Source organism: Nesterenkonia aethiopica (assembly GCF_039534665.1).
Taxonomy (GTDB): Bacteria; Actinomycetota; Actinomycetes; order Actinomycetales; family Micrococcaceae; genus Nesterenkonia; species Nesterenkonia aethiopica.
Map to the genome: position 1 here is coordinate 113,749 of NZ_BAAAVT010000007.1, position 85,385 is coordinate 199,133.

The window sequence follows — 85,385 nt, forward strand, 5'->3', positions numbered from 1 at the left end:
TAGGCGACGACGGGCTCGTCGTGCTCGGAGGACACGGAGAGCCGCTTGACGTTGAGCACGAGCTCGGTGACGTCCTCCTTGGCGCCGGCGACGGTGGTGAACTCGTGGAGCACACCGTCGATCCGGATGCTGGTCACAGCCGCGCCCGGGATGGAGGACAGCAGGGTGCGACGCAGCGAGTTGCCGAGGGTGTAGCCGAAGCCCGGCTCCAGGGGCTCGATGATGAAACGCGAACGGTGGTCAGCGACGACTTCTTCGGTCAGCGTGGGGCGCTGTGCAATGAGCACTGGTGGTTCCTTTCAGAGTGCATCCGCTATATGACGCAAACTCAGCGATGATGATGCTCACCTCCGCCGCGGCCCGGGAGGCCGCGGCGGAGATCGGTGTCGTATAGAAGGTCGCTCAGACGCGACGGCGCTTCGGCGGGCGGCAGCCGTTGTGCGCGCTCGGGGTGACGTCCGTGATGGAGCCGACCTCGAGGCCGGCGGCCTGCAGGGAGCGGATGGCGGTCTCGCGCCCGGAGCCCGGGCCCTTGACGAACACGTCGACCTTGCGCATGCCGTGTTCCTGGGCACGCTTGGCGGCCTGCTCCGCGGTCATCTGCGCCGCGTAGGGAGTGGACTTGCGGGAGCCCTTGTGTCCGACCTCGCCCGACGAGGACCACGAGATCACGGCGCCGGTGGGGTCCGTGATGGACACGATCGTGTTGTTGAAGGTGGACTTGATGTGGGCCTGGCCCTGGGTGATGTTCTTGCTGGCCTTGCGGCGCGGCTTGCGAGCCGCTGCGCGTGACTTGGGGGGCATATCTTCTCCGTGACTCAGTTGGTCTGATCAGCGTGTGCCGGCCTGTCCGGGACCCCGGAGGCCGAGGGCATACGCAGAACTACTTCTTCTTGCCTGCGACGGTCCTCTTCGGACCCTTGCGGGTGCGGGCGTTGGTCTTGGTTCGCTGACCGCGGACCGGCAGGCCACGGCGGTGGCGCAGGCCCTGGTAGGAACCGATCTCGACCTTGCGCCGGATGTCGGCGGCGACCTCACGACGGAGGTCACCTTCGACCGTGAAGTTCCCCTCGATGTAGTCACGCAGAGCGACCAGCTGGTCGTCGCTGAGGTCCTTCACACGGGTGTTCGGGTCGATCTGGGTGGCCTCGAGGGCCAACTGGGCGCGGGTGTGCCCGACGCCGTAGATGTAAGTGAGTGCGATCACCGTGCGCTTGTCGCGCGGGATGTCGACACCTGCCAGACGTGCCACGTGGCAGTCCTCCTTGTTCTTGTCCGAAGGTCTTCAGCAGTGCGTTCCCTCTGGGACGTCCCCGATACGGTGATCGACGGCGTCCGGCGTCGGAGGTGAGGCCGTCAGCGGGTCTCCGGCCCTCGGCAACCGGAGGTGGAACCGTGCAGCTCATCCACGGTGTGCACTGCCATCATCATTGAGCTGTGGTCGAGCGCCCGGGCGCCCTCACTTCATCCAGGTGGGAGAAGGTGAGGAGCTCAGCCCTGGCGCTGCTTGTGGCGCGGGTTCTTGCAGATCACGCGGATCACGCCGTTGCGGCGGATCACCTTGCAGTCAGAGCAGATCTGCTTCACGCTGGGGTGAACCTTCATGGCTTTCCTCTTTACTTGTAGCGGTAGACGATACGTCCACGGTTGAGGTCATACGGGCTCATCTCCACCACGACCCGGTCCTCCGGGAGGATCCGGATGTAGTGCTGGCGCATCTTGCCCGAGATGGTGGCGAGCACCACGTGGTCGTTCTCCAGACGCACGCGGAACATCGCGTTCGGAAGGGCTTCGGTCACCCGGCCCTCAACCTCGATCACACCTTCTTTTTTACCCATATGCTCCACACCGTTCGCGACTCCCCCGTCCGGTCGATGCACGACGACGGCGACAGCACCCGTCGATCCGGACCGCGGCGCACTGCACCGCCTGACCCGTGATCATGAGGAATGATGCCGCCGCACGTGACGTGCGGGCCGGGAGAATCTGGTTCTGTTTCTGACAGACGCCGCTGGGCTCCCTCCGCTCCCGGTGAGACCGGAAGCGCAGGACGCCCGCCGGTCTGCGGGCACGGCTGAACCACAGAGACAACCAGCAGTCAATACTACCCGACACCGAGTCGTCGCGGCAATTCGCCGCAGGAGGACCCGGGGGGTCAGCGGTGAGGAGGGCGGACCGGGGCCGGCAGCCGCGGTCGACCCGAGTGTCGATCAGCGGATCGGCACGGGGGTCACGCCGAGCGGCTCCAGCTCGGAGGCCCCGCCGTCGGGTGCGGTCAGCACCCAGATCCCGCCCTCGTGGCGGGCCACCGAGTGCTCCCACTGGCTGGCCCGGGACCCGTCCTCCGTGACGACCGTCCAGTCGTCGTCGAGGACCCGGGTCTCGATGCCGCCGCGGGTGAGCATCGGCTCGATGGCCAGCGCGAGGCCCGGCTTGATCCGGGTGCCCTTCATGCCCGTGGAGTAGTTGAAGACGTCCGGAGGCAAGTGCATGGCCGAGCCGATCCCGTGGCCCACATAGTCCTCGAGGATCCCCAGCCGCTCGCCGGGCTGGGAGACGACATGCTCCTCGATCGCTTCACCGATCTCCCCGACGTGGCGGGCCGTGGCGAAGGCGGCGATGCCGCGCCACATGGCCTGGCGCGTGATCTCCGAGAGACGCTCGTCGCCGGCGTCGGCGGTCCCGTCCTGGGAGGAGCCCAGGATCACCGTGCGCGCCGAGTCCGAGTGCCAGCCGTCGATGATGCAGCCGCCGTCGATCTTCAGCACGTCGCCGGTCTGCAGGACACGGCCTCCGGGGATCCCGTGGACGACCTCGTCGTTGACCGACGCGCAGATGTGCCCAGGGAAGCCGTGATAGTTCAGGAAGTTCGGCTTCGCCTCGTGGTCGGCGAGCACCTCGGCGAAGACCGCGTCGAGCTCCGCCGTGCTCCGTCCGGGCTCTGCCGCGGCGACGGCGGCGTCGAGCGCCTCACACAGCACTGAGCCGGCGGCGTCCATGGAAGCCAGCTGCTCAGGTGTCTTGAGCTCGACGCGGGGTCGGGAGAACATCAGCCGCGGATCGCTTCCATGATGCGTCCGTAGACCTCGTCGATCTCGCCCAGCCCGTCGACCTGGCGGAGCAGGCCGCGGGAGTCGTACTCGGCGATCATCGGCGCGGTCTCGGTCTCGAAGAGCTCCAGACGACGGCGGATCGCGGCCTCATCGGCGTCATCCTCGCGCCCTTCGATCTCGGCGCGCTTCTTGAGCCGCTGGGTCAGCTCCTCACGGTCGGCGGTGAGCTCCAGCACGACGTCGAGCTCCACTCCCAGGCGGGAGAGCATCTCATCGAGCGCGGTCACCTGGGTGCGGTTGCGGGGGTAGCCGTCCAGCAGGAAGCCGTCCTTCGCGTCCTCCCAGGACAGGCGGTCCTCGACCATGCGGTTGGTCACCGAGTCCGGGACGAGCTCGCCGGCGTCGACGTAGGTCTGGGCCTCCCGGCCCAGCTCCGTCCCGCCCTTGATGTTGGCCCGGAAGATGTCACCGGTGGAGATGGCGACGATGCCCAGCTCCTCGGCGATCTTCTTCGACTGGGTTCCCTTGCCCGACCCGGCGGGTCCGACGATCAGCATTCGCGTCATCGCAGCAGCCCTTCGTAGTTCCTCTGTTCCATCTGAGCATTGATCTGCTTCACCGTGGTCAGACCCACACCCACCATGATGAGGATGGAGGTTCCGCCGAACGGGAAGTTCTGGTCGGCGCGGATCAGCACGAAGGCGATCAGCGGGATCAGGGCGATGAAGCCCAGATACAGCGAGCCGGGGAACGTGATGCGGGAGATCACGTAGGCCAGGTAGCTCTCCGTGGGCCGGCCGGCGCGGATCCCGGGGATGAACCCGCCGTACTTGCGCATGTTCTCGGCCACCTCGTTCGGGTTGAACGTGATGGTCACGTAGAAGTAGGTGAACCCGATGGTCAGCAGGAAGAAGATCACCATGTACACCGGGTGGCTCTGCGTGCCGAAATACGTCTGGATGAGCTCGGCGAACCGGCCGGGCTCTTCTCCCGGGGCCGGCTGGTTGAACTGGATGTACACCGAGGGGAGCATCAGCACCGAGGAGGAGAAGATCACGGGGATGACACCGGCCATGTTGACCTTGATCGGAATGTAGGTGGAGGTTCCGCCCACCGTGCGACGGCCGACCTGGCGCTTCGCGTACTGGACCGGCACACGCCGCTGGGACTGCTCCACGAAGACCACTGCGGTGATGATGACCAGGCCGATCAGCATCACCAGGGCGAAGGTCCGCCAGCCCTGCACGGTCCAGATCTGACCCATGGCGCCGGGGAAGCCGGCGGCGATGGAGACGAAGATCAGGATGGACATGCCGTTGCCGACGCCGCGCTCGGTGATCTGCTCGCCGAGCCACATGATCAGCGCCACGCCCGAGGTCAGCACGACGATCATCAGGACGATGACCCACAGGGAGTCGTTCGGGATGATGGGGATGTCACAGCCCAGCAGCGCACCCGTGCGGGCCGTGGCGACCAGCGTGGTGGCGTTCAGCGTGGCCAGTCCGATGGTGAGGTAGCGGGTGTACTGCGTCAGCTTCGCCTGCCCCTGCGGGCCCTCCCGCTGCAGCGTCTCGAAGCGGGGGATGACCACGCGCAGCAGCTGCACGATGATGGCCGCAGTGATGTAGGGCATGATGCCCAGGGCGAAGACCGAGACCTGCAGCAGCGCACCGCCGGAGAACATGTTCACGAAGGAGTAGAGGCCCCCTTCCGTGGAGCCCAGCTCGAGACACTGCTGGACGGCGCCGTAGTCCACCCCGGGGGCCGGGATGAAGGCTCCGATCCGGTAGATCGTGATGATCCCGATCGTGAACCAGATCTTGCGGCGCAGGTCGGGCGTCTTGAACACCCTGGCTAGTGCGCTGAACACGCGTCCTCCTGTGGATGGTGCCTCGGCATGGCGTCAGTGGTCGCCGCCGAGGTCCGGCGGCCACACAGACAGCCATACTAACGTCACATGCGGGAACGATGAGAATCGTCTCCGAGATCCGGACCACAGCCGGAGCTCCTGATCACATGGCGGCGAGGCGGAACATGGGGTGGGTGGAGATGCACGACGGCCCCCGTCGCACGCGACGGGGGCCGTCAGACATCAGCGATGGGTCGCTCAGTCCTGTGCCGGAGCCGGACGCAGGTCCAGCGTCGTGACCGAACCGCCGGCCTCGGTGATCTTCTTCTCGGCCGAGGCGGAGAAGGCGTGGGCCTTCACCTGGACCGCCGAGGAGATCTCACCGGAGCCGAGCACCTTGACGGGGCGGCCCTTCTTGGCCACGCCCTTGGCGATGAGGATCTCCGGAGTGACCTCGCCGCCGGAGGGGAAGAGCTCCCCCAGGGTGGAGAGGTTCACCGGGGAGAACTCGACCCGGTTCGGGTTCTTGAAGCCGCGCAGCTTCGGAAGGCGCATGTGCAGCGGCAGCTGCCCACCCTCGAAGCCGGCGCGGACCTGGTAGCGGGCCTTGGTGCCCTTGGTGCCGCGGCCTGCGGTCTTGCCCTTGGACGCCTCACCACGGCCCACACGGGTGCGGGCCTTCTTGGAGCCGGGGGCCGGACGCAGGTCGTGGACCTTGAGGACCTCAGACTCGGCAGCGTTGTTCTCTGCCATCACTTGGCCTCCTCAACATTCACGAGATGCTTCACAGTGTTCAGCATGCCCACGGTGACGGCGTCCGCGTCACGGACCACGGTGTGGCCGATCCGCTTCAGACCCAGCGAACGCACCGTGTCACGGTGCTTCGGCGTGGCGCCGATGGTGGACTTCTTCTGAGTGATCTCCAGCTTGTGGTCGCCGGGGACCAGGTTCTTGGCGGTGGTGTAGTTGACCGTCACCCTCATGCACCTGCCTTCTGCGCACGAGCCTCGCGGTCCGCCTCCATGGTGCGGAGCATCGGGGCCGGTGCGACCTCGTCGAGGGCCTTGCCGCGGCGAGCCGCCACAGCCTGAGGCTCCTCGAGCTGCTTCAGAGCGTCGATGGTGCCGTGCACGATGTTCAGCGCGTTCACCGAGCCCATGGACTTGGTGAGCACGTCGTGGATGCCGGCGCACTCCAGCACGGCGCGAACCGGACCACCGGCGATCACACCGGTACCCGGGGAGGCCGGACGCAGCAGCACGACGCCCGCGGCGTCCTCGCCCTTGACCAGGTGCGGGATGGTGGAGCCCACGCGCGGCACGCGGAAGAAGTTCTTCTTGGCCTCCTCCACGCCCTTCTGGATCGCGGCGGGCACCTCCTTGGCCTTGCCATAGCCGACGCCGACCATGCCGTCGCCGTCGCCGACGACGACCAGCGCGGTGAAGCTGAAGCGACGACCGCCCTTGACGACCTTGGAGACGCGGTTGATGGTCACGACGCGCTCCAGGAACTTGTCCCGGTCGTCGTCGCGGCCGCCACGGCCACGGCCCTCGCCGCGGCCACGACCGCCGCGGCCACCACGGCCGCCGCGCTCGTCACGACCGCCGCGGCCGGAGCTCTTGTCAGCGGCCTGCTGGGTCTCGCCGGCCTGGGGCTGCTGAGCAGCCTGGGCGGCGTTCTCGTTGGCCTCAGTCACAGATGAGTCCTTCACAGTGTTGTCGGTGTTCTCACTCACAGCTTCAGACCACCCTCCCGAGCGCCGTCAGCGACGGCGGCCACGCGACCGTGGTACTTGTTGCCGCCGCGGTCGAAGACCACGGCCTCGATGCCGGCAGCCTTGGCGCGCTCGGCGATCAGCTCGCCGACCTTCTTCGCCTTGGCGGTCTTGTCGCCGTCGAAGCTGCGCAGGTCCGCCTCCATGGTGGTGGCGGAGACCAGAGTGCGGCTGCGGTCGTCGTCGACGACCTGAGCGACCATGTGGCGCGATGAGCGGGTGACCACCAGGCGCGGACGCTCGGCGGAACCGCTGATCTTCTTGCGCAGGCGGAGGTGACGACGGCCGCGGGCAGCGGACTTCGACTTGCCCTTGATACCAATAGCCATGCGTTACTTACCTGCCTTTCCGGCCTTGCGGCGAATCTGCTCGCCCTCGTAGCGCACGCCCTTGCCCTTGTACGGGTCAGGCTTGCGCAGCTTGCGGATGTTGGCGGCGACCTCGCCGACCTGCTGCTTGTCGATGCCGGAGACCGCGAGCTTGTTGGCGCCCTCGACCTGGAAGGTGATGCCCTCGGGGGCCTTCACCTGGATCGGGTGCGAGTAGCCCAGGGCGAACTCGAGGTCCGAGCCCTTCGCCTGCACGCGGTAACCGGTGCCGACGATCTCGAGCTTCTTGGTGTAGCCGTCGGTGACACCGATGATCATGTTGTTGATCAGGGTGCGGGTCAGGCCGTGCAGGGAGCGGGACTCGCGCTCGTCGTCGGGACGGGTCACCGTGATGGTGCCGTCCTCGATGGCGACGTCGATGCCCTCGGCGAGGGTCCGCTGGAGCGAGCCCTTCGAGCCCTTCACGGAGATCTCACGGCCGTCGAGGGAGACCTCGACGCCGGCAGGGATGGTGATCGGAAGACGACCGATGCGTGACATTGTGCTTCGACTCCTTCCGGTTACCAGACGTAGGCGAGGACTTCCCCGCCGACGCCCTTCTTGGCAGCCTGCCGGTCCGTGAGCAGACCGGAAGAGGTGGACAGGATCGCGATGCCCAGACCGCCCAGCACGTGGGGGAGGTTGTTGGACTTCGCATACACCCGGAGACCGGGCTTGGAGATGCGGCGCAGGCCGGCGATCGAACGCTCACGGTTCGGGCCGAACTTGAGGTCGATGACCAGGGTCTTCCCGACCTCGGCCTCCTCCTCGCGCCAGTCAGTGATGTAACCCTCGGCCTTGAGGATGTCGGCCACCCGCACCTTCAGCTTGGAGCTGGGCATGGAGACCTGGTCGTGGTAGGCCGAGTTGGCGTTGCGCAGACGCGTCAGCATGTCTGCGACTGGGTCAGTCATTGTCATGTGGGGCGTGTGCCCTTCCTCGCCGCGGTTTCCGATCTCCGAAGGGACTCAGCGTCCCCGACAGGGTCGGGGCCGATGGAACCTCTGGTGAAGGGACCTGCGGCGTAGTGCTTACTGTTCGGTCTTGAAGGGGAAGCCGAGCGCCTTCAGCAGCGCGCGGCCCTCGTCGTCGGTCTTGGCGGTGGTCACCACGGTGATGTCCATGCCACGAGCACGGTCGATCGCGTCCTGGTCGATCTCGTGGAACACCGCCTGCTCGGTCAGACCGAACGTGTAGTTGCCGTTGCCGTCGAACTGCTTGGGGCTCAGGCCGCGGAAGTCACGGATGCGCGGCAGCGCAAGGGTGACGAGGCGGTCGATGAACTCCCACATGCGGTCGCCGCGCAGCGTGGTGTGCGCACCGATCGGCTGACCCTCGCGCAGCTTGAACTGCGCGATGGACTTCCGGGCGCGGGTGACCTTCGGCTTCTGGCCGGTGATGTTGGTCAGGTCGCGCACGGCGCCGTCGATGAGCTTGGAGTCGCGTGCGGCCTCGCCGACGCCCATGTTGACCACGACCTTGACCAGGCCGGGGACCTCCATGACGTTGCCGTAGCCGAACTCGCCCTGCAGCGCCTCGCGGATCTCGGAGCGGTACTTGGTCTTCAGACGGGGGGTGATCTTCTCGGTCACGCTCTGCACCTCGGTCATCACAGGTCCTTTCCGGAGGCCTTGGCGTACCGGACGCGCACAGTCTTGGTGCGGCCGTCACGCTCGACGGTCTCCTCCCGGTAGCCGACCCGGGTGGGCTTGCCCGACTCCGGGTCCACCACGGCCACGTTGGAGATGTGGATGGGGGCCTCGGACTCGACGATGCCGCCCTCGGTGTTGCCGAACTGGCCGGCACGGAGGTGGCGCTTCACACGGTTGACGCCCTCGACGACGACGCGCTCCTCGCGCGGCCGCACCTCGAGGACCTTGCCCTGCTTGCCCCGGTCCTTGCCGGTGAGGATCTGGACGAGGTCGTCCTTCTTGATCTTTGCCATGAGTCAGAGCACCTCCGGCGCGAGCGAGACGATCTTCATGAACTTCTTGTCGCGCAGCTCACGACCCACCGGCCCGAAGATACGGGTACCGCGGGGCTCCGGGGTGTCACCCTTGAGGATGACGGCAGCATTCTCGTCGAAGCTGATGTAGGAGCCGTCGTTGCGGCGGGTCTTCTTCTTCGAACGGACGAGCACAGCCTTGACGACGTCGCCCTTCTTGACGTTGCCGCCGGGGATGGCGTCCTTGACGGTGGCGACGAAGGTGTCGCCGATGCCTGCGTAGCGGCGTCCCGATCCGCCGAGAACACGGATGACCAAGAGTTCCTTGGCCCCGGTGTTGTCAGCGATCTTCAGCCGCGATTCCTGCTGGATCACGTGGATAATCTCCTGTCGTCTCGCCGGTTCTCGTCGTCCATCCGACGAGCCTTGCGGAACTTCTACGGGAACACTCCCCCGCCGCTTACCCCCGTGGTCCATCGCGTCAGACGCGATCTGTCACTGTCCACGGGGCCGAGGCGGCCTTGGGGGACGTGCGCTTTCCTCAACCCTCCCGGTCTGGCGACCGGAGACGAGGGCCCGCGGGATGGATGGTCCCGCTGCAAGGGCGCACAGCCTCAATATCATACCTGAAAACAGTTCGGGACCCAACTCACCGCGGTGAGTCGGGTCCCGAACCGTCAGCCGGCCCCTCCGGGCCGGGGTGCCGTGCCGCGCTCCCCACAGGGAGCGCGGCACGGGATGCTCATCAGTCGATGATCACTTGGCCTTCTCGATGATCCGCACCAGGCGCCAGCGCTTCGACGCCGACAGCGGGCGGGTCTCCGAGATGAGCACGGTGTCGCCGATGCCGGCGTCGCCGTTCTCGTCGTGAGCCTTGAACTTCGAGTGCCGCTTCATGACCTTCCCGTACAGGGAGTGCTTCCTGCGGTCCTCGACCTCGACCACGATGGTCTTGTCCATCTTGTCGGACACGACCACACCACGCAGGTTCTTGCGGTAGTTGCGCTCGGTGCCCTGTGCTTCGGTGTTCTTCTCGCTCATGCTCAGTCCTCAGCCTTCTCTTCAGCAGCCTCTGCCTCGGCGCCGACCATCTCACGGATGCCCAGCTCGCGCTCCCGCAGGACCGTGTAGATCCGGGCGATGTCACGCTTGACGGCCTTCAGGCGGCTGGAGCTCTCCAGCTGACCGGTGGCGGACTGGAAGCGCAGGTTGAACAGCTCCTCCTTGGCGGAGCGCAGCTGCTCGGCCAGCGAAGCGTCGTCCATGGTCGAGAGCTTCTCGACCGTCAGATCCTTCGAACCGACTGCCATCGTCACTCACCACTCTCTCGGCTGATCACGCGTGCCTTCATCGGCAGCTTGTGGATTGCCAGACGCAGGGCCTCCTTGGCGACCTCTTCGCTGACACCGGACAGCTCGAACATCACGCGTCCGGGCTTCACGTTGGCGACCCACCACTCGGGCGAGCCCTTACCGGAGCCCATGCGGACCTCGGCGGGCTTCTTGGTCAGCGGCTGGTCCGGGTAGATGTTGATCCAGACCTTTCCGCCTCGCTTGATGTAGCGGGTCATCGCGATACGTGCCGACTCGATCTGCCGGTTCGTCACGTAGGCGGGGCCCAGGGCCTGGATGCCGTACTCGCCGAAGGCGAGTTCGGTGCCGCCCTTGGCCTGGCCGCGGCGCTTGGGCTTGTGCGGCTTGCGGTACTTGACTCGACGGGGCATCAGCATCAGCTCTGTCCTCCTTCAGCTGCAGACTCGGCAGCCGCCGGAGCGCCCTGCTGGTCCCGGCTGCGACCGCCGCGACGACGACGCTCGCCGCCGCCGGCACCGCCGCGACCGCCACGACCGCCCCGGCCCGAAGGCTGGGAGGCCTGCTGAGCGGCCAGCTCCTTGGCGGTCAGGTCACCCTTGTAGACCCAGACCTTGACGCCGATCCGACCGAAGGTCGTCTTGGCCTCGTGCCTGCCGAAGTCGATGTTGGCGCGCAGGGTGTGCAGCGGCACGCGACCCTCGCGGTAAAACTCCGAACGGGACATCTCCGCACCGCCCAGGCGTCCGGCGCACTGGATGCGGATGCCCTTGGCGCCGGCACGCATGGCCGAGGAGATGGACTTCTTCATCGCGCGGCGGAAGGCCACACGGGAGGCGAGCTGCTCGGCCACACCCTGGGCGACCAGCTGAGCGTCGGTCTCGGGGTTCTTGACCTCGAGGATGTTCAGCTGGATCTGCTTGCCGGTGAGCTTCTCCAGCTCGCTGCGGATGCGGTCCGCCTCGGCGCCGCGGCGGCCGATCACGATGCCCGGACGTGCCGTGTGGATGTCCACACGGACGCGGTCACGGGTGCGCTCGATCTCGACCTTGGAGATGCCGGCGCGCTCGACGCTCTTGTTCAGCAGCTCCCGGATCTGGACGTCTTCCTTCACGAAGTCCTTGTAGCGCTGACCCGGCTTGCTCGAGTCGGCGTACCAGTGGGAGACGTGGTCAGTGGTGACACCCAGACGGAAACCATTCGGGTTGATCTTCTGTCCCACTACTGATCCCCACCTTTCTCTTCCGTACCGACCACGACGGTGACGTGGCTGGTGCGCTTGTTGATGCGGTACGCCCGACCCTGGGCGCGCGGACGGAACCGCTTCATGGTCGGTCCCTCGTCCACTCGGGCCTCGGTGACGTAGTAGTCGTCCTCATTGAAGGCGACACCGGCCTGGTCCGCGTGCTGGCGAGCGTTCGCCAGCGCGGAGGCCACCACCTTGTACACCGGCTCCGAGGCGCCCTGCGGGGCGAACTGGAGGATCGCCAGCGCCTCGTTGGCCTGCTTGCCGCGGACAAGGTCGACGACGCGCCGGGCCTTCATAGGCGTCACACGCAGGTAGCGCGCAATTGCCTTGGCTTCCATTGCTTTCCTTCTCTCGTCTCTCGATCGAAGAGGCTTCACGTTCACTCATCCCGTGAGGGGATCAGCGACGCTTGCCCTTCTTGTCGTCCTTCACATGGCCGCGGAAAGTGCGGGTCAGCGCGAACTCGCCGAGCTTGTGCCCGACCATCGACTCGGTGATGAACACCGGGATGTGCTTGCGACCGTCGTGCACTGCGATCGTGTGGCCGAGCATGTCCGGAATGATCATCGAACGGCGGGACCAGGTCTTGATGACGTTCTTGGTGCCCTTTTCGTTCTCAGCCACGACCTTCAGGTACAGGTGCTGATCAACGAAGGGGCCCTTCTTCAAGCTGCGTGGCATGTCTCCAGGCTCCTATCGCTTGTTCTTGTTCCGACGGCGACGCACGATGAGCTTGTCGCTCTCCTTGTTGGGACGACGAGTGCGACCCTCGGGCTTGCCGTTCGGGTTGACCGGGTGGCGACCACCGGAGGTCTTGCCCTCACCACCACCGTGCGGGTGGTCCACCGGGTTCATGACCACACCGCGCACGGTCGGGCGGATGCCCTTCCAGCGGTTGCGGCCGGCCTTGCCCCAGTTGATGTTGGACTGCTCGGCGTTGCCCACCTGGCCGACCGTCGCGCGGCAGCGGACGTCGACGTTGCGCACCTCACCGGAGGGCAGACGCAGCTGGGCGTACTTGCCCTCACGGGCGACCAGCTGGATGGAGGCTCCGGCGGAGCGGCCCAGCTTGGCACCGCCGCCCGGACGCAGCTCCACCGCGTGGATCACGGTACCCAGCGGGATGTTGCGCAGCGGGAGGTTGTTGCCCGGCTTGATGTCAGCGTTCGGGCCGGACTCCACCGGGGCACCCTGCTCCAGCTTGGCCGGAGCCAGGATGTAGCGCTTGGTGCCGTCGGCGAAGTGCAGCAGGGCGATGCGGGCGGTGCGGTTCGGGTCGTACTCGATGTGCGCGACCTTCGCCGGGACGCCGTCCTTGTCCGAGCGACGGAAGTCGATCAGCCGGTACTGGCGCTTGTGACCGCCGCCCTTGTGGCGAGTGGTGATCTTGCCCGAGCTGTTGCGGCCGCCCGACTTGGACAGCGGGCGCAGCAGGGACTTCTCCGGGGTGTCCCGGGTGATCTCTGCGAAGTCGGCCACCGACGAGCCGCGCTGGCCCGGGGTGGTCGGCTTGAGGTTACGGATAGCCATGTTCTTCTTCCTCGATTAAGTGGTCTCCGCGGGGCTCAGCCCAGCGGACCTCCGAAGATGTCAATGTTGCCCTCGCGCAGGGTGATGATCGCGCGCTTGGTGGCGTTGCGAGATCCCCAGCCGAAGCGCGTGCGCTTCCGCTTGCCCGGGCGGTTGATGGTGTTGACGGAGTCGACCTTCACCGAGAAGATCTTCTCCACGGCGTACTTGATCTCCGACTTGGTGGCCTTGACGTCGACGAGGAAGGTGTACTTGCCCTCGTCGATCAGGCCGTAGGACTTCTCCGAGACGACCGGTGCGATGACCACGTCCCGGGGGTCTTTCTCGGTCAGGACGCTCACTTCGTCTCCTCCTTCTCGGCGCCCGCCTGCTGCGCGAGGAAGGCGTCATAGCCGGCCTGGGTGAACACCACGTCGTCAGAGACGACGACGTCATAGGTGTTCAGCTGGTCCGAGTACAGCGTGTGGACGTGCGGCAGGTTGCGGGTCGACAGCGCGGCGACGTCGTCGCTGCGGTCGATCACGACCAGCCAGTTGCGGTTCGCGCCGCCCAGGGAGGCCAGGGCCTCCTTGGCGGCCTTGGTGGACGGGGTCTCAGAGACCAGAGCGTCCACGACGTGGATCCGTCCGTTGCGCGCCCGGTTGGAGAGGGCGCCGCGCAGAGCGGCGGCCTTCATCTTCTTGGGGGTGCGCTGGGCGTAGCTGCGCGGGGTCGGGCCGTGGACGATGCCGCCGCCGATCATGTGCGGGGCGATCATCGAACCCTGGCGCGCGCGGCCGGTGCCCTTCTGGCGGAACGGCTTCGCCGTGGTGCCGGACACCTCCGCACGGGTCTTGACCTTGTGCGTGCCCTGACGGGCTGCAGCCTGCTGCGCGACCACGACCTGGTGGATCAGGGCGACGTTGGTCTTGGCGTCGAAGACCTCGGCAGGGAGGTCGACGGAAACCTTGTTGGCCATGTGGATCATGCTCCCTTCACTGCCGTGCGGACCAGGACGACCTGGCCGCGAGCACCGGGGACGGCGCCCTTGATGAGCAGCAGGTTCTTCTCGGCGTCCACCGCGTGGACGGTGAGGTTGTGCGTGGTGTGGCGCTCGTTGCCCATGCGGCCGGCCATGCGCAGACCCTTGAAGACGCGACCCGGAGTGGCGGCGCCACCGATCGAGCCCGGCTTGCGGTGGTTCTTGTGCTGACCGTGCGAGGCGCCCACACCGGCGAAGCCGTGACGCTTCATGACGCCGGCGAAGCCCTTGCCCTTGGTCTTGCCGACGACGTCGACCTTCTGGCCGGCCTCAAAGGCTTCGACGGAGAGGTTCTGGCCGGCCTCATAGGCAGAGGAGTCGGCGGTGCGGACCTCGACGAGGTGGCGACGCGGGGTCACACCGGCCTTGGCGAAGTGGCCCGCCAGCGGCTTGGTGACCTTGCGCGGGTCGATCTGGCCGTAGCCGATCTGCACCGCGTTGTAGCCGTCGGTCTCGTCAGTGCGGACCTGCGTGATGACATTGGAGTCGGCCTGGACGACAGTGACCGGAACGAGGTTGTTGTCCTCGTCCCAGACCTGGGTCATGCCGAGCTTCGTGCCCAGCAGTCCCTTGACGTTCAGTTCGACGCGGGAAATGTTGGTCATAGTTCTCTCAGCACCTCCCTGCTTCAGAGCTTGATCTCGATGTTGACATCTGCAGGCAGGTCGAGTCGCATCAACGAGTCGACCGCCTTGGGGGTGGGGTCGACGATGTCGATGAGGCGCTTGTGGGTGCGCATCTCGAAGTGCTCGCGGCTGTCCTTGTACTTGTGGGGAGAACGGATCACGGCGTACACGTTCTTCTCGGTGGGCAGCGGCACGGGGCCCACTACCGTCGCACCTGCGCGCGTGACCGTGTCAACGATCTTCCGGGCTGAGGTGTCGATGACCTCGTGGTCATACGACTTCAGCCGGATGCGGATTTTCTGTCCCGCCATGGCGTCTGCCTCTTTCTGGTCAGTGCTTCTTCGTCTGGTCTTCTCGCAGTCCACCGCTGCGGCAGAGCATCACGCTCCCAGAAAAGGCATCGCCCCATCCCCGTCTCGCGACAGGCCTGAGCGGCACTCCCCTTCTGCAGTTGTGGACTGCGCATCAGGCAAGGCCGTGATGCACACCCCGGTCAGGCCGAACCCGTCATGATGACGGGCTGCTCGCCCCGCCGGACTCCGACCCCCGCGGTCGGGCGTGTCGCTTTGATGAGCGGAGAACTCCGCGCACAGCAGGACACACCGCGCAGATCGGGCTGGACTTCGATCAGATTGACAGCTCATCGGCGCCTGATGACACCGGGATTCGGGCGACCCCTGGGGAGCGGGCCGGCGATCATATCGCCTGCCGCAGCCATCTCAGGGCGCACTCGTCCGTGAGCAACTTGTCCATCTTGACAGAAAAACCTCCAGCACGCAAAACAAGGGCCCCCGACGTCCTGGTGGACATCGGGGGCCCTTGTGCGCCCTCAGGAGGAGGTCAGGTCCTGACCTGGGCCCTCCTGCGGATCAGCCGGGGGGATCAGATCACTTCAGGATCTTGGTCACACGACCGGAGCCGACGGTGCGGCCACCCTCGCGGATGGCGAAGCCGAGGCCCTCCTCCATGGCGATGGGCTGGATGAGCTCCACGGTCATCTCGGTGTTGTCACCGGGCATGACCATCTCGGTGCCCTCCGGCAGGGAGATCACACCGGTCACGTCCGTGGTCCGGAAGTAGAACTGCGGACGGTAGTTGGTGTAGAAGGGGTTGTGACGGCCGCCCTCGTCCTTGGACAGGATGTAGACGTTCGCCTCGAAGTCGGTGTGCGGGGTGATCGAGCCCGGAGCGGCGACGACCTGGCCGCGCTCCACGTCGTCACGCTTCAGACCGCGCAGCAGCAGACCGCAGTTCTCGCCGGCCCAGGCCTCGTCGAGCTGCTTGTGGAACATCTCGATGCCCGTGACGGTGGTCTTCTGCTTCTCGCGGATACCGATGATCTCGATCTCGGAGTTGATCGACAGGGTGCCGCGCTCGGCGCGACCGGTGACCACGGTGCCGCGACCGGTGATGGTGAAGACGTCCTCGATCGGCATCAGGAACGGCTTGTCCTTGTCGCGCTCCGGCTCCGGGATGAACTCGTCGACGGCGTCCATCAGGTCCTCGACGGTCTTGACCCACTCGGCGTCGCCCTCGAGGGCCTTCAGACCGGAGGTGCGGATGACCGGAGCGTTGTCGCCGTCGAACTCCTGGTCCGACAGCAGCTCGCGGACCTCCATCTCGACGAGGTCCAGCAGCTCCTCGTCCTCGACCATGTCGGCCTTGTTGAGGGCGACCAGCAGCGCGGGGACGCCGACCTGGCGGGCCAGGAGGACGTGCTCACGGGTCTGGGCCATCGGACCGTCGGTGGCGGCGACCACGAGGATCGCACCGTCCATCTGAGCGGCACCGGTGATCATGTTCTTCACGTAGTCGGCGTGGCCGGGAGCGTCGACGTGCGCGTAGTGACGCTTCTCGGTCTGGTACTCGACGTGGGAGACGTTGATCGTGATGCCGCGCTCGCGCTCCTCGGGAGCGTTGTCGATGGACGCGAAGTCACGCTGCTCGTTCAGGTCCGGGTACTTGTCACCCAGCACCTTGGAGATGGCGGCGGTCAGAGTGGTCTTGCCGTGGTCGACGTGACCGATGGTGCCGATGTTGAGGTGCGGCTTGGTCCGCTCGAACTTTGCCTTGGCCACAGGTTCCTCCTATAGAACTTGTTCAGGTCAGAAGACTTGCTATCAGCCGCACAGGTGAACAGGCTGAAACTCTCGCAAGTCTACTGGGGCGCATGGTATTTGGTGAAATTCTCCGGATGGCCTGCGGGCCCGGGTTCACCGGTTCCCGCATGGGTGTTGCGACGACGGGACGACTCCGGAGCTCATCCCGCCCTCGGTCCGCTTCCCCCGGCGACCGGGACGGTCCCCGGGGGAAGCGGACGATGAGCGTCAGGCGCGAGGGGTCACCTCACTCGCCGCGGCTCTTCTCGATGATCTCCTCGGCCACGGCCTTGGGAACCTCGGCATAGGAGTCGAACGACATGGTGAAGACCGCGCGGCCCTGAGTGCGCGAACGCAGCTCACCGATGTAGCCGAACATCTCCGACAGCGGCACCGCGGCCTTGACGACCTTGACACCGGAGGCGTCGTCCATGGACTGGATCTGACCACGGCGCGAGTTCAGGTCACCGATGACATCGCCCATGTACTCCTCGGGAGTACGGACCTCGACGGCCATCATGGGCTCGAGCAGCACCGGGTTGGCCCGCTTCACGCCCTCCTTGAACACCTGGGAGCCGGCCAGCTTGAAGGCCATCTCGGAGGAGTCGACGTCGTGGTAGGCACCATCGGTGAGCTCGGCCTTGACGCCGACCATCGGGTACCCGGCCAGCACGCCCAGCTGCATGGCGTCCTGGATGCCGGCGTCCACCGAGGGGATGTACTCACGCGGGATGCGACCACCGGTGACCTTGTTCTCGAACTCGTAGAGCTCGCCCTCGCTGGTGTCCAGCGGCTCGAAGTTGACGAGCACCTTCGCGAACTGACCGGAACCGCCCGTCTGCTTCTTGTGGGTGTACTCGACCTTCTCGACGCGCTTCTTGATCGTCTCGCGGTAGGCCACCTGCGGCTTGCCGACGTTGGCCTCGACCTTGAACTCGCGCTTCATGCGGTCCACGAAGACGTCCAGGTGGAGCTCGCCCATGCCGCCGATGACGGTCTGGCCGGTCTCGTCGTCGAGAGAGACGGTGAAGGTCGGGTCCTCCGCCACCAGCTTCTGGATGGCGGTCGACAGCTTCTCCTGGTCACCCTTGGACTTCGGCTCGATAGCCACGTTGATGACCGGCTCGGGGAAGGTCATCGACTCGAGCACGATCGGCTGCTCCGGGTTGCACAGGGTGTCACCCGTGGTGGTGTCCTTCAGACCGATCACCGCGTAGATGTGGCCGGCCTGCACCTCCTCCACCGGGTTCTCCTTGTTGGCGTGCATCTGGAACAGCTTGCCGATGCGCTCCTTCTTCCCCTTGGTGGAGTTGAGGATCTGCGCGCCGGAGGACAGCTGACCGGAGTACACCCGGATGAAGGTCAGGGTGCCGAAGAACGGGTGCGAGGCGATCTTGAACGCCAGCGCCGCGAACGGCTCGTCCTTGGACGGGCGGCGGGTGAGGATGGCCTCCTCGTCGCCCGGCTTGTGGCCCTCCATGGACTCGACGTCCGCCGGCGACGGCAGGTAGTCCACGACGGCGTCCAGCATCGGCTGCACGCCGCGGTTCTTGAACGCGGAGCCGCAGAAGACCGGGTAGGCCTCGCCCGCGACCGTGAGCTTGCGGATGCCGACCTTGAGCTCATCGATGCTGAGCTCCTCGCCCTCGAGGTACTTCTCCATGAGCTCCTCGTCGGCCTCGGCCACGGCCTCCACGAGCTGGTTGCGGTACTCCTCCGCGCGCTCCTGCAGGTCCTCGGGGATCTCACGGGTCTCGTACTCCGCACCCATGGTCACGTCACCCTTGGCGTCACCCGGCCACACCAGGGCCTTCATCTGGAGCAGGTCGATGACGCCGATGAAGTCGCTCTCGGCACCGATCGGCAGCTGCATGACCAGCGGCTTGGCACCCAGGCGCTCGACGATGGTGTCGACGGTGAAGTAGAAGTCCGCACCCAGCTTGTCCATCTTGTTGACGAAGCAGATGCGCGGCACGTTGTACTTGTCGGCCTGGCGCCACACGGTCTCGGACTGCGGCTCCACACCTTCCTTGCCGTCGAACACGGCGACGGCGCCGTCGAGCACGCGCAGGGAGCGCTCCACCTCGACGGTGAAGTCGACGTGGCCCGGAGTGTCGATGATGTTGATCTGGTTGTTCTCCCAGAAGCAGGTCACCGCGGCAGAGGTGATCGTGATGCCGCGCTCCTTCTCCTGCTCCATCCAGTCCGTCGTCGACGCGCCGTCGTGGGTCTCACCGATCTTGTGGTTGATGCCCGTGTAGAACAGGATGCGTTCGGTCGTGGTGGTCTTACCGGCATCGATGTGAGCCATGATGCCGATGTTGCGGACCTTCTTCAGGTCGGTGAGCACGTCTTGTGCCACGGTTGATCCCCTTGTCCTCTCAGGTCTCTCTCAAAAGGGTGGAGCCGCCGGCGGGGCCGCCGACTCCGTTCAGCCTACGCGGCCCGCCCGCACCGGTGAAGCCTCGTCCCGCAGGACGGCGGCCGACCGGGCACGGGCGGGATGCTCCGCGCAGACGCCCGCTCACCAGCGGTAGTGGGCGAAGGCCTTGTTGGACTCGGCCATCTTGTGCGTGTCCTCGCGGCGCTTCACAGCGGCGCCGAGGCCGTTGGAGGCGTCGAGGATCTCGTTCATGAGGCGCTCGGTCATCGTCTTCTCGCGGCGGTCCTTGGCATAGCCGACCAGCCAGCGCAGCGCCAGCGCGGTGGCGCGACCCGGCTTGACCTCGACGGGCACCTGGTAGGTGGCGCCGCCGACGCGGCGGGAGCGGACCTCGAGGGCCGGGCGGACGTTGTCCATGGCCTTCTTCAGGATGCCGACGGCGTCCTCGCCGGTCTTCTTGTGGACGCCCTCGAGGGCGCCGTAGACGATGCGCTCGGCGGTGGACTTCTTGCCGTCGACGAGCACCTTGTTGATCAGCTGGGTGACCAGCGGGGAGCCGTGGACGGGGTCCTGGACGAGCGGGCGCTTGGGTGCGGGTCCCTTACGAGGCATTACTTCTTCTCCTTCTTCGCACCGTAGCGGCTGCGGGCCTGGCCGCGACCCTTGACACCCTGGGTGTCGAGGGCGCCGCGGACGATCTTGTAGCGGACACCGGGGAGGTCCTTCACACGACCGCCGCGCACGAGCACGATCGAGTGCTCCTGCAGGTTGTGCCCCTCGCCGGGGATGTACGCGGTGACCTCGACGCCGCCGTTCAGGCGCACACGGGCGACCTTCCGGAGTGCGGAGTTCGGCTTCTTCGGGGTCGTGGTGTACACACGGGTGCAGACACCGCGACGCATCGGGCTGCCCTGCAGGGCAGGGGTCTTGTTCTTGGCAACCTTGGGAGTGCGCCCCTTGCGCACCAGCTGCTGAATAGTAGGCACTATGCGTTCTCCATACGTGGTTCGGGCTTGACGATCTGTGGACGGGCCGCAGACCGGTCGAGCTGAGGGATGCTCTGAAGATCCCGCGTGCGATCGGTTCTGACACGATCCGCGGGAAAAGCCCCTGGGCGTGCAAAAATGTGGCATTCGTTGCGCACCTTCCCCGCAACCCGGACCGAGTCCCTCTGCCACACAGAAACAATCGAGTCAACGATACCAGCTGCGGCGGATCCTGGCGAAACGGGGCGACCGGCGGGACCCTGCGCCCCTGCGGCACCCCGTCCGGCATGCAGCCGGTGAGCATCCGCCGCGGCCCATCACAGAGCATGGAGGGCACTTCCGCAGGCCTTCAGCGGACCGCTCCCCCACCCGTATCAGCCTCCTCGTCCGGCCTCTCCTCGTCCGGCATCTCCTTGCGCACCGCCTCCTCGTCGGACGCCGTACCTGACGCGGCGACCTCTGCCTGCGGCACGGCCACACCTGCCCACGCCTGCCGACGCAGCTCCCGACGCCGGCGGTCCCGCCGGACCAGCCACCCGACGCCGACACCAGCCACCACCAGCACGGGGATCCAGGGCACGAGCACCCCGGCCACCACCAGCACCCCGTCGGCGGTGCGCAGCAGCCCGTTCCAGCCGGACTGGAGACCGCCCACGAATCCGTCGGCGCGCACCGCGGCGACGCGTCCGTCGATGAGCTCGAGCCGCAGGGTCGACATCTCCACCTGATCCGCCAACGCATCCCGCTGTGACACCAGAGACTCCAGCTCCGCCTGACGGTCGCTCAGCGTGGTCTCCGCCGCGAGCAGCTCCTCGCTGGTCTCCGCCTGCTCCATGATCTCCAGGAGGCGATCCACCGAGATCTCCAGCGCCTCGATCCGGGCATCCAGATCGCGAGCAGTCCCGGTGACGTCCTGAGCGCGCTGACTCAGGTCATGGACGTCGCCGAGGCCCTCGAGGTCGTCCAGCAGCTCGGCGAGATCCTCGGCCGGCACTCGCAGCGTCAGAGTCGCCAGGCTGAGCCGACCGTCGTCGTCGGTGCTCTCCCGGCGTGCCTCCACATGACCGCCATACCGCTCGACCTGCTCGACGACGTCCGTCACCGCCTCGGCGACGTCGCGGACCTCCACCTCGGCGGAGGCTGTGGTGACCACCTCTCGATCCTCCGCGTCGGCGTCCGGGCGGGTGCGCTCCTGGCCCGGCGCCTCCGGCGCAGAGTCTTCGGCCGCCTCGTGATCCACGGCCCACTCCCCGCCTTCCGCCCCGTCCGCCTCGCCGTCACCGGCTCCGCATCCGGTCAGCAGGAGCACCGCCACCACCAGCGCGGCCACCGCTTGCAGCCCCCGCAGGACCGCTCCGCCGGCCCCGCGCGCCCTTCCCGTCGCCCTCATGATCCGCCCCTCCGCCGCCTGAACTTTGCAACTGTGAATCCATGATGACAGCAGCGACGGGCGAGGACAAGAGCCCGGGGGCCCTTCACCGACACCCTGCCCTGGCGGTCGACGCGTCTCAGACGCACGAGAGCCCGGACCCCTGGCAGGGTCCGGGCTCTCGAGTGCTCACCTCAGACTGTGGCAGCCCGCGGTGCGCGGAGGTCAGCGGAAGTCGACCTCAGTGTTGTAGTCATCCAACGGGATGGCGTGGAACTCTCCCTCACCCTCCGCGCCGGCGTAGTCGAAGCTGGAGCCGTAGAGGCTCGGCCCGGTGAACAGGTTCGCCTTGGCCTCCTCCGTGGGCTCCACCGCCGACTGCGTGTAGCGGTCCAGACCGGTGCCGGCCGGGATGAGCTTACCGATGATCACGTTCTCCTTCAGGCCCAGCAGCGGGTCGGACTTGCCCTCCATCGCCGCCTGGGTCAGGACACGGGTGGTCTCCTGGAAGGAAGCCGCCGACAGCCACGAGTCCGTGGCCAGCGAGGCCTTGGTGATGCCCATCAGCTCGTCACGACCGGAGGCCGGCTGGCGACCCTCGGCCACGGCCTTCCGGTTCTCCCGCTGGAAGCGGAACCGGTCGGTCAGCTCACCGGGCAGCAGGTCCGTGCCGCCGGACTCGATGACGGTGATGCGCCGCAGCATCTGCCGGACGATGACCTCCACGTGCTTGTCGTGGATGCCCACACCCTGGGACTGGTAGACGTCCTGGACCTCGGAGACCAGGAACTTCTGCGCAGCCCGCGGGCCGAGCACGCGGAGGACCTGCTTCGGGTCCACCGCACCGGCCACCAGCTGCTGGCCGACCTCGACGTGCTGGCCGTCCTCCACCAGCAGACGGGCACGACGCAGCACCGGGTAGGCCTGCTCCTCCGAACCGTCGTCCGGGGTGAGCACGAGGCGCAGCTGCTTGTCCGCATCCTCGAGACGCACACGGCCGGCGGTCTCGGCGATCGGCGCCACACCCTTGGGGGTGCGGGCCTCGAAGAGCTCCTGAATACGGGGCAGACCCTGGGTGATGTCGTCCGCCGACGCGATACCACCGGTGTGGAAGGTACGCATCGTCAGCTGCGTGCCGGGCTCACCGATGGACTGGGCCGCGATGATGCCCACGGCCTCACCGATGTCCACGGTCTTGCCCGTGGCCAGCGACCGGCCGTAGCACAGCGAGCAGGTGCCCACCGGCGACTCACAGGTCAGCACGGAGCGGACCTTGATCTCGGTCACGCCAGCCTCGAACAGCCGTGCGATGAGGACGTCGCCCACATCGGTGCCGCCCTCGGCGAGCACGGTGCCCTCGGCGTCCACGACGTCGACGGCGAGAGTCCGCGCGTAGGCGGAGTTCTCGACGGCCTCGTGGAGCTTCAGCTCGCCGTTCTCGTCGGCCACAGCGATCGGCACGGTCAGGCCGCGCGACGTGCCGCAGTCCTCCTCGCGGACGATGACGTCCTGGGAGACGTCCACCAGACGACGGGTCAGGTACCCGGAGTTCGCGGTCTTCAGCGCGGTGTCCGCCAGACCCTTACGGGCACCGTGGGTCGCGATGAAGTACTCGAGGACCGACAGGCCCTCTCGGTAGGAGGACTTGATGGGCCGCGGAATGATGTCACCGCGCGGGTTGGTCACCAGACCACGGATCCCGGCGATCTGCCGGACCTGGAGCCAGTTGCCTCGAGCACCCGAGGTCACCATCCGGTTGATGTTGTTGAGCTCGTCCATGCCCTTCTGCATGGCACCGGCCACCTCGTCGGTCGCCTTGGACCAGATCTCCACCAGCTCGGCGTGACGCTCGTCGTCGCCGATCAGACCCATGTCGTACTGCGACTGGACCTTGGCGGCCTGGTCCTCATAGGCGTCCATGATGGACTGCTTGTCCATGTCGGAGGTGATGTCCGAGATGGCCACCGTCACGCCCGAACGCGTCGACCAGTAGAAGCCGGCGTCCTTGAGGTTGTCCAGGGTGCGCGCCGTCGCCACGGTGGGGTACCGCTCGGCGAGGTCGTTGATCAGCGCGGAGAGCTGACCCTTGTCCGCGGCCGTGTCCTGCCAGGGATAGTCCGCCGGCAGCAGCTCGTTGAACTTCACCTTGCCCAGCGTGGTCCGGATGACGGCCCGCTGGCCCTGCTCCCAGCCCTCGGGAGCGGGAACAGCGGCCGAGGGGACGAAGTTCTCCACCGCGATGGACACCGGAGCGTTGAGGTGCAGCTCCTTCAGGTCGAAGGCCATCTGCGCCTCACCCACGGAGGCGAAGGCACGACCGGCGCCGACCTCGTCCTCCCGGACGGTGGTGAGGTGGTGCAGACCGATGATCATGTCCTGCGAGGGCAGGGCCACCGGGCGGCCGTCCGAGGGCTTCAGGATGTTGTTCGAGGACAGCATCAGGATGCGCGCCTCGGCCTGGGCCTCCGGGCTCAGCGGCAGGTGCACCGCCATCTGGTCGCCGTCGAAGTCCGCGTTGAACGCCGCACAGACCAGCGGGTGCAGCTGCAGGGCCTTGCCCTCCACCAGCTGCGGCTCGAAGGCCTGGATGCCCAGACGGTGCAGGGTGGGGGCACGGTTCAGCAGCACCGGGTGCTCGGTGATGATCTCTTCGAGCACGTCCCAGACCTGGGAGCGCTGACGCTCCACCATCCGCTTGGCGGACTTGATGTTCTGAGCGTGGTTGAGGTCCACCAGGCGCTTCATGACGAAGGGCTTGAACAGCTCCAACGCCATCTGCTTCGGCAGACCGCACTGGTGCAGCTGCAGCTGGGGGCCGACCACGATGACCGAACGGCCCGAGTAGTCCACGCGCTTGCCCAGCAGGTTCTGACGGAAGCGTCCCTGCTTGCCCTTGAGCATGTCGGACAGCGACTTCAGCGGACGGTTGCCCGGCCCGGTGACCGGACGACCGCGACGACCGTTGTCGAACAGCGAGTCCACAGCCTCCTGGAGCATGCGCTTCTCGTTGTTGACGATGATCTCCGGAGCACCCAGGTCCAGCAGACGCTTCAGACGGTTGTTGCGGTTGATCACCCGGCGGTACAGGTCGTTGAGGTCGGAGGTCGCGAAGCGGCCGCCGTCCAGCTGGACCATCGGACGGATCTCCGGCGGGATCACCGGCACGGCGTCGAGCACCATGCCCTCCGGCGAGTTGCCGGTGGACAGGAACGCGTTGAGGACCTTCAGACGCTTCAGGGCGCGGGTCTTGCGCTGGCCCTTGCCGGTGCTGATGGTCTCCCGCAGCTTCTCGGCCTCGGCGTCCATGTCGAAGGTCGCCAGACGCTTCTGGATCGCCTCGGCGCCCATGAAGCCCTCGAAGTACTGGCCGTAGCGGGCCCGCAGCTCGCGGAACAGCGCCTCGTCGCCCTCCAGGTCCGAGACCTTGAGGTTCTTGAAGCGGTCCCAGACCCTCTCCAGCTGCTCGATCTCGGCGTCGGCGCGCTTGCGGATCTGCGCCATCTGCTTGTCGGCGGCGTCGCGGGCCTTCTTCTTCTCCGCGGCCTTGGCACCCTCGCCCTCCAGGCGCTCGAGGTCGTCCTCCAGGTCCTTCGCGACGGCGGCGATGTCCGCGTCGCGCTGGTCCGCCAGGTGCTTGACCTCCTGGTCGTACTCGGCCTGCAGGTTCGGCAGGTCCTCGTGACGACGGTCCTCGTCCACGGAGGTGATCATGTAGGCCGCGAAGTAGATGACCTTCTCCAGGTCCTTCGGAGCCAGGTCCAGCAGGTAGCCCAGACGCGAGGGCACACCCTTGAAGTACCAGATGTGGGTCACCGGGGCGGCGAGCTGGATGTGGCCCATCCGCTCACGACGCACCTTGGCACGGGTCACCTCGACGCCGCAGCGCTCACAGATGATGCCCTTGAAGCGCACCCGCTTGTACTTCCCGCAGTAGCACTCCCAGTCCCGCGACGGTCCGAAGATCTTCTCGCAGAAGAGTCCGTCCTTCTCCGGCTTCAGGGTGCGGTAGTTGATGGTCTCCGGCTTCTTGACCTCACCGTGGGACCAGCTGCGGATGTCGTCACCGGTGGCCAGCGCGATGCGCATGGTGCCGAATGAGGATTCGTTGGACATAGTCCTGTGTCTCTCTTTTCTCTCTCAAGATTCGTGACGCGATGACTGCCGTCGCCGACTGCTCTCAGCCGGCGACGGCGCGGGTGAGGCTCAGACCTCTTCGACCGAGCTGGGCTCCGCACGGGAGAGGTCGATGCCCAGCTCCTCGGCGGCGCTGAACCCGGACTCCTCCGCGTCACGCATCTCGATCGCGCTGCCGTCGGCGGAGAGGACCTCCACGTTCAGGCAGAGCGACTGCATCTCCTTGATCAGGACCTTGAACGACTCCGGAACACCGGGCTCCGGAATGTTCTCGCCCTTGACGATGGCCTCGTAGACCTTCACACGGCCGTGGATGTCATCCGACTTGATGGTCAGCAGCTCCTGCAGGGTGTAGGCCGAGCCGTACGCCTCCAGGGCCCAGACCTCCATCTCGCCGAAGCGCTGACCGCCGAACTGCGCCTTACCACCGAGCGGCTGCTGGGTGATCATCGAGTAGGGACCGGTCGAGCGGGCGTGGATCTTGTCGTCGACCAGGTGGTGCAGCTTCAGGATGTACATGTAGCCGACCGAGATCCCGTCCGGGAACGGCTCGCCGGAGCGGCCGTCGAACAGCTGGGCCTTGCCGTCGGGCCCGACCAGCCGCTCACCGTCGCGGGTGGTGTTGGTCGAAGCGAGGATGCCGGTGAGCTCGTCCGCCTCGGCACCGTCGAACACCGGAGTGGCGACCTTGGTCGGCCCGGTCTCGCGCGGCAGGTTCGGCAGGTTCTTCAGCCACTCGGGCTCGCCCTCGATGGTCCAACCCTGCTTCGCGGCCCAGCCCAGGTGCAGCTCCATGACCTGACCGATGTTCATACGACCGGGCACACCCAGCGGGTTGAGCACGACGTCGACCGGGGTCCCGTCGGCCAGGAACGGCATGTCCTCGACTGGCAGGATCTTGGAGATCACACCCTTGTTGCCGTGACGGCCGGCGAGCTTGTCGCCGTCGGTGATCTTGCGCTTCTGGGCCACGTAGACGCGCACCAGCTGGTTCACGCCCGGAGGCAGCTCGTCGCCGTCCTCCGCGTCGAAGATGCGCACACCGATCACGGTGCCGGACTCGCCGTGGGGCACCTTCAGGGAGGTGTCACGGACCTCGCGGGACTTCTCGCCGAAGATGGCGCGCAGCAGGCGCTCCTCCGGGGTCAGCTCCGTCTCACCCTTCGGGGTCACACGGCCGACCAGGATGTCCCCGGCCTCGACCTCGGCACCGATGTGGATGATGCCGCGCTCGTCCAGCTGGGAGAGCATCTCGTCCGAGACGTTCGGGATGTCCCGGGTGATCTCCTCCGCGCCCAGCTTGGTGTCGCGCGCGTCCACCTCGTGCTCCTCGATGTGGATCGAGGTCAGGACGTCGTCCTGCACCAGGCGCTGCGACAGGATGATCGCGTCCTCGAAGTTGTGGCCCTCCCAGGACATGAACGCGACCAGCAGGTTCTTGCCCAGGGCGATCTCGCCGTACTCCGTGGACGGACCGTCGGCGATGATCGACTGCCGCTCCACCCGGTCGCCCTCGGAAACCCGGACACGCTGGTTGTAGGTGTTGCCCTGGTTCGAGCGCTCGAACTTCATGATCGGGTAGTGCGTCATGGTGCCGTCGTCATTCATGACGGAGACCAGGTCCGCCGCGACCTTGGTGACCACGCCGGCCTGCTCGGCGGTCACGGAGTCGCCGGCGTCGACTGCGACGTACTTCTCCATGCCCGTGCCGACCACCGGGGACTCGGACTCCAGCAGCGGCACCGCCTGGCGCTGCATGTTGGCACCCATGAGCGCGCGGTTGGCGTCGTCGTGCTCCAGGAACGGGATCAGGGCGGTCGCCACCGACACCATCTGGCGCGGAGAGACGTCCATGTAGTCGATGTCCTCGGCGCCGACCAGCACCGGCTCGCCCTCACCACCGCGCTGACGGCACAGGACCTGCTCCTCAACGAAGGAGCCGTCCTCAGTCAGCGGCGCGTTGGCCTGAGCGATCTGGGCCGCCAGCTCGTCATCGGCGGTCAGGTACTCGATCTCCTCGGTGACCTTGCCGTCGACGACCTTGCGGTACGGCGTCTCGATGAAGCCGAAGCGGTTGATACGCCCATAGGTCGCCAGCGAGCCGATCAGACCGATGTTCGGACCTTCAGGGGTCTCGATCGGGCACATGCGGCCGTAGTGCGACGGGTGGACGTCACGGACCTCCATGCCCGCGCGGTCACGGGACAGACCGCCCGGGCCCAGCGCGTTCAGACGCCGCTTGTGCGTCAGACCGGCCAGCGGGTTGTTCTGGTCCATGAACTGCGAGAGCTGCGAGGTGCCGAAGAACTCCTTGATGGAGGCCACCACGGGACGGATGTTGATCAGCGTCTGCGGGGTAATCGCCTCCACGTCCTGGGTGGTCATGCGCTCACGCACCACCCGCTCCATGCGAGACAGGCCCGTGCGGACCTGGTTCTCGATCAGCTCGCCCACCGCACGGATGCGACGGTTGCCGAAGTGGTCGATGTCATCGATCTGCACGGGCAGGTCGATCTGCTCGCCGTCGCGCAGACCCTTGATGGTCTCGCGGCCGGCGTGCACCGCGCACAGGTAGTGGATCATCGCCACGATGTCCTGCTCGGTGAGCACCGAGGCGTCGGCGTCGGCGAAGTCCTTGTCCACGCCCAGCTTGCGGTTGAGCTTGTAGCGGCCCACCTTCGCGAGGTCGTAGCGCTTCGGAGTGAAGTACAGGCCCTTGAGCAGGCCCTCGGCGGCTTCGACCGTCGGCGGCTCTCCCGGACGCAGCTTGCGGTAGATGTCCAGCAGCGCGTCGTCCTGGGTCTCGAAGGTGTCCTTCTCCAGGGTGGCGCGGATGGAGTCGTAGTCGCCGAACTCCTCGATGATGCGGGACTCGGTCCAGCCCAGCGCCTTCAGCAGTGCGGTGACCGGCTGCTTGCGCTTGCGGTCCAGACGCACGCCGACCTGGTCGCGCTTGTCGATCTCCAGCTCGAACCACGCGCCGCGGGACGGGATGATCTTCGCGGTGAAGATGTCCTTGTCGCTGGTCTTGTCCGGGGTGCGCTCGAAGTAGGCGCCCGGGGAACGGACCAGCTGCGAGACGACGACGCGCTCGGTGCCGTTGATGATGAACGTGCCGCGGTCGGTCATCAGCGGGAAGTCGCCCATGAACACCGTCTGCTGCTTGATCTCGCCGGTGTTGTGGTTCATGAACTCGGCCTTGACGTACAGCGGAGCCGCGTAGGTGGTGTCGCGCTCCTTGCACTCGGCCATCGGCATCTTCGGGTCGGCGAATTCCGGCTCGGAGAAGCTCAGGGACATGGTGCCCTGGAAGTCCTCGATGGGGGACATCTCTTCGAAGATGTCCGCCAGGCCCGAGGTGTCGGAGACGCCCTTGATGCCCTTCTGGCGGGCCTCCTCCACGCGGGCGGCCCAGCGATCGTTGCCCACCAGGCGGTCGAAGGAGTCGATCTGCAGAGCCAGAAGCTCCGGGACATCGAGGGGTTCGTGGATCTTTGCGAATGAGAGTCGGCCGGCGTATTCAGCGGTACGGGCCGAGGCAGCGGTTTGAATTGAGGTGCTCGAGGCGACCAAGAGGGATCCTTCCACAGACCTTCGTAGCTTCCTTGGCACGCTTCCCCGTCCCCGCGCACGCGGACGGTGTCTGGCCGATCCGACGCCGGGCAGACGTCAGGCGGTCCAGCTGTGAGGAGGAGACGATGCAGGTGCCCACCGCTATTTGAAGGCACGCGCATAGAGGGGAGGCGCAAAAGTACAGCATAAACGACGAGTACGCAGACGCGCAACGCCGCGTCGTGGAGATCACACGCACCGGCGGTGTCGATGAGAGGCGGACGTCCGACGCCGAACCGGCGGGACTGAGTTCCGAGGCAAGATTCTAGCACCGGCGCCGCGGTCACGCATGCGCCGCGCGCGGGCGCGGCGGGGCTCAGTGAGGTGACGGCGGCACCGCCTCAGGGCCGGAGCCGCTCCAGATGCCGGGCCATCACCGCGGCCATGTCCACGCGCGGATCCAGCAGCCACTGGGCCTGGAGGCCGTCGGCCAGCGCGACGAGCTCCAGGGCCGTCTCCTCCGGATCCAGCTCCGGATGCACGTCCCTCTGGAGCTGAGCGGCGCGCACGGCGCGGGCGAGCCCGGCCAGCACGCGCTGCTGGCGCGTACGGAAGTACTCATGGGCGGGATGCCCGGAGTCCGCCGCCTCCGCCTGCAGCCGCGTATAGAGGTGGATCAGACCCGGCACCTCGGCATTGCGCCGGAGGATCTCCACGAAGCGCCCCAGCTCCAGGGGTGCGGCGGCCAGATCGGGCCCGCCCGGCGCCGACCCGTCCGGCGCGCTCCGGCGCGGCGCGGGGTCGCCCGCCGCGACGGCGGCGTCGACCTCGTCCCGAGCGCGCAGCACCTCGATGAAGAGCTCCTCCTTCGTGCCGAAGTGATGCAGCAGCCCCGCCTGGCTCAGCCCGACGGCATCGGCCAGTTCCCGCACGGAAGCGCTGGAGTAGCCGCTGCGGGCGATGACCTCCAAAGCGGTGCGCAGGATCTCTCGGCGCCTGGCCAGGCCTTTGGCATAGGACCCTCGTCTCCCCATGGCGGCGATTCTACGGCCCCGTCCGCCGACGCTTGCCGCACGAAAACCGAGTGGCGTACAGTTTTGGACAGTGAGGCGGACCACATCAACTCCGGGTCGTCCGTCCACCTCTCCCATCTCCGCTCCGGAAGGACCCCTCATGACCACACCCGCCACACCTTCCTCCCTCGGCACCGACAGCTCCCCCGACCTCTTCGCCGATGCCGAGCCCCGCGACGTCGTCGCCCGCCTGAGCCTGGAGCAGAAGGCCGAGCTGGTCACGGGCGCCACCTTCTGGACCACCGCCGCCGTCGAGGAGGCCGGGATCCCGGCGATCATGGTCACCGACGGCCCCCACGGACTCCGCAAGCAGGGCGGAGCCGCCGACCATCTGGGCCTGGAGCAGAGCGTCCCCGCCACCTGCTTCCCGCCCGCGGTGGCCCTGGGCTCCGCCTTCGACACCGACCTGGCCGAACGCGTCGGCGCCGCCATCGGCGCCGAGGCCCGCGCCGAAGGGGTCGGCGTCGTGCTGGGCCCGGGCCTGAACATCAAGCGCTCCCCGCTGTGCGGCCGCAGCTTCGAATACTTCTCCGAGGACCCCCTGGTCTCCGGCGAGCTCGCCGCCGCCGTCACCCGAGGCATCCAGTCCCGCGGCGTGGGCGCATGCCTGAAGCACTTCGCGGCGAACAACCAGGAGCATGACCGCATGCGCGTCTCCAGCGACGTGGACGCCCGCCCCCTGCGGGAGATCTATCTGCGCGGCTTCGAACGGGCGGTCGCCTCCGCCCGCCCGTGGACGGTGATGAGCGCCTACAACAGGATCAACGGCGTCTCGGCCTCCGAGGACCCCTGGCTGCTCACGGAAGTGCTGCGCGACCAGTGGGGCTTCGACGGCCTGGTGATCTCCGACTGGTTCGCCGTCGGCGACCGAGTCGAGGCGCTGCGAGCTGGACTGGACCTGGAGATGCCGACCACCGGAGGCGCCAGCCAGGAGCAGGTCATCGCCGCGGTGCAGGAGGGCGACCTCGACGAGGCGGCCCTGGACCGCTGCGCGGCGCGCGTGGTGGAGCTGGTGCAGAAGGTCCAGGCCGGGGCCCGCACGCCGGCGGTGGACGTCGACGTCCAGGCACACCACGCGCTGGCCCGCGAGGCCGCCGCACGCTCCGCCGTGCTGCTGAAGAACGACGACGAGATCCTGCCGCTGGATGCCTGCGCCTCCGTGGCGGTCATCGGCGAGTTCGCCCGCACTCCGCGCTACCAGGGCGCCGGCAGCTCACAGATCAACCCGACCCGGGTGGACGACGCGCTGACCGCCATCACTGCGGCGTCCCGGGCCGAGGTCCGGTTCGCCCCGGGCTTCCCCCTGGAAGGCGCCGAGGAGACCGCCTCCGGGACGGCCCAGTCCCTGCGCGCCGAGGCGGCGGAGGCCGCCGGCGCTGTCGACGTCGCCGTCGTCTTCCTGGGACTGCCCGCCGCCGACGAGTCCGAAGGCTTCGACCGGGAGCACCTCGACCTGCCCGCCGAGCAGCTGAACCTGCTCGAGGCCGTTGTGGAGGCCAACCCCCGCACCGTGGTGGTGCTCTCCCACGGCGGCGTCGTGGCGCTGCCCTTCGCCCAGACGGTGCCGGCGATCCTGGAGGGCTGGCTGCTCGGCCAGGCCGGCGGATCCGCCACCGCCGATCTGCTCTACGGGACGGCCAATCCCTCAGGACGGCTCACCGAGACCATCCCGCTGCGGCTGGCCGACTCTCCCGCCTACCTGGACTTCCCCGGCGAGCACGGGCACGTCCGCTACGGGGAAGGAGTCTTCGTGGGCTACCGCTGGTACGACGCCCGTGACCTCGAGGTGGCCTTCCCGTTCGGCCACGGCCTGAGCTATACGCGCTTCGAGCACACCGACCTGGACGTCTCGGTCAAGGCGGACGAGCTGCGCGTCCGGGCGACGATCACCAACACCGGCGAGCGCGACGGGCACGAGGTGGTCCAGGTCTATGTGGGCCGCCCCGGCTCCACGGTGGCTCGGGCCCCGCGTGAGCTCAAGGCCTTCACCACCGTGGCCCTGCAGGCCGGAGCATCCCAGATCGTGGAGCTGCGCGTGCCGCGCCAGGACCTGGCCCACTGGGACCGCCGTCTGGACCGATGGGTGGTGGAGGGCGGCGAGCACGTCGTCGCCGTCGGCGCGTCCTCCCGCGATCTGCGCCAGGAGACGAGGGTGGAGGTGCCTGGCGACGAGGTGGCCGTCCCACTGACCCGGGAGTCCACACTCGGCGACGCCCTGGCCCACCCACTCACCGGTCCGCTGGTGCGCGAAGCGGTGCAGGAGGCGGCCCAGTCCGGCGGAGGCGGCGACGTCTTCAGCGCCGAGGGCCTGATGCGGATGTTGGAGTCCTTCCCTCTGGGACGGCTCGGCGGATTCTCCACCAGCGGGATGGACCAGGAGTGGGTCGACGGGCTGATCGCGCGCACCCGGCGGGGCTGAACCGGCTGGGCCGGGAGACGGCGGGCACTCCGTCCGAGCCCCTCCGTCCCCGTCCGGTTCGTCCGTCCCTCCGGAATACCCTGGTGTGAAGTCTCAGGACACTCCGGAATACCCTGGGGACAGACGGATCCGGCGGGGACGGGCCGGGCCCCCTCGAGGGGGCGGACGCCCAGACTTCAGACGATGCGGCGCTGCTCGGCCCAGCGAGTCAGCTCATGCCGAGAGGACAGCTGCAGCTTGCGCAGCACCTTGGAGACGTGGGACTCCACCGTCTTGACGGAGATGAACAGGTCCGAGGCGATCTCCCGGTAGGTGTAGCCCCGCGCGATGAGCCGCATGACCTCCACCTCCCGGGCGGAGAGCAGATCCAGCTCCTCGTCCCGGACGTCCTGGGCCACCGAGGAGGTGCCGAAGGCGTCCAGCACAAACCCGGCCAGCCGTGGGGAGAAGACCGCGTCTCCCCCGGCGACGGCCGCGACCGCGTCGACCAGGTCGTCCGAGCTGATGGTCTTGGTGACGTACCCGCGGGCGCCGGCGCGGATGACCGAAACCACGTCCTCGGCCTGGTCCGAGACGCTGATCGCCAGGAACCGCACGTCCTCCAGCAGGTCACGGCAGCCCGCCACCACCTCCGCTCCCCCGCCGCCGGTCCCACCCGGCAGGTGTACGTCCAGCAGCACCACCTCAGGCAGGTGCTCGCGCACCGCCAGCACCGCGGAGTCGACGTCGTGGGCCTCCCCGACGACGGCGACCCGACCGTCCAGCTCGGCGCGCAACCCGGCGCGGAAGATGGCGTGGTCGTCCACGATCACCACCCGATGCAGCTCAGTCATGGCCGTTCTCCTCCTCGACGGCGGCGTCGACCGGCATGAACAGCTGCACCTCGGTGCCTCGGCCGTTCGAACGGATGCGAGCCTCGCCGCCGGCCCGACGCATCCTGCCGATGATGGACTCCCGGACTCCGAGGCGGTCCTCCTCGATCCCCTCGAGGTCGAACCCTGGGCCCCGGTCACGGACGAAGACCGCGTCCTGGGCGGCGTCGGACTCCACATACACCGACGCCGGCCCGGCGTGCTTCAGGGCGTTGACGATCGCCTCCCGGACTGCGGCCACCAGCACACGGTGGTCCTGACGCCGGGACTCGCCGACGGCGACGACCTCCACCGTGCCGTCATGCATCTCCTCCAGTTCGGCGGCGGCCGCGGTGAGCTGGTCCTTCAGCGTGCCGGACTCGTGCTCCTGCTGGCGGTACAACCAGCCTCGCAGCTGCCGCTCCTGGCTGCGGGCGAGCCGCTCCACGGCCGCGGGGTCGTGACGCTGCTTCTGGATCATCGCCAGCGTCTGCAGCACCGAGTCGTGCAGGTGGGCGGCGATGTCCGCCCGCTCGGCCTCCGCGGCCGCGCGGGCCCGTTCAGTGGTGGCGGTGCGGTACAGGCGGATCAGCCACGGGGCGATCACCAGGGCGATCCCGGCCAGCAGCATCATGGCCACGATGAGTCCCAGCAGCAGGTCCCCGCCCGGTACGAAGCCGCCGGCGATGACCAGCAGCGCGACCACCACGAGCCCTGCCCCACCGGCGATCTGCCACAGCGTGGTGTGGTCGGCGCCGCCACGGCCGGTCTTGTCGACCTGGGACCAGGCCAGGAGGATCCCGACCAGGATCACCGCGGGCGGCCCGAAGAGCCGCCAGTTCATCTCGACCCCGGCCAGGGACAGCGCCAGCAGGGCGGCCGCACCGAGCAGCAGGCCGCCCAGCAGCACCTCCGGCGAGCTGGTCAACGAGTCCAGGACCCGGCGGATGCGTTCCCCCGGGTCGGCGGCTCCCTGGGTCCCGTCACGCGCCGCGCCGTCGGACGCGGGCTCCGCACCGGGCGGCCCTTCGCCGTCCACCGCCGGGCCGGAGAGACCGCGCACCCCGGCGGTGGCCTCCGGCTCGTCCTCCGACGGCACGAAGATCCACAGCCAGCAGTACAGGAGGATCCCTACGCCTCCCGCGATGGCCAGGCCGATCATCACCGCGCGGACCACCGGCAGGGACACTCCGAGGTGCCGGGAGACGCCCAGGCACACGCCGGCCACGGGGGTGCCGGTGCCCCGGCGCAGCGGGGGCCGTTCGGTGTCCGTGACCATGGTTCCATCCTGCCACGGCGGGAGACCCTGAGACCCGTCGTCGCCCGGAATTCCGGGCTTCTGAGGGAAGGATCAGGGTCGGATCAGGGTGGACCCCCATAGCGGAGACCCCCGGGGGCGGAGGAAGCTGGAGGCATGGATGACTCGACCACTCCCCACGATGAGGGCGCCCGGCCACGGCCGGAGGCGCCGGACCCCCGGCCTGAGGCCGGCCACCAGTTCTTCGACTGGATCCGCTCCACCGGCCTGACCCGTCCGGACACCGGGTGGGCCGGCGGCGTCATGGCGCTGCTGGCGCAGAAGCTCCGCTGGGACGCCACCCTGGTGCGTGGCCTCGGCGTCGTGGCCCTCGTGCTGTTCTTCTCCCCGGTGATCCTGCTCTACGGCCTGGCGTGGATCCTGATCCCGGACTCGAAGGGCCGGATCCCGACGCAGCAGGCGCTGCGCGGAGACTTCACCGGCGGGCTCGTCGGCGGCGCCGCCCTGGCGGTCATCGGCGCGCTCAACGTCTTCACCCCGCTGAGCCTGGCCGGGCCGTTCGCGATCCTGCTGAACCTGGTGATCATCGGTGTGGTCGCCTGGGTGGTCTACACCCTGATGCGTCGGCACACCGCGGAGGACGGCGGCCCGCACTGCGCCCCGGCGGGCTCCTCGTCCGGGCCGGGCGGATACGGAGACGACGCCGCGTTCCGCCGTGAGGCGCAGCGGGAGGCGGACCGGGAGGCCCGCCGGGAGACTCGCCGGGCCTCCCGTCACGCCCGTCATGAGGCGCGCCGCGCCGCGCGGGCGGCCTCCGCGCAGGTGAAGGAGGACGACGCCCAGGGAAAAGCGCAGGCCGGGAGCTCATCATCCGTCCGTGATGACGGGCGCCCGGCCTGGTACCCGAAAGAGACGGCCTCCGACGCCGACAGCGGCTCCGGAGGCGGTCCGGGCAGCACCTCCGGCGCCGCCGGGACGTCCGCCCCCCGCAGTCCGCACCAGGACGCGCCTGCCGGCGCCGCCGTGGCCTGGGACCCCCGAGTCCTGGAAGAGGCCCGGCGTCGGCGCATGATCGCCTTCGGTCTGTTGCTGGCCGCAGCCTCCGGCGTGCTGGCCGCGATGTGGGTCCTGGGCGTCTCCGGCACCTCCGCGGTGCTGGCCGGACTGGTGGGCCTGGTCTCCGTGCTGGCTCTGCTACACCTGCTGGGGGCACTGCGCGGCAGGCGCGGGCACGGCTTCCTGCTGACGGTGGCCACCGTGGCGATGCTGCTGACCTTCTTCGTCCACCAGAATCCCGGCAGCGCACCCTCTGTGAGCGGCTCGAACGTGGCGTTCGGCAGCTACACCAGCGACGCCGAGTCGCTGAACTCAGCTTTCGCGAACACCACCATGGACCTGCGCCACCTCGCCGGACGTGGCGAGCCTGGCGTCACCGAGGTGGTCCACGCCGAGCTGAACTCCGCCTTCGCCCGCACCACCGTGGTCATCCCCGACGACTCCACGCTGATCGTCCAGTCCCGTCAGGCGCTGGGTCGGCTCGACATCCATACCCAGGACGAGCAGCGCAGCTCCCGCGGAGCCGAGGTCACCGAGCACCGGATCGGTGACGAGGATGCGGATCTGCAGATCCTGCTGACGGCCAACACCGCCTTCAACAGCGTGGAGATCTACGACGCGACCACCTATGCGGAGCAGGTCGAAGGTGACATCGGCGGGCAGCACGACGACAGCGACGCCGCCGGAGCCGGTGCAGGTGCCGGAGCTGGTGCAGGTGCCGGTGCCGGAGACCTGACCGATGCGGCGGCGTTCGAGACCTATCCCGTCCCGGGCGGCGTGACGCAGGCCGAGACCGCCGCAGACCTGGAAGGAGCCGACCGATGATCCACGACCACGACGAGCCCCGCACCACTTCCCCCGACCGCCGCGCGTCCCCAGAGCCTCCTGACTCCCCTGACTCCCCGCAGTCCGCCGGATCACCGGCCGACTCACCGACGGGCGCCGCATCCTCTGCCGCGTCCCCGACCCGACCGACCATCCCCCTGCCGCCGGAGCCCGAGGACGTCGACGCCCTGCTGGCCGACTCCCTGAGGGCCCAGAGCGAGCAGGAGTTCACCTGGAAGGAGCCCGAGCGTCGCCCCCGCTGGTACGAGCGGGCCGAGATGCAGCAGGCGGCCTCCGCCGAGTCTCCCTCCGCCCCGGCCGCTGCGGCCGCACCCGGGAAGTCCCCCGGACGCCGGCGCGGCCGACCCCGGATCGGGCAGGCGGTCTTCGCCCTGATCTGCCTGATGCTGGCACTGTGGGTGTTGGCCGCCGTGGTGCTCAACGTCATGATCGACCCGCTGATGGTGGCCCTGGGCATCTGCGCGGTGGCCGGACTGGCCCTGGTCGTCGGAGGCCTGCGCCCCCGTCCCGGCGTCAGGCTCTGAACCGGGCCATGGTTCGGAGCGCTCGCGGAGACGTCCCGGCCTGCGATCCTTGACAGCCCGCGAAGCGTCCGGCCTACCCTCAGAGCCCGCCGATGCCATGGAGTGACATGGGGTGAGCGGGGTGAGCGTCGCCGTCGAACGCAGGGAGCGCATCATGGACAGGGCCATGCCGCCGGTGGTGGACCAGCAGATCTGGGAGCAGGAGCTGGAGCGACTGCGCACCCGGGAGAAGGCGGTCACCCGCGAGCTGGACGCCGTCGCCGCGCAACGTCGTCGCCTCCCGATGGTGAAGATGCCCGACTACACGCTCGCCGGTGAGCATGGCCCCGTGCGGCTCGCGGAGATCTTCGACGGGGCCTCCCAGCTGATCACCTACCACCACATGTGGACTCCGGGCGCCGAGTGGCAGTGCGGCGGCTGCACCGGCTACACCTCCCAGTTCACCCGCCTCGACTTCCTCCGGCACTACGACGCCCGGTTCGTGATCGTCACCCAGGGTGAGATCCATGATGCCCTGGCGTATCGGGAGAAGGTCGGCAACCGGATGACCTGGTACTCCACCGCCGACAGCAGCTTCGGCGCCGACGTCGGCGCCCCGCCGGGCGGAGGCTTCGCCCTCAACGTCTTCCTCCGCGACGGCGACGACGTCTACCGCACCTGGCACTCCTCCGGACGCGGGACCGAGCAGCTCAGCCACACCTTCGCGCTGGTGGACGTGCTGCCCTACGGACGGCAGGAACGGTGGCAGGACTCTCCGGAGGGATGGCCCCAGGGCCCCACCTACAGCGGATGGTTGGGCTCCGAGGAGGTCGCCCGGCTCTATGGGAGCGGCCGCGAGGACGACGGGCCGCAGGAGGATGAGCGGCCATGAGGATGAGCGGCCATGAGGATGAGCGGCCATGAGACGGCGGCGGGCCCACGGAGCCTCGGAGGAGGCCCTGCACAGGGACCGGCTGATCGAGGCCCCGGCCGCCAGGATCTTCGCCGTGCTCACCGACCCCGACCAGCACCAGTACACCGAGCCCTCCGACTGGGTCAGGGAGGCGATCTCCTCCGAACCGGTGACCCGTGTGGGACAGATCTTCGGGATGGCCATGCACCACGTCAATGCCGGCGGCGACTACGTCATGCACAACAGAGTGGTCCTCTTCGGGCAGGACCGGGCCATCGCCTCGGAGCCCGGCCAGTACGGCGCCGCAGGACAGCCCGACGTCGGCGGCTGGATCTGGCGCTACGACCTCGCACCCCACGGCGCGGGCACCGAGGTCCGGCTGACCTATGACTGGTCGGCCACCCCGGCGCATGTCCGCGCGGAGATCGGAGGCATGCCGCCCTTCGGCGCGGACTTCCTGGAGACCTCGCTGGCCACGCTGGACGTGCACGTCACCTCACGCACTCGGTGATCGCATGCGTCGCTCTTCCCTGTCCTGCACCGTCCTGGCACTCGGGGGCCCCGCCGCGACGCTGCTGGACCTCACCGCCGGCGGTCACATCCGCATCACCGGGGCTTCAGAGCCAGCCTCCGCCGGTGCCCGGAAGGGCACGGCCGACGGCAAGGACACCGGATTCGTGATCGCCCGGTTCCGGAGCGCCGCGAGCAGGATCACCTGCTGACCTATGAGGAGATCCTGCTGGACCGCCTCCTCCGAATCCGGGGGCAGGATGCTCCACCAGCGGCGCCTCGGGCACTCCTTCGGGGCTTCGGTGGGCACCGTGGTCAGCACCTCTGGCGGCTTCGCCGGTGGAGGCGGCGGAGTGAGGTGGGGCGGTCGGTGACCGCCCCACCCGGTCAGGCGTCCGCGCCGGTGTCCTCCCCATCAGACTCTTCAGAGTCATCAGAGAACTCGTAGCCGCTGCGGGAGACCTGCATCCAGTTGTCCCCGGCGATGCACGTGATGGCGTCCTCGCCGACCGTGCAGGCCAGCCCCTCGACCTCGAGGACCTCGCCGTAGTTCAGCGTCGGCACCTCAGAAGACTCGAACTGGGGGTAGACGGGCCCCTCGTAGCCGTAGAGCCCCACGTCGGACTCCAGCAGGGACGGGTGGCGCTCACGGCCCTGGTCGTCCGGCTCGGGCTGGACGTCCTCGTCGAAACTCATGTAGCAGACCGCGGCCGGAGCCGCGGCCTGGCCTGAACGCCCCAGGCTGCACGTGTGCCGGCCACTGGGAGTCTCGAACTGCCAGGCCCGGGCGCCGATGGCCTGGCTCTGCTCGTCCAGCGGCACCTCGAAGGCGTCCGGGTCCACCCGGTCCCCGCTGAGCTCCCCATCGAGGTGCTCATCCGCGGCGTGATCCTCCTCGGTCTCCTCCTCGGTCTCCTCCTCCGCACCGTCGTCGGCAGCGTCGTCGGAGGTGTCGGCGCCGTCGTCGTCACCGGAGCCACCGTCTGGGGCGTCCTGGCCGTCGGTCTCCTCCTGTGCGGCGCCGTTCTCCTCAGTCTCGCCCTCGGAGTCATCGGCCACCGCGCAGGAAGCCAGCGCCAGTGCTCCGATGCCCAGCACGCCCACCAGAGCCTGTTTCGTCCTGATCAACGCCATCGCGCCCCCTTGTCCGTTCGATCGGTCCTCGTCAGCCACATGCTACTGCCCTCTGCCGCCCCAGGGGGAGAGGGTGCCGGTGCCGCGTCAGCGCGTCGGCGCCCGCAGACAGACGGATCCCCGGGTGTCAGGCGTGCTGCCTGGCTCCCGGGGATCCGTCGTATGAGCAGATCAGGTGACCTGCGAGAAGCGGTCCTCAGACCGCGACCATCACTTGAGGGTGACGGTGGCGCCGGCGCCCTCCAGGGCCTCCTTGGCCTTCTCAGCGGCCTCCTTGTCGACACCCTCGACGACAGCCTTGGGGGCGCCGTCAACCAGCTCCTTGGCCTCCTTCAGGCCGAGGGAGGTCAGACCGCGCACCTCCTTGATGACGCCGATCTTCTTGTCGCCAGCGGCCTCGAGGATGACGTCGAACTCGGTCTGCTCCTCAGCAGCCTCGCCCTCGCCACCACCGGCGGCCGGGGCCGCACCGGCGACGGCCACCGGAGCGGCCGCGGTCACGTCAAAGGTCTCCTCGAACTGCTTCACGAACTCGGAGAGCTCGATGAGGGACATCTCCTTGAACTGCTCGATCAGCTCGTCGTTGCTCAGCTTCGCCATGGTTGGCGCTCCTTCTCTGTCTTGGCGTGCCGCGCCGTCGGTCCGACGACGTCGACACATGCGGATCTTGGTGGTCACCACCGCTCCTTCGGAGCGATGTGGCAAGGCCCCCGGTACGCCTCCGGGACCTCACCGTCGTGTCACTCGGCTCAGGCGGCCTCTTCCTGCTTGGCCCGCAGCGCGTCGGCTGCCCGTGCGATCTTGGAGATCGGGGCCTGGAAGGTGGCGGCAGCCTTGGTCTGGGCGCCGATGAGCGCCCCAGCCAGCTTGCCGAGCAGAACCTCACGGGATTCAAGATCCGCGAGCTTCTTCACACCCTCCTCATCCAGAGCGGCGCCATCCATGTAGCCGCCCTTGACGATGAGCTGAGGGTTGTCCTTGGCAAAGTCACGCAGCGCCTTGGCCACGTCCACGGGGTCCCCGTGGACGAAGGCGATCGCGGACGGACCGGACATCTTGCCCTCAAAGGCGTCGACGCCGGCTTCCTTGGCCGCGATCTCGGTGAGCGTGTTCTTCACCACGGCGTAGTTCGCGTTCTCCCGCACGGACCGCCGCAGAGTCTGCAGCTGACCCACGGAGAGGCCGCGGTATTCCGTGAGCACTGCGGCGTTGGAGCTGCGGAACTGCTCCGCGAGCTCAGCAACGGCGGCAGCCTTCTCAGGATTCGCCATGGCACTCCTTCCGATCAATCGAGCCGGCCAGGTCCTTCCAGAGGTCCAGGGCATGAAAAAAGCCCCGGCGCGCAGGCACGGGGCTCGGATGACTCCCAGCAGAGACGCCGTGAGAACACGGGCCTCCCAATGGGGAGATCGGCTCGAGGTGCACCTGCGCAGGTCGCCCGGAAGGGTCTTTACAGTTGCGCCGCACATCGAGCATGCTACTCGACGACCGTGGAGCTCAGTGCCACTGCTCTCCACACGACGACAACGACCGGCGGTCTTTGGTCAGCGTTCATCTTACACAGCCGACGACGCCGGAGCAAAACGTGCCCCCTGCGGCGCACGCGCGAGGAGCGCCCTTCTGCATCGGGAGTGGGACCGCTCCTCAGCAGGTGGGCCCGGTGGGCGAACGCCATGAGCGCGGCACCCAGTGCCAGGTAGGCTCCTGCGATCGTCCCGGCGGTGCGGGCCTCGACGGTGACCGTCACGCCGTCCTCGGAGGCAGACTCCTCGCCTCCCTCATCCTCGGTCGCGCCCGGCCTTCCTCGACGGTGTCGCCCTGAGCCTCCTCGACGACCTCAACCGAGTCCGTCTCCTGCTCGGCGTCCGCGGAGACGGGCGCCATACCCAGTCCCAGCATGCCGGCGGTCACCGCCGGACCGGCGATCAGCGCCGCGGTCAGTCGCCCCGTCTTCGTGGTCAGCTCCTCAGTCACGACCCCTCGCACCTGGGGCCCGCACGCATGACAGCAGGTCTGTTCATCTGGTTGCTGCTGTGGTCGCCGTTGCTGCTCAGCGCGGCTCGCAGACCGCTGCACCCTCAGTGCAGGACACCGAGGCACTTCCATGCCTCACCCCACCCCTCAGACGACGGAGACTCCTGTGACGGCAGCGAAGCGTTCAGGGGTATTCAGAGCTTTGTCGGGATTCCCTTCAGCGACGCAGGTCAGCGACTGAAGTGCACCACCCCCTAGCACATCTCTCGGCAGGCGGAGCCCCGGCGGATTCGACCATCGTCAGTTGGGGTGGCGGATCCGCGTCATGGCACAGATGCGCCATACTGTTCCTCTTCTCAACGAGACGTGCGGCGCAGAGCATGGTGATCACCTGTCACTCGACCAGGAGAACATCTGTGATCACTCCATCCATGACCACCCGTGCGGCGGCGATGCTCGCCGCGGGTGCGCTGACTCTGACCCTCGCCCCCGCGGCGAGCGCCGCACCCGGGGCCGGCGACGTCGTCGCCCCCGCATCCCCCCACGCCGCACACCCCGACGCCGGAGAGCTGGGCGCCCATCTTCTCGACCAGGACCTCGAGTGGGAAGACTGCACGTTCCCCAGCGTCGCCCCCGAGACGGAGGCCGCACTGCAGGAGATCGAGGGACTCGCCTGCGCCGACGTCACCGTCCCCCGCGACTGGCACGACCCCACCGACGGCGAGACGCTGACCGTTCGCGTGTCGGTCACCGACACCGCCGACCCCGACCTCTCCCAGGGAATCGCCCTCGTCAACCCAGGCGGACCCGGCGGCTCGGGCCTGCCCTGGGGAGCCGCGATGGCCATGCGCTCACCCGAGCTGGCCGAGCAGTTCAACTTCGTCGGCTTCGACCCGCGCGGAGTCGGCGAATCCACACAGCTCATCTGCGAGTATCAGCCGGACGCCTCCCATGACGCCTGGGAGGACTCCGCCGCCGCAGTGGACGGCTGCCTGGAGAATCCGCTGACCCCGTTCATCACCACCGAGCAGACCGCCTATGACATGGACTTCATCCGAGCCCTGCTCGGTGAGGACCAGATCAGCTACGTGGGCTACTCGTACGGGACCTGGCTGGGCAGCTGGTACCAGACGCTCTTCCCCAGCCACTCCCACAGATTCCTGCTCGACTCCGCCACGGACCTGACCCGGAAGTCCCTGCAGGAGACCTGGGACCTGCAGCCGCGCAGCCGGGACCGGCAGTTCCAGGACATGCTGCTGCCCTACATGGCCCGCAACCACGACACCTACCAGCTCGGCGAGGACCCGATGGAGATCCGCCGCGCCTGGGAGAACGCCGGCGGCACCCGTGACCCGCTGGGTGCGCTGATCACCGCGCAGATCGTCATCCCGGCCATGTACTCCACGGCCGGATACCCTGGTGCGGCAGACGCGATCGCCACGTTCATCGCGCTCGACGCCCCGGAGGCCGACGGCGCCGAGGAGCTCTCCGCGCAGCTGGAGGACTTCATCGCCTCCTCCGGCGGAGTGGCCGTCGACGAGGCAGAGGCCTCCGTCGTGCAGGCCCAGCTCTTCGAGAAGGCCCGCGAGGAGGTCCAGCGCCTGGTCGAGGTCGAACAGGCCGCCGTGACCGGGGAGACCGTCGCGTTCTCCGGAACCTTCAACGCGATCCGGTGCCAGGACGGCCAGTGGAACCAGTCCCAAGGCTATTGGAACGCCTGGGTGGCGGACCTGAACAACAAGGCTCCCTACATCGGCCCGCTCATGGGCGCCCCGCTGTGCGCCCACTGGCCGGCGGTCACTGAGAAGCCGAAGCCGCATCAGCGCACCCACCCGGACACGCTGATCCTCCAGGCCGAGTTCGACGCCGCCACCCCCTACGAGGCCGGTGAGCGCTCGGCGAAGATCATGCCCAACACCACGCTGATCAGCGTGAACAACGAGGGGACCCACGGGATCTTCCCCTATGGCACCACCTGCGTGGACGACCCGGTGGAGGCCTTCTTCCTGGAGGGCACCATGCCTCAGAACGTGGTCTGCGGGGCGCTTCCGCTGCCCGGCGAGGACCAGGCATACCAGGTCGGTGGGGACATCCATGAGGCCCAGCAGTTGGTGAAGGTCAAGATGCGCACCGACGCGGTCAAGGAGGCCAACCGGATGGTCCGCGAGATGCTGCTGGAGCAGCACCACGGCCAGTGACCCGGTGACCCCTCGCGTCGAGCCCCTTCCCGCCGTCGGCGGGGAGGGGCTCGCCCGCGTCTGACCGCTCCACACCGGGGCGGCCGACGTCGGGCCCGCGAACTCAGGTCCTCAGGGAGAGGTCAGGCAGGGCTCAGACCAGCCAGCCGCGACGCGCGGCCTGCACCCCCAGCTGGAAGCGGGTCCGCGCCCCGGTGCGCTCCAGGAGGTCCTGGACCCTGCGGGAGAGCGTCCGCCGGCTGATCCCCAGCTCCCGGGCCATATGTTCATCGGTCAGTCCGGAGGCCATCAGCCGCAGCAGCTGCCGGGTCTGACCGTCGACGTCGTCCAGATGCGGGATGTCGTCGGCCACCCCGAGGGGCACCGACGTCGCCCAGATCGAGTCGAAGAGCCCGATCAGTGCGTCCAGCAGAGGCGAGGGGTGGACCACCACACCGGTGACCCGCTCCTCCTCGTTGAGCACGATGAGCCCGAGATCGTCATCCATGAGGCGCAGGCGCATCGGCACTGCGGCATGCACTCGGGCCTCCTCCCCCAGATCCACGGACTCCCCGATCGCCCGTCGGATGTCCGGGGCCGCGGCGGCGTCCTCGCCGTACACGGTCCGATACCGGATCCCGCGGGGCAGCATCTGCCGCTGGATGGGACACATCTCCCCCGCCGTCGAGGGCGAGTAGGGTCCACGGTCCAGGGAACGCACCTCATGCCGGACCGCCAGCTGCGAGGAGTCCGCCACCTGCGTCACCGCACTGCGGCCGTGCAGGACCTCCACGATCTCCGTGCCGGACTCGGTGGGTCGGTCCCACAGGGAGCCGAGCTGGTGCTCCAGGTGCAGCACCGCCTCCGCCTGACGGCGGTGCCTTCGAGCCACTGCCCGCAGGACCTGGCGCGGATCGTTGAGCAGCCAGACGCCCTCGTCCCCCGACTCCCCCAGCAACCCTGCCGCCGCCAGTTCGGCGCGCACGGGTTCCGGCGGGATGACCCGGCGGCTCCCCTGAGCGAGCAGCGTCAGATAGGCCTCCGCCGCCTCCCCGGAGAGGCCCAGCCGATGCAGCTGGTGAGCATCCATCGTCGAGGCCACGGCTGGGGACTGGCTGGGCGACGTGCTGGGCGACATGCTGGATTCTGGCGTGGCCGGTGCGGCAGTGTCCATGAGGCGCGCTCCTCTCCGTTCCCCTCGGCGAGCTCCCGGGCCACGTTACCGGAGGGTCAGGGAGATCCTCGTCACAGGGTCAGCATCACGGGAGGTACGCTCGACTCTGACATCGATGGGACGGCCGATCGGCCGCCGCGGAGGAGGAGCGCCTGTGCTCGATGACCTGGAGCGACGCATCGCCGAGGCCCTGCAGATCGACCCGCGGGCCAGCTGGCGACGCATCGCCCGGGTCCTGGGCGAGCACGAACGGCTCATCACCCGCCGGGGCACTGCGCTGCTGGAGACGCGCGGCGTCGTGGTCGCCGGGGTCCGTCACGAGGGGTCGAGCACGTTGGTCCGCGGCATCTGCCACCCCGGCGCCCGACTCACCGCCGCTGAAGCCCTGGCCCTTCGTCCCGACTCGACCTTCACCTATGTGCTCTCCGGCGCCTTCGACGTCGTCGCCGAGATCCACCGGCGCCCCCGCTCACCGGCGTACTCCCTGGACGCCTCGATCACGCCGGGGCTCGCGCGGGCCGAGACGCTGCCCATCCTGAGGTACTTCCGCACCATCCGCGGGTGGCGGCTGGGAGTCCTGACCGAGGCCGAGTCCCGAGCGCTGACCCGCGGCCCCTCGGAGACGTTCCCCGACAGCGAGACCCCGGAGCCCGACTCGCCGGTGGACCTGGCGATCATCGACGCACTGGAGGGCGACGCCCGGATGAGCCTGGACGAGATGGCCCGCCGCGCGGGAGTCTCCGAGTCCACGGTCCGCCGGCGTCTGGACCTCCTCCAGGAGAAGAACCAGGTCAGCATCCGCGCCCTGGTGGAGCCGACGGAGGCCGGGCTGCACACCGAGGCCCTCCTGTGGATGCGCGTGGCGCCGCACCGGATCCACCAGGTGGCCACCGCCGTGGCGGCCGAACGGAGCGCCCGATACGTGGCCGTCGTCGCCGGGAGCTGCCAGCTCATGGCCGATGTGACCGTGCCCGACCCGGCGGCGCTGTACCGGCTCCTCACCGAGAGCACCTGGGCCAGCCATGTGGAGGCCCTCGACGTGTCGATGGTCGCCGGCGCCCGGAAGCGCGGAGGTCAGCTGTTGAGCATGCCAGGGGCCACCGAGGACCAGCCCGTGGCCCGCTCATAGGCCCAGGCGTACTCCAGCAGCCACGGATCCCGCAGGTGGTCCGCACTCAGCTGGATCCCCGTGGGGAGGCCGCCCGGGTCGAAACCGGCCGGCAGGGCGATGGTCGGCACGCCGGCCGCGGAGAGGACGGACGCGGAGCGCATCCACTCCAGATAGGTGGACATGGGGCGGCCGTCGACCGTCGAGGGCCACCGCTGGGAGCCCTCGAAGGGCGTCAGCTGGGCCCCGGGGCTGAGCAGCAGGTCCACCTCGCTGAAGCAGGCGCGGGTCGCCCGACGCAGTTCGGCCAGCAGGGCGCGAGCATCCAGGATCCGCTCGGCGGAGAGCGCCAGGCCCTCCTCCACGTTCCACACCACCTCCGGCTTGATCTGCGCGCGATGCTCACGCACCAGCCCACCGAGCGCGCCGGCGAAGTCGAGGGCGCGCACCACATGGAAGATCTCGTCGGCGGCGGAGAAGTCATGGCGGGACTCCACGACGTCGGCCCCCAGCTCCTCAAAGACCGCCACGGCGCGGTCCAGCGCCTCCCGCATGGCCGGCTCCACCGGGATGTCCGCCCCGTGGTCCACGGTGACGCCGATCCGCACACCGCGCAGGTCCTGGGTGTGCGGCTCCCGCCCGGTGAGGGCGAACCGCTCGGGCGTCAGGAAGGGAGTGCCGGGAAGCTCCGGGGTGCCGGCGACGGCGGCGCGCATGAACAACGCGATGTCCTCCACGGTCCTGGCCATCGGTCCGCTGCGGCCCAACCAGGACTCGACGCTGTGGGGCGGGGCGCCGGGCAGCAGGCCGTGGGACGGGCGGAAGCCGACGATGTTGCACCAGCAGGCCGGGTTGCGCAGGGAGCCGCCCATGTCACTGCCTTCCCCCAGCGGCTGGCACCGGGAGGCGATGGCGGCGGCCACTCCGCCGGAGGAGCCCCCGGCGCTGCGGGTGGGGTCATAGGGGTTTCCGGTGGCGCCGAAGACCTCGTTGAAGGTGTGGGAGCCGGCGGCGAACTCCGGCACGTTGCTCTTGCCTGAGGAGATCACGCCGGCCGCGCGGAGTCGCGCGACGACCGGATCGTCGCGCTCTGGGACGTTCTCGACGAACAGCGGCGAGCCATGGGTAGTTCGCATGCCGGCGACGTCGTGAGTGTCCTTATGGGTCATGGGCAGACCGTGGAGCAGACCGGTCGGCCGTCCTGCCGCCTGCCGCTCGTCTGCGGCCAGCGCCTCACGCAGAGCCCGCTCCTCGTCCACGGTGACCACCGCGTTCAGGGCGGCGTTCACCGCACTGATCTGGCCCAGGTGTGCCTGGGTCAGCTCCAGGGAGCTGAGCTCGCCTCGGCGCATCCGACGCACGAGTTCGCTGGCGGACAGTTCGAGCAGCTGGTCCATCAGGCACTCTCCTCAACGGGTGACGCAGGCGTGCGGTCCTCATGAGCCACGCGCCCTGAACTGCGTCCACTGTGGCCTGCGGCTCACCACGTCGACCAGCGTTGCCGGAATCTGACATTCGCCCTGTCCGATTCCGCAGACCCTTGATGCGTCGATGTGTGGCAGATCACACTCAAACCACAGCGTGGGCTTCGCACCCCGAGGGTCTTGTCCGTCAGATCCTGACCTGTGCCGCCCACTCGCCCCACTCCGAGGAGGACCGCCCCGTGAGACTCGCTGCAGACGTCTCGGCCCCCGCCGAGATCAGTTCCATCGCCCAGTCCCCCTGGCTGTGGGGCTGCGCCCTGCTGATCTTCGGCATCATCGGTGTGCAGTCCTGGATCTACCTGCGGGCAGCCCGCACTGCCGGTGACGGCGTCGGCCTGAGCAGGCCCGAGCTCCGAAGCGCATTCCGCTCGGGAGCCGCAGCCTCCGTCGGCCCGTCTCTGGCAGTGGTGCTGGTGGCCATCGCCCTGCTGGCTCTCTTCGGCTCTCCGGCGGTGCTCATGCGCATCGGGCTGGTGGGTTCGGCGGCCACGGAGACGGCTTCCGCCTCGATCGCCGCCTCCACCATGGGGGCAGACCTGGGTGGGACAGGCTGGGGGCAGGAGGTCTTCGTCGTGGCGTTCTTCGTCATGTGCGTCTCCGGCAGCGCCTGGATGCTGTTCACCCTGGTGCTGACCCCGCTGCTCGCCCGGGGCAGCACCAAGCTGAAGAGCATCAATCCGCGTGCGATGACCATCATTCCTGGCGCCGCCCTGCTGGCGGCCTTCATGGCCGTGGCGATCACAGAGATCCCCAAGTCCTCCCTCCACATCATCACTCTGGCGACCTCAGGGCTGGCCATGGCTGGCATGCTCACGATCGCTCGGCGCTGGTCACTGGGATGGCTCAAGGAATGGGCGCTGGGCATCGCGATCCTGATCTCGCTGGTCGTGATCTTCTTCGTCCACCAGGGACACCTTGGCTGAGCCCGCTGCCGGAGATGCCCTCCGAAGGTCGCTCCTCAACTCGCCCCGACTCCCGACCGCACCGCCAGAGAGGTCACTATGAGTGCTGCAGATCAGTCCATGCTCCGATTCCAGCAGACCACGTCCCGCTGGGGACAGCTGACCATGACCGCAGGCCTCGTGGTCTCCTTGGCCGCGCCGCTGCTGCTGCTGATGATCGCCGACGTCGACGTCACGGCGGGTCAGCTGGTCACGGCATACCTGGCCGTTGCGGCAGTGTTCCTGGCCTTCGCCGTCATCGAACCGATCACCTATTTCCCAATCCTCGGCCGGGCTGCCATGTACCAGGCCTTCATGATCGGCAACATCTCCAACAAGCTGCTCCCAGCAGCGGTGGTCGCCCAGAACCGGGTCGGGGTGCAGCCCGGCAGTCGCAAGGGAGATCTCGTGGCTGTGGTCGCCATCTGCGGCGCTGCGGTCGTACACATCGTCTCGCTGCTGCTCTTCGTCGGCATCCTGGGGACATGGCTGCTCCGCATCGTGCCCGAATCCGTCATGGAGGTCACCCAGCTGTACATCCTCCCCGCGATCCTTGGGGCGGTGGTCGTCCAGGCCGTGGTCACAGTGCGTCAGGCCCGCAGCACAGCCATCGCGCTGATCATCGCTTCTCTCGTCATCCTGGTGCTGGTGCCGCTGATCCCCGCCATCACCCACTACGGCGTCGCGATCTCCGTGGTGCTGACCGTGGTGGCCGCCTGGATCTTCCGTGGCACCGGCCCCAGCACACAGGATGGACCAGACGCTGCGGCGTCGCAGGAGGACACCCTGACGACTGACACCCACGACCGGCAGTGACCGCCCTGCCCGCCCCCTCTCTTCGGCCGAGCACAGGAGGACCAACCCCATGACCGAGAACCCCACCCCCACACTGGCCGGCTTCGCTCTCGACGCCGCCGAGCGGGACCAGATGCACCAGCTCTACCGCACCCTGCACGCCGAGCCGGAGCTGAGCATGCAGGAGCACCGCACCGCCGCGCGGATCGAAGGCATCCTCGGCGACCTCGGGGTGGAGCATTTCCGCTGCGGCGGCACCGGCGTGGTGGGCATCCTGCGCAACGGCGCAGGCCCGGTGGTGGCCTTCCGCGCCGACACCGACGGCCTGCCCATCGAGGAGCAGACGGGCCTGGAGTACGCCTCCACGGCACGCGGAGTCCTGCCCGACGGTACGGAGGTGCCGGTGATGCACGGCTGCGGGCACGACACGCACGTCGCCGCGCTGATCACCGCGACCCGCCTGCTGGTGCGCGAGCGGCAGCGCTGGTCCGGAACGGTGGTGCTGATCTTCCAACCCGGAGAGGAGACCGCCGCCGGGGCCCGGGCGATGGTGGACGACGGCCTGTGGGACCGCGCTCCCCGTCCGGAGGTGGTGCTCGGCCAGCACGTCTCACCGGCGAAGGCGGGCACCGTCCTGCTCAGCCGAGGACCGGCCATGGCCATGGCCGACTCCCTGCGAGTGCGGGTGCTGGGCCGGCAGACCCACGGATCCCAGCCGGAGAACGGTCGGGACCCGATCGTCGCGGCGGCCGCCATGGTGACCCGGCTGCAGACCATCGTCTCCCGGGAGCTGGCTCCCCAGGATCCCGCCGTCGTCACCGTGGGCACCTTCCATGCGGGGCTGAAGGAGAACATCATCCCGGCCGAGGCGGAGTTCACGATCAACGTCCGCACGCTCTCCGGAGAGGTCCGTCAGAAGGTGCTGTCGTCGATCCGTCGGATCATCGGTGCCGAGGCGCTGGCCGCCGACCTTGAGGAGCCGGAGATCAGCGAGATCTACGACTTCCCGCTGAACCACAACGACGAAGACCAGGCCACGACTCTGCTGTCCGTGCTGGGCTCGGCTCTGGGCGAGGAGGCCGTGACCGAGACCGGCCCGAAGATGGGCTCCGAAGACTTCGGCTGGCTGGGCGAGTCCATCGGCGTTCCGTCGGTCTTCTGGTTCTTCGGCGGGACCGCCGACGGCGACCCCGAGGGCCCCACCAACCACTCCCCCTTCTTCGGGCCCGTCCTGGAGCCGACCCTGGGCACCGGGGTGACCGCCGCACTGGCCGGGCTGCTCCACTGGGTGGGCGTCAGGGACTGACGGAGCCCCGCGGACAGAGGAAGACGCAGCAGACAGACACAGCCCCAGACACAGCAGAGCCCCGATGCACCGGGTGCATCGGGGCTCTGCTGTGTCAGCGTGCTGCGTGGGTGCTGAACCTCAGCGGCTCAGCGGAGCGACGAAGACGCTCAGGCGTCGACGACGACCTTGGTGACGTTCGGGTCCACCTGGATGCCCGGACCGAAGGTGGTCGAGATGGTGGCCTTCTGGATGTACCGGCCCTTCGACGCCGACGGCTTCAGACGCAGGATCTCGTCCAGCGCGGCGGCGTAGTTCTCGGCCAGCTGCTTCTCGTCGAAGCTTGTCTTGCCGATGATGAAGTGCAGGTTGGAGTGCTTGTCGACACGGAAGTCGATCTTGCCGCCCTTGATGTCGGCCACGGCCTTGGCGACGTCGGGGGTGACGGTGCCGGTCTTCGGGTTCGGCATGAGGTTGCGCGGACCCAGGATCTTGCCCAGACGACCGACCTTGCCCATCATGTCGGGCGAGGCGACGGCGGCGTCGAAGTCGGTCCAGCCGTCGGCGACCTTGGCGATGAGCTCGTCGGCGCCGACGTGGTCCGCACCGGCCTCCTCGGCCTTGGCGGCGTTGTCACCCTGGGTGAAGACCACCACGCGGGCGGTCTTGCCGGTGCCGTGCGGCAGGTTGACGGTGCCGCGCACCATCTGGTCGGCCTTGCGGGGGTCGACGCTGAGCCGGAAGACGACCTCCACGGTCGTGTCCTTCTTCGACGGGTTGGTCGACTTGGCCAGGGACACGGCCTCGGCGGGCGAGTAGACGGTGTCCTCGCCGATCTTCTCGAGAGCGGCCTTGTATGCTTTGCTGCGCTGTGCCATCTGCGATGTTCTCCTTAGCAGGTGTGGTGTGACGGGCCGCGCCCGGCCCTTTCCCACGATGTTCTGTTCAGCCGGAAGGCCGGTGTCAGCCGTCGACGGTGATGCCCATGGAACGGGCGGTGCCGGCGACGATCTTGGAGGCGGCCGCCAGGTCGTTGGCGTTGAGGTCCTCCATCTTGGTCTGCGCGATCTCCTCCACCTGAGCCTGGGTCAGCTTGCCGACCTTCTCGGTGTGCGGCACGCCGGAGCCCTTGGCCACACCGGCGGCCTTCTTGATCAGCTCGGCGGCCGGCGGAGTCTTGGTGATGAAGGTGAAGGAGCGGTCCTCGTAGACCGTGATCTCCACGGGCACCACATTGCCGCGCTGCGACTCGGTCGCGGCGTTGTAGGCCTTGCAGAACTCCATGATGTTGACACCGTGCTGACCGAGCGCAGGGCCGATCGGCGGGGCCGGGTTGGCGGCGCCTGCCTGGATCTGCAGCTTGATCAGGCCGGCGACTTTCTTCTTCGGGGCCATGTGAAGCGTCCTTACATGTCGTACGTGTCCCTGCCGCCACAGGAGTGTGGACGGAGGGGTTGGTCACCATGGCGGCGATGACCGGCTCGACGCCGCGGACCAAAGCAATCCGCGACGTCGAAAGTCTGTGAAGTTGTGGCGAACCCCGCTCGGCGAGGAGCCGGGAACCTCAGTAGATCTTGTCGACCTGGTTGAAGTTCAGGGTCACCGGGGTCTCCCGCTCGAAGATCGAGACGAGGACCACCAGCTGGCGGCTGTCGGGGTGGATCTCGGAGATCGAAGCCGGCAGGGTCGCGAACGGACCGTCGTTGACCGTGACGGACTCGCCGATCTCGAAGTCGACGGTGACGTTCTGCGCCGGAGCGGCGGCCTCGGCGGCCGAGTCCTCGGAGTCGCCCTCGATCCGCTTCGGGGCGTCCGGCTTGCCGAGGCGGTGCTCGGCCAGCATGTCGAAGACCTCGTCGAGGGTCAGCGGGTGCGGGTCGTGGGCGTTGCCCACGAAGCCGGTCACACCGGGAGTGTGGCGCACCACGCCCCAGGAGGCGTCTGTGAGCTCCATGCGGACCACCACGTAGCCCGGGATGCGGACCCGGTTGACGATCTTGCGCTGGGTGCCCTTGATCTCGACGACCTCCTCCATGGGGACGTCGATCTCGTAGATGAAGTCCTCCATGTCCTGGGTCTGGATGCGGGTCTCCAGGTTGGACTTCACACGCTTCTCGTAGCCGGCGTAGGTGTGCACGACGTACCAGTCGCCCAGCTGACGACGCAGCTTGCCACGCAGCTCGTCGGCGCGCTCCTCGTAGGACTTCTCCTCCGCCGGAGCCTCCTCAGCCGCAGCCTCCTCAGCCGGAGCCTCGGCGTCGGCCTCCTCAGCCTCTGCGGCAGGAGCCTCGGCGTCGGCCTCCTCAGCCTCTGCGGCAGGAGCCTCGGCGTCAGCCTCCTCGACGGCGACGTCGTCGTCAGCCTCGACGGCCTCGACCGCCGCCTCCTCGGCCTCAGCCTCGGTGTGCTGCGAAAGTTCCTGGTCAGACACTGTTCTCCTGCTTTCCGTGGTGCTCGCCGCGGCCCGTCCTGGCGACGGATGCCTCGGTCGCTTCGTCTCTCACGTCATCGCTCGCCCGGCCGACGTCGGCGACGTCAGCTCATTCGCCGGCGCCGTCACCCTCGACCGGGACGTCTGCGGGAAGCTCCGTGGAGCCGTCACCGAAGATCCACTCCGCGCCGTTGCTGAACACCCAGTCCAGCCCGGAGACGATCAGGATCACGATGATCACGAAGACCAGGACGACCAGCGTGTAGTTGGTCAGTTCGCGACGAGTCGGGACGACGACCTTCTTGAGCTCGTCGACGACCTGCCGCAGGAACAGCCACACCTTCCCGAAGGGACCCTTCGGATCGCCTCCGTCAGGCGTCGACCCCTGCACATCAGTGGAAGGCGTCTGGGTCACGGAGGGCTCCATCTGGTCGAAGGGACGCGTGTGATCGATGCTGTATGCCTGAGCGGCCGTGTCGACGACGCTCAGCGCAGGGCAGACAGGACTCGAACCTGCAACCTACGGTTTTGGAGACCGTTGCGCTACCAATTGCGCCACTGCCCTTCGGGTCACGGCGGACCTGACCTGACCATTCTCCCATCGAACCACCGGGCCGCAAACTGCGGAACAGGGGACCTCGACGGGCACGGCCGTGCCAGGTGCACAAGACACCGATGGACAAGTTTACGGGCATACTGCCTGCCACGGCAAACCGAGCGCCTCCGCCCTGACCCGCGGCGGCGCGCTGCCGGTAGTGTGGTGACCCGCAGGCGCCCTGCCTGCCCGTCAGTGTCGACACCGTCCACGCTCGCGACAGACAAGGAAACCCGATGACCGCTCCGTCCTCCCGCGTCTCCGACCGCATCGGCTCGATCGCCGAGTCCGCCACTCTTGCCGTCGACGCCAAGGCGAAGGCCCTCAAGGCAGCCGGAGAGGATGTGATCGGGTTCGGCGCCGGGGAGCCGGACTTCCCGACGCCAGGCTACATCGTGGACGCCGCCGTCCAGGCGGCCTCCGAGCCGCGGTTCCACCGGTATTCCCCGGCCGCCGGGCTGCCGGAGCTGCGCCAGGCGCTGGCGGAGAAGACGACCCGGGACTCCGGCTTCGCCGTGGAGCCCGGTCAGGTGCTGGTGACCAACGGCGGCAAGCAGGCCGTCTACAACACCTTCGCCACGCTGCTGAACCCCGGTGACGAGGTCATCGTGCCGACGCCGTACTGGACCACTTACCCAGAGGCCATCAGGCTCGCCGGCGGCGTGCCCCGCGAGGTCTTCGCGGGCCCCGATCAGGGCTACCAGGTGACCGTCGAGCAGCTGGAGGCCGCGCTGACCGAGCGCACCAAGGTGCTGCTGTTCGTCTCGCCGTCGAACCCCACCGGGGCCGTCCACTCCCCCGAGGCCACCGAGGAGATCGGCCGCTGGGCCGCGCAGAAGGGCCTGTGGGTCGTCACCGACGAGATCTACGAGCACCTCACCTACGACGGCGTCCCCTTCACCTCCATCGCCTCCCTACCCGAGCTGGCCGACCAGGTGGTCGTGCTCAACGGCGTCGCCAAGACCTATGCGATGACCGGCTGGCGCGTCGGATGGATGGTCGGCCCCGGCGACGTCATCAAGGCCGCGGCGAACCTGCAGTCGCATGCCACCTCCAACGTCGCCAACGTCTCCCAGATGGCCGCCCTCGCCGCGGTGACCGGGCCGCTGGACGCCGTGGAGGAGATGAAGGTCGCCTTCGACCGGCGCCGCCGCGCCATGGTGGAGGGCCTCAACGCGGTGGCCGGCTTCTCCTGCCCGACCCCGCAGGGCGCCTTCTACGCCTATGTGGACGTCCGGGACGCGCTGGCGGACGGTGCACGGCCGGCGGAGGTCGCCGGACGCACCCCCACCACCTCTGCCGAGCTGGCCGAGCTGATCCTCGAGGAGGCGAAGGTCGCCGTCGTGCCGGGCGAGGCCTTCGGGCCCAGTGGGTACCTGCGCCTGTCCTACGCCCTGGGCGACGACGACCTCGCCCGCGGCCTGGAGCGGATCCAGCGTCTGCTCGGCACCGCCTGAGCACCCCCGCGGTCCTGTGCCAACGGCGCCAGCGGTGCCGGTGGAACGCACAGGACGCCCGCGGGGCTCACCGCCGTCGCCGCCGCATGTGAGCGTCGCGGGCATCACACCATAGACTGGAGACATCCACCTGCCGAGGGCGCCAGGTCATTCACCACTGATCACACCAGGAAAGGGATGAGCTGAACCATGCGCATCGGACTCCTCACCTCAGGCGGAGACTGCCCCGGCCTCAACGCCGTCATCCGGTCAGCCGTGCTGCACGGCATCAAGAGCTACGGCGACGAGTTCGTCGGCTTCCGCGGCGGCTGGCGCGGGCTCATCGAGGGTGACTACATGGAGCTGGGCCGCCAGGACGTCCGGGGCCTGGCCCGCGACGGCGGCACGATCCTGGGCACCTCCCGCACCCACCCGTACAACCACCCGCAGGGCGGCCCGGAGAACATCCGGAAGATGATGCGCCGCCATGACATCGACGCGGTCATCGCGATCGGCGGCGAGGGCACCCTGGCCGGCGCGCGCCGACTGGCCGCCGACGGTCTCCCGGTGGTGGGCGTACCCAAGACCATCGACAACGACCTGAAGGCCACCGACTACACCTTCGGCTTCGACACCGCGATCTCCATCGCCACCGACGCGATGGACCGACTGCGCACCACCGGCGAGTCCCACCACCGCTGCATGGTGGCCGAGGTCATGGGTCGCCACGTCGGCTGGATCGCGCTGCATTCGGGCATGGCCGCCGGTGCGCACGCGATCCTCATCCCGGAGCAGAAGGTCAGCCTGGACCAGGTCAACGAATGGGTCGAGCAGGTCCACTCGCGGGGACGCTCGCCGCTGGTCGTCGTCGCCGAGGGCTTCATCCCCGAAGGCGCCGAGGAAGCCTTGGCCGGCAAGGGCCAGGAGGCCGACGGGCGCCCGCGCCTGGGCGGCATCGGGGAGTGGCTCACCCATCAGATCGAGGAGACCACCGGCATCGAGACCCGCAACACCACGCTGGGACACATCCAGCGCGGCGGGAATCCCACCGGCTATGACCGGGTGCTCGCCACCCGCTTCGGCATGAAGGCCCTGGACCTCGTCCACGAGGAGGCCTGGGGACATATGGCCGCGCTGCGGGGAACCGAGATCGTGAAGGTGGACCTCGCCGACGCCCTCGACGGACTCAAGGAGGTCCCGCAGTCCCGCTACGAGGAGGCGAAGATCCTCTTCGGCCGCTGAGCCGGCCGGCGAGCACCGGCTGACGAGCACCGGTCCTGATCAGCGTCCGCCCGGGCGGCGCGTAGAGTGGCCTGCATGTCCCTGACCGAGCAGACCCGGCAGATCGTCAAGCTGGCCTGGTGCCGCATGCTGGACCTCGAGGACACCGACCTCGACCTCGGCGACCCCCGGGTGCGGGTGGAGGCCGTGGCCGAGGATGCCGCGGCGGTGACGTTCGTCCGGCTGTTCGACCGCACCGTGATCTTCGGACCCGCCGAGGTCATCGGCGAGGCCCGCCGGTACAGCGATGCGGAGCTGGCCCGGGAACGCACACTGCTGTCTCTGGTGCGCGCACATCGTTCCGGCGCCCGAGCGCTGGGTGCCGCCCACCTGCTCTACTGCGAGGAGCCTCCGCAGATCAGACCGCGCGCCGACGTCGCCGTCTCCTTCGAACCGGAGCATGTCACCAGGCTCATGGCCGCCTCCCCGGCCGACGACGTCGCCGCCTCTGGGCTCGCGGAGGCCGGCTGGGCGGCCGCCCTGGTGGAGGACCGGCCATCGTCCGCTCCCGGTGCACCGGGACACAGCGAGGGCTCTGCCGGGGCCGATTCCCGGGAGCAGGTGCTGGCCGCCGCAGGCCGGGAGGTCTGGCAGCAGATGATCGCTCAACTGGGTGTGCTCACCCATCCGGCCCACCGCGGGTCCGGCCACGGACGCTACATCGCCTCCGTGGCGGTGGAGGAGGCGTTCGTCGACGGCCTCGTCCCGCAGTGGCGCGCCGCCATGGACACGGAGGCCTCACATCGGGCCGCCATCCGGCTCGGCTTCAGCGAGGCCGGCTCCCAGACCACGGTCCTGCTGGACTGAGGCGACGCGCCGACTGAGGCGTCGCGTGGAATGAGGTGACGCGCAGACTGGGTCCTGCCCGGACCCGGCCACCGCCCGCGGCGTGTGGGTCTCAGCGGGGACCGCGCAGGAAGTCGCCCTGCGGACGCCCGACCGTCTTGCCGGCGTCGGGACGCACAATGAGCTCCTGGGCGGCGGCGTAGAAGGTCTGCACGGGTGTGGCGGCATCGCTGGCGCCCTCGGCCTCAACCTTGCCCTCGGCCTCAACCTCCACCTCGGCCTGCGACGTGTCACGCACCACCAGGCGGGCTTCGGGATCCACCCGGCGCTTGAGCAGCGCCAGAGCGATCGGACCCATCTCGTGGTGCCGGGCCACCGAGGTCACGGTGCCCACGGACCGCTCGGAGGACAGGCTATCCGCAGTGGCGGCGTCCACATCGGCCGGCGCCAGGACGGCGGATCCGGCCGCGGGCAGCGTGTGCTCGCTGCCGTCCAGGTGCAGGAACACCAGACGGCGCGGCGGGTGCCCCAGATTGTGCACCCGGGCGACCGTCTCCTGCCCGCGGTAGCAGCCCTTCTCCAGATGCACTGCGGTGCGGATCAGGTCGAGTTCGTGCGGGATGGCCTTCTCATCCACCTCGGTGGCCAGTCGAGGCCGCCAGGAGGCGATGCGCAGCGCCTCGGCGGCGAGCACTCCGGCCAGGCGCAGGCCCTGGACCTCCAGCGCGTCGACGGCGTCGGTCAGCCGGGGGCGCTCCACCAGGGTCAGGTGCCAGGACCAGTCGGAGCCCGGGTGGTCAACCTCGTCGACGGCGGCGTAGCTGGCCGCACCGGGCCCCAGTCGCGGCCACGGATCCTCCCAGCGCACCGGCAGCTCCCCGGGGAGATCCTGCGGCAGCGCCGTAGTGGAGCCGAGCACCGCCACCTCGCCGGTGCGGTCGGCGATCTCCACGCGCAGCATGAACTTCATGGACTCCAACCAGGAGGCCAGCTGGGCGCCGTGGCCGCCCTCGGTGATCAGCCAGGCGGTCTCACCGTCGTCGACCACCGCGGCGTCATGCTCGATGCGCCCGGAGACGTCGAGCAGCAGCAGCTCGGTGGACTGCCCGGCAGGCAGCGACGCCACCTGCTGGGAGGACAGCGTGGTCAGCCAGGAGAGCCGGTCCGGCCCGGTGACGGTGACCACGGCTCGATGGGAGAGGTCCACGACGGCGCGGCCCTGGTCCAGGGCGCGCTGTTCACCGGTCGGGTCGCCGTAGTGGGCGGCGACGGCGGCGTCCACGCCTCCTGCGGCAACCGCGCCCTCACGGGCCAACAGCGGACTGGTGCTCTCGGTGCTCACGGGGATGCTCCTTCGGCGGGGTGATCAGTCGGCCGACTCGGCCGCCGTCGCCCGGCGATCCAGGATCGCGGAGGCGTGGGGCTCCATCTCGCCGTCGACGCCGCGGGTGTCCCAGCGCCAGAACAGCTGGCCGTTCACCAGGCCGAACATGCGAGTGGCCCCGCCGTATTCCGCAGCGTGCTCGCCGCGCATGACCGCGTCGGTCGCGATCTGCAGCTGCGGACCCTTGATCTGGCCGTAGTACAGCTCCGTGAGGCTGCCGGGGTGGGAGATCGTCGCCGTGATCGGGTAGGAGCCGTCATCATTGACGAGGTCCTCCACCTCGGAGGCCGTCTTGTAGGCGGGCACCACGTCGGCAGGGCTCAGCCCGGGGCCGACGTCGGCGTCGGCGCGCGGACGGTCCAGGGACCAGAAGCCGGTCTCCACGCTCAGCGGGCGCAGCCGGGTGCCGGACTCATCGGTGAGCCAGGACACGGCACGGTACTCCACGAACTCCAGCCCCGAGTCCCGGAATGTGACGTGCTGCGTGAAGGTCGGGTCGGACTCCTCCCCTGAGCCGAGACGGCCCTGCCCCTCCCAGCTGCCGAGCAGCCAGTACAGGGGAGCCAGCTCAGGAGTGAGGTCAGTGGGCAGCTCCATAGGTGCCAAGGGTCAGCGCTGCCCCTTGTACAGGCGAGACACGACGGTCCAGGAGATGCCGGCGATGACCAGCGTCGCCAGGATCAGCAGCCCGATGAAGAAGATCTCCAGGGCCAGCAGCGAGACGTTCTGCAGTGCGAATTCCATGCCGCAGAGTCTACCTCCGACGCCGGCCCCGTGCGCCGCGCCCGACCGCAGATGACCTGCGCCCCGTCCGACGCCCGTGGAGCTCGTGGAGCCCGTGGCGGCTTCAGACGAACAGCAGACGCTCGGTGAAGTAGACCAGAGCTCCCATGCCGGCGATCGGTGCCGCGCCCACCGCCATCGCGGACAGCGTGGCCGCCGGCGCCCCCTGAATGATCAGGAAACGGCGCATCGCCGCGATGAGCGCCCCCGCGACCAGACCCAGCAGTCCGGAGAACAGCAGGGTCAGCTCGCCCCAGAGCAGCGCCGTGCTCAGAGAGCCCGCGAAACCGCCGAGGAGCACCAGCGGCAGGGCGACGGCGTCTCGCACCGGCAGGCAGGCCATCAGCACGGACACGGCCAGGCTGATCCCCGCCAGACCGACCACCGAGAGCTCACCCCCCGCGCCGGTGACGTCCAACAGGGCCCAGTCCTCGAACAGCGCCAGCCCGGGCACCGCCAGCACACCGAGGGCGTCCTCACCATCAGCGAGGCCGACCAGCTCGGCGGGATAGCGCAGGCCGGCCACCCATCCGGCCGCCGTCGTGGAGATCACCACACCCGCACTCGCCCCCAGGGTGGACTCCAACCGGTGGGGCCGGCCGGTGCCGCGCAGCACCTGGATGACGAACACCGCCATCACGCCGAAGGCCAGCGCCACCGAGGACCAGAAGAACAGGGACTCCACCTCGTTGACGATGGCCGCACCCAGGGCGGCGACGATTCCCGCCAGCAGGATGACCGACGACAGCGAGCGCCGCGCCGTCACCCCCATGAGCTGGGGCCAGCCGAGGGCCAGGATCACGCAGATGGCGCAGACGACCACGGTGAGCGCGGCGGTGCCCGCCCAGGAACCCGCCACCAGGGCGATCGCCGAGAGCAGGGCCGAGGCGGCCACCGGGAAGTACTTCACATCACGCCATCTTGCCAGAGGTGGCCCGCGGTCCTTCCGTGACGCGGCCCGCGGGCCGCTGACCAGCGGTGCCGATATACTCGTCGTCGTGCGGTCCCAGGCGCACGAGACGGCGACGTCATAGTCGGCGCCGACGACGCGCCGGCGGTCACACTGGGAGACGACTCACGCGAGGGAGGGACCCGGATGGCTCAGGTGCTGCTGCTCTCTGACGCCCCCGACGACGCCCTACCCTCCCTGGAGCTGCTGACCCACCGGGTCCGCGTCTTCCCCGCCGAAGCCTCCTCCATCGTGCGGGCGCCGAACGCCGACATCACCCTGGTGGACGCCCGTCGCCAACTGGCCCACGCCCGCTCGCTGTGCCAGCTGGTGAAGTCCTCGATGCTGACCCCGATCATCGTCATCGTCTCCGAGGCCGGGCTGGCCACCCTCAACGAGTCCTGGCAGATCGACGACTTCGTGCTGGCCGACGCGAACCCCGGCGAGGTCGACGCCCGGATCCGGCTGGCCGCCGTCGAAGTCGAGGAGGAGGCCCCCACCGGAGAGATCCGCGCCGGGGGAATCACCATCGACGAGACCACCTATATGGCCACCATCGACGGGCGACTCCTGAACCTCACCTATAAGGAGTTCGAGCTGCTCAAGCACCTGGCGCTGCACCCCGGCCAGGTCTTCACTCGCGACCGGCTGCTCCACGACGTCTGGGGCTATGACTACTTCGGCGGCACCCGGACCGTGGACGTCCACATCCGTCGCCTGCGCGCCAAGCTCGGCCCGGACCACGAGTCGCTGATCGGCACGGTGCGCAACGTCGGCTACCGGCTGGTGGTCGCCGACGCCGGCAAGGACAGCGACGACGACGCCGACGCCTGACCACAGACCAGCCCACGTCCGCCCACGTCCAGGAGGATCTCCCCCATGAGCACTGCCCAGCCCGTCGTCGTCACCGCCTCCTTCCACCCCGCCGAAGGTCGGCGCGACGAGGTCATCGCCGCCCTCGAGAAGGCGATCCCCCGCGTCCACGAGGAGCCCGGCTGCAACCTGTACTGCATCCAGGACGCCCCGGACGGCACGCTGCTGATGATCGAGCACTGGGACTCCGCGGAGGCGCTCGACGGCCACGGAGCCGGCGAGCCCGTGGCGGAGCTGAACCGGGACCTGGAGGGGTCCCTCGCCCGCCCGGTGGAGGTCACTCGGCTGACCCCTCGGCCGATCGGCCAGCCTGCCAAGGGCGCCCTCCTCGGCTGAGACCCCGGCGTCCGTCCTCCGATACGGCGTCCGTCCTCCGATACAGTGGAGACATGAGGCCCCAGGAGACCCAGACCGCCCCTGAGACGACCGTCGAACTGTGCGGAGGCGCCCCCACCGCAGACCAGGTGGACGCCCTGGTCGAACTGGCCCGCGCCGCAGAGGAGGCGGACGCCAATCCGCCGTTCTCGGAGCAGACCCTGGTGGAGCTGCACCAGGCCGCCGACTCCGGCGACCCCCAGGCCCCGCTGCGCATCGCCTACGCCTGGGCCGCCCCGGACGAGCACCGCACCGATCATCAGCATCTGCTCACCGGCGCCGGCGTCGTCGTCCTCGGTGCCGAAGACGCCCCCGACGTCCTCGAGCTGGTGGTCCGCCCCAACTGCCGCCAGCACGGCATCGGCGGGCAGCTCACCGCAGCCCTGGCCGACGACGTCCTCGCTCCGCAGCCCGGACGCGTCCAGCGGGCTTGGGCCCACGGTGAGCACGACGCCGCCGCCCGCCTGGCCACCCGCTACGGCTGGGCCCCGGTCCGCGAACTGTGGCGGATGCGCCTGACCTCGCTGGACGAGGTCCCCTCCCCCCGCCTGCCGGAGAGCGTCACCATCCGGGCCTTCGAGCCCGGCCGTGACGAGGAGGACTGGCTGCGGGCCAACGCCGCCGCCTTCGCCACCCACCCCGAGCAGGGCCGCCTCACCCGGGCGGACCTCGATGCCCGCATGGCCGAGGACTGGTTCGATCCGTCCGGCTTCCTGCTCGCCGAGGAGGGCGGTCAGCTGCTGGGCTTCCACTGGACCAAGGTCCACCCCGGCGAGGACGGCGGAGCCGAACCGCTGGGCGAGGTCTACGTGGTCGGCGTCGTCCCGGATGCGCAGGGCCGCGGACTCGGGTACTCTCTGACGCTGGCCGGCATCGAGCATCTGCGCTCGCAGGGGCTGGGCGCGATCATGCTGTACGTGGACGCGGACAACACCGCCGCCGTCGAGCTCTACCGCAAGCTCGGGTTCACCCGCTGGGACGTGGACACCATGTACGCCCCGGTGACCGAGCCCGGTGCGGAGCCCGCCTGACCCATCCCGACTGCGTGAGACAGCGAGCATCCATCCGATGAACCCCCGGCCGAGCGCCCGCGCCGAGAGCACCGGCACCACCTCCGGTGACGTCCCTGCCAGCCTCACCGACTCCGACGAGACGCCCGCCGCCGCAGGAGGTCCCTTGCGCCGAGTCCCCCGCCGCCGGGCGCCGGCCCACGCCGACGACGGCACCGACGCCCAGATCCTCGCCGCCGGAGCCCTCTGCTGGCGCCTGCACCGCGGGGAGCTGGAGGTCCTGCTCATCCACCGGCCCCGCTATGACGACTGGTCCTTCCCCAAGGGGAAGCTCGACCCCGGCGAGACCCTGCCCGAATGTGCCGTGCGGGAGGTCGCCGAGGAGATCGGGCTCAAAGTCCGCCTGGGCGTGCCGCTGCCGATCACCCGCTACGACGTGAGGAAGAACGGGCGCGCCAAGCCCAAGGAGGTCTGGTACTGGGCGGCCCGGATCATGGAGGGCACCCCGACGCCGGACGGCTCCGAGACCGACGAGGTCCGGTGGGTCTCGGTGGACACCGCCCGCGAGATGCTCACCAATGTCACGGACCGTGAGCCGCTGGACGAGCTCGAGCGGCTGCATGCGGACCTGCGGCTGCACACCAGCCCGTTCGTGGTGCTGCGCCACGCCAAGGCCAAGCCTCGGGCCAGCTGGTCCCGCGCCGAGGGCGAACGCCCCCTGGCGGCCACCGGGAAGCGCCAGGCCAAGGCCGTGGAGCGGCTGCTGACCGCCTGGCGGCCGCGGCTGATCGAGACCTCCCCGTGGCGTCGCTGCGTGGAGACCGTGGCGCCCTATGTGAAGCGCCACCGTCACAAGCTCAAGCACCGCAAGTCCCTCACGGAGAAGCGTGCCGAAGAGGATCCGCGCAAGACCCTCCACCGCACCCGCAAGTGCCTGGAGGTCCTGCAGCCCACGGTGCTGTGCACCCACCGTCCGGTGCTGCCGATCGTGCTCGGGGAGGTCCGCAGCTGGATCCACGACGAGCGCCTGCTCCAGGCCATGCCGGAGGCCGACCCCTTCCTGAAGCCAGGCGCGGTGCTGGTCGCCCAGCAGGCGGTGGACCGCAGCGGCGAGATCGTCTCCGTGGAGGTCTACGAGCCGTTCGAGGACTGACAGCCGGTCGAACGTGACGGTAGTCTCACCGTATGAGCGTTGAGAAGAACGTCCACCCCACTGCGGTGCTTCGTCGGGATGAGGACCGCGGCCGTGCCGAGCTGTGGGACACCCTGGACGGCGTCGAGACCTTCATCGGGTTCATCGGCTACACCGAGGAGACCATCGGCGGCCAGCAGGTGAAGCGCCTGCAGCACACGATCATCGATCCGCAGTTCGGCCGTCGCGGCTATGCCCGCTGCCTGGTGACGCTGCTGCTGGACGAGCTCGTCGCCGAAGGGTGGTCGTTCCTCTCCGAGTGCAGCTACATCGATCAGTACCTGCACCGCTATCCGGAGTACCGGAAGCACCAGGCGCCGGTGAGCTGAGCGCGGCGCCTCCGGCGTCGGCCGTCCGCACCCGGTGCGCCTCCGGCGTCGGCCGGTATGCTGGGCACCGTGAGCGACGCGATCCCCACCCCGTATGAGGACCTGCTGGCCGAGGTGCTGGCCGAGGGCACGCCCAAGTCGGACCGCACCGGCACCGGAACGCGCAGCGTCTTCGGCCGGCAGCTGCGCTTCGACCTGCGTGACTCGTTCCCCCTGATCACCACCAAGCGCGTGCACTTCAAGTCGGTCGCGCTGGAGCTGCTGTGGTTCCTGCGCGGGGACTCCAACGTGCGCTGGCTCCAGGAGCGCGGTGTGCGGATCTGGAACGAGTGGGCTGACGCGGACGGCGAGCTGGGCCCGGTCTACGGCGTGCAGTGGCGCAGTTGGCCCACTCCCGACGGCGGCTCCATCGATCAGATCGCGCAGGTGGTCGACTCGCTGCGCACGAATCCGGACTCGCGCCGCCACGTGGTCACTGCCTGGAATCCGGCCGAGGTGGAGAAGATGGCCCTTCCGCCCTGCCATGTGATGTTCCAGTTCCATGTGGCCGAGGGGCGGCTGTCCTGCCAGCTGTACCAGCGCAGCGCGGACCTGTTCCTGGGTGTGCCGTTCAACATCGCCTCCTATGCCCTGCTGACCCTGATGGTCGCCCAGCAGACCGGCCTGGAGCCTGGAGAGTTCATCTGGACCGGTGGGGACTGCCACATCTACGACAACCACGTGGAGCAGGTCACCGAGCAGCTCTCCCGGGACCCCTACCCGTATCCGCGCCTGCGGATCGGCCGCACTCCGGAGTCGATCTTCGCCTACGAGTATGAGGACTTCGAGGTCCTCGACTACCAGCACCACCCCACCATCTCCGCACCGGTGGCCGTATGACGGCGCCCGAGTCCGCCGCCCGCCCCTGGGTCGGGATGATCTGGGCGCAGACCCGCGACGGCGTGATCGGCCGCGACGGTGACATGCCGTGGCACCTTCCGGAGGACTTCGCGCACTTCCGCGCCCAGACGCGCGGCCGCCCGGTGGTGATGGGGCGTCGCACCTGGGAGTCGCTGCCGGAGTCCGTCCGTCCCCTGCCGGGACGGCGCAACATCGTCATCACCGGTGACGCCGACCGGGCTGCGACGATCACCGCCGCCGGCGCCGAGACGGCGTCCTCCCTGGACGCCGCCCTCGATCTGGCCTGCTCGCCGGGTGCCGATGGGCAGCCGCCTGCGAAGGTCTGGATCCTCGGCGGAGGGCGCATCTACGCGGAGACCGTGGAGCAGGACCTCGCCGACGGCGCGGTGGTGACGGTGATCGACCTCGACGTCGACGGCGACACCTACGCCCCGCAGCTGCCGCCGTCGCGCTGGGAGCTCTGCGCCGCAGACCCGGCAGAGGGCTGGCACACCGCCGCCGACGGGCAGCGCTACCGCTTCGAGACTCTCTGCCGCCACGACGGCGAAGTGGATCCGGACAGCGACTGAGCGCTCCGGCCGCCGGTCCGGCCCGGCGGCCGGGGAACCGTGACACTGACCCACCGGCGGCCTACCGTCGTGTCATGAGCACGATGCCAGGGCTGGGCGAGGCGGAGGACTGGAGCGCCGACGCTCCCCACCGCAAGCTGTGGAAGCTGCTGCTCGGCGTCCTTCTGCTGCTCGTTGCCGTCGGTGTGGTGATCGGCGCCGCGGCGCAGTACGCCGGCGACACCTCCTCAGGATTCGCAGCGGGCGACCCCCTCGGGGTCTACCTGATCGGCATGCTGCTGGGCGGGTTCCTGTTCGTGGTGGTGCCCGCCGTCGTCGCAGCCTGGCTGATCTGGAGCTGGCGCCGCGGCCTCTGACTCGAGCCGGGGTCGGCCCGGATGATGACGCCGCATGAGCCGGACGTGATGCTCGCCACTCGGTCTCACGGACCGAGTTCGTTACCCTGGTAGGCATGGCTTCTACGACATCCCCCGCAGTCTCGGCCCTCTCCGACGCCACCGGCGCGACTCCGTCCGTCGGGATCGTGGGCTGGCGCGGCATGGTCGGCTCCGTGCTCATCCAGCGCATGCTCGACGAGGGGGACTTCGACCACATCTCCCCGGTGTTCTTCTCCACCTCCAACGCCGGCGGGCCCGCCCCGAGCTTCGACGGCGTGCAGCCGGCCGAACCCACGCTCCAGGACGCCTATGACCTGGACACTTTGGCGAAGCTGCCGATCATCGTCACCGCGCAGGGCGGCGACTTCACGAAGGCCGTCCACCCGAAGCTGCGCGCGGCCGGATGGGGCGGCATCTGGATCGACGCCGCCTCGACGCTGCGCATGGCCGAGGACTCCATCATCACCCTCGACCCCATCAACCGGGACGTCATCGACGCCGGCCTGGCCGCCGGCGTGAAGGAGTTCATCGGCGGCAACTGCACCGTCTCCTGCATGCTGATGGGCTTGGGCGGACTGTTTTCCGAGGGCCTGGTCGAGTGGGGCACGGCGATGACCTACCAGGCGGCCTCCGGCGGCGGCGCCAAGCACATGCGTGAGCTGCTGACCCAGTTCGGCGACCTGCACAGCGCCGTGGGCGAGGAGCTCGCCGATCCGGCCTCCGCGATCCTGGAGATCGACCGCAAGGTCCTCGAGTCCCAGCGCGGCGGCCTGGACGCCTCCCAGTTCGGAGTGCCGCTGGCCGGCTCGCTCATCCCCTGGATCGACGCGGACCTCGGCAATGGCGTCGCCAAGGAGGAGTGGAAGGCCGGGGTGGAGACCAACAAGATCCTGGGCCGCGGCGACTCACTGGCCCCCGGGGTGGAGCGCCGCGGGGAGAGGATCCCGTTCGACTCCCTGTGCGTGCGGGTGGGCGCCCTGCGCTCCCACTCCCAGGCACTGACGCTGAAGCTGCGCGAGGACCTCGAGGTCTCTGAGATCGAGTCGATCATCGCCGCCGGCTCCGACTGGGCGAAGGTGGTCCCCAACGAGAAGGAGGCCACCATGGAGCAGCTCACCCCGGTGGCCGCCACCGGCGAGCTGACCATCCCGGTGGGCCGCATCCGCAAGCTGGAGATGGGCCCGGAGTACATCTCCGCCTTCACCGTGGGCGACCAGCTCCTCTGGGGTGCGGCCGAGCCGCTGCGCCGCATGCTGCTGATCGCGGTCGGCAAGCTCTGAGACCGCCCCACGCCCGCTGACGCCTCGGCGCTTTCTCCGGGGCCCCGCGCCCGCGCCACCGCACGACGGCGGCGCCCTGCCTCTCACCGAAGCAGGGCGCCGTCGTCGTCCCCCTTTCAGGGGCCCACCTCCGCGCTGAAGCGCTTCACGATGGCCTGACGTCCCTGGAACAGGGACGGCGTCCATCGCCTACGGCATCACCACGGGCAGCCCGGCCACCATCCGGCCCGCAGCAGGGAACCGGTGACCTTCTCCACCGCAGGCCGCCACACGTCCCGCGAACGCCGATCGGTGATTCGCAGGTCTTCCCACCCGAGCAGCTGGAGGCCCTCCTGGCGCGCCACGTCTCGTTCGATCTGGAGCGGGTCGGAGTGATGCCGCCCCTCGTAGTTGATGGCGATCCGCCATCGGCGCAGCATCAGGTCCGGCTGGTGGACCGCACGCCCGCTCTCGTCCAGGATCCACGCGTTCACCTCCGGCTCCGGCAGGCCGGCCCGGTGCAGCGCTAGGCGCAGCTGAGTCTCCCGCGGAGAGTCCGACCCGACCCGTGCCAACTCCAGCGCGGCCCGCGCCGTCGCCGCCCCCGGGGTGCCCCGCCGGCCTTGGACCACGCCCCTCAACGTCTCGAGGTCCGTCCAGGGTTCGACGATGCCTTCGAACTCGGGACGCGGGATCCTGATGAGCTGATCGGCGAGGACCACCAGCTCATCCACGGTGGACTCCCGAGCGAGGTCCACCCACGTCCGGGCCGGCCCGGTGCTGAGCACCCCTGCCACCCGCACCAGCTGTGACGCGGGGACTCGCGCTCGGTACCCCAGCACCAGACCGTCCCTCCGCAGCGCCTTGCGCCCGTCCACGCGGGTCAGGTGGAACGGCGGCCCCAGCGGCGCGGCACCGTCGCCCGGACGGTGACCAGGCAGGCCGAGGAGCGCCGCCGCGGTGGCATGAGAGGCGGCATGCTGTCCGTCAGCGGTCAGCGCCTGAAGGGTGAGACGCGCCTGCAGCGCGGGATCATCGACCGTCAGCCCCGCCGAGTAGAGGCCGCGCCCCAGGCGGAGAAGCTCTCCGCGCCGCACACCGCGGCGGAGGTCCTCATCACTGTAGCCCCGTGACTGCCACGCCGCGCGCGGCAGCCCGCGCACGGCCCGGCGGGAGACCCGCCGTGAGGGGCGGGAGGGATCAGGGCCGGGGGCGGACGCGGGGGCAGGACGGCTCATGCCTCCATCCCACCAGGTCACCGACACAGCCGCAGACGTTCTCCACAGGCACGCCTCGGCGTCCCCTTTTCAGGGATGCGCCGACGGACTGAAGCGCTTCAGAAGGCTGGGTTATCCCTGGAATGGGGACAGCGACTGCGGCGTCGGGCAGCGGAGGCGCGCCTGAGACCCGCGGTGCAGAACGGCGCCTGAGACCGGCGGTGCAGAACCGCGCCTGAGACCCACGCTGCAGAACCGCGCTCCGAGAGCCGCAGGCAGGAGCCCTGCTCAGAACTCTCCTCGAAGCGCTGTTCAGAGCTCGCAGCCGATGAGCACCGGCTCCGGGTGCAGTTCGATGCCGAAGGCCTCCCGGACCCGGTCACGCACCGCCCCGGCCACGGTCAGCAGGTCCGCCGTGGAGGCGTCTCCCCGGTTGGTGACCGCCAGCGTGTGCTTGGTGGACAGCGAGGCCCGCCCATCCACCAGATCCGCCCCGAAGCCCTTCTGGCAGCCGGCGCGGTCGATGAGCCAGGCCGCGGAGAGCTTCACCCGCGGGGAACCGTCCACATCCGGCAGGGCAGGGAAGCGCGGCGCCCCCTCGGGCAGGGTGGCCAGCACATCCTCCCCCACGATCGGGTTGGTGAAGAACGAACCGGTGGACCAGGTGTCGTGGTCGGCGGGGTCCAGGACCATGCCCTTGCCGGCCCGCAGGGCCAGCACCGTGGTGCGCACGTCGGCCAGTGGCGCACGCCGCTGATCCTCCGCCGCGTTGACGTCCAGGCTCAAGGAGCGCGCCAGCTCCGCATAGCGGACCGGCGACGACGGCGTGGCCTCACCTCGGTGGGTCAGACGGAACCGCACCGAGAGCACCACGTAACGCGGCGAACCGTGCAGCGTGGTGCGCTTGAGCATCGAGTCCCGGTACCCGAAGTCCAGCTCCTCGTTGCTCAGCGTCACGACCTCGCCCAGCAGCCGGTCCCAGGCGCGGACGTCCACCAGCGTCTGGGACACCTCGGCCCCATAGGCGCCCACGTTCTGCACCGGGGTCGCCCCGGCGGCCCCGGGGATCCCGGAGAGGGCTTCCAGGCCCGCATACCGGCGCTGCACGGTCCAGGCGACGACGTCGTCCCATTCATGTCCGGCCGCGACGGTGACCATCACGTCGCCGTCGTCGTCGTTCACCGGTGCCGCGGTGATGCCGGTGAAGGCCAGCTGCAGCACAGTGCCGGCGAAGCCATCGTCGGCCACCAGCAGGTTGGAGCCGCCGCCGAGCACCAGCAGGGTGTCCCCGCTGGCGGCGCGGTCCTCTTCGGACGGCAGCGGATGGCGGGAGAGCGTCTGCAGGGCCTCGAACTCGGTGCCGGCGACGACCCACTCCCCTGCGGTGCCGCCCACTCGGGCGGTGGTGTGGTCGCTGAACCGGCGCATGACGGTCTGCCGCATCAGTCCCGGATGTCCACATCGGTCGGGTTCAGCACTCGGCGCAGGAAGTCCTGGGTCCGGGGCTGCTGCGGGTCGCCGATGACCTCGGCGGCGGGGCCCTCCTCGACCACGCGCCCCTGATCCATGAACACGACCCGGTCGGCGACCTCCCGGGCGAAGGCCATCTCATGGGTCACCACGATCATGGTCATCCCGGCCTCGGCGAGCTGCCGCATGATCGCCAGCACATCCCCGACCGTCTCCGGGTCCAGGGCGGAGGTCGGCTCGTCGAAGAGCATCAGCGCCGGGCGCATGGTCAGCGCGCGGGCGATCGCCACCCGCTGCTGCTGGCCTCCGGAGAGTTGGTCCGGACGGCGCTGGGCGAGCTCCTCGAGCCCGACCCGGCGCAGCTGAGTCATGGCCTCCGCCTCGGCGTCCTCCTTCGGCTGTTTGAGCACCCGGCGCGGGGTGATCGTGCAGTTCTCCAGCACCGACAGGTGCGGGAAGAGGTTGAACTGCTGGAATACCATGCCGATGTGTCGGCGCATGGCGTCCAGGTCGACGTCGGGATCGGTGGCCTCGAAGGAGCCCACCGTGATGGTCCCCGCGTTGGGATCCTCAAGGCGGTTCACGCAACGCAGCAGCGTGGACTTCCCGGAGCCGGAGGCCCCGATCAGGCAGACCACCTCCCCGGGGCGCACCGACATGTCGATGCCCTTGAGCACCTCATTGTCCCCGTAGGCCTTGTGGAGGCCCGTGATGGTCACCCCGGCGGGGCCTCCCTCCGCAGAGGGATGTTCGGCCAGTTCAGGCTCGGTCATGTGGATCGGGCCTCCCTATTTCTTCCTCGGCGAGCGGTGCTCCATGCGGCGCGCCAGGATGGACAGCGGCACCGTGATGAGCAGGTAGCAGGCGCCGGCGGCCACCAGCGGAGTCAGACCCGCCTGGTAGATGTTGATGCCGTCGCGTCCGAACTTGGTCAGCTCGGCCGCACCCGCGGTCAGCCCGACCACGAAGATCAGCGAAGAGTCCTTGGTGAGCAGGATCGCCTCATTCGTCAGCGGCGGCAGCACGATGCGGAAGGCCTGCGGGATCTGGATGGAGACCATCGCCCGCCAGGCCGGCATGCCCAGGGCCCGTGCGGCCTCCACCTGGCCCTTCGGCACCGCCTGCAGACCGGCGCGCAGGGTCTCGGCGATGTAGGCGCTGGCGACCAGGCCGAGCGCCGAGCCGGCGATCTGCAGGGAGGTCAGGTTCCATCCGAAGGCGATCGAGACGCCGAACCCCAGGGCCAGGAACACCAGGATCGCAGGGATCCCGCGGAAGAACTCGATGTAGGCGGTCGCCAGCCACCGGTAGACCGGGAAGCTGGAGAGCTTCATCAGGGCCAGCACCGTGCCGCCCAGCAGGCCGAGCACGAATCCGACCGCCGTGTACTGCAGGGTGTTGACCAGCCCGACGGTGATGATGTCGGGGAACATCGGGCCGATGCGCTCGATGTCGAAGAAGCTGCGGTGGATCGCGCTCCAGTCCATGATGAACAGGAGAGCGATCAGCACCGCGACGAAGAGGCCGGCCTGGATCCCGAGGCTCAGCCGTGCTCGGTCACGGGTCGTCAGTGCCATGCGGGTCAGTCGTCGTCCTCGTCGGCGTCGGCGTCGGCGGCGTCATCGGCGTCGTCAGCGTCGTCCGCGTCATCGACCTCGTCGTCAGCGTCGTCAGCCTCCTCGTCGACGTCACCCTCCTCGGGAGTCTCGCCGCCGCCGAACCACAGGTCCTCGGCCTCGGCCATGAAGCCGCCGGACTCCATCTCCGCGAGGATCTCGTCCACCGCGTCGATGAGGTCCTGGTTGTCCGACTGGGCGGCGATGCCCAGCTGCTCGCCGGTGTCGATCTCCTCGACGAACTCGGAGCCCTCGTGCTCGCCGGCCTGGTAGCCGAGGATGGAGATGTTGCCGATGGCTGCCTCCACCTGGCCGGACTCCAGCCCCTGGATGAGCAGCCCGGAATCGGGGTAGGAGCGGATCTGGTACCCCTGCTCCTCCGCGTAGGTCTCTCCGGTGGTGTCCGCCTGCACGCCCACCGTGATGGAGTCGTCGATGTCCTCCAGGGAGCCGATGCCGGCGTCGGAGGCGGCCAGCAGACCCAGGTTGTCGTCCAGATACGGCTCGGAGAAGAGCATGTTGCCGGCGCGCTGCTCGGTGATCGTCATCCCAGAGATGGCCAGGTCGCAGGACGCCGCGTTGAGCGCCACACCGGACTGGATGCCCTCGAAGCTGGTCTGCACCACCTCGAGCTCGACGTCGAGCACCTCCGCGATGCCCTCGGCGATGTCGATGTCGAAGCCGACGACCGCGCCGTCGGCGTCGTAGTACTCGAACGGCGGGTAGGGCACGTCCGAGCAGACGGTCAAGGTGCCCTCGGAGATCAGCTCCACCTCACCGACCTCGAGGTCGAGCTCGGTCTCCACCTGCGGCTCGGCCTCGACGTCGCCCTCTCCCTCATCCTCGCCGCCGCAGGCGGTCAGGGCCAGGGCGGCGATCGCCGTCACGCCGAGCCCTCTGGCCACGTGGGTGCGCCGCGGGGCGGCAGGGCGTGCGACGGGCGCGACGGCGCCCTCCGCGGTCTCGATCTCCGTGGTGCTGGGCATGAGAGGTCCCCTGTTCGCTGGTGCTCGTGGGCCGCGCCGGTGCAGGTGCGGCGAATCCGTGTGGCGATTATACGGTGCTGACCGGCCCGCGGACGGGATCCTCGGGCCCGTGATCAGGCGTGATCCTCAGAGCCGGACGCTGACCTGGGACTTCGCCAGGACCTTGGCGCCTTCCAGGCTCACCGTCAGATCGACGCGCGCCGTGGCGGCCTCGACGTCGACCGCTCCGACCTTCCCGCTGATCAGCAGCGTGGCGGTGGGTGTGTCCGGGGGTCCGGCCTCGGCGTCCGGGACCGGGACCGGCTTGGTGAAGCGGGCCTGGTAGTCGACCACCCGGCCGGGGTCGCCCACCCAGTCGGTGACCAGGTCCACAGCCAGGCCCATGGTGAGCATGCCGTGGGCGATGACACCGTCGAGGCCGACCTCCCGGGCGAAGCGCTCGTTCCAGTGGATGGGGTTGTGGTCGCCGGAGGCGGCCGCGTAGCGGAGCAGGTCCGCACGGGAGAGCCGGACCTCCCGGCTGCCGATCTCCTGGCCCTTCTCCAGCGTGTTGATGTCCGGGGTGGTGGTGTCCGGGGTGCTCATGCGTCCTCCTCCTCGGCACGCACCAGCAGGGAGGAGGTCACGGTGCTGCGCGCCTCGCCCTCGGCGGTGGTGATCTCGACCTTGGTGGTGACCATCGCCCCGGCACCCATGACCCGGATCCGGTCCAGGGTTGCCTGGGCGTGCAGCGTGTCGCCGGCCAGGATGGGGCTGTGGTGGGTGAAGCGCTCGTCGGCGTGCACCACGCGGGAGAAGTCGATGCCGACCTCATCGTCGGCCACCACGGCGGCCTCCGCGCGCTGGGCGACGACGACGGCGAAGGTCGGCGGGGCGACCAGGTCACGGTGACCCAGGGCCGCGGCGGCGTCGACGTCATGGTGGGCGGGGTGCTCGGCCTTGACCGCGACGGCGAACTCGCGGATCGCCTCCCGGCTGACCTGATACGGCGCGGCCGCCGGGTAGACCCGGCCCTCCGCCTCGGTGGTGATGCTCAATGCGTCAGCGCCCTCTCTACTTCGACTGGTCCGCCCGGGCCTGGATGATCTGCTTGGCCTGCCGTTTGCGCAGCAGGATGGCGATCAGGTGGCTGATGATGCCCAGGCCGATGAGCCCGAGCCCGAGCCCGCGCAGGGTCGGCTCGAGGTCCGGCCCGACGGCGACGGCCGCCAGCACGACGCACACGACGCCGAGGAAGGTGGAGACCATCCCCAGCAGCAGCGTGCGTCGGTAGGCGGGCGTCCCGTTGGTCCACGGGTCCAGAGGCGGTGTGGTCATCGGGGCAATCCTACCGGGGACGGCGGCTCTGCCAGGCAGCTCCTCGCGCACGTGCCTGCGATGTGAGCCGGTTGTGAGGACCTCCAGCTAGTGTCCGGGGACACGCTGCACGCACGACTCCCCGAGGAGAAGCCGATGACCGACCAGCCGCACCGCCGGCCGCCGGAGCACCCGGCAGCCCCGGCGCCCGACAATCTCGGATTCGGCGCCGGACCGGCCCCCGGCTCCCTGCCGCCGCGCCTCGGATCTGCCCCGATGCTGCTGTGGCAGCGGATCGGTCTGGCCCTGCTGGCCGCCACGGTCGACACCGTCATCTTTGCGGTCAGTCTCCACGCGGCGGCACCCTCCTCCTTCCGCTGGCTGACCTTCCATCTGGAGGGCTGGCTGACCCTGAGCCTCATCGCTGTGCTGGCGGCGGGTATCGCCGCTCTGATCCGCGCGCTCACGGGCAGTGCGCTGCTCGCCGCCCTCGGCGTCGTGGGCTTCCTGCTGCTGGACTCGCTGCGTTTTGTGGTCGCCGTCCTGACGTCGCCGGATGTCCACACACCCGACTCTCTCTGGCACCATGTCCAGTTCTGGGCGCTCGTCCTGCTGGCCTGTGGGCTGCCAGACCTGCTCCCGTCCGGCCGTCGCGGACCCCGCGCCATGCCTCGCTTCCCCGCGGGTCGGCGCCCCGCTGCGCGTCCGGCCGCTCGGCTGGTCGGCACCCCGGCGACGGCGGCGCTGGCAGCCCTCTGCGCGTCACCCCTCGGGCTGGGCCTCGGCCTGGCGTTCGGGAACCATCCCTGGCCCTGGTCGCCCACCGCCCTGGCGGCGGTCCTCGGGCTGCTGGTGCTGGTGCTGGGCGTCTCCGGACTGCTCGCCGGGACACTGAGCCTGCTGCTGCGGCGGCTGGGGCACCTGCACCTGGTCACCGGTGTGGCCGCGGGAGTGGTGGTCGCCCTTCCGGCCAGGATGGTGTGGACTCCGCTGGCGAACCAGCTTCAGGAGATCATGCCCGGGCTTCACACGACCTGGGTGCTGATGGTGTGCCTGTGGGCCGTCGTCGTCGCCGCCGCGATCTTCACCGGCGTGCTGGACCGGCCGCGGCGTACCGGTCCAGGATGATGTCCACCAGCTCCGGAGGGGAAGCCGGCGGCGCCCCCGCGTCCTGCGGAGCGGGCAGCAGCGGCGCGGTGGTGACGTCGCCGGCCGCCTTCTCCAGCAGGGTCTGGAAGTAGCCGGGGGCCAGCAAGTAGCTGGCGACGACGACGCGCCCGCCCTCCCCCGCAGCGTCGCGGGCCTGCCGGGCATCGGCGACGGCCCCGGCCACCGTGGGCTGGGCTGCGGCGAGGAAGGCCACCTCGACGTCGGCCCCCAGGCGCGCGGACAGGCGGCGGCCCATCTCATGGCAGTCCTCGACGGCGGCCGGGTCCGAAGATCCCGCCACCCCCAGGATGATCCGGTCCGTGCCCGGGGACGCGCCGGCCTCCGCCAGGCGGCGCACCAGGATGTCCACGAGCCGGTCATCCGGGCCGAGGGCCCCGGCGATGGCGACCTCACGGCCGACGTCGGCGGTCTCCATCCTCAGGTCCACGTGGACGTGGTAACCGGCGGAGAGCAGCACCGGCACCACCACAGCGGGCAGGGACTCGGGGAGCTGCGCCAGCGTGGCGGGCACGTCCGGGTCCTGGACGTCCACATGTCCCAGTCGCACCGGGGCGTCCAGGTCACGGGCCTCGGCCGCCGCGGCGACGTCGTCGGCCAGCCGACGGACCACCGCCTGACCGGCGGCGTCGGAGGTGCCGTGGGAGATTGCCACCAGGGCGGGCGGGAGCTCGGGGCTCTCGGGGCTCATCGAGGACGTCCTTCCGGAGGGTGCCTGCAGTCCTGGGCACTCAGCCTAGGACGGATGTGTGACACTCCAATGAACGCGACGTCTCGCGGCGTCACAGCAGCGGTGAGCACCGCCCCTCCGGCAGGCACGTCATGGTCCCGGTGAGGTGAACACCGCCGCCGACTGGCCGCCGATCCTCCACACGCCGGCATCCTCACCCTCCGGACGTGCCTCACCGGCGGTGTCGACCTCCAGCTGCCATGGCCCGTCTCCAGGCAGGCGCACAGTCGTCTCCTCGCCTACGGTGAGCACGACCGCCACGGCCCCGGTGAGGGTCTCCCCCACGGGGTCTCCGGCGGCGCCGCGCAGCACCGCGATGACGGTGCGAAGCTCGGGGTCCTGCCAGTGCTCCTCCGTGGCGGGTTCACCGTCCGCGCTGAGCCACAGCACATCTGGGGCGCCGTCGGACCGGGCTGCTCCGTGCAGGAAGGCCCGCTGCCGCAGCACCGGGAGCCGCCGGCGCAGCGCGGTCAGCCCTCGCACCAGGTCCAGCAGCTCGTGGTCCGGGTCCGTCCAGTCCACCCAGCCGATCTCGTTGTCCTGCGCGTAGGCGTTGTTGTTGCCGCCCTGGCTGTTGCCGATCTCGTCCCCGGCCAGCAGCATGGGCACCCCCTGGGAGACGAACAGGGTCGCCAGCATCGCCCGCACCCTGCGCGATCGCGCGGCGCGGATCTCGGGATCGTCGGTAGGGCCCTCCACCCCGAGGTTGTCAGAATGGTTCTCGCTGTGGCCGTCGCGGCCGTCCTCGCCGTTGGCCTCATTGTGCCGCTCGGCGTAGGAGACGACGTCGGCCAGGGTGAACCCGTCGTGGGCGGTGAGGAAGTTGATCGACGCCGTGGGGGCGCGCCGCGAGTGGTCGAAGGTCTCGGCAGAGCCCAGCAGACGTGCGCCGAGGGCCCGGACGGCGTCCTGGTCCCCGCGCCAGGCGCGCCGCACGTCGTCACGGAAGCCGTCGTTCCACTCGGACCACGGGTGCGGGTAGGCGCCGCGCTGGTAGCCGTCGGGGCCGAGGTCCCAGGGCTCGGCGATCAGCGTGGCCCCGGCGAGCACGGGGTCCTGCCGCACGGTCTGGAAGAACGCGCCGGCGGCGTCGAAGCCTGCCGGCCCGCGGGCCACGGCGGTGGCCAGGTCGAAGCGGAACCCGTCGATCCCGTAGCGCGTCACCCAGTGGCGCATGCTGTCGAGGATCAGCTGCAGCATCATGGGGTGTTCGGTGGCCATGGTGTTGCCGGTGCCGGTGTCATCGATGTGGGAGCCCTCGTGCCGGCGGTAGTATCCGGCGTCCAGGCCGCGCAGGCTGAGGACGGGGCCGCCGTCGCCGCCTTCCCCGGTGTGGTTGTACACCACGTCCAGGAACACGGCGATGCCCGCCTCATGCAGGGTGTGCACCAGGGTGCGCAGCTCGGCGTCGGCGTCGTGGAGCGCGTAGCGCGGCTCCGGCGCGTGCCAAGCGATCGGCTGGTACCCCCAATAGTTGGTGAGGCCACGCCCGACCACGTGCTCGTCGTCGAGGAAGGCCTGCAGCGGCAGCAGCTCCACGGCGGTGACACCCAGCTCCACCAGGTGGTCGACGATCGCCGGGTGGGCGAATCCGGCGTAGGTGCCGCGCAGCTCGTCCGGCACCTCCGGATGCGCGGCGGTGAGGCCCTTCAGATGCGCCTCATAGATGATCAGGTCGCCGACGTCGTGGCGCGGCCGGTTCGCCGCAGGATCCGGGACCTCCGCGTCGCCGGCCTGAGCCTCACGCCCGCCCACGTCCGCGACGATGATGCCCTTGGGCATCACGGCCGCGCTGTCCTCCTCGGAGCCGCTGGCCATCTCCGGGTGCCACCGGACGGGGCCGTCGAGGGCGCGGGCGTAGGGGTCGATCAGCAGCTTCCGCTCATCGAAGCACAGCCCCTGCTCCGGCGCCCAGGGCCCGTCGGCGCGCAGCCCGTACCGCATGCCTGCGGACAGGCCGGAGATGTGAGCATGCCGGATGCCGCCGTCGGCATAGGGCAGCAGGACGCGTTCCTCCTGCTCGCCGTCGACGAGGCACAGCCAGACGGACTCGGCCTCCGGGGCCCAGACGGCCACGTTCGCGCCGTCCTCGGACAGGGTGATGCCCAGCGGCCAGGAACGGCCGGGCGTGACACGACGGGTCACCGCACCAGCTCCGTGAACAGGGCGGCGTACTGCTGCGCCGAGGAGGACCAGTCCACCGGGCTGGTCATGGCGGTCTGCCGGACCGCACCCCATGCCCGCTGGTCCTGGTGGAGCCGCAGCGCCCGGCCGAGCGCGTCCGCCAGGCCGGCGGCGCTGAGCTCGGTGACCAGGAAGCCGGTGGCGGTGCCCGCGGCCAGGTTCTCCACCGTGGCGTCGACGACCGTGTCCCGGAGCCCGCCGGTGGAGGCCACCAGCGGCAGCGCCCCGTAGCGCAGGCCGTAGAGCTGGGTGAGGCCGCACGGCTCGAACCGTGAGGGCACCAGCACCAGGTCCCCTCCGGCGTACATCCGGTGACTCAGCGGCTCGTCGTAGCCCAGGCGCACACCTACCGCGTCAGGCCGTCGGGCGGCGAGCTCTCGGAGGCCCTGCTCATAGGCGGGGTCCCCTGAGCCGAGCACCGCCACCGCACCGCCGGCCTCCACGAAACCGGGCAGAGTCTCCAGCAGCAGGTCCACGCCCTTCTGGTGCGTCAGGCGGGTGACGACCACGGCCAGGGGCCCGGTGGGCTCGGCGAGCCCGAACTCCTGGAGCAGCGCCGCCCGGTTGGCCGCCTTGGACGCGGGGGCCTCCGCCGAGTACGGCCTGATGTGCGGGTCCTGCGCCGGATCCCACACGGTGGTGTCGATGCCGTTGACGATCCCGTGCATCTCGCCGCGGCGGCGACGCATGGCGACCACGCCCTCAAGGCCGAAGCCGAACGCGGGGGTGGTGAGCTCCTCCGCATAGGTGCGGCTGACCGTGGTCACCCGGGAAGCGTGCATCATCCCCGCCTTCAGGCTGCTCACCGCCCCGTGGTACTCGATCCCCTCCGGGTGGAAGTCCCAGCGCGGCAGGCGCAGCCGATCCAGCTGGTCCTCCCCGAAGATCCCCTGGAAGGCGATGTTGTGGATGGTCATCACGGTCGGCACGCTGGCGCCGGCATACTTCAGGTACGACGGCGCCAGCCCGGCCTGCCAGTCATGGGCGTGCACCAGATCCGGCCGCCAGGGCTCCCCCGCGCCGTCGTCGACCCCGTCCTGGGCGATCTGCGCGGCCGCCCAGCTCAGCGCGGCGAACCGCACATGGTTGTCCGGGTGGTCCTGCTGGCCGTCGGCATAGGGGCCGCCGGGCCGCTGGAACAGGTGCGGAGCGTCCAGCATCAGCATCGGCAGCCCGTCCACGGTGCCCGAGCGCACGCAGGCGGGTCCGCCGAACAGGTCGTCCTCGGCCCATACGCGGCGGGAACCGTCGAGTTGATCGAGCACCTGCGGGTAGGCCGGCAGCAGCACCCGGGACTCCCAGCCGCAGGGCTCGAGTGCGCCCGGAAGCGCCCCGACGACGTCGGCGAGCCCGCCGGTCTTGATCAGGGGTGCGCACTCCGAGGCGACGGAGAGGACACGACGACGCACGGCGGTCACGGGACGTCCTTTCGGAGGAGGAGCACCAGACTACTCCAGCGCGGCGGCCCGGCGGTCCAGCATGTCCTGGGTGATGAGCGTGATCCCCTTGTCCGTGTGCCGGAACCACTTCGCATCCTCCTCCGGGTCCTCCCCGACCACGAGGTCGTCCGGGATGCGGACCCGGCTGTCGATCACGCAGCGGCTCAGCTGGGCATGCCGTCCGACCTCCACGTACGGCAGCGCGACGACGTGGTCGAGCGTCGAGTACGAGTGCACCCGGTTCCCGGTGAAGAGCAGCGAGTTGTGCACATCGGAGCCGCTGATGATGGTGTCGCCGGAGATCAGCGACTGGATCGCCTGGCCCCGGCGGTCCTCCTCGTCGTGGATGAACTTCGCCGGCGGCGTCTGCTCGGCGTAGGTCCAGATGGGCCACTTCTGGTCGTAGAGATCCAGCGGCGGCACGAATTCGGTGAGGTCGATGTTCGCCTGCCAGAACGAGTCGATCGTGCCCACGTCCCGCCAGTAGGGGCGGGTCTCCAGGCCGCTCATCACGCAGGACTCGCTGAAGCGGTGCGCATAGGCGGCCCCGCGGGCGACCAGCTGCGGAATCAGGTCGTGGCCGAAGTCATGGCTGGAGTCCGGGTCATGCATGTCCTCGATGAGCAGCTGGCGCAGGAACTGCCAGTCGAAGACGTAGATCCCCATCGATGCCAGGGAGACGTCCGGGTCGTCGGGGGTGCCAGGCGGATCGGCCGGCTTCTCCAGGAAGTCGATGATCCGGTCCCGCTCATCGATGTGCATCACCCCGAAGGCGCTGGCCTCCTCCCGCGGCACCGTCAGGCAGCCGACGGTGACCTCCGCACCGCTCTCCACGTGCTGACGCAGCATGACCTCGTAGTCCATCTTGTACACGTGGTCCCCGGCGAGCACGATCACGTACTCGACGTTGTAGTCGTCCACGATGTCGATGTTCTGGGTCACAGCGTCCGCCGTGCCGAGGTACCACTTGTTCTCCTCCACACGCTGGCTGGCCGGAAGGATGTCCAGGTACTCGTTGCGTTCGGCACGGAAGAAGCTCCAGCCGCGCTGCATGTGGCGGATCAGCGAGTGAGCCTTGTACTGGGTGGCGATCGCCATCTTCCGGATGCCCGAGTTCAGCGCGTTGGACAGCGGAAAGTCGATGATGCGGGTCTTGCCCCCGAAGTGCACGGCGGGCTTCGCCCGGCGGTCCGTGAGCTCCTCCAGGCGGCTGCCCCGGCCTCCGGCGAGCACGAAGGCCATGGCCTGACTGCTCAGCCGGGCTGGTGCGCCCGGCTCGATGCTGGTGTTCATGAGTGATCCTCCATGAAGTAGATGGCCGAGAGAGGGGGAAGGGTGAGGAGCGCCGACTGCGCCTCGTCCGCCGCGGGCACCGACTCCGTCTCCACGGCACCGCCGTGGCCCCGGTCGCCGCCGCCGTATGCGGAGGAGTCCGTGTTGAGCGCCTCCCGCCAGCGCCCGGCGACGGGGAACCCGACCCGGTAGCCGGTGCGCTCCACGGGGGCCAGGTTCAGCACGACGACGACATGCGGATCACCCGGCTCTCCCCGTCGGGTCCAGGCCACCACCTGGTCGTCGGCTCCGTCGACCAACAGCCAGGAGAACCCGCGGGCGTCTGAGTCCCAGCGGTGCAGCGCCGGCTGCTCCCGGTAGATCCGGTTCAGGTCCCGGACCAGGGCCTGCACACCGGCGTGACCGGGGTCGTGGAGGACGCCCCAGTCAAGTTCGCCGTCGTGGTCCCATTCGGCCGGCTGGCCGAACTCCTGCCCCATGAACAGCAGCTTCTTCCCCGGGTGGCCCCACATGTAGCCGAAGAACGCCTTCAGCCCGCCGAGCTTGTCCGCATGCGAGCCGTGCATCCTCTGGTACAGGGAGCCCTTCCCGTGGACGACCTCGTCGTGGCTGATGGGCAGCACGAAGTTCTCGCTGAAGGCGTAGGAGAGCCCGAAGGTGAGGTCGTCGTGGTGATACTTCCGATGGACCGGGTCGCGGCTGAAGTAGGTCAGCGAGTCGTTCATCCAGCCGAGGTTCCACTTGTACCCGAAGCCCAGACCGTCATGGTCCACCCGGCGGGTCACCCCCGGGAAGGAGGTGGACTCCTCGGCCGTCATCGCCGTCCCCGGGTGGGTGCCGTAGACGGCGACGTTGGTGGCGCGCAGGAAGTCGATGGCCTCGTGGTTCTCGCGCCCGCCGTCCCGGTTGGGGACCCACTCCCCCTCCGCCCGTGAATAGTCCCGGTAGAGCATGGAGGCGACCGCGTCGACCCGCAGCCCGTCCAGGTGATACTGGTCGATCCAGTAGAGGGCGTTGGCCACCAAGTAGCCGCGCACCTCGGGGCGCCCGTAGTTGTAGATGTAGGTCTTCCAGTCCGGGTGGAATCCCTGACGGGGGTCCAGGTGCTCGTACAGTGCGGTCCCGTCGAACCGTCCCAGCCCGTGCTCGTCGGTCGGGAAGTGTCCGGGCACCCAGTCGGCGATGACTCCCAGCCCCCGGGCGTGGGCGGCGTCCACGAAGGCCGCGAACTCCGCCGGGGTGCCGTAGCGGATGGTGGGCGCATACATGCCCACCGGCTGATAGCCCCAGGACCCGTCGAAGGGGTGTTCGCTGACCGGCAGCACCTCGATATGGGTGAAGCCCATGTCGGCGACGTAGTCCACCAGCTGCGAGGCGAGCTCCAGGTAGGACAGCGGGCGGACGCCGTCGACCCTCCGCCAGGACCCCAGGTGGACCTCATAGACGCTGATGGGGCTGGTCACCGCGTTCGCCTCGGCTCGGCGGGCCAGCCACTGGTCGTCCTGCCAGTGGTGGGCGTCCAGGCGGCGCACCACGGACCCGGTGGCGGGCGGGTGCTCGGCGCCGAAGCCCACCGGGTCGGCCTTCTGCGGCAGACGGTGACCATCTCGGTCGTGGAGGTCGTACTTGTAGACGGTGCCCTCGACGACGCCGGGCACGAAGGTCTCCCACACCCCAGTGGACCCGACCGGCCGCATCGGATGCTCGTCAGGGTTCCAGTGGTTGAAGTCCCCGACCACGGCGACCCGGGAGGCGTTGGGGGCCCAGACGGCGAAGTGCACGCCGTCGACCCCTTCATGGGTGATGAGGTGTGCGCCGAGCGCGTCCCACAGCCGGTGGTGCGTTCCCTCGGCGAAGAGGTGCTCGTCGAGCGCTCCCAGCACGGGGCTGAATCGGTGCGGATCTGCCGGTGGGGACATGGCCGGGGCCTTTCGTCGACAGGACGGCGGCTACTGCGCCGGGGGTACGTTCCAGATCTCCCTCATGTAGTGCCGTACTGCGCGGTCGGAGCTGAAGCTGCCCATCCGTGCCACATTCGTCACTGCCATCCGCTGCCACCGCAACGGATCGCGGTAGGACATGTCTACCAGCTCCTGGGAGGAATTGTAAGCATCGAAATCGGAGGCGACGAGGAACCAGTCGCTGTTCCACAGGTGGTCGACGAGACCGCTGTAGCGCGCTGGTTCCTCGGGGCTGAACGTCCCTTCCGCGATCGCCTGCAGGACGTCCTGCAGCGGTTGGCTCTGCTCGATCGCCGCACGAGCGTGGCCGGGCTGCTCACGCCGGGCGAGGACCTCGTCCGCGGTGAGGCCGAAGAGGAAGAAGTTCTCCGCCCCGACCTCCTCGCGAATCTCCACGTTCGCGCCGTCCAGGGTGCCGATGGTCAGCGCCCCGTTGAGCGCGAACTTCATGTTCCCGGTGCCCGAGGCCTCCATCCCAGCCGTGGAGATCTGCTCGGAGAGGTCGGCGGCGGGGATGAGCTTCTCCGCCATGGTGACGTTGTAGTTCGGCGGGTAGATGATCCGCAGCCTCTCCCGGGTCTCGGGATCGCTGTTGATGACCGCCCCGACGTCGTTGATCAGCCGAATGATGTCCTTGACCGCGGTGTAGCTGGGAGCCGCCTTGCCTCCGAAGATCTTGACGCGAGGCACCCAGTCCGCGCCGGGGTCGGCCTTGATCCGCTGCCAGCGAGAGACGGTCCACAGGATGTTCAGCAGCTGTCGCTTGTACTCGTGGAGGCGCTTGACCTGCACGTCGAGGAGCGCTTCGACGGGCAGCTCGATGCCGTGCTCCTCGTCCAGCCAGGTGGCCAGGCGGTGCTTGGCCAGATGCTTGGTGCGTCCGAAGGCCTCCAGGAAGTTCGGGTCCTCCGCGTGGGGCTCCAGTTCACGCAGCCGGTCCAGATCCGTCTCCCATCCGGGGCCGATGGTCTCGGTGACCAGATCGGCGAGTGCGGGGTTGGCCAGGGCGAGCCAGCGCCGGGGCGTGATCCCGTTGGTGACATTGAGGATGCGGCCCGGGGTGAGGGCCTCCAGGTGGGGGAAGAGGTTCCGGCGCACCAGGTCCGTGTGCAGCGCGGAGACGCCGTTGACCCGGTGGCTGGTCACCACGGCGAGCTCCCCCATCTTCACTTGGCCGTGCTCGATGAGGTGGACGTCGTCTGCCGCACTCCCGTGGACCGCGTGGACGCGCTGGTCCAGTCGCTCGATGATCTGCAGGTGACGGGGCAGCAGGTGGCGCATCAGATCCACCGGCCACATCTCCAGGGCCTCCGGCAGCAGGGTGTGGTTGGTGTATCCGAGCACCTGGACGGCCAGGTCGGCGGCGGTGTCGAAGCCGACCCCGTGCTCGTCCACCAGCAGACGGATCAGCTCCGGGCCGGCCAGGGCCGGGTGCGTGTCGTTCATCTGGATGGCGGCGTGCTCGGGCAGACGGCGCAGATCCTGCTGGGTCTCCAGGAACCGGTGCAGCACGTCCTGCACCGAGGCGGAGGTGAGGAAGTGCTCCTGGGACAGGCGCAGGCGCCGCCCCAGGTCGGTCGTGTCGGTCGGGTAGAGCACCCGGCTGAGGGTCCTCGCCCAGGTCTCCGTCTCGGCGGCGCCGAAGAAGTCGCCGGCGCTGAACCGATCCAGATCCAGCAGGTCTGCGGCGGGCAGCGCCGACCACAGGCGCAGCGTGTTGACCCACCCACCGCCGTAGCCGATCACCGGGGTGTCGTGGGCTGCGGCCACGAGGCGGGTCTCCGGCCGCCAGGCCGTGCCGCCGTCGTCGTCGGAGACCTCCCCGCCGAAGGGGACCGCGTAGGCGGTGGCAGGGCGGGAGAGGCTGAACGGATCGCCAGAGGTGAGCCACTCATCCGGGCGCTCCACCTGCCGACCGTCCTCGAAGTGCTGCCGGAACAGGCCGCGCTCATAGCGCAGCCCGTAGCCGTGGGCGGGGCACGCCAGGGTGGCCATGGACTCCAGGTAGCAGGCGGCCAGTCGCCCCAGTCCGCCGTTGCCGAGCGCGGGGTCCGGTTCGCCGGCGACGACGTCGGCGAAGTTCACTCCCAGGTCGTCGAAGGAGGCGCTGACAGAGTCCCGCAGCCGCAGGTTGATGGCGGCGTCCTCGAGGAGGCGACCGGGCAGGAACTCCATGGAGAGGTAGTTGACGCTCTTCAGCCCGTCCTCCCGGGTGCGCCGGGCGGAGTCGAGCCACGAGTCCGTGGCCTGCTCGCGGAGGGTGTGGGCCAGGGCGAGGCGCCAGTCCAGCAGCTGGGCGCGGGACGGCTCCACCCCCACCGAGCACCTCAGATGGTGCAGCAGGACGGAGGTCAGATCTGAGGCTGTCGACATGCGCTCAGCATAGCCCGGCCCGGAACGCACGACGCCCGCGGTCCAGAGGACTCGGGGGCGTCGGATGTGGTAGCGGTGGCGGGCTCGATCCCGCGACCTCACGACTCTGGGCTCTGACCCACGTGGTGGTCGCGTCGATCCGCTCCTTCCGCTCCTCTGAAGTCATGTGCTCGCGGCGGCGCAGCACCAGCACGTCGGTGGCCACTGACGTCCCGGCTGCGGCCGCGAACGCTCCTTCTGGCAACCGGGTCTGCTGAAGGTCTGGTTGACCGTGGGGCTTATGCCGCCAGGGCGACGGCTTCTTTGTGAATGGTCTCGTATTCGATCGGGGTCAGCTTACCCAGCCTCCGCTGTCGACGGCGGCGATGGTAGGTC

General features: G+C 69.1%; 90 protein-coding genes and 1 tRNA gene (1 of these 91 running past the window's edge). 24 read left to right on the plus strand and 67 right to left on the minus strand.

What is annotated here, in order from left to right; translation table 11 throughout:
- The 36 genes from ABD658_RS06765 to ABD658_RS06940 form a co-directional block, all read right to left on the minus strand.
- A protein-coding gene (locus ABD658_RS06765) for a DNA-directed RNA polymerase subunit alpha (RefSeq protein WP_311024500.1) crosses the window boundary here: on the minus strand, nt 1-287 show its 5' portion. Its footprint begins 727 nt before the window's first position; only the first 287 of its 1,014 coding nucleotides appear in the window; it begins with the start codon at nt 285-287; its stop codon lies off the left edge, out of view.
- Nucleotides 288-402: 115 nt separating this feature from the next.
- Nucleotides 403-804, minus strand: a complete 402-nt coding sequence (gene rpsK, locus ABD658_RS06770) for a 30S ribosomal protein S11 (protein WP_070162535.1) — start codon at nt 802-804, stop codon at nt 403-405.
- A 79-nt stretch (nt 805-883) separates the two neighbouring features.
- Entirely contained in the window at nt 884-1,252 is a 369-nt protein-coding gene (gene rpsM / locus ABD658_RS06775; RefSeq protein ID WP_344684332.1) for a 30S ribosomal protein S13, read from the minus strand.
- Nucleotides 1,253-1,491: 239 nt separating this feature from the next.
- Nucleotides 1,492-1,605: a 50S ribosomal protein L36 gene (gene rpmJ, locus ABD658_RS06780; protein WP_070162531.1), complete on the minus strand. Its 114-nt coding sequence runs from the start codon at nt 1,603-1,605 to the stop codon at nt 1,492-1,494.
- Nucleotides 1,606-1,616: 11 nt separating this feature from the next.
- Nucleotides 1,617-1,838, minus strand: coding sequence for a translation initiation factor IF-1 (gene infA, locus ABD658_RS06785; RefSeq protein WP_070162529.1), 222 nt, complete (start codon nt 1,836-1,838; stop codon nt 1,617-1,619).
- Between the two features lie 372 nt (nt 1,839-2,210).
- Nucleotides 2,211-3,050 carry a type I methionyl aminopeptidase gene (gene map, locus ABD658_RS06790; protein WP_170922716.1) on the minus strand — a complete coding sequence of 280 codons (840 nt, stop codon included), beginning with the start codon at nt 3,048-3,050 and terminating at the stop codon, nt 2,211-2,213.
- Nucleotides 3,050-3,619, minus strand: a complete 570-nt coding sequence (locus tag ABD658_RS06795) for an adenylate kinase (RefSeq protein WP_311024501.1) — start codon at nt 3,617-3,619, stop codon at nt 3,050-3,052. Before ABD658_RS06795 ends, map begins: the two co-directional genes overlap by 1 nt.
- Nucleotides 3,616-4,923 carry a preprotein translocase subunit SecY gene (secY, locus tag ABD658_RS06800; RefSeq protein ID WP_311024502.1) on the minus strand — a complete coding sequence of 436 codons (1,308 nt, stop codon included), beginning with the start codon at nt 4,921-4,923 and terminating at the stop codon, nt 3,616-3,618. The genes ABD658_RS06795 and secY overlap by 4 nt, the downstream gene beginning before the upstream one ends.
- A gap of 237 nt (nt 4,924-5,160) precedes the next feature.
- The gene (gene rplO, locus ABD658_RS06805) at nt 5,161-5,655 is read right to left on the minus strand and encodes a 50S ribosomal protein L15 (protein WP_311024503.1); all 495 of its coding nucleotides are present in this window, start codon (nt 5,653-5,655) and stop codon (nt 5,161-5,163) included.
- Entirely contained in the window at nt 5,655-5,885 is a 231-nt protein-coding gene (gene rpmD / locus ABD658_RS06810) for a 50S ribosomal protein L30 (protein ID WP_070162524.1), read from the minus strand. Before rpmD ends, rplO begins: the two co-directional genes overlap by 1 nt.
- Entirely contained in the window at nt 5,882-6,637 is a 756-nt protein-coding gene (gene rpsE / locus ABD658_RS06815; protein WP_311024504.1) for a 30S ribosomal protein S5, read from the minus strand. Before rpsE ends, rpmD begins: the two co-directional genes overlap by 4 nt.
- Nucleotides 6,634-7,005, minus strand: coding sequence for a 50S ribosomal protein L18 (gene rplR / locus ABD658_RS06820; RefSeq protein WP_070159069.1), 372 nt, complete (start codon nt 7,003-7,005; stop codon nt 6,634-6,636). Before rplR ends, rpsE begins: the two co-directional genes overlap by 4 nt.
- A gap of 3 nt (nt 7,006-7,008) precedes the next feature.
- Nucleotides 7,009-7,545, minus strand: coding sequence for a 50S ribosomal protein L6 (rplF, locus tag ABD658_RS06825; RefSeq protein WP_344684338.1), 537 nt, complete (start codon nt 7,543-7,545; stop codon nt 7,009-7,011).
- A 20-nt stretch (nt 7,546-7,565) separates the two neighbouring features.
- Nucleotides 7,566-7,964, minus strand: a complete 399-nt coding sequence (rpsH, locus tag ABD658_RS06830; protein WP_070159067.1) for a 30S ribosomal protein S8 — start codon at nt 7,962-7,964, stop codon at nt 7,566-7,568.
- 111 nt (nt 7,965-8,075) lie between these two features.
- Nucleotides 8,076-8,654, minus strand: coding sequence for a 50S ribosomal protein L5 (rplE, locus tag ABD658_RS06835; protein WP_070159066.1), 579 nt, complete (start codon nt 8,652-8,654; stop codon nt 8,076-8,078).
- Nucleotides 8,654-8,989, minus strand: a complete 336-nt coding sequence (gene rplX, locus ABD658_RS06840; protein WP_070159065.1) for a 50S ribosomal protein L24 — start codon at nt 8,987-8,989, stop codon at nt 8,654-8,656. Before rplX ends, rplE begins: the two co-directional genes overlap by 1 nt.
- A gap of 3 nt (nt 8,990-8,992) precedes the next feature.
- Nucleotides 8,993-9,364, minus strand: a complete 372-nt coding sequence (gene rplN, locus ABD658_RS06845; RefSeq protein WP_070159064.1) for a 50S ribosomal protein L14 — start codon at nt 9,362-9,364, stop codon at nt 8,993-8,995.
- A gap of 381 nt (nt 9,365-9,745) precedes the next feature.
- On the minus strand, nt 9,746-10,030 hold the full coding sequence (gene rpsQ, locus ABD658_RS06850) for a 30S ribosomal protein S17 (RefSeq protein WP_070159063.1): 285 nt from the start codon (nt 10,028-10,030) through the stop codon (nt 9,746-9,748).
- A gap of 2 nt (nt 10,031-10,032) precedes the next feature.
- Nucleotides 10,033-10,299 (minus strand): 50S ribosomal protein L29, encoded by a 267-nt coding sequence (gene rpmC / locus ABD658_RS06855; protein ID WP_070159062.1) that lies wholly within the window; start codon nt 10,297-10,299, stop codon nt 10,033-10,035.
- 2 nt (nt 10,300-10,301) lie between these two features.
- A complete protein-coding gene (rplP, locus tag ABD658_RS06860) occupies nt 10,302-10,718 on the minus strand; it encodes a 50S ribosomal protein L16 (protein ID WP_070159061.1) in 417 nt (138 codons plus the stop codon).
- A complete protein-coding gene (gene rpsC, locus ABD658_RS06865; RefSeq protein WP_344684344.1) occupies nt 10,718-11,521 on the minus strand; it encodes a 30S ribosomal protein S3 in 804 nt (267 codons plus the stop codon). Before rpsC ends, rplP begins: the two co-directional genes overlap by 1 nt.
- On the minus strand, nt 11,521-11,886 hold the full coding sequence (rplV, locus tag ABD658_RS06870) for a 50S ribosomal protein L22 (protein ID WP_070161783.1): 366 nt from the start codon (nt 11,884-11,886) through the stop codon (nt 11,521-11,523). The genes rpsC and rplV overlap by 1 nt, the downstream gene beginning before the upstream one ends.
- A gap of 61 nt (nt 11,887-11,947) precedes the next feature.
- Nucleotides 11,948-12,229: a 30S ribosomal protein S19 gene (gene rpsS, locus ABD658_RS06875; protein WP_070161785.1), complete on the minus strand. Its 282-nt coding sequence runs from the start codon at nt 12,227-12,229 to the stop codon at nt 11,948-11,950.
- A gap of 12 nt (nt 12,230-12,241) precedes the next feature.
- A complete protein-coding gene (gene rplB, locus ABD658_RS06880) occupies nt 12,242-13,078 on the minus strand; it encodes a 50S ribosomal protein L2 (protein ID WP_070161787.1) in 837 nt (278 codons plus the stop codon).
- Between the two features lie 35 nt (nt 13,079-13,113).
- Complete coding sequence (rplW, locus tag ABD658_RS06885; RefSeq protein ID WP_070161789.1) at nt 13,114-13,419, minus strand: 50S ribosomal protein L23; 306 nt, start codon at nt 13,417-13,419, stop codon at nt 13,114-13,116.
- Entirely contained in the window at nt 13,416-14,036 is a 621-nt protein-coding gene (gene rplD / locus ABD658_RS06890) for a 50S ribosomal protein L4 (RefSeq protein ID WP_311024507.1), read from the minus strand. Before rplD ends, rplW begins: the two co-directional genes overlap by 4 nt.
- A gap of 5 nt (nt 14,037-14,041) precedes the next feature.
- Nucleotides 14,042-14,704: a 50S ribosomal protein L3 gene (rplC, locus tag ABD658_RS06895; protein WP_344684347.1), complete on the minus strand. Its 663-nt coding sequence runs from the start codon at nt 14,702-14,704 to the stop codon at nt 14,042-14,044.
- A gap of 23 nt (nt 14,705-14,727) precedes the next feature.
- Nucleotides 14,728-15,036 carry a 30S ribosomal protein S10 gene (gene rpsJ / locus ABD658_RS06900; RefSeq protein WP_022871716.1) on the minus strand — a complete coding sequence of 103 codons (309 nt, stop codon included), beginning with the start codon at nt 15,034-15,036 and terminating at the stop codon, nt 14,728-14,730.
- Between the two features lie 576 nt (nt 15,037-15,612).
- Entirely contained in the window at nt 15,613-16,803 is a 1,191-nt protein-coding gene (tuf, locus tag ABD658_RS06905) for an elongation factor Tu (RefSeq protein ID WP_070161794.1), read from the minus strand.
- 268 nt (nt 16,804-17,071) lie between these two features.
- Nucleotides 17,072-19,186 carry an elongation factor G gene (fusA, locus tag ABD658_RS06910; RefSeq protein ID WP_070161796.1) on the minus strand — a complete coding sequence of 705 codons (2,115 nt, stop codon included), beginning with the start codon at nt 19,184-19,186 and terminating at the stop codon, nt 17,072-17,074.
- A gap of 162 nt (nt 19,187-19,348) precedes the next feature.
- Complete coding sequence (rpsG, locus tag ABD658_RS06915; RefSeq protein WP_070161799.1) at nt 19,349-19,819, minus strand: 30S ribosomal protein S7; 471 nt, start codon at nt 19,817-19,819, stop codon at nt 19,349-19,351.
- Nucleotides 19,819-20,193 carry a 30S ribosomal protein S12 gene (gene rpsL / locus ABD658_RS06920; protein WP_070161800.1) on the minus strand — a complete coding sequence of 125 codons (375 nt, stop codon included), beginning with the start codon at nt 20,191-20,193 and terminating at the stop codon, nt 19,819-19,821. The genes rpsG and rpsL overlap by 1 nt, the downstream gene beginning before the upstream one ends.
- Before the next feature lie 349 nt (nt 20,194-20,542).
- Nucleotides 20,543-21,583 (minus strand): DUF4349 domain-containing protein, encoded by a 1,041-nt coding sequence (locus tag ABD658_RS06925; RefSeq protein ID WP_344684348.1) that lies wholly within the window; start codon nt 21,581-21,583, stop codon nt 20,543-20,545.
- A gap of 204 nt (nt 21,584-21,787) precedes the next feature.
- Nucleotides 21,788-25,675 carry a DNA-directed RNA polymerase subunit beta' gene (locus tag ABD658_RS06930; RefSeq protein WP_344684349.1) on the minus strand — a complete coding sequence of 1,296 codons (3,888 nt, stop codon included), beginning with the start codon at nt 25,673-25,675 and terminating at the stop codon, nt 21,788-21,790.
- 90 nt (nt 25,676-25,765) lie between these two features.
- A complete protein-coding gene (rpoB, locus tag ABD658_RS06935; protein ID WP_425574494.1) occupies nt 25,766-29,269 on the minus strand; it encodes a DNA-directed RNA polymerase subunit beta in 3,504 nt (1,167 codons plus the stop codon).
- A gap of 380 nt (nt 29,270-29,649) precedes the next feature.
- Nucleotides 29,650-30,282 carry a TetR/AcrR family transcriptional regulator gene (locus ABD658_RS06940; protein ID WP_344744151.1) on the minus strand — a complete coding sequence of 211 codons (633 nt, stop codon included), beginning with the start codon at nt 30,280-30,282 and terminating at the stop codon, nt 29,650-29,652.
- A 139-nt stretch (nt 30,283-30,421) separates the two neighbouring features.
- Between ABD658_RS06940 and ABD658_RS06945 the strand changes: the two genes are divergently transcribed.
- Nucleotides 30,422-32,740 (plus strand): glycoside hydrolase family 3 C-terminal domain-containing protein, encoded by a 2,319-nt coding sequence (locus tag ABD658_RS06945; RefSeq protein ID WP_344684351.1) that lies wholly within the window; start codon nt 30,422-30,424, stop codon nt 32,738-32,740.
- A gap of 176 nt (nt 32,741-32,916) precedes the next feature.
- On the opposite strand, the gene ABD658_RS06950 is transcribed toward ABD658_RS06945, so the two are convergent.
- Entirely contained in the window at nt 32,917-33,573 is a 657-nt protein-coding gene (locus tag ABD658_RS06950) for a LuxR C-terminal-related transcriptional regulator (protein WP_311024512.1), read from the minus strand.
- Nucleotides 33,566-34,870, minus strand: a complete 1,305-nt coding sequence (locus tag ABD658_RS06955) for an ATP-binding protein (RefSeq protein ID WP_344684352.1) — start codon at nt 34,868-34,870, stop codon at nt 33,566-33,568. The genes ABD658_RS06950 and ABD658_RS06955 overlap by 8 nt, the downstream gene beginning before the upstream one ends.
- Before the next feature lie 135 nt (nt 34,871-35,005).
- Here ABD658_RS06955 and ABD658_RS06960 point away from each other — a divergent pair, with 135 nt between their 5' ends.
- The 5 genes from ABD658_RS06960 (at nt 35,006) to ABD658_RS06980 (ending at nt 38,889) form a co-directional block, all read left to right on the plus strand.
- A complete protein-coding gene (locus ABD658_RS06960; protein WP_344684353.1) occupies nt 35,006-36,730 on the plus strand; it encodes a PspC domain-containing protein in 1,725 nt (574 codons plus the stop codon).
- Nucleotides 36,727-37,275 (plus strand): hypothetical protein, encoded by a 549-nt coding sequence (locus ABD658_RS06965; protein WP_344684354.1) that lies wholly within the window; start codon nt 36,727-36,729, stop codon nt 37,273-37,275. Before ABD658_RS06960 ends, ABD658_RS06965 begins: the two co-directional genes overlap by 4 nt.
- A gap of 154 nt (nt 37,276-37,429) precedes the next feature.
- Nucleotides 37,430-38,146, plus strand: a complete 717-nt coding sequence (locus tag ABD658_RS06970; RefSeq protein WP_344744171.1) for a DUF899 domain-containing protein — start codon at nt 37,430-37,432, stop codon at nt 38,144-38,146.
- A 28-nt stretch (nt 38,147-38,174) separates the two neighbouring features.
- The gene (locus ABD658_RS06975; RefSeq protein ID WP_344684356.1) at nt 38,175-38,678 is read left to right on the plus strand and encodes an SRPBCC domain-containing protein; all 504 of its coding nucleotides are present in this window, start codon (nt 38,175-38,177) and stop codon (nt 38,676-38,678) included.
- A gap of 4 nt (nt 38,679-38,682) precedes the next feature.
- The gene (locus tag ABD658_RS06980) at nt 38,683-38,889 is read left to right on the plus strand and encodes a hypothetical protein (RefSeq protein WP_344684357.1); all 207 of its coding nucleotides are present in this window, start codon (nt 38,683-38,685) and stop codon (nt 38,887-38,889) included.
- Between the two features lie 175 nt (nt 38,890-39,064).
- Here the strand turns inward: ABD658_RS06980 and ABD658_RS06985 are convergent, their stop codons facing one another.
- The 4 genes from ABD658_RS06985 to ABD658_RS07000 form a co-directional block, all read right to left on the minus strand.
- On the minus strand, nt 39,065-39,811 hold the full coding sequence (locus ABD658_RS06985) for a hypothetical protein (protein ID WP_344684358.1): 747 nt from the start codon (nt 39,809-39,811) through the stop codon (nt 39,065-39,067).
- A 210-nt stretch (nt 39,812-40,021) separates the two neighbouring features.
- A complete protein-coding gene (gene rplL, locus ABD658_RS06990) occupies nt 40,022-40,411 on the minus strand; it encodes a 50S ribosomal protein L7/L12 (RefSeq protein WP_070158998.1) in 390 nt (129 codons plus the stop codon).
- Between the two features lie 149 nt (nt 40,412-40,560).
- A complete protein-coding gene (rplJ, locus tag ABD658_RS06995) occupies nt 40,561-41,082 on the minus strand; it encodes a 50S ribosomal protein L10 (protein WP_070158999.1) in 522 nt (173 codons plus the stop codon).
- A gap of 472 nt (nt 41,083-41,554) precedes the next feature.
- Nucleotides 41,555-41,785 carry a hypothetical protein gene (locus ABD658_RS07000; protein WP_344684359.1) on the minus strand — a complete coding sequence of 77 codons (231 nt, stop codon included), beginning with the start codon at nt 41,783-41,785 and terminating at the stop codon, nt 41,555-41,557.
- A 416-nt stretch (nt 41,786-42,201) separates the two neighbouring features.
- Between ABD658_RS07000 and ABD658_RS07005 the strand changes: the two genes are divergently transcribed.
- The gene (locus tag ABD658_RS07005; protein WP_344684360.1) at nt 42,202-43,983 is read left to right on the plus strand and encodes an alpha/beta hydrolase; all 1,782 of its coding nucleotides are present in this window, start codon (nt 42,202-42,204) and stop codon (nt 43,981-43,983) included.
- A 133-nt stretch (nt 43,984-44,116) separates the two neighbouring features.
- On the opposite strand, the gene ABD658_RS07010 is transcribed toward ABD658_RS07005, so the two are convergent.
- Nucleotides 44,117-45,136, minus strand: a complete 1,020-nt coding sequence (locus ABD658_RS07010) for a helix-turn-helix transcriptional regulator (RefSeq protein ID WP_344684361.1) — start codon at nt 45,134-45,136, stop codon at nt 44,117-44,119.
- 154 nt (nt 45,137-45,290) lie between these two features.
- Between ABD658_RS07010 and ABD658_RS07015 the strand changes: the two genes are divergently transcribed.
- Nucleotides 45,291-46,265, plus strand: a complete 975-nt coding sequence (locus tag ABD658_RS07015; protein WP_344684362.1) for an AsnC family transcriptional regulator — start codon at nt 45,291-45,293, stop codon at nt 46,263-46,265.
- Here the strand turns inward: ABD658_RS07015 and ABD658_RS07020 are convergent.
- A complete protein-coding gene (locus ABD658_RS07020) occupies nt 46,211-47,641 on the minus strand; it encodes an amidase (protein WP_344684363.1) in 1,431 nt (476 codons plus the stop codon). The genes ABD658_RS07015 and ABD658_RS07020 overlap by 55 nt on opposite strands.
- Before the next feature lie 266 nt (nt 47,642-47,907).
- Between ABD658_RS07020 and ABD658_RS07025 the strand changes: the two genes are divergently transcribed.
- The 3 genes from ABD658_RS07025 (at nt 47,908) to ABD658_RS07035 (ending at nt 50,770) form a co-directional block, all read left to right on the plus strand.
- On the plus strand, nt 47,908-48,651 hold the full coding sequence (locus tag ABD658_RS07025; protein WP_344684364.1) for a DUF5058 family protein: 744 nt from the start codon (nt 47,908-47,910) through the stop codon (nt 48,649-48,651).
- 78 nt (nt 48,652-48,729) lie between these two features.
- Entirely contained in the window at nt 48,730-49,485 is a 756-nt protein-coding gene (locus tag ABD658_RS07030; protein ID WP_344684365.1) for a hypothetical protein, read from the plus strand.
- Nucleotides 49,486-49,534: 49 nt separating this feature from the next.
- Complete coding sequence (locus ABD658_RS07035) at nt 49,535-50,770, plus strand: amidohydrolase (protein ID WP_344684366.1); 1,236 nt, start codon at nt 49,535-49,537, stop codon at nt 50,768-50,770.
- A gap of 149 nt (nt 50,771-50,919) precedes the next feature.
- On the opposite strand, the gene rplA is transcribed toward ABD658_RS07035, so the two are convergent.
- The 5 genes from rplA to ABD658_RS07060 form a co-directional block, all read right to left on the minus strand.
- Nucleotides 50,920-51,627, minus strand: coding sequence for a 50S ribosomal protein L1 (gene rplA, locus ABD658_RS07040; RefSeq protein WP_070159003.1), 708 nt, complete (start codon nt 51,625-51,627; stop codon nt 50,920-50,922).
- An 85-nt stretch (nt 51,628-51,712) separates the two neighbouring features.
- Nucleotides 51,713-52,144 carry a 50S ribosomal protein L11 gene (gene rplK, locus ABD658_RS07045; RefSeq protein ID WP_311024527.1) on the minus strand — a complete coding sequence of 144 codons (432 nt, stop codon included), beginning with the start codon at nt 52,142-52,144 and terminating at the stop codon, nt 51,713-51,715.
- A gap of 169 nt (nt 52,145-52,313) precedes the next feature.
- Entirely contained in the window at nt 52,314-53,180 is an 867-nt protein-coding gene (nusG, locus tag ABD658_RS07050; RefSeq protein WP_344684369.1) for a transcription termination/antitermination protein NusG, read from the minus strand.
- A gap of 109 nt (nt 53,181-53,289) precedes the next feature.
- The gene (gene secE / locus ABD658_RS07055; RefSeq protein WP_311024529.1) at nt 53,290-53,595 is read right to left on the minus strand and encodes a preprotein translocase subunit SecE; all 306 of its coding nucleotides are present in this window, start codon (nt 53,593-53,595) and stop codon (nt 53,290-53,292) included.
- Between the two features lie 77 nt (nt 53,596-53,672).
- Nucleotides 53,673-53,745 (minus strand) — tRNA-Trp (locus ABD658_RS07060).
- Between the two features lie 266 nt (nt 53,746-54,011).
- Here ABD658_RS07060 and ABD658_RS07065 point away from each other — a divergent pair.
- The 3 genes from ABD658_RS07065 to ABD658_RS07075 all read left to right on the plus strand — a co-directional run bounded on the left by ABD658_RS07065 (nt 54,012) and on the right by ABD658_RS07075 (nt 57,299).
- Entirely contained in the window at nt 54,012-55,232 is a 1,221-nt protein-coding gene (locus ABD658_RS07065; protein WP_344684371.1) for a pyridoxal phosphate-dependent aminotransferase, read from the plus strand.
- Between the two features lie 189 nt (nt 55,233-55,421).
- Nucleotides 55,422-56,453, plus strand: coding sequence for a 6-phosphofructokinase (locus ABD658_RS07070; RefSeq protein WP_070159006.1), 1,032 nt, complete (start codon nt 55,422-55,424; stop codon nt 56,451-56,453).
- Nucleotides 56,454-56,528: 75 nt separating this feature from the next.
- Nucleotides 56,529-57,299, plus strand: a complete 771-nt coding sequence (locus tag ABD658_RS07075) for a GNAT family N-acetyltransferase (RefSeq protein ID WP_344684373.1) — start codon at nt 56,529-56,531, stop codon at nt 57,297-57,299.
- A gap of 91 nt (nt 57,300-57,390) precedes the next feature.
- Here the strand turns inward: ABD658_RS07075 and ygfZ are convergent, their stop codons facing one another.
- From ygfZ to ABD658_RS07095, 4 genes are all read right to left on the minus strand, one after another.
- Entirely contained in the window at nt 57,391-58,620 is a 1,230-nt protein-coding gene (ygfZ, locus tag ABD658_RS07080; protein WP_344684375.1) for a CAF17-like 4Fe-4S cluster assembly/insertion protein YgfZ, read from the minus strand.
- A gap of 24 nt (nt 58,621-58,644) precedes the next feature.
- Nucleotides 58,645-59,259, minus strand: coding sequence for a nitrobindin family protein (locus tag ABD658_RS07085; protein ID WP_344684377.1), 615 nt, complete (start codon nt 59,257-59,259; stop codon nt 58,645-58,647).
- A 12-nt stretch (nt 59,260-59,271) separates the two neighbouring features.
- Nucleotides 59,272-59,406 carry a hypothetical protein gene (locus ABD658_RS07090; RefSeq protein WP_281366338.1) on the minus strand — a complete coding sequence of 45 codons (135 nt, stop codon included), beginning with the start codon at nt 59,404-59,406 and terminating at the stop codon, nt 59,272-59,274.
- 103 nt (nt 59,407-59,509) lie between these two features.
- On the minus strand, nt 59,510-60,355 hold the full coding sequence (locus ABD658_RS07095; protein ID WP_344684380.1) for a hypothetical protein: 846 nt from the start codon (nt 60,353-60,355) through the stop codon (nt 59,510-59,512).
- 186 nt (nt 60,356-60,541) lie between these two features.
- Here ABD658_RS07095 and ABD658_RS07100 point away from each other — a divergent pair, with 186 nt between their 5' ends.
- The 9 genes from ABD658_RS07100 to asd all read left to right on the plus strand — a co-directional run bounded on the left by ABD658_RS07100 (nt 60,542) and on the right by asd (nt 67,299).
- On the plus strand, nt 60,542-61,228 hold the full coding sequence (locus ABD658_RS07100; RefSeq protein ID WP_070159011.1) for a response regulator transcription factor: 687 nt from the start codon (nt 60,542-60,544) through the stop codon (nt 61,226-61,228).
- Nucleotides 61,229-61,273: 45 nt separating this feature from the next.
- Nucleotides 61,274-61,603 (plus strand): putative quinol monooxygenase, encoded by a 330-nt coding sequence (locus tag ABD658_RS07105; RefSeq protein WP_344684382.1) that lies wholly within the window; start codon nt 61,274-61,276, stop codon nt 61,601-61,603.
- A gap of 53 nt (nt 61,604-61,656) precedes the next feature.
- Nucleotides 61,657-62,673: a mycothiol synthase gene (mshD, locus tag ABD658_RS07110; protein ID WP_344684384.1), complete on the plus strand. Its 1,017-nt coding sequence runs from the start codon at nt 61,657-61,659 to the stop codon at nt 62,671-62,673.
- A gap of 37 nt (nt 62,674-62,710) precedes the next feature.
- On the plus strand, nt 62,711-63,805 hold the full coding sequence (locus ABD658_RS07115) for an NUDIX hydrolase (protein ID WP_344684386.1): 1,095 nt from the start codon (nt 62,711-62,713) through the stop codon (nt 63,803-63,805).
- 32 nt (nt 63,806-63,837) lie between these two features.
- Complete coding sequence (locus tag ABD658_RS07120) at nt 63,838-64,173, plus strand: GNAT family N-acetyltransferase (RefSeq protein ID WP_311024533.1); 336 nt, start codon at nt 63,838-63,840, stop codon at nt 64,171-64,173.
- A gap of 57 nt (nt 64,174-64,230) precedes the next feature.
- On the plus strand, nt 64,231-65,052 hold the full coding sequence (locus ABD658_RS07125) for a thymidylate synthase (protein ID WP_344744163.1): 822 nt from the start codon (nt 64,231-64,233) through the stop codon (nt 65,050-65,052).
- Nucleotides 65,049-65,642, plus strand: coding sequence for a dihydrofolate reductase (locus tag ABD658_RS07130; protein ID WP_344684390.1), 594 nt, complete (start codon nt 65,049-65,051; stop codon nt 65,640-65,642). Before ABD658_RS07125 ends, ABD658_RS07130 begins: the two co-directional genes overlap by 4 nt.
- 74 nt (nt 65,643-65,716) lie before the next feature.
- Nucleotides 65,717-65,998 carry a hypothetical protein gene (locus ABD658_RS07135; protein WP_344684392.1) on the plus strand — a complete coding sequence of 94 codons (282 nt, stop codon included), beginning with the start codon at nt 65,717-65,719 and terminating at the stop codon, nt 65,996-65,998.
- Nucleotides 65,999-66,093: 95 nt separating this feature from the next.
- A complete protein-coding gene (gene asd, locus ABD658_RS07140; protein ID WP_344684394.1) occupies nt 66,094-67,299 on the plus strand; it encodes an aspartate-semialdehyde dehydrogenase in 1,206 nt (401 codons plus the stop codon).
- Between the two features lie 197 nt (nt 67,300-67,496).
- Here asd and ABD658_RS07145 read toward each other — a convergent pair whose 3' ends face one another.
- The 8 genes from ABD658_RS07145 to ABD658_RS07180 form a co-directional block, all read right to left on the minus strand.
- A complete protein-coding gene (locus ABD658_RS07145) occupies nt 67,497-68,516 on the minus strand; it encodes a hypothetical protein (RefSeq protein ID WP_344684396.1) in 1,020 nt (339 codons plus the stop codon).
- A 291-nt stretch (nt 68,517-68,807) separates the two neighbouring features.
- A complete protein-coding gene (locus tag ABD658_RS07150) occupies nt 68,808-69,938 on the minus strand; it encodes a UDP-N-acetylmuramate dehydrogenase (protein ID WP_344684398.1) in 1,131 nt (376 codons plus the stop codon).
- On the minus strand, nt 69,938-70,738 hold the full coding sequence (locus ABD658_RS07155; protein WP_344684400.1) for an amino acid ABC transporter ATP-binding protein: 801 nt from the start codon (nt 70,736-70,738) through the stop codon (nt 69,938-69,940). Before ABD658_RS07155 ends, ABD658_RS07150 begins: the two co-directional genes overlap by 1 nt.
- A gap of 15 nt (nt 70,739-70,753) precedes the next feature.
- The gene (locus ABD658_RS07160; RefSeq protein ID WP_311024538.1) at nt 70,754-71,542 is read right to left on the minus strand and encodes an amino acid ABC transporter permease; all 789 of its coding nucleotides are present in this window, start codon (nt 71,540-71,542) and stop codon (nt 70,754-70,756) included.
- Nucleotides 71,543-71,547: 5 nt separating this feature from the next.
- Nucleotides 71,548-72,567 carry an ABC transporter substrate-binding protein gene (locus ABD658_RS07165; RefSeq protein ID WP_344684403.1) on the minus strand — a complete coding sequence of 340 codons (1,020 nt, stop codon included), beginning with the start codon at nt 72,565-72,567 and terminating at the stop codon, nt 71,548-71,550.
- 126 nt (nt 72,568-72,693) lie between these two features.
- On the minus strand, nt 72,694-73,152 hold the full coding sequence (locus ABD658_RS07170) for a MaoC family dehydratase (RefSeq protein WP_311024540.1): 459 nt from the start codon (nt 73,150-73,152) through the stop codon (nt 72,694-72,696).
- Nucleotides 73,149-73,604, minus strand: coding sequence for an FAS1-like dehydratase domain-containing protein (locus ABD658_RS07175; protein ID WP_311024541.1), 456 nt, complete (start codon nt 73,602-73,604; stop codon nt 73,149-73,151). The genes ABD658_RS07170 and ABD658_RS07175 overlap by 4 nt, the downstream gene beginning before the upstream one ends.
- Before the next feature lie 16 nt (nt 73,605-73,620).
- Nucleotides 73,621-73,884 carry a hypothetical protein gene (locus ABD658_RS07180; RefSeq protein WP_344684405.1) on the minus strand — a complete coding sequence of 88 codons (264 nt, stop codon included), beginning with the start codon at nt 73,882-73,884 and terminating at the stop codon, nt 73,621-73,623.
- A 135-nt stretch (nt 73,885-74,019) separates the two neighbouring features.
- Here ABD658_RS07180 and ABD658_RS07185 point away from each other — a divergent pair, with 135 nt between their 5' ends.
- A complete protein-coding gene (locus tag ABD658_RS07185) occupies nt 74,020-74,991 on the plus strand; it encodes a hypothetical protein (RefSeq protein ID WP_344684407.1) in 972 nt (323 codons plus the stop codon).
- Here the strand turns inward: ABD658_RS07185 and ABD658_RS07190 are convergent.
- From ABD658_RS07190 to ABD658_RS07215, 6 genes are all read right to left on the minus strand, one after another.
- Nucleotides 74,948-75,721, minus strand: a complete 774-nt coding sequence (locus tag ABD658_RS07190; protein ID WP_344684409.1) for a sirohydrochlorin chelatase — start codon at nt 75,719-75,721, stop codon at nt 74,948-74,950. The genes ABD658_RS07185 and ABD658_RS07190 overlap by 44 nt on opposite strands.
- A 129-nt stretch (nt 75,722-75,850) precedes the next feature.
- Complete coding sequence (gene glgX, locus ABD658_RS07195; protein WP_070161210.1) at nt 75,851-77,905, minus strand: glycogen debranching protein GlgX; 2,055 nt, start codon at nt 77,903-77,905, stop codon at nt 75,851-75,853.
- Complete coding sequence (gene glgA, locus ABD658_RS07200; protein WP_344684412.1) at nt 77,902-79,362, minus strand: glycogen synthase GlgA; 1,461 nt, start codon at nt 79,360-79,362, stop codon at nt 77,902-77,904. Before glgA ends, glgX begins: the two co-directional genes overlap by 4 nt.
- 30 nt (nt 79,363-79,392) lie before the next feature.
- Complete coding sequence (glgC, locus tag ABD658_RS07205; protein ID WP_344684414.1) at nt 79,393-80,676, minus strand: glucose-1-phosphate adenylyltransferase; 1,284 nt, start codon at nt 80,674-80,676, stop codon at nt 79,393-79,395.
- Nucleotides 80,673-82,595, minus strand: a complete 1,923-nt coding sequence (gene glgB / locus ABD658_RS07210) for a 1,4-alpha-glucan branching protein GlgB (protein ID WP_344684416.1) — start codon at nt 82,593-82,595, stop codon at nt 80,673-80,675. Before glgB ends, glgC begins: the two co-directional genes overlap by 4 nt.
- 30 nt (nt 82,596-82,625) lie before the next feature.
- Entirely contained in the window at nt 82,626-85,010 is a 2,385-nt protein-coding gene (locus ABD658_RS07215) for a glycogen/starch/alpha-glucan phosphorylase (protein WP_344684418.1), read from the minus strand.
- Between the last annotated feature and the right edge of the window lie 375 nt (nt 85,011-85,385).

What these genes read in the sequence shown, in the direction of transcription:
- ABD658_RS06985 (WP_344684358.1), bottom strand. Translation starts at nt 39,811, where the DNA reads ATGGCGTTGATCAGGACGAAACAGGCTCTGGTGGGCGTGCTGGGCATC.
- rplL (WP_070158998.1), bottom strand. Translation starts at nt 40,411, where the DNA reads ATGGCGAAGCTGAGCAACGACGAGCTGATCGAGCAGTTCAAGGAGATG.
- glgB (WP_344684416.1), bottom strand. Translation starts at nt 82,595, where the DNA reads ATGTCCCCACCGGCAGATCCGCACCGATTCAGCCCCGTGCTGGGAGCG.
- rplF (WP_344684338.1), bottom strand. Translation starts at nt 7,545, where the DNA reads ATGTCACGCATCGGTCGTCTTCCGATCACCATCCCTGCCGGCGTCGAG.
- ABD658_RS06940 (WP_344744151.1), bottom strand. Translation starts at nt 30,282, where the DNA reads ATGGGGAGACGAGGGTCCTATGCCAAAGGCCTGGCCAGGCGCCGAGAG.
- rplA (WP_070159003.1), bottom strand. Translation starts at nt 51,627, where the DNA reads ATGGCACAGCGCAGCAAAGCATACAAGGCCGCTCTCGAGAAGATCGGC.
- rpsH (WP_070159067.1), bottom strand. Translation starts at nt 7,964, where the DNA reads ATGACAATGACTGACCCAGTCGCAGACATGCTGACGCGTCTGCGCAAC.
- ABD658_RS06975 (WP_344684356.1), top strand. Translation starts at nt 38,175, where the DNA reads ATGAGACGGCGGCGGGCCCACGGAGCCTCGGAGGAGGCCCTGCACAGG.
- rplE (WP_070159066.1), bottom strand. Translation starts at nt 8,654, where the DNA reads ATGACCGAGGTGCAGAGCGTGACCGAGAAGATCACCCCCCGTCTGAAG.
- ABD658_RS07010 (WP_344684361.1), bottom strand. Translation starts at nt 45,136, where the DNA reads ATGGACACTGCCGCACCGGCCACGCCAGAATCCAGCATGTCGCCCAGC.
- ABD658_RS06795 (WP_311024501.1), bottom strand. Translation starts at nt 3,619, where the DNA reads ATGACGCGAATGCTGATCGTCGGACCCGCCGGGTCGGGCAAGGGAACC.
- rplB (WP_070161787.1), bottom strand. Translation starts at nt 13,078, where the DNA reads ATGGCTATCCGTAACCTCAAGCCGACCACCCCGGGCCAGCGCGGCTCG.
- map (WP_170922716.1), bottom strand. Translation starts at nt 3,050, where the DNA reads ATGTTCTCCCGACCCCGCGTCGAGCTCAAGACACCTGAGCAGCTGGCT.
- glgC (WP_344684414.1), bottom strand. Translation starts at nt 80,676, where the DNA reads ATGAACACCAGCATCGAGCCGGGCGCACCAGCCCGGCTGAGCAGTCAG.
- rplJ (WP_070158999.1), bottom strand. Translation starts at nt 41,082, where the DNA reads ATGGCGAATCCTGAGAAGGCTGCCGCCGTTGCTGAGCTCGCGGAGCAG.
- rpsK (WP_070162535.1), bottom strand. Translation starts at nt 804, where the DNA reads ATGCCCCCCAAGTCACGCGCAGCGGCTCGCAAGCCGCGCCGCAAGGCC.
- ABD658_RS06980 (WP_344684357.1), top strand. Translation starts at nt 38,683, where the DNA reads ATGCGTCGCTCTTCCCTGTCCTGCACCGTCCTGGCACTCGGGGGCCCC.
- ABD658_RS07130 (WP_344684390.1), top strand. Translation starts at nt 65,049, where the DNA reads ATGACGGCGCCCGAGTCCGCCGCCCGCCCCTGGGTCGGGATGATCTGG.
- ABD658_RS06960 (WP_344684353.1), top strand. Translation starts at nt 35,006, where the DNA reads ATGGATGACTCGACCACTCCCCACGATGAGGGCGCCCGGCCACGGCCG.
- ABD658_RS07120 (WP_311024533.1), top strand. Translation starts at nt 63,838, where the DNA reads ATGAGCGTTGAGAAGAACGTCCACCCCACTGCGGTGCTTCGTCGGGAT.
- rpmJ (WP_070162531.1), bottom strand. Translation starts at nt 1,605, where the DNA reads ATGAAGGTTCACCCCAGCGTGAAGCAGATCTGCTCTGACTGCAAGGTG.
- ABD658_RS07185 (WP_344684407.1), top strand. Translation starts at nt 74,020, where the DNA reads ATGACCGACCAGCCGCACCGCCGGCCGCCGGAGCACCCGGCAGCCCCG.
- rpmD (WP_070162524.1), bottom strand. Translation starts at nt 5,885, where the DNA reads ATGAGGGTGACGGTCAACTACACCACCGCCAAGAACCTGGTCCCCGGC.
- ABD658_RS07215 (WP_344684418.1), bottom strand. Translation starts at nt 85,010, where the DNA reads ATGTCGACAGCCTCAGATCTGACCTCCGTCCTGCTGCACCATCTGAGG.
- ABD658_RS07145 (WP_344684396.1), bottom strand. Translation starts at nt 68,516, where the DNA reads ATGAGCCGTCCTGCCCCCGCGTCCGCCCCCGGCCCTGATCCCTCCCGC.
- ABD658_RS07075 (WP_344684373.1), top strand. Translation starts at nt 56,529, where the DNA reads ATGTCCCTGACCGAGCAGACCCGGCAGATCGTCAAGCTGGCCTGGTGC.
- rplX (WP_070159065.1), bottom strand. Translation starts at nt 8,989, where the DNA reads ATGGCAAAGATCAAGAAGGACGACCTCGTCCAGATCCTCACCGGCAAG.
- ABD658_RS06930 (WP_344684349.1), bottom strand. Translation starts at nt 25,675, where the DNA reads ATGTCCAACGAATCCTCATTCGGCACCATGCGCATCGCGCTGGCCACC.
- ABD658_RS07125 (WP_344744163.1), top strand. Translation starts at nt 64,231, where the DNA reads ATGCTGGGCACCGTGAGCGACGCGATCCCCACCCCGTATGAGGACCTG.
- ABD658_RS07190 (WP_344684409.1), bottom strand. Translation starts at nt 75,721, where the DNA reads ATGAGCCCCGAGAGCCCCGAGCTCCCGCCCGCCCTGGTGGCAATCTCC.
- ABD658_RS06970 (WP_344744171.1), top strand. Translation starts at nt 37,430, where the DNA reads ATGGACAGGGCCATGCCGCCGGTGGTGGACCAGCAGATCTGGGAGCAG.
- ABD658_RS07170 (WP_311024540.1), bottom strand. Translation starts at nt 73,152, where the DNA reads ATGAGCACCCCGGACACCACCACCCCGGACATCAACACGCTGGAGAAG.
- ABD658_RS07090 (WP_281366338.1), bottom strand. Translation starts at nt 59,406, where the DNA reads ATGGAATTCGCACTGCAGAACGTCTCGCTGCTGGCCCTGGAGATCTTC.
- ABD658_RS07180 (WP_344684405.1), bottom strand. Translation starts at nt 73,884, where the DNA reads ATGACCACACCGCCTCTGGACCCGTGGACCAACGGGACGCCCGCCTAC.
- rplR (WP_070159069.1), bottom strand. Translation starts at nt 7,005, where the DNA reads ATGGCTATTGGTATCAAGGGCAAGTCGAAGTCCGCTGCCCGCGGCCGT.
- ABD658_RS06945 (WP_344684351.1), top strand. Translation starts at nt 30,422, where the DNA reads ATGACCACACCCGCCACACCTTCCTCCCTCGGCACCGACAGCTCCCCC.
- ABD658_RS07160 (WP_311024538.1), bottom strand. Translation starts at nt 71,542, where the DNA reads ATGGCACTGACGACCCGTGACCGAGCACGGCTGAGCCTCGGGATCCAG.
- infA (WP_070162529.1), bottom strand. Translation starts at nt 1,838, where the DNA reads ATGGGTAAAAAAGAAGGTGTGATCGAGGTTGAGGGCCGGGTGACCGAA.
- ABD658_RS07155 (WP_344684400.1), bottom strand. Translation starts at nt 70,738, where the DNA reads ATGACCGAGCCTGAACTGGCCGAACATCCCTCTGCGGAGGGAGGCCCC.
- ABD658_RS07085 (WP_344684377.1), bottom strand. Translation starts at nt 59,259, where the DNA reads ATGGAGCTGCCCACTGACCTCACTCCTGAGCTGGCTCCCCTGTACTGG.
- ABD658_RS07070 (WP_070159006.1), top strand. Translation starts at nt 55,422, where the DNA reads ATGCGCATCGGACTCCTCACCTCAGGCGGAGACTGCCCCGGCCTCAAC.
- ABD658_RS07165 (WP_344684403.1), bottom strand. Translation starts at nt 72,567, where the DNA reads ATGCCCAGCACCACGGAGATCGAGACCGCGGAGGGCGCCGTCGCGCCC.
- rplV (WP_070161783.1), bottom strand. Translation starts at nt 11,886, where the DNA reads ATGGAAGCCAAGGCAATTGCGCGCTACCTGCGTGTGACGCCTATGAAG.
- rpsJ (WP_022871716.1), bottom strand. Translation starts at nt 15,036, where the DNA reads ATGGCGGGACAGAAAATCCGCATCCGGCTGAAGTCGTATGACCACGAG.
- rpmC (WP_070159062.1), bottom strand. Translation starts at nt 10,299, where the DNA reads ATGGCAGTCGGTTCGAAGGATCTGACGGTCGAGAAGCTCTCGACCATG.
- ABD658_RS07135 (WP_344684392.1), top strand. Translation starts at nt 65,717, where the DNA reads ATGAGCACGATGCCAGGGCTGGGCGAGGCGGAGGACTGGAGCGCCGAC.
- asd (WP_344684394.1), top strand. Translation starts at nt 66,094, where the DNA reads ATGGCTTCTACGACATCCCCCGCAGTCTCGGCCCTCTCCGACGCCACC.
- rpsG (WP_070161799.1), bottom strand. Translation starts at nt 19,819, where the DNA reads ATGCCTCGTAAGGGACCCGCACCCAAGCGCCCGCTCGTCCAGGACCCC.
- ABD658_RS06965 (WP_344684354.1), top strand. Translation starts at nt 36,727, where the DNA reads ATGATCCACGACCACGACGAGCCCCGCACCACTTCCCCCGACCGCCGC.
- ABD658_RS06950 (WP_311024512.1), bottom strand. Translation starts at nt 33,573, where the DNA reads ATGACTGAGCTGCATCGGGTGGTGATCGTGGACGACCACGCCATCTTC.
- rpsS (WP_070161785.1), bottom strand. Translation starts at nt 12,229, where the DNA reads ATGCCACGCAGCTTGAAGAAGGGCCCCTTCGTTGATCAGCACCTGTAC.
- mshD (WP_344684384.1), top strand. Translation starts at nt 61,657, where the DNA reads ATGAGGCCCCAGGAGACCCAGACCGCCCCTGAGACGACCGTCGAACTG.
- rplD (WP_311024507.1), bottom strand. Translation starts at nt 14,036, where the DNA reads ATGGCCAACAAGGTTTCCGTCGACCTCCCTGCCGAGGTCTTCGACGCC.
- rpsQ (WP_070159063.1), bottom strand. Translation starts at nt 10,030, where the DNA reads ATGAGCGAGAAGAACACCGAAGCACAGGGCACCGAGCGCAACTACCGC.
- ABD658_RS06955 (WP_344684352.1), bottom strand. Translation starts at nt 34,870, where the DNA reads ATGGTCACGGACACCGAACGGCCCCCGCTGCGCCGGGGCACCGGCACC.
- rplO (WP_311024503.1), bottom strand. Translation starts at nt 5,655, where the DNA reads ATGGCAGAGAACAACGCTGCCGAGTCTGAGGTCCTCAAGGTCCACGAC.
- rplC (WP_344684347.1), bottom strand. Translation starts at nt 14,704, where the DNA reads ATGACCAACATTTCCCGCGTCGAACTGAACGTCAAGGGACTGCTGGGC.
- ABD658_RS07100 (WP_070159011.1), top strand. Translation starts at nt 60,542, where the DNA reads ATGGCTCAGGTGCTGCTGCTCTCTGACGCCCCCGACGACGCCCTACCC.
- ABD658_RS07115 (WP_344684386.1), top strand. Translation starts at nt 62,711, where the DNA reads ATGAACCCCCGGCCGAGCGCCCGCGCCGAGAGCACCGGCACCACCTCC.
- ABD658_RS07020 (WP_344684363.1), bottom strand. Translation starts at nt 47,641, where the DNA reads ATGGACCAGCTGCTCGAACTGTCCGCCAGCGAACTCGTGCGTCGGATG.
- ABD658_RS07150 (WP_344684398.1), bottom strand. Translation starts at nt 69,938, where the DNA reads ATGCGGCAGACCGTCATGCGCCGGTTCAGCGACCACACCACCGCCCGA.
- rplK (WP_311024527.1), bottom strand. Translation starts at nt 52,144, where the DNA reads ATGGCCCCGAAGAAGAAAGTCGCCGGCCTGATCAAGCTGCAGATCCAG.
- ABD658_RS07035 (WP_344684366.1), top strand. Translation starts at nt 49,535, where the DNA reads ATGACCGAGAACCCCACCCCCACACTGGCCGGCTTCGCTCTCGACGCC.
- ABD658_RS07105 (WP_344684382.1), top strand. Translation starts at nt 61,274, where the DNA reads ATGAGCACTGCCCAGCCCGTCGTCGTCACCGCCTCCTTCCACCCCGCC.
- ABD658_RS07030 (WP_344684365.1), top strand. Translation starts at nt 48,730, where the DNA reads ATGAGTGCTGCAGATCAGTCCATGCTCCGATTCCAGCAGACCACGTCC.
- ABD658_RS06925 (WP_344684348.1), bottom strand. Translation starts at nt 21,583, where the DNA reads ATGAGGGCGACGGGAAGGGCGCGCGGGGCCGGCGGAGCGGTCCTGCGG.
- ABD658_RS07065 (WP_344684371.1), top strand. Translation starts at nt 54,012, where the DNA reads ATGACCGCTCCGTCCTCCCGCGTCTCCGACCGCATCGGCTCGATCGCC.
- rplP (WP_070159061.1), bottom strand. Translation starts at nt 10,718, where the DNA reads ATGCTGATGCCCCGTCGAGTCAAGTACCGCAAGCCGCACAAGCCCAAG.